Origin of the sequence: Cellulomonas sp. NPDC058312 (genome assembly GCF_042880135.1) — a bacterium.
Classification (GTDB): Bacteria; Actinomycetota; Actinomycetes; order Actinomycetales; family Cellulomonadaceae; genus Cellulomonas.
The window spans coordinates 404,172-518,970 of record NZ_JBHVZE010000001.1; the positions used below are offsets into that span (position 1 = coordinate 404,172).

General features: G+C 75.5%; 100 protein-coding genes, 1 tRNA gene and 2 pseudogenes (1 of these 103 running past the window's edge). 44 read left to right on the top strand and 59 right to left on the bottom strand.

Features of this window, described 5'->3' with window-relative positions; genetic code table 11:
• Positions 1–135 precede the first annotated feature (135 nt).
• Positions 136–209: transfer RNA gene (locus ACFVXN_RS01875), tRNA-Met, on the top strand.
• Positions 210–337: 128 nt separating this feature from the next.
• Positions 338–802 (top strand): GNAT family N-acetyltransferase, encoded by a 465-nt coding sequence (locus ACFVXN_RS01880; RefSeq protein WP_389226379.1) that lies wholly within the window; start codon positions 338–340, stop codon positions 800–802.
• A 12-nt stretch (positions 803–814) separates the two neighbouring features.
• On the opposite strand, the gene ACFVXN_RS01885 is transcribed toward ACFVXN_RS01880, so the two are convergent.
• From ACFVXN_RS01885 to ACFVXN_RS01905, 5 genes and pseudogenes are all read right to left on the bottom strand, one after another.
• Positions 815–2,440, bottom strand: coding sequence for a methyl-accepting chemotaxis protein (locus ACFVXN_RS01885; protein ID WP_389226382.1), 1,626 nt, complete (start codon positions 2,438–2,440; stop codon positions 815–817).
• 86 nt (positions 2,441–2,526) lie between these two features.
• Positions 2,527–2,793 (bottom strand): annotated as a pseudogene (locus ACFVXN_RS01890) (ATP-dependent DNA ligase); the annotation flags it as partial.
• Between the two features lie 16 nt (positions 2,794–2,809).
• Positions 2,810–3,094 (bottom strand): hypothetical protein, encoded by a 285-nt coding sequence (locus ACFVXN_RS01895; RefSeq protein WP_389226385.1) that lies wholly within the window; start codon positions 3,092–3,094, stop codon positions 2,810–2,812.
• Between the two features lie 37 nt (positions 3,095–3,131).
• Positions 3,132–4,682: an ATP-dependent DNA ligase gene (locus tag ACFVXN_RS01900; RefSeq protein WP_389226388.1), complete on the bottom strand. Its 1,551-nt coding sequence runs from the start codon at positions 4,680–4,682 to the stop codon at positions 3,132–3,134.
• Between the two features lie 79 nt (positions 4,683–4,761).
• Positions 4,762–6,426: a Na+/H+ antiporter gene (locus ACFVXN_RS01905; RefSeq protein WP_389226391.1), complete on the bottom strand. Its 1,665-nt coding sequence runs from the start codon at positions 6,424–6,426 to the stop codon at positions 4,762–4,764.
• 231 nt (positions 6,427–6,657) lie between these two features.
• Between ACFVXN_RS01905 and ACFVXN_RS01910 the strand changes: the two genes are divergently transcribed.
• Positions 6,658–8,349: a DUF222 domain-containing protein gene (locus ACFVXN_RS01910; protein WP_389226394.1), complete on the top strand. Its 1,692-nt coding sequence runs from the start codon at positions 6,658–6,660 to the stop codon at positions 8,347–8,349.
• Positions 8,350–8,373: 24 nt separating this feature from the next.
• Here ACFVXN_RS01910 and ACFVXN_RS01915 read toward each other — a convergent pair whose 3' ends face one another.
• The 8 genes from ACFVXN_RS01915 to ACFVXN_RS01950 all read right to left on the bottom strand — a co-directional run bounded on the left by ACFVXN_RS01915 (position 8,374) and on the right by ACFVXN_RS01950 (position 20,190).
• Positions 8,374–9,849: a GH1 family beta-glucosidase gene (locus ACFVXN_RS01915; RefSeq protein ID WP_389226397.1), complete on the bottom strand. Its 1,476-nt coding sequence runs from the start codon at positions 9,847–9,849 to the stop codon at positions 8,374–8,376.
• The gene (locus ACFVXN_RS01920; RefSeq protein ID WP_389226399.1) at positions 9,846–12,419 is read right to left on the bottom strand and encodes a glycoside hydrolase family 2 protein; all 2,574 of its coding nucleotides are present in this window, start codon (positions 12,417–12,419) and stop codon (positions 9,846–9,848) included. Before ACFVXN_RS01920 ends, ACFVXN_RS01915 begins: the two co-directional genes overlap by 4 nt.
• Positions 12,420–12,484: 65 nt before the next feature.
• Positions 12,485–14,554 (bottom strand): beta-galactosidase, encoded by a 2,070-nt coding sequence (locus tag ACFVXN_RS01925; protein ID WP_389226402.1) that lies wholly within the window; start codon positions 14,552–14,554, stop codon positions 12,485–12,487.
• Positions 14,547–15,479 (bottom strand): ABC transporter ATP-binding protein, encoded by a 933-nt coding sequence (locus ACFVXN_RS01930; RefSeq protein ID WP_389226405.1) that lies wholly within the window; start codon positions 15,477–15,479, stop codon positions 14,547–14,549. The genes ACFVXN_RS01925 and ACFVXN_RS01930 overlap by 8 nt, the downstream gene beginning before the upstream one ends.
• The gene (locus ACFVXN_RS01935) at positions 15,476–16,375 is read right to left on the bottom strand and encodes an ABC transporter ATP-binding protein (protein ID WP_389226408.1); all 900 of its coding nucleotides are present in this window, start codon (positions 16,373–16,375) and stop codon (positions 15,476–15,478) included. Before ACFVXN_RS01935 ends, ACFVXN_RS01930 begins: the two co-directional genes overlap by 4 nt.
• Entirely contained in the window at positions 16,375–17,385 is a 1,011-nt protein-coding gene (locus tag ACFVXN_RS01940; RefSeq protein WP_389226411.1) for an ABC transporter permease, read from the bottom strand. The genes ACFVXN_RS01935 and ACFVXN_RS01940 overlap by 1 nt, the downstream gene beginning before the upstream one ends.
• A gap of 12 nt (positions 17,386–17,397) precedes the next feature.
• Complete coding sequence (locus ACFVXN_RS01945) at positions 17,398–18,387, bottom strand: ABC transporter permease (RefSeq protein WP_389226413.1); 990 nt, start codon at positions 18,385–18,387, stop codon at positions 17,398–17,400.
• A gap of 84 nt (positions 18,388–18,471) precedes the next feature.
• Positions 18,472–20,190, bottom strand: coding sequence for an ABC transporter substrate-binding protein (locus tag ACFVXN_RS01950; RefSeq protein ID WP_389226416.1), 1,719 nt, complete (start codon positions 20,188–20,190; stop codon positions 18,472–18,474).
• Between the two features lie 120 nt (positions 20,191–20,310).
• Between ACFVXN_RS01950 and ACFVXN_RS01955 the strand changes: the two genes are divergently transcribed.
• Both ACFVXN_RS01955 and ACFVXN_RS01960 read left to right on the top strand, forming a co-directional pair.
• Positions 20,311–21,546, top strand: coding sequence for an ROK family protein (locus tag ACFVXN_RS01955; RefSeq protein WP_389226419.1), 1,236 nt, complete (start codon positions 20,311–20,313; stop codon positions 21,544–21,546).
• A gap of 89 nt (positions 21,547–21,635) precedes the next feature.
• Positions 21,636–23,822 carry an alpha-galactosidase gene (locus ACFVXN_RS01960; protein WP_389226422.1) on the top strand — a complete coding sequence of 729 codons (2,187 nt, stop codon included), beginning with the start codon at positions 21,636–21,638 and terminating at the stop codon, positions 23,820–23,822.
• A 43-nt stretch (positions 23,823–23,865) separates the two neighbouring features.
• Here ACFVXN_RS01960 and ACFVXN_RS01965 read toward each other — a convergent pair whose 3' ends face one another.
• Complete coding sequence (locus ACFVXN_RS01965; protein ID WP_389226425.1) at positions 23,866–24,735, bottom strand: LacI family DNA-binding transcriptional regulator; 870 nt, start codon at positions 24,733–24,735, stop codon at positions 23,866–23,868.
• A 137-nt stretch (positions 24,736–24,872) separates the two neighbouring features.
• Between ACFVXN_RS01965 and ACFVXN_RS01970 the strand changes: the two genes are divergently transcribed.
• Positions 24,873–26,165: an ROK family protein gene (locus ACFVXN_RS01970; RefSeq protein WP_389226428.1), complete on the top strand. Its 1,293-nt coding sequence runs from the start codon at positions 24,873–24,875 to the stop codon at positions 26,163–26,165.
• Between the two features lie 258 nt (positions 26,166–26,423).
• Here the strand turns inward: ACFVXN_RS01970 and ACFVXN_RS01975 are convergent, their stop codons facing one another.
• From ACFVXN_RS01975 to ACFVXN_RS01990, 4 genes are all read right to left on the bottom strand, one after another.
• Entirely contained in the window at positions 26,424–27,155 is a 732-nt protein-coding gene (locus ACFVXN_RS01975) for a YoaK family protein (RefSeq protein ID WP_389226431.1), read from the bottom strand.
• Between the two features lie 94 nt (positions 27,156–27,249).
• Positions 27,250–28,116 carry an ABC transporter permease gene (locus ACFVXN_RS01980; protein WP_389226434.1) on the bottom strand — a complete coding sequence of 289 codons (867 nt, stop codon included), beginning with the start codon at positions 28,114–28,116 and terminating at the stop codon, positions 27,250–27,252.
• Entirely contained in the window at positions 28,103–29,080 is a 978-nt protein-coding gene (locus ACFVXN_RS01985) for an ABC transporter ATP-binding protein (protein WP_389226437.1), read from the bottom strand. Before ACFVXN_RS01985 ends, ACFVXN_RS01980 begins: the two co-directional genes overlap by 14 nt.
• Positions 29,077–30,330 carry an outer membrane lipoprotein carrier protein LolA gene (locus ACFVXN_RS01990; protein WP_389226440.1) on the bottom strand — a complete coding sequence of 418 codons (1,254 nt, stop codon included), beginning with the start codon at positions 30,328–30,330 and terminating at the stop codon, positions 29,077–29,079. The genes ACFVXN_RS01985 and ACFVXN_RS01990 overlap by 4 nt, the downstream gene beginning before the upstream one ends.
• 94 nt (positions 30,331–30,424) lie before the next feature.
• Between ACFVXN_RS01990 and ACFVXN_RS01995 the strand changes: the two genes are divergently transcribed.
• The 5 genes from ACFVXN_RS01995 (at position 30,425) to ACFVXN_RS02015 (ending at position 34,757) form a co-directional block, all read left to right on the top strand.
• A complete protein-coding gene (locus tag ACFVXN_RS01995; RefSeq protein ID WP_389226443.1) occupies positions 30,425–31,078 on the top strand; it encodes a response regulator transcription factor in 654 nt (217 codons plus the stop codon).
• The gene (locus ACFVXN_RS02000; RefSeq protein WP_389226446.1) at positions 31,075–32,475 is read left to right on the top strand and encodes an ATP-binding protein; all 1,401 of its coding nucleotides are present in this window, start codon (positions 31,075–31,077) and stop codon (positions 32,473–32,475) included. The genes ACFVXN_RS01995 and ACFVXN_RS02000 overlap by 4 nt, the downstream gene beginning before the upstream one ends.
• Positions 32,476–32,558: 83 nt before the next feature.
• Positions 32,559–32,957, top strand: a complete 399-nt coding sequence (locus ACFVXN_RS02005) for a peptidase inhibitor family I36 protein (protein ID WP_389226449.1) — start codon at positions 32,559–32,561, stop codon at positions 32,955–32,957.
• A gap of 19 nt (positions 32,958–32,976) precedes the next feature.
• Positions 32,977–33,573 (top strand): RNA polymerase sigma factor, encoded by a 597-nt coding sequence (locus ACFVXN_RS02010; RefSeq protein ID WP_389226452.1) that lies wholly within the window; start codon positions 32,977–32,979, stop codon positions 33,571–33,573.
• Entirely contained in the window at positions 33,570–34,757 is a 1,188-nt protein-coding gene (locus ACFVXN_RS02015) for a CU044_5270 family protein (protein WP_389226455.1), read from the top strand. The genes ACFVXN_RS02010 and ACFVXN_RS02015 overlap by 4 nt, the downstream gene beginning before the upstream one ends.
• Positions 34,758–34,772: 15 nt before the next feature.
• On the opposite strand, the gene ACFVXN_RS02020 is transcribed toward ACFVXN_RS02015, so the two are convergent.
• The 3 genes from ACFVXN_RS02020 to mqo all read right to left on the bottom strand — a co-directional run bounded on the left by ACFVXN_RS02020 (position 34,773) and on the right by mqo (position 38,210).
• Positions 34,773–35,633 carry an NAD(P)H-hydrate dehydratase gene (locus ACFVXN_RS02020; RefSeq protein ID WP_389226458.1) on the bottom strand — a complete coding sequence of 287 codons (861 nt, stop codon included), beginning with the start codon at positions 35,631–35,633 and terminating at the stop codon, positions 34,773–34,775.
• The gene (locus ACFVXN_RS02025) at positions 35,626–36,348 is read right to left on the bottom strand and encodes a histidine phosphatase family protein (RefSeq protein ID WP_389226461.1); all 723 of its coding nucleotides are present in this window, start codon (positions 36,346–36,348) and stop codon (positions 35,626–35,628) included. Before ACFVXN_RS02025 ends, ACFVXN_RS02020 begins: the two co-directional genes overlap by 8 nt.
• Before the next feature lie 272 nt (positions 36,349–36,620).
• On the bottom strand, positions 36,621–38,210 hold the full coding sequence (mqo, locus tag ACFVXN_RS02030) for a malate dehydrogenase (quinone) (RefSeq protein WP_389226464.1): 1,590 nt from the start codon (positions 38,208–38,210) through the stop codon (positions 36,621–36,623).
• A gap of 124 nt (positions 38,211–38,334) precedes the next feature.
• Between mqo and ACFVXN_RS02035 the strand changes: the two genes are divergently transcribed.
• The 4 genes from ACFVXN_RS02035 to ACFVXN_RS02050 are packed head-to-tail and all read left to right on the top strand — an operon-like array spanning position 38,335 to position 40,670.
• On the top strand, positions 38,335–38,517 hold the full coding sequence (locus ACFVXN_RS02035; RefSeq protein ID WP_389226467.1) for a hypothetical protein: 183 nt from the start codon (positions 38,335–38,337) through the stop codon (positions 38,515–38,517).
• Positions 38,514–39,083 carry a hypothetical protein gene (locus ACFVXN_RS02040; protein WP_389226470.1) on the top strand — a complete coding sequence of 190 codons (570 nt, stop codon included), beginning with the start codon at positions 38,514–38,516 and terminating at the stop codon, positions 39,081–39,083. The genes ACFVXN_RS02035 and ACFVXN_RS02040 overlap by 4 nt, the downstream gene beginning before the upstream one ends.
• Entirely contained in the window at positions 39,080–40,129 is a 1,050-nt protein-coding gene (locus tag ACFVXN_RS02045) for an NAD-dependent epimerase/dehydratase family protein (protein ID WP_389226473.1), read from the top strand. Before ACFVXN_RS02040 ends, ACFVXN_RS02045 begins: the two co-directional genes overlap by 4 nt.
• Before the next feature lie 46 nt (positions 40,130–40,175).
• Positions 40,176–40,670 carry a DsbA family protein gene (locus ACFVXN_RS02050; RefSeq protein ID WP_389226475.1) on the top strand — a complete coding sequence of 165 codons (495 nt, stop codon included), beginning with the start codon at positions 40,176–40,178 and terminating at the stop codon, positions 40,668–40,670.
• Here ACFVXN_RS02050 and ACFVXN_RS02055 read toward each other — a convergent pair.
• From ACFVXN_RS02055 to nhaA, 3 genes and pseudogenes are all read right to left on the bottom strand, one after another.
• Positions 40,667–41,067, bottom strand: a pseudogene (locus ACFVXN_RS02055) (helix-turn-helix domain-containing protein). The gene ACFVXN_RS02050 and the pseudogene ACFVXN_RS02055 sit on opposite strands and share 4 nt — an antisense overlap.
• 105 nt (positions 41,068–41,172) lie before the next feature.
• Positions 41,173–41,862 carry a hypothetical protein gene (locus ACFVXN_RS02060; RefSeq protein ID WP_389226478.1) on the bottom strand — a complete coding sequence of 230 codons (690 nt, stop codon included), beginning with the start codon at positions 41,860–41,862 and terminating at the stop codon, positions 41,173–41,175.
• A gap of 40 nt (positions 41,863–41,902) precedes the next feature.
• A complete protein-coding gene (nhaA, locus tag ACFVXN_RS02065) occupies positions 41,903–43,303 on the bottom strand; it encodes a Na+/H+ antiporter NhaA (protein WP_389226481.1) in 1,401 nt (466 codons plus the stop codon).
• A 127-nt stretch (positions 43,304–43,430) separates the two neighbouring features.
• On the opposite strand from nhaA, the gene ACFVXN_RS02070 reads away from it, so the two are divergent.
• Positions 43,431–44,285: an SDR family NAD(P)-dependent oxidoreductase gene (locus tag ACFVXN_RS02070; RefSeq protein ID WP_389226484.1), complete on the top strand. Its 855-nt coding sequence runs from the start codon at positions 43,431–43,433 to the stop codon at positions 44,283–44,285.
• An 82-nt stretch (positions 44,286–44,367) separates the two neighbouring features.
• On the opposite strand, the gene ACFVXN_RS02075 is transcribed toward ACFVXN_RS02070, so the two are convergent.
• From ACFVXN_RS02075 to ACFVXN_RS02085, 3 genes are all read right to left on the bottom strand, one after another.
• The gene (locus tag ACFVXN_RS02075) at positions 44,368–44,814 is read right to left on the bottom strand and encodes an HIT family protein (RefSeq protein WP_389226487.1); all 447 of its coding nucleotides are present in this window, start codon (positions 44,812–44,814) and stop codon (positions 44,368–44,370) included.
• Between the two features lie 154 nt (positions 44,815–44,968).
• Positions 44,969–45,538, bottom strand: coding sequence for a DUF1697 domain-containing protein (locus ACFVXN_RS02080; protein ID WP_389226489.1), 570 nt, complete (start codon positions 45,536–45,538; stop codon positions 44,969–44,971).
• Between the two features lie 3 nt (positions 45,539–45,541).
• The gene (locus ACFVXN_RS02085; RefSeq protein WP_389226492.1) at positions 45,542–46,105 is read right to left on the bottom strand and encodes an NYN domain-containing protein; all 564 of its coding nucleotides are present in this window, start codon (positions 46,103–46,105) and stop codon (positions 45,542–45,544) included.
• A gap of 119 nt (positions 46,106–46,224) precedes the next feature.
• On the opposite strand from ACFVXN_RS02085, the gene ACFVXN_RS02090 reads away from it, so the two are divergent.
• The 4 genes from ACFVXN_RS02090 to hemQ all read left to right on the top strand — a co-directional run bounded on the left by ACFVXN_RS02090 (position 46,225) and on the right by hemQ (position 49,457).
• A complete protein-coding gene (locus tag ACFVXN_RS02090; protein WP_389226495.1) occupies positions 46,225–46,749 on the top strand; it encodes a MarR family winged helix-turn-helix transcriptional regulator in 525 nt (174 codons plus the stop codon).
• Between the two features lie 175 nt (positions 46,750–46,924).
• A complete protein-coding gene (locus tag ACFVXN_RS02095; protein ID WP_389226498.1) occupies positions 46,925–47,449 on the top strand; it encodes a flavodoxin domain-containing protein in 525 nt (174 codons plus the stop codon).
• 80 nt (positions 47,450–47,529) lie between these two features.
• On the top strand, positions 47,530–48,723 hold the full coding sequence (locus tag ACFVXN_RS02100) for a ferrochelatase (protein WP_389226501.1): 1,194 nt from the start codon (positions 47,530–47,532) through the stop codon (positions 48,721–48,723).
• Positions 48,720–49,457: a hydrogen peroxide-dependent heme synthase gene (hemQ, locus tag ACFVXN_RS02105; RefSeq protein ID WP_389226504.1), complete on the top strand. Its 738-nt coding sequence runs from the start codon at positions 48,720–48,722 to the stop codon at positions 49,455–49,457. Before ACFVXN_RS02100 ends, hemQ begins: the two co-directional genes overlap by 4 nt.
• 28 nt (positions 49,458–49,485) lie before the next feature.
• Here the strand turns inward: hemQ and ACFVXN_RS02110 are convergent, their stop codons facing one another.
• The 6 genes from ACFVXN_RS02110 to ACFVXN_RS02135 all read right to left on the bottom strand — a co-directional run bounded on the left by ACFVXN_RS02110 (position 49,486) and on the right by ACFVXN_RS02135 (position 55,058).
• Entirely contained in the window at positions 49,486–49,848 is a 363-nt protein-coding gene (locus tag ACFVXN_RS02110; RefSeq protein ID WP_389226507.1) for an META domain-containing protein, read from the bottom strand.
• A 43-nt stretch (positions 49,849–49,891) separates the two neighbouring features.
• A complete protein-coding gene (locus ACFVXN_RS02115; protein ID WP_389226510.1) occupies positions 49,892–50,932 on the bottom strand; it encodes an LLM class flavin-dependent oxidoreductase in 1,041 nt (346 codons plus the stop codon).
• Positions 50,933–51,019: 87 nt separating this feature from the next.
• On the bottom strand, positions 51,020–52,294 hold the full coding sequence (locus ACFVXN_RS02120; RefSeq protein ID WP_389226513.1) for a Glu/Leu/Phe/Val dehydrogenase: 1,275 nt from the start codon (positions 52,292–52,294) through the stop codon (positions 51,020–51,022).
• Positions 52,295–52,402: 108 nt separating this feature from the next.
• Positions 52,403–53,443 (bottom strand): M15 family metallopeptidase, encoded by a 1,041-nt coding sequence (locus tag ACFVXN_RS02125; protein ID WP_389226516.1) that lies wholly within the window; start codon positions 53,441–53,443, stop codon positions 52,403–52,405.
• Positions 53,440–54,225 carry an aldo/keto reductase gene (locus tag ACFVXN_RS02130; protein WP_389226519.1) on the bottom strand — a complete coding sequence of 262 codons (786 nt, stop codon included), beginning with the start codon at positions 54,223–54,225 and terminating at the stop codon, positions 53,440–53,442. The genes ACFVXN_RS02125 and ACFVXN_RS02130 overlap by 4 nt, the downstream gene beginning before the upstream one ends.
• Positions 54,222–55,058, bottom strand: coding sequence for a helix-turn-helix domain-containing protein (locus ACFVXN_RS02135; RefSeq protein WP_389226522.1), 837 nt, complete (start codon positions 55,056–55,058; stop codon positions 54,222–54,224). The genes ACFVXN_RS02130 and ACFVXN_RS02135 overlap by 4 nt, the downstream gene beginning before the upstream one ends.
• Before the next feature lie 111 nt (positions 55,059–55,169).
• Here ACFVXN_RS02135 and ACFVXN_RS02140 point away from each other — a divergent pair, with 111 nt between their 5' ends.
• On the top strand, positions 55,170–58,544 hold the full coding sequence (locus ACFVXN_RS02140; RefSeq protein ID WP_389226525.1) for a proline dehydrogenase family protein: 3,375 nt from the start codon (positions 55,170–55,172) through the stop codon (positions 58,542–58,544).
• A 114-nt stretch (positions 58,545–58,658) separates the two neighbouring features.
• On the opposite strand, the gene ACFVXN_RS02145 is transcribed toward ACFVXN_RS02140, so the two are convergent.
• The 5 genes from ACFVXN_RS02145 to ACFVXN_RS02165 form a co-directional block, all read right to left on the bottom strand.
• Entirely contained in the window at positions 58,659–59,681 is a 1,023-nt protein-coding gene (locus ACFVXN_RS02145; RefSeq protein WP_389227830.1) for a LacI family DNA-binding transcriptional regulator, read from the bottom strand.
• 115 nt (positions 59,682–59,796) lie between these two features.
• The gene (locus ACFVXN_RS02150) at positions 59,797–60,720 is read right to left on the bottom strand and encodes a carbohydrate ABC transporter permease (RefSeq protein WP_389226528.1); all 924 of its coding nucleotides are present in this window, start codon (positions 60,718–60,720) and stop codon (positions 59,797–59,799) included.
• Positions 60,717–61,817 carry a carbohydrate ABC transporter permease gene (locus ACFVXN_RS02155; protein WP_389226531.1) on the bottom strand — a complete coding sequence of 367 codons (1,101 nt, stop codon included), beginning with the start codon at positions 61,815–61,817 and terminating at the stop codon, positions 60,717–60,719. The genes ACFVXN_RS02150 and ACFVXN_RS02155 overlap by 4 nt, the downstream gene beginning before the upstream one ends.
• Before the next feature lie 105 nt (positions 61,818–61,922).
• A complete protein-coding gene (locus ACFVXN_RS02160) occupies positions 61,923–63,218 on the bottom strand; it encodes an ABC transporter substrate-binding protein (protein ID WP_389226534.1) in 1,296 nt (431 codons plus the stop codon).
• Positions 63,219–63,492: 274 nt separating this feature from the next.
• Positions 63,493–63,999: a DUF2505 domain-containing protein gene (locus ACFVXN_RS02165; protein WP_389226537.1), complete on the bottom strand. Its 507-nt coding sequence runs from the start codon at positions 63,997–63,999 to the stop codon at positions 63,493–63,495.
• Positions 64,000–64,169: 170 nt separating this feature from the next.
• Here ACFVXN_RS02165 and ACFVXN_RS02170 point away from each other — a divergent pair, with 170 nt between their 5' ends.
• Complete coding sequence (locus ACFVXN_RS02170; protein ID WP_389226540.1) at positions 64,170–65,651, top strand: sensor histidine kinase; 1,482 nt, start codon at positions 64,170–64,172, stop codon at positions 65,649–65,651.
• A gap of 327 nt (positions 65,652–65,978) precedes the next feature.
• Here the strand turns inward: ACFVXN_RS02170 and ACFVXN_RS02175 are convergent, their stop codons facing one another.
• The gene (locus tag ACFVXN_RS02175) at positions 65,979–66,227 is read right to left on the bottom strand and encodes a WhiB family transcriptional regulator (RefSeq protein ID WP_122151410.1); all 249 of its coding nucleotides are present in this window, start codon (positions 66,225–66,227) and stop codon (positions 65,979–65,981) included.
• 402 nt (positions 66,228–66,629) lie between these two features.
• Here ACFVXN_RS02175 and ACFVXN_RS02180 point away from each other — a divergent pair, with 402 nt between their 5' ends.
• A complete protein-coding gene (locus ACFVXN_RS02180; protein ID WP_389226544.1) occupies positions 66,630–67,079 on the top strand; it encodes a hypothetical protein in 450 nt (149 codons plus the stop codon).
• An 88-nt stretch (positions 67,080–67,167) separates the two neighbouring features.
• Here ACFVXN_RS02180 and ACFVXN_RS02185 read toward each other — a convergent pair whose 3' ends face one another.
• The 4 genes from ACFVXN_RS02185 to ACFVXN_RS02200 all read right to left on the bottom strand — a co-directional run bounded on the left by ACFVXN_RS02185 (position 67,168) and on the right by ACFVXN_RS02200 (position 72,791).
• Positions 67,168–69,792 carry an ABC transporter permease gene (locus ACFVXN_RS02185; protein WP_389226547.1) on the bottom strand — a complete coding sequence of 875 codons (2,625 nt, stop codon included), beginning with the start codon at positions 69,790–69,792 and terminating at the stop codon, positions 67,168–67,170.
• Positions 69,792–70,628, bottom strand: a complete 837-nt coding sequence (locus ACFVXN_RS02190) for an ABC transporter ATP-binding protein (RefSeq protein WP_389226550.1) — start codon at positions 70,626–70,628, stop codon at positions 69,792–69,794. Before ACFVXN_RS02190 ends, ACFVXN_RS02185 begins: the two co-directional genes overlap by 1 nt.
• A gap of 167 nt (positions 70,629–70,795) precedes the next feature.
• On the bottom strand, positions 70,796–71,509 hold the full coding sequence (locus tag ACFVXN_RS02195) for a response regulator (RefSeq protein ID WP_389226553.1): 714 nt from the start codon (positions 71,507–71,509) through the stop codon (positions 70,796–70,798).
• A gap of 10 nt (positions 71,510–71,519) precedes the next feature.
• On the bottom strand, positions 71,520–72,791 hold the full coding sequence (locus ACFVXN_RS02200) for a sensor histidine kinase (protein ID WP_389226556.1): 1,272 nt from the start codon (positions 72,789–72,791) through the stop codon (positions 71,520–71,522).
• Positions 72,792–72,991: 200 nt separating this feature from the next.
• On the opposite strand from ACFVXN_RS02200, the gene ACFVXN_RS02205 reads away from it, so the two are divergent.
• From ACFVXN_RS02205 to ACFVXN_RS02215, 3 genes are all read left to right on the top strand, one after another.
• Positions 72,992–73,684, top strand: a complete 693-nt coding sequence (locus tag ACFVXN_RS02205) for a response regulator transcription factor (RefSeq protein ID WP_389226559.1) — start codon at positions 72,992–72,994, stop codon at positions 73,682–73,684.
• Between the two features lie 3 nt (positions 73,685–73,687).
• The gene (locus ACFVXN_RS02210) at positions 73,688–75,013 is read left to right on the top strand and encodes an ATP-binding protein (RefSeq protein ID WP_389226562.1); all 1,326 of its coding nucleotides are present in this window, start codon (positions 73,688–73,690) and stop codon (positions 75,011–75,013) included.
• A 100-nt stretch (positions 75,014–75,113) separates the two neighbouring features.
• A complete protein-coding gene (locus ACFVXN_RS02215) occupies positions 75,114–76,472 on the top strand; it encodes a hypothetical protein (RefSeq protein ID WP_389226565.1) in 1,359 nt (452 codons plus the stop codon).
• Between the two features lie 12 nt (positions 76,473–76,484).
• Here the strand turns inward: ACFVXN_RS02215 and ACFVXN_RS02220 are convergent, their stop codons facing one another.
• The gene (locus tag ACFVXN_RS02220; RefSeq protein ID WP_389226568.1) at positions 76,485–77,099 is read right to left on the bottom strand and encodes a GtrA family protein; all 615 of its coding nucleotides are present in this window, start codon (positions 77,097–77,099) and stop codon (positions 76,485–76,487) included.
• Positions 77,100–77,202: 103 nt separating this feature from the next.
• On the opposite strand from ACFVXN_RS02220, the gene ACFVXN_RS02225 reads away from it, so the two are divergent.
• The 3 genes from ACFVXN_RS02225 (at position 77,203) to ACFVXN_RS02235 (ending at position 80,323) form a co-directional block, all read left to right on the top strand.
• Positions 77,203–78,375: a 5-(carboxyamino)imidazole ribonucleotide synthase gene (locus tag ACFVXN_RS02225; RefSeq protein WP_389226571.1), complete on the top strand. Its 1,173-nt coding sequence runs from the start codon at positions 77,203–77,205 to the stop codon at positions 78,373–78,375.
• A gap of 52 nt (positions 78,376–78,427) precedes the next feature.
• On the top strand, positions 78,428–78,967 hold the full coding sequence (gene purE / locus ACFVXN_RS02230) for a 5-(carboxyamino)imidazole ribonucleotide mutase (protein WP_389226574.1): 540 nt from the start codon (positions 78,428–78,430) through the stop codon (positions 78,965–78,967).
• 108 nt (positions 78,968–79,075) lie between these two features.
• Entirely contained in the window at positions 79,076–80,323 is a 1,248-nt protein-coding gene (locus tag ACFVXN_RS02235) for an acyltransferase family protein (RefSeq protein WP_389226577.1), read from the top strand.
• Between the two features lie 52 nt (positions 80,324–80,375).
• On the opposite strand, the gene ACFVXN_RS02240 is transcribed toward ACFVXN_RS02235, so the two are convergent.
• A complete protein-coding gene (locus tag ACFVXN_RS02240) occupies positions 80,376–81,326 on the bottom strand; it encodes an LCP family protein (RefSeq protein WP_389226580.1) in 951 nt (316 codons plus the stop codon).
• Positions 81,327–81,471: 145 nt separating this feature from the next.
• Here ACFVXN_RS02240 and ACFVXN_RS02245 point away from each other — a divergent pair, with 145 nt between their 5' ends.
• Positions 81,472–81,954: a hypothetical protein gene (locus ACFVXN_RS02245; protein ID WP_389226583.1), complete on the top strand. Its 483-nt coding sequence runs from the start codon at positions 81,472–81,474 to the stop codon at positions 81,952–81,954.
• Here the strand turns inward: ACFVXN_RS02245 and ACFVXN_RS02250 are convergent.
• Positions 81,938–83,230: an LCP family protein gene (locus ACFVXN_RS02250; protein ID WP_389226586.1), complete on the bottom strand. Its 1,293-nt coding sequence runs from the start codon at positions 83,228–83,230 to the stop codon at positions 81,938–81,940. The two genes, ACFVXN_RS02245 and ACFVXN_RS02250, sit on opposite strands and share 17 nt — an antisense overlap.
• 97 nt (positions 83,231–83,327) lie before the next feature.
• On the opposite strand from ACFVXN_RS02250, the gene galE reads away from it, so the two are divergent.
• The gene (gene galE, locus ACFVXN_RS02255) at positions 83,328–84,341 is read left to right on the top strand and encodes a UDP-glucose 4-epimerase GalE (RefSeq protein WP_389226589.1); all 1,014 of its coding nucleotides are present in this window, start codon (positions 83,328–83,330) and stop codon (positions 84,339–84,341) included.
• Between the two features lie 70 nt (positions 84,342–84,411).
• Here galE and rfbB read toward each other — a convergent pair whose 3' ends face one another.
• Positions 84,412–85,407, bottom strand: a complete 996-nt coding sequence (rfbB, locus tag ACFVXN_RS02260) for a dTDP-glucose 4,6-dehydratase (protein WP_389226592.1) — start codon at positions 85,405–85,407, stop codon at positions 84,412–84,414.
• A 190-nt stretch (positions 85,408–85,597) separates the two neighbouring features.
• Between rfbB and ACFVXN_RS02265 the strand changes: the two genes are divergently transcribed.
• The 7 genes from ACFVXN_RS02265 (at position 85,598) to ACFVXN_RS02295 (ending at position 95,769) form a co-directional block, all read left to right on the top strand.
• Positions 85,598–86,440, top strand: a complete 843-nt coding sequence (locus tag ACFVXN_RS02265; protein WP_389226595.1) for an ABC transporter permease — start codon at positions 85,598–85,600, stop codon at positions 86,438–86,440.
• Between the two features lie 2 nt (positions 86,441–86,442).
• Positions 86,443–87,738 (top strand): ABC transporter ATP-binding protein, encoded by a 1,296-nt coding sequence (locus ACFVXN_RS02270; protein WP_389226598.1) that lies wholly within the window; start codon positions 86,443–86,445, stop codon positions 87,736–87,738.
• Between the two features lie 50 nt (positions 87,739–87,788).
• The gene (locus ACFVXN_RS02275) at positions 87,789–87,929 is read left to right on the top strand and encodes a hypothetical protein (protein ID WP_389226601.1); all 141 of its coding nucleotides are present in this window, start codon (positions 87,789–87,791) and stop codon (positions 87,927–87,929) included.
• Between the two features lie 2 nt (positions 87,930–87,931).
• Positions 87,932–88,768: a rhamnan synthesis F family protein gene (locus tag ACFVXN_RS02280; protein ID WP_389226604.1), complete on the top strand. Its 837-nt coding sequence runs from the start codon at positions 87,932–87,934 to the stop codon at positions 88,766–88,768.
• A 43-nt stretch (positions 88,769–88,811) separates the two neighbouring features.
• Entirely contained in the window at positions 88,812–90,860 is a 2,049-nt protein-coding gene (locus tag ACFVXN_RS02285) for a glycoside hydrolase family 99-like domain-containing protein (protein WP_389226607.1), read from the top strand.
• 46 nt (positions 90,861–90,906) lie between these two features.
• The gene (locus tag ACFVXN_RS02290; protein WP_389226610.1) at positions 90,907–92,787 is read left to right on the top strand and encodes a methyltransferase; all 1,881 of its coding nucleotides are present in this window, start codon (positions 90,907–90,909) and stop codon (positions 92,785–92,787) included.
• 120 nt (positions 92,788–92,907) lie between these two features.
• On the top strand, positions 92,908–95,769 hold the full coding sequence (locus ACFVXN_RS02295; RefSeq protein ID WP_389226613.1) for a SpoIID/LytB domain-containing protein: 2,862 nt from the start codon (positions 92,908–92,910) through the stop codon (positions 95,767–95,769).
• A gap of 232 nt (positions 95,770–96,001) precedes the next feature.
• On the opposite strand, the gene ACFVXN_RS02300 is transcribed toward ACFVXN_RS02295, so the two are convergent.
• The 7 genes from ACFVXN_RS02300 to rfbC are packed head-to-tail and all read right to left on the bottom strand — an operon-like array spanning position 96,002 to position 102,656.
• Positions 96,002–97,558: a DUF2142 domain-containing protein gene (locus ACFVXN_RS02300; protein ID WP_389226616.1), complete on the bottom strand. Its 1,557-nt coding sequence runs from the start codon at positions 97,556–97,558 to the stop codon at positions 96,002–96,004.
• Positions 97,559–97,602: 44 nt separating this feature from the next.
• On the bottom strand, positions 97,603–98,625 hold the full coding sequence (locus ACFVXN_RS02305) for a glycosyltransferase family 2 protein (protein ID WP_389226619.1): 1,023 nt from the start codon (positions 98,623–98,625) through the stop codon (positions 97,603–97,605).
• Positions 98,625–99,974, bottom strand: coding sequence for a hypothetical protein (locus tag ACFVXN_RS02310; RefSeq protein ID WP_389226622.1), 1,350 nt, complete (start codon positions 99,972–99,974; stop codon positions 98,625–98,627). Before ACFVXN_RS02310 ends, ACFVXN_RS02305 begins: the two co-directional genes overlap by 1 nt.
• Complete coding sequence (locus ACFVXN_RS02315; protein ID WP_389226625.1) at positions 99,971–100,351, bottom strand: DUF2304 domain-containing protein; 381 nt, start codon at positions 100,349–100,351, stop codon at positions 99,971–99,973. Before ACFVXN_RS02315 ends, ACFVXN_RS02310 begins: the two co-directional genes overlap by 4 nt.
• Positions 100,348–101,088, bottom strand: a complete 741-nt coding sequence (locus ACFVXN_RS02320) for a glycosyltransferase family 2 protein (RefSeq protein ID WP_389226628.1) — start codon at positions 101,086–101,088, stop codon at positions 100,348–100,350. The genes ACFVXN_RS02315 and ACFVXN_RS02320 overlap by 4 nt, the downstream gene beginning before the upstream one ends.
• 10 nt (positions 101,089–101,098) lie before the next feature.
• A complete protein-coding gene (locus ACFVXN_RS02325; protein ID WP_389226631.1) occupies positions 101,099–102,046 on the bottom strand; it encodes a glycosyltransferase family 2 protein in 948 nt (315 codons plus the stop codon).
• Positions 102,039–102,656 carry a dTDP-4-dehydrorhamnose 3,5-epimerase gene (gene rfbC / locus ACFVXN_RS02330; RefSeq protein ID WP_389226634.1) on the bottom strand — a complete coding sequence of 206 codons (618 nt, stop codon included), beginning with the start codon at positions 102,654–102,656 and terminating at the stop codon, positions 102,039–102,041. The genes ACFVXN_RS02325 and rfbC overlap by 8 nt, the downstream gene beginning before the upstream one ends.
• Before the next feature lie 106 nt (positions 102,657–102,762).
• Here rfbC and rfbD point away from each other — a divergent pair, with 106 nt between their 5' ends.
• Positions 102,763–103,608 (top strand): dTDP-4-dehydrorhamnose reductase, encoded by an 846-nt coding sequence (gene rfbD / locus ACFVXN_RS02335; protein WP_389226637.1) that lies wholly within the window; start codon positions 102,763–102,765, stop codon positions 103,606–103,608.
• Positions 103,608–104,663, top strand: coding sequence for a pseudaminic acid synthase (pseI, locus tag ACFVXN_RS02340; RefSeq protein WP_389226640.1), 1,056 nt, complete (start codon positions 103,608–103,610; stop codon positions 104,661–104,663). The genes rfbD and pseI overlap by 1 nt, the downstream gene beginning before the upstream one ends.
• Positions 104,664–104,747: 84 nt before the next feature.
• Here pseI and ACFVXN_RS02345 read toward each other — a convergent pair whose 3' ends face one another.
• Both ACFVXN_RS02345 and ACFVXN_RS02350 read right to left on the bottom strand, forming a co-directional pair.
• Positions 104,748–106,193: a GNAT family N-acetyltransferase gene (locus ACFVXN_RS02345; RefSeq protein WP_389226643.1), complete on the bottom strand. Its 1,446-nt coding sequence runs from the start codon at positions 106,191–106,193 to the stop codon at positions 104,748–104,750.
• Entirely contained in the window at positions 106,193–106,948 is a 756-nt protein-coding gene (locus ACFVXN_RS02350) for a cytidylyltransferase domain-containing protein (protein ID WP_389226646.1), read from the bottom strand. The genes ACFVXN_RS02345 and ACFVXN_RS02350 overlap by 1 nt, the downstream gene beginning before the upstream one ends.
• An 82-nt stretch (positions 106,949–107,030) precedes the next feature.
• Between ACFVXN_RS02350 and pseB the strand changes: the two genes are divergently transcribed.
• From pseB to ACFVXN_RS02365, 3 genes are read left to right on the top strand one after another with little or no spacing between them, the layout of a single operon-like run.
• Positions 107,031–108,014 carry a UDP-N-acetylglucosamine 4,6-dehydratase (inverting) gene (gene pseB, locus ACFVXN_RS02355; RefSeq protein WP_389226649.1) on the top strand — a complete coding sequence of 328 codons (984 nt, stop codon included), beginning with the start codon at positions 107,031–107,033 and terminating at the stop codon, positions 108,012–108,014.
• An 11-nt stretch (positions 108,015–108,025) separates the two neighbouring features.
• On the top strand, positions 108,026–109,156 hold the full coding sequence (pseC, locus tag ACFVXN_RS02360) for a UDP-4-amino-4,6-dideoxy-N-acetyl-beta-L-altrosamine transaminase (RefSeq protein WP_389226652.1): 1,131 nt from the start codon (positions 108,026–108,028) through the stop codon (positions 109,154–109,156).
• 7 nt (positions 109,157–109,163) lie between these two features.
• Positions 109,164–110,600, top strand: a complete 1,437-nt coding sequence (locus tag ACFVXN_RS02365; protein ID WP_389226655.1) for a lipopolysaccharide biosynthesis protein — start codon at positions 109,164–109,166, stop codon at positions 110,598–110,600.
• On the opposite strand, the gene ACFVXN_RS02370 is transcribed toward ACFVXN_RS02365, so the two are convergent.
• Genes ACFVXN_RS02370 through ACFVXN_RS02380 form a run of 3 tightly spaced genes read right to left on the bottom strand, consistent with a single transcriptional unit; the run spans position 110,585 to position 114,359 of the window.
• A complete protein-coding gene (locus ACFVXN_RS02370) occupies positions 110,585–112,933 on the bottom strand; it encodes a hypothetical protein (protein ID WP_389226658.1) in 2,349 nt (782 codons plus the stop codon). The two genes, ACFVXN_RS02365 and ACFVXN_RS02370, sit on opposite strands and share 16 nt — an antisense overlap.
• Complete coding sequence (locus ACFVXN_RS02375; protein ID WP_389226661.1) at positions 112,930–113,895, bottom strand: glycosyltransferase family 2 protein; 966 nt, start codon at positions 113,893–113,895, stop codon at positions 112,930–112,932. Before ACFVXN_RS02375 ends, ACFVXN_RS02370 begins: the two co-directional genes overlap by 4 nt.
• Before the next feature lie 53 nt (positions 113,896–113,948).
• The gene (locus ACFVXN_RS02380; protein WP_389226664.1) at positions 113,949–114,359 is read right to left on the bottom strand and encodes a GtrA family protein; all 411 of its coding nucleotides are present in this window, start codon (positions 114,357–114,359) and stop codon (positions 113,949–113,951) included.
• A gap of 94 nt (positions 114,360–114,453) precedes the next feature.
• Between ACFVXN_RS02380 and rffA the strand changes: the two genes are divergently transcribed.
• Positions 114,454–114,799: the 5' end (the start) of a dTDP-4-amino-4,6-dideoxygalactose transaminase gene (gene rffA / locus ACFVXN_RS02385; protein WP_389226667.1), read on the top strand. 803 nt of this gene lie beyond the right edge of the window; 346 of the gene's 1,149 nt are visible here — the first part of the coding sequence; the start codon lies at positions 114,454–114,456; its stop codon lies off the right edge, out of view.

Sequence of the window (114,799 nt, forward strand, 5' to 3'; positions counted from 1 at the left end):
CGGGGTCGACGGGGTCGACGGGGTCGACGGGACCGCCCCGGGCCTCCGATCGCGGCGAGGTCGACCGACGTGTCGACCGTCACCCCCGCCCGAGTTGGTCCTGGCCCGGGCGTCGCGTAGCGTGGTGCTCACCGACGCGGGGTGGAGCAGCTCGGTAGCTCGCTGGGCTCATAACCCAGAGGTCGCAGGTTCAAATCCTGTCCCCGCTACACAGGCCGATGCAGATCGGTGACGAAGGCCCGGACCACACGGTCCGGGCCTTCGTCGTGCACGGGCGGGTGCGTGCGGGCGCGGGCGGTCTACCCGCCGCCGCAGCCCGGGTGGTTGACTACCGCGCGTGTCCACACCTGCCGCCCCCGACGGCTACGCGTTCTCGGCCGACCCGGCCCGGATCGACCCGGAGCGGGTGCACGCCCTGCTGGTCGAGCACACGTACTGGGCCGCGACCCGCACCCGGGAGACCCACGACGCGGCGATGGCGGGCTCCCGCAACTACGGCGTGCACCTGACGGCGACGGGGGAGCAGGTCGCCTACGCGCGCGTCATCACGGACGGGGTCACCTTCGCGTGGCTCGCGGACGTCGTCGTGGCGCCGGAGCACCGGGGGCGGGGCCTCGGTCGCCTGCTCGTCGCCGGGGTGCTGGCCGACCTGGAGCCGCTCGGCCTGAAGCGCGTCGTGCTGAAGGCGTCCGCCGACGGGCGCGCCCTGTACGAGCGGCTGGGCTGGCACGGCGTCGCGGACCCGGGCGACTGGATGGAGCGGGGCCAGGGCGGTCGGCCGCTGGCGCCCGACCGTCCCTGACCCGCGCCCGTCTCAGACCCGGAACCGCCCCACCAGCCCCTTGAGCTCGGTGGACATCTCGGCCAGGGACGTCACGGCGTGCCGGGAGTCCGCCGCGCCCTGCGTGGTGAGGTCGGCCGCGCCCGCGACCCCGGCGATGTTGGCGGCGATCTCGCCGGAGCCGCTCGCCGCCTCCACGACGCTGCGGTTCATCTCCGAGGTCGTCGCGGTCTGCTGCTCGACGGCGCTGGAGATCGACAGCTGGAAGTCGTTGATCTGCGTGATGATGCCCGCGACCTCGTCGATCGCCGCGACCGCGCCGCGGGTGTCGACCTGGATCGACTCGACGCGGCGGGCGATGTCCTCGGTGGCCTTCGCCGTCTCCTGGGCGAGCTCCTTGACCTCCCCGGCCACGACCGCGAACCCCTTGCCCGCCTCACCCGCACGCGCGGCCTCGATGGTCGCGTTCAGCGCCAGCAGGTTGGTCTGCTCGGCGATCGACGTGATCATCTTGACGACGTTGCCGATCTCCTTGCTCGACTCGTCGAGGCGGTCCATCGTCGCGGTGGTGGTGCCCACCGCGGCGACCCCGCGACCGGCGACCTCCGCCGCCCGGGACGCGCTGCGGGCGATCTCCTCGATGCTCGCGCCCATCTCCTCGGAGCCGGCGGCGACCGTCTGGATGTTCCGCGACACCTGCTCGGCGGCGGCGGACACCACGCCGGCCTGCGCGGCGGTCTCCTCGGCGGACGCCGCGATCTGCCCGCTGGTCGCGGACATCTGCTCCGCGGCGGAGGCGAGGGTGCCCGACGACGCGTCGATGGTGCCGAGCACCTCCCGGAGCGTGCCGACGGCCGTGTCGAGCGCCGAGCCCATGAGGCCGACCTCGTCGCGGGACGTCAGCCCGGCGGTGACGGTGAGGTCGCCGCGCTCGAGGGCGTCCGCGACCCGGCGGACCCGCTGCAGACCCCGGACGATCGACCGGGCGACCAGCAGCCCCAGCCCGACGGCCAGCGCGATGCCGACGACCAGCACCGCGACGACGGTCGTCCGGCTGTCCTGGTAGGCGGCGGTGGCGTGCTCGGCCGCCGCGGAGGCGGCCGCCTCCTCGCCCTCGACCAGCGTGGTCACGGACGAGGTCATCGCGTCGATGACCGGCTGGGCGACGGTGTCGCGGACCTCGGCGAACGTCTCGAGCTCGCCCGCGCGGCTCGCGGGCAGCATCTGGTCGTCGCGGATCTCGAGGTACTGCGCGAGCGCGGTCTCGAAGTCGGCGAGGGCGGCGCGTTCCGCGTCGTCGAGGTCCAGCGCGCCGTACGCCGTGACGGCGTCGTGCAGCTCGGACTCGCTCGCGGCGATCCGGTCCTCCATCTGGCCCATCACCGTGTCGTCGGTGCTCAGGGCGTGGTTGGTGAGGTCCAGCCGCATCTGGATCATCGCGCGGCGCATGGTCGCGGCGTGCTGCAGGCCGGTGAAGCTCTGCTCGTACATCGCGGTCGTGGCCGCGTTGGTGGTGGACAGCGCCGAGATGCCGATCAGGCCGACCGCGACGCCGACGGCGGCGGCGACGAGGACGGCCGCGACGACCCGGGTGCTGACCCCGCGGTCGCGCACCCAGGAGGCGAGCGACGGGCGGGCGGTGCTGGTGGTGGTGTGCACAGGAGTCTCCGGGGAACAGGGGGCGCCCCCTGCGCCCCGCGTCCGTCCCATCGGCGGGAGGTCCCGGGTGAGGTAGGACCTTGGTCCTAGTTGTTCGCGGGCGCAGCCAGTGCGCGCACCGCGTCGATCGTGTCCGCCTCGCCCGCGGCCCGGTCGTCCCGGTACCGGAGCACCCGCGCGAACCGCAGCGCGACCCCGCCCGGGTACCGGGGTGAGCGCTGCACCCCGTCGAACGCGACCTCGACGACCTGCTCCGGGCGCACCGTGACCGTCCAGCCGTCGTCGGCGACCTCGAGCTCGCGGAACCGCGCGGTCTGCCACACCAGCACCTCGTCGGTCATGCCCGTGAACGTCGTGCAGGCAACCCGATCACCGACGCGATGAGCGGGCGGTCCACCATGCGACGAGCGCGTCTGCAAGGGCGCGATCGGCGCCCAGATCGGGGCTGAGGCCGAAGTGGTCGACGCGTTCGCGCGCGATCCAGTCGCACAGGAAGCGGGCATCGGCGCCTCTCTGCAGGTGCCCGTAGAGCGGCCCGATCATGCAGTCGTACTCGTCCGCCGCCTCAGGAAAGTCGGCAACACCGATCGCGTCCCACTCCATGACGAGCGCGCGCACCTCACGCATCCGCTCCTTGCCGTCTCGCTTGCTCACGAGGCACATGGTGGCAGGGACCGCTGGAGCGAGACAGTCACATACTCGGGCCATCCTGTGGATGGAGCATCGACTGCACCGTCGCGATCGAGTCCACCTCCTCGGGCGTCCTGTCCTCCCTGTAGCGCACGACGCGGGCGAACCGCAGGGCCACGCCCCCGGGATAGCGGGTGGACCGCTGAACGCCGTCGAACGCGATCTCCACGACCTGCTCCGGCCTCAGGGTGACGACCCAGCCGTCGTCGGCGACCTCGAGCTCGCGGAACCGCGTGGTCTGCCACGCCAGCACCTCGTCGGTCATGCCCTTGAACGTCTTGCCGAGCATGACGAACCCGCCCGCGGGGTCCCGGGCGCCGAGGTGGATGTTCGACAGCGACCCCGCGCGTCGGCCCGACCCGCGCTCGACCGCGAGCACCACCAGGTCGAGGGTGTGCCGCGGCTTGACCTTCACCCACGCGCCGCCGCGCCGGCCCGCCTCGTAGGGCGCGTCGGCGTCCTTGACGATCACGCCCTCCTGGCCCGCGGCCACCCATCCGGCGAACGCGTCCTGCGCGCGCGCCGGGTCGTCGGTGGTCAGCCGTTCGACGCCGTGCCCCGCGGCGACGGCGTCGAGCGCGGCGAGCCGCTCGGTCAGCGGCGCGTCGAGCAGGTCGCGGCCGTCGACGTGCAGGACGTCGAAGAAGAACGGGTGCAGGGTGGTCGCCGCCGCGACGTCGGCGTCACGGGTGGCGCTGCGGGCGGCGGTCTCCTGGAACGGCCGGGGCCGGCCGTCGGGCCCGACCGCCAGCGCCTCGCCGTCGAGCACCACCGACCGCACCGGCAGGGCGCGGACCGCGGCGACGACCTCCGGGACGCGGTCCGTGAGGTTGTCGAGGCTCCGCGTGAACACGCGCACGTCGTCGCCGTCGCGGTGCACCTGGATCCGGATGCCGTCGAGCTTCGCGTCCACCACCACCGCGCGGCCGCCGAACCCCGCGACCGCGGTGGCGACGTCGGGCGCGGACGCCGCGAGCATCGGGCGCACCGGCCGGCCGACCGTCAGGCCGAACGCGGCGAGGGCGGCGCTCGCGGCGGCGGCGTCGGGAGCGGCGAGGGCGGCCGCCGCGACGGGCTCGGTGGCGCCGGCCAGCATCGCGGCGCGCCGGACCTCGGCGACGGGGACGCCCGCGGCCTCGGCGACCGCGTCGAGCAGCAGCGCGTCGAGGGCACCCTGGCGCAGCTCGCCCGAGACCAGGCCCGCGAGCAGGTGCTGCTCGGGAGCGGTCGCGGCCCCGAACAGCTCCGCCGCCGCGGCGGCGCGGGCGGTCGTCGAGCCGGTGCCGGACAGCCCGGCCATCCGCTCGAACGCGGCGTCCACCGCGAGCACGTCCAGCGTCGGGTCGGCCGCCGGCTCGGGCAGCGTCCGCAGCGACCGCCAGCCGAGTCCCGTGCGCCGCTGCCGGAGCTGGCCGCCCAGGTACCGGGCGACGACGGGCACCTCGTCGGGTCCGGTGCGGCGCAGCAGGTCGACGAGCAGCGCGCGCTTGGCCAGGCGGGAGCGCGTCGCCGTGAGGGCGGCGGAGGTGGCGGCGACGTCGGCGAGCAGCATGCCGCCATCGTGCCGCCACCCACCGACACCCGCTCGGGGGCCGTGCGCTGGGCCGTGCGCGCGGGCGCCTGCGGTGGGGCTACTCCGGGGCGAGCGCGCCGCGGGTGAGCCGGACCTCCTCGGCATCCAGCTGGGCCTGCACCTCGCGCAGCACGATGTCGTCGATCCGCTGCTCGTCGCGCAGCCGCACGACCGCGGCGCGCTTGTGGGCGAGCACGGCCAGGCGCAGGGCCTCGAAGTCCCGCTCCCGGGCCCGCCCGCCGGCGGTGTCGTCGTCGGTCTGCTCCAGCGCCTCGGCGTGCATCCGGTACTCGGCCTCGAGCTTCGTGACGATCTTCCCGCCCAGGCCGAGCCGGTCCGCCTCGGCGGGCAGGGCCTCGAGCGCGGCGCGGGTGGCGGCCACCTCGGCCTCGTGCCGCTCGTCCTCGAGCGCGTCGTCGGCGGGCAGCCGCGCCCAGCGCACCACGGCCGGCAGCGTGAGGCCCTGCACGAGCAGCGTCGCGAGGATGACGCCGCCCGTGACGAAGACGATCACGTCGCGCCCCGGGAACGGCGCCCCGTCGGCCGTCGTCTCGGGGACACCCAGCGCCGCGGCCAGCGACACCGCACCGCGGAACCCGGCCCAGGCGCTCGGCATCCGGTGCCGCCAGCCCACCCGGCGGGTGCGCTGGACCGGGCGGCGGTCGATCGCGCGGATGACGTAGGGCGTGGTGTGGAACCACAGCAGCCGCGTGCCGATGACCGCGACGAACGCGGCGGCCGTCCAGCCCACGGCGTGCCAGGTGTCGGTCGAGGACAGCCCGTCGGCGGCCGTGATGAGCTGCATCCCGACCAGCACGAACAGCCCGCCGTTCAGGACGTGGCTCACCACCGCCCAGAACGACTGCGACTGCACGCGGGCGGCCGCCGGGATGACCCGCGGACCGCTCTGGCTGATCAGCAGGCCCGCGACGACGACGGCCAGGACGCCGGAGGCGTGCACGAGCTCCGCGAGCAGGAACGCCGCGAACGGCGTGAGCAGGCTGACGACGCTCTGCTGCAGCGGTTCGCGCGCCCGCTCCCGCAGCTGCACCGCCAGCCACCACACGGCGACGCCCGCCGCGGCCCCGCCGAGGTAGGACACCGCGAACCGCCCGGCCAGGTAGCCGCCGGTGACCGGCTCGGCGACGGCGTGCACCGCGATCGCGTAGATCACCAGCGCGGTGCCGTCGTTCACCAGGCTCTCGGCGCGCAGCGTGGTCAGCGTCCGGCGCGGCATCCCGCGGGCGACCCCCGCGACGGCGGTCGCGTCCGTGGGCGCGAGCACCCCGCCGAGGATCCACGCAGGCCCCCACGGGACGCCCAGGGCGTGCAGCACGACGGCGACGGCCCCGGCGGTGAGCAGCACGAGCAGGACGCTGACCAGGACGATCACCCGCAGGTTCGCCCGGATCTCCCGCAGCGACGTCGTCAGGCTCTCCCAGTAGAGCAGCGCGGGCAGGACGACCAGCAGCACGAGCTCGGGCGGCACGGTCAGCCCCCGGAACGCCGGGACGAACCCGAGCGCCAGGCCGAGCACCAGCAGGACCAGCGGCGGGGCGACGTGCAGGCGCCGGCCCAGGGCCGTGCCGACGAGCAGGGCGACGAGGACGACGACGATGAGCTCGAGCGTGGGCACGGCGCCTCCGGGAGCGGGCAGGGACGGGGCGGCGCGGCGGTGCGGGCGCCGGCGGGGGCCGACGGCCGCGGCCGTGTCAGCGAGCATCGTGGACCCCGGGGTGCGCGGCGGCAAGGGGTGGGGCCGCGGGGGCGTGTCAGTGGTCGGTCCTAGGGTGGTTTCATGCCCGTTGACCTGCGACGACACGCCGCCGTCCGGTCGTCGCGCGCCCTCGGGAGCCGCGGCGGCCGGTCCGGTCGGGCTGCGGGTGCGGGGGCGGGTGCGGGTGCGCGCGGGCGGTGGGCACGCACCGTGGAGGCGGGCACGGCACCCGACCCGATGACGCGCTTCCCGTTCCACGAGACCGATCCCGAGGCGGAGGCCGTCGCGCGTCCGCGGCAGACCGGACCCCACGCGCCCGCGCCGGACGTGGCCGCCGTCGCGCCCGGCCCGGAGCTCGCCGAGCTGCTCACCCTGATCGACCCGGCGGACGTGTCCGACGCCGACCTCGTGGAGCTCGTCGACGCCGCCGTGCGGCAGGCCGCGTGGGCGCACGCCTGCGCCGCCCGGTACACGGCGCTGCTGGACCGGCGCGCGTCCATGCACCCCGTGCTCGGGCGGGGTCGGATCCCCGAGGGGGAGAAGACGGTCACGCCCGAGGAGGTCGCGATGCGCCTGGCGTGGTCGCGGCGGCAGGGCCGGCGGCTGCTGCGGCAGGGGCTCGCGTTCGACCGCGACCTCGGCGACACGGGTGCGGCGCTCGCCCGCGGGCAGATCGACGCGACGCGCGCCGGTGTCCTCGTCGACCGGCTGGCCGGCCTGCCCGTCCCCGTGACGCTCGACGTGCAGGAGGCGGTGCTGCCCGCCGCGCCGGGGCGCACGGCCACGCAGCTCGCCGCGGACGTGGACCGCGCGCTGATCACCGTCGACCCGGCCGAGGCCGCGGCGCGCCGGCAGCACGCGCGCACCCGGCGGTGCGTGGAGCGACCGCGCCCGCTGCCCGACGGGATGGCGCGGCTGACCGCCGTGCTCGCGGCGCCCGATGCCACCCGGATCCACACGACCCTCGACGCGGCGGCCCGCACCGCGCGCGCCGCCGGCGACCCGCGCACCGTCGACCAGCTGCGCGCCGACGGGCTGACCGACCTCGTGCTGCACCGCGCGTGCGCGGTGGCGCTGCCGACCGTGACGGCGTCCGGGGACGTCGCCGCCGGGCCGGGCGGTGCCGGGTCTGCCTTCGCCGTGCCCGACGCCGGTCTGCCGGGCTACGCGACTCCCGCCTCTGCCGTGCCCGCCTCTGCCGTGCCTGCCTCTGCCCCGCCCGACGCCGACGACGCCGCCGCGCCGCACGCGGTGCTGGTGGACGGGGTGGTCCTCGCGGGCGTGACGGCGGCCGACGTCGAGCACCCCGGCGACCTCGCCGACGAGACCTGCCACTCGCGCCGACGCCGCCCCACGACGACCGTCCACGTCACCGTGCCCTTCAGTACGCTCATGGGCGTCGACGACCGGCCCGGCGAGCTCGCCGGGTACGGCCCCGTCGACGCCGCGACGGCCCGCGCGCTCGCGGTCGGCGGGGTGTGGCGGCGGCTGGTCACCGACCCGCTGTCCGGTTCGCTGCTCGACCTCGGGCGCACCCGCTACCGGCCGACCGCCGCGCTCGACGAGCACGTCCGGACCCGCGACCGCACCTGCGTCCGGCCGGGCTGCTCCGCGCCCGCACGCTGCTGCGACGTCGACCACACCCGCGAGTACCACCGGCAGCCCGGGCAGCCGGCGCAGCCCGGGCAGGCGGGCGCGGACGCGAGCCCGCTCGGGACCACCAGCGCCGACAACCTCGGGCTGCTCTGCCGGCGCGACCACCTGCTGAAGACCACCGGCGGTTTTCGGCTGACCCAGGTCGAACCGGGACGGTTCCGCTGGGTCACCCCGACCGGGCAGGTCTACACGGTCGAGCCGGGACGCGACCCCGCGCCGCCACCCGGGTGGTCGCCGCGGCAGGACGAGCGGTTCGGCCCGCCGCCGTTCTGACGAGGGTCCGGACCGCCGCGGGGATCAGCGGGCCGGCGCCGCCGCGTCCACCTCCACCGCGTCCACCTCCGCCGCGTCCACGTCCACCGCGTCCACCGCCGGAAGCTCGCCCGTCGTCGCGAGCCGCCGGTACCAGTGCCCGGAGTCCTTCACGGTGCGGGTCATCGTCGGGTAGTCGACGTGCACCAGCCCGAACCGCCGCTCGTACCCGAACGCCCACTCGAAGTTGTCCATCAGCGACCACGCCATGTACCCGCGCACGTCCGCGCCGGCGTCCATCGCCGCCCCGAGGGCCTCGACGTGCGCGTGCAGGTACGCGACCCGCTCGGCGTCGTGCACCCGGCCGTCGGGGGTGACGACGTCGGGGTACGCGGCGCCGTTCTCGAGGACGTACAGCGGCAGGTCGGGCCGCCGCCGGTGCAGGGACACCAGCAGCTCGGTGAACCCGGCGGGGTCGACCAGCCAGTCCATCGCGGTGTGCGGTCCGGCCTGGGGGAGCCACTCGACGCCGGTGGCGACGTCGGCGGGCGGCCGCTGCTCCGCGGACGCGCGGCCGTGCGCGGGGGCGGTCGCGGGCCCGGTCGCGGCGCGGACCAGGGACGTCGTGTAGTAGTTGACCCCCAGCGCGTCGAGGCGGGTGTGCACCAGGTCGAGGTCGCCGTCCCGCACGAACGACCAGTCGGTGAGGTGCGCGGTCTCCTCGACGACCCCGTCGGGGTAGGCGCCGTCGAGCAGCGGCCCGAGGAACACCTCGTTGGCGACGCGGTCCAGCCGGTCCTTGGCGGCGACGTCGGCGGGGTCGTCGGTGGCGGCGCGGTTCACCTCGAGGTTGAGGGTGATCGACACCGGGGCGTCGTCCCCGGCGGCGGCCCGGACGGCCCGGGCGCCGAGGCCGTGCGCGAGGTTGAGCGTGTGCACGGCGGCGAGGGCCCGCGCGGGGTCCTGGACGCCGGGGGCGTGCTCGCCCGACGAGTACCCGAGGTACGCGGAGCACCAGGGCTCGTTGAGGGTGGTCCACAGGTGCACCCGGTCGCCGAGGGCGTCGGCGACGAGGCCGGCGTAGTCGGCGAACCGCCAGGCGGTGTCGCGCTCGGGCCACCCGCCGGCGTCCTCCAGCGGCTGCGGCAGGTCCCAGTGGTACAGGGTGACGACGGGCGCGATGCCGCGGTCCAGCAGCCGGTCGGTGAGCCGGCGGTACAGGTCGAGCCCGCGCTGCTCGGCGGGGCCGCGGCCGGTGGGCTGGACGCGCGGCCAGGCGACGGAGAACCGGTAGGCGCGCAGCCCGAGGTCGGCCATCAGCGCCACGTCCTCGTCGAGGCGGTGGTAGTGGTCGGTCCCGGTGTCGCCGGTGTCGCCGTTCAGCACGGCGCCGGGGGTGCGGGAGAAGGTGTCCCAGATCGACGGGCCGCGGCCGTCGGCGGTGACCGAGCCCTCGATCTGGTACGCGGCCGTCGCGGCGCCCCAGAGGAAGTCCGGCGGGAACCGGCGGGGCGCGGTCACCGGACGGCCTCGGCCTCGAGCGGAGCCGGTGCGGCGCCGAGGTCCTGCGGGATCTCGCGCTGCGCGACGCCCCGCAGGTCGTTCGCGGACCGCAGCACGGGCGCGGCGACGAGCGCCGCGAGGTCGAGGACCTCCGCGGTGCGGACGTGGAACGTGGCGCGCTCACCGGCGGGCAGGGTGACGAGGGCCTGGTCCACGGTGGCGTCGGCGGCGAGCCGGTCGACGTGCAGCGTGACGTCGGCGGCGTAGGACCGGGCGACGACGTCGACGCGGTAACCGCCGGGTTCCCGGGCGGCGGTGGCGCGCACGGCGTCCGGGTCGAGGTGCAGGTCGACGTCCTCGACGGCGGTCCACGTGGCGAGCCGGGCGTCGGGCCCGGTGCCGCACCGCGCGAGGACGACCTCCGCCGCCGGGTCGCCGGGGGTGGCGACGTCGCGGGGGACGGGCAGCACGGCCACGGACCGCGGCGCGACCTCGACGGGCAGGTGCGCGGCCGCGGCGACGACGCCGACCAGGGACTCGCGCCGGACCTCGGCGGTGCCGGTCCACGGCTCGTCGGTGTCGTTGGTGACGACCACGTGCAGCACCTCGTCGCGCTCGGTGAGGAACACCGCGCGGGGCTCGCCGGCCGCGCGCAGGGCGAACCAGAGCGGCTTGGGCCGCCCGGCGCCGTCGACGGCCGCCCAGGAGGTGACGGGCCAGCAGTCGTTGAGCTGCCACACGATCCAGCCGGCGGTGCGCGGCCACCAGGACCGGTAGTGCTCGACGGCGTGCCGGACGGCGCGGGCCTGGTTGAGCTGGGCCGCCCAGTGCCAGTCCGCGAAGTCGGCGGGCACCCCGAGGTGCGGGGCCATGCCGCGGTCGAGCTTGCCGTTGCCGTCCTCGGCCTTCTGGTGCACGAGGAACACCGGGTCCTCCTGCGGGGCGGGCGCGCCGGCGAGCGGCCCGCCGTCGGCGGCGTGCACCGACTCGGCGAGGGTGCGCCAGGCGGGCGGCCCCTGGAAGCCGAACTCCGAGCAGAACCGGGGGATCTCCGAGCGGTACACGGTGTAGTCGACGCGGTTCCACACCTCCCACTGGTGGTGCGAGCCGTGGTCCGGGTCGTTGGGGTGCACGTCCTCGGGGTCGCGGCGGGGCGTGAAGGGGCTGTTCGTCGCGTACGGCCGGGTCGGGTCGAGCTCGGCGAGCACGGCGGGGAACAGCTCCTCGGCGTACCACCGGCCCCAGGTGGCGTCGCCGAGCTCCTGCTTCCAGCCCCAGTCCTCGTGGCCCCACAGGTTCTCGTTGCCGCCGTTCCACAGCACGAGCGAGGGGTGCGGCATCAGCCGGACGACGTTCTCCCGCGCCTCGGCCTCGATCTCGGAGCGCAGCGGCTCCTCCTCGGGGTAGGCGGCGCAGGCCAGCAGGAAGTCCTGCCACACGAGCAGCCCGCGCTCGTCGCACGCGGCGTAGAAGTCCTCGGACTCGTACATCCCGCCGCCCCAGACGCGCAGCAGGTTGAGGTGCGCGCCGAGCGCCTGGTCCAGCCGGGCGTCGAGGCGCTCGCGGGTGATCCGGGTGACGAGGTGGTCGTCGGGGATCCAGTTGGCGCCGCGCACGTCGACCGCCCGGCCGTTGACGACCAGCGTGAACCGGGTGCCGTGCTCGTCGTCGGCGGTGTCGAGCACGACCGAGCGGAACCCGATCCGGCGCCGCCAGGTGTCGAGCGGCGCGTCGGCGGACGGCGCGTCGGCGGCCAGCGTCACCTCCAGGTCGGCGAGCGGCTGCGTGCCGTGCCCGACGGGCCACCACACGGGGGCGTCGGGCACGGCGAGCTCGACGGCGGCGGTGTCCGCGCCCGCGGGGACCGAGACCGACGCCGACACCCCGAGCACCGTCGCCCGCACGGTCAGCGGGCCGGCGGGCGCCAGGCCCGAGCGCTCGACGTCGACGTGCACGGCGACGCGGCCGGTGCCGTCGGGGTCGAGCGCGACGAGCGGCCGGACCCGGGCGAGCCGTGCGACGGACCAGCGCTCGACGCGCACGGGCTTCCACAGCCCGAGGGTCCGCAGGTCGGGCCCCCAGTCCCAGCCGAACGAGCAGGCCATCTTCCGGACGAAGTTGAACGGCCGGGGGCTGTAGGCGGACGGCCGGGCGCCGAGGGCGTCGCGGAGCTCGTCGCCGTAGGCGGTCGCGGACCGCAGGTCGACGGTGAGCAGCCGGGACCGCCCGTCGGCGAGGTCGCGCACGTCGTAGCGGTAGGACCGGTGCATGTTGGCGGACGTGCCCAGCACGCGGGTGCCGACCGCGACGGTGGCGACGGTGTCGACGCCGTCGAGCACGAGGTCGACGCGCTCGCCGTCCGCCGCGGGCGCCAGGGTCAGGCCGCGCTCGTACTGCCAGTCGGTGTCGTGCAGCCAGCGCACGGCGTCCTCGTTCGCGTCGAGGTACGGGTCGGGGATCAGGCCCGCGGCGAGCAGGTCCGTGTGCACGGAGCCGGGGACGGCCGCGTCGAGGGTGCCGATGCCCGCCGGGACGGGGCCGGCGGTGGGCGTGACGGTCCAGCCGTCGGTCAGGTCGTGGTGCTGCACGGGGTCGCTCCCGGTGTGTCGCAGGGTCTCGGGGTGTCGCTGGGCTCGGCGTGGGTCAGGGTCGGTCAGGGGGTCGCGGGGTGCTCGCGCAGGACGCGCACCCCGCCGGCGGGCACGGTGGTCACCGGGCCGTGGTCGGTGCCGGTGAGCAGGTCGGTGCCTGCGGCGGTGGCCTTCCGGTCGGCGTCGGTGCGGTTGAGCAGGAACAGGTACGACGCGTCCGCGCCGACGCGTCGGACGGCCTCGACGCCGGCCTCGGCCTCGGCGGTGCGCGGCAGGCCGGCCTCCTCCACCAGCCGGTCGACCACCCGGTCCACGCCGTCGCGGGGGAGCGCGGCGGACACGTACCAGGCGGCGCCGTCGCCGACCTGCCGCCGGGTGACCGCCGCGCCGCCGGCCAGGGACGACGTCGCGTACCGGACGACGGCCTCCGCGCCGTCGAGCTCGACGCGCTCGGTCCAGTCCTCGACGGTGCTGCCGTCGTCGAGCCGCACCCGCTCGCCGGCCTGGAGGGGGTAGAACTCGTCGGTCCACGCGCCGAGCACGTCCGCGAGCGCGCCCAGTCCCGGGCGCACCCGGCCGGTCGGCTCGCACACGCCGGTGAGGTAGGTGACCAGCAGCGTGCCGCCGCGGGCGGGCACGGCGCGCAGCCGGTCGGCCTCGGCGTCCGAGAGCACCTGCAGCGTGGGCACGAGCACGAGGTCGTACCCGTCGAGGTCGGTGCCGGGCGGCACGACGTCGCACAGCACCTGCCGCTCCCACAGGGCCCGGTGCCAGGTCCGCAGCTCGCGCCCGTACCGCAGCGCGCGGTGCGGGGTGAGCCCGTGCTGCAGCGCCCAGCCGGCGACGTCGTCGACGACCATCGCGGCGCGGGCGGGCTCGACCACGGAGCCCTGCACCTCGGCGAGCGCCCGCAGGTGGCCGCCGAGCTCGACGACCTCCCGCCAGATCCGCGACCGGGTCCCGCTGTGCGGCACCATCGCGGAGTGGAACTGCTCGGCGCCCGCCGTGGACGCGCGCCACTGGAAGAACAGGGCGCCGTCCGACCCGCGGGCGACGTGGGCCAGGGCGTTGCGCGCGATCTCGCCGGGGTCCTTCGCGCGGTTGCGCTGCTGCCAGGACGGCGCGCCGGTGGAGTGCTCCATCAGCAGCCACGGGCGGCGCCCGGCGGACATGCCGCGCATCCGGTCGCCCGCGAACGCGAGGTCCTGCTCGCGGTCCGGGTCGTCGACCAGCGTGTAGTGGTCGTTCGCGACGAGGTCGGTGTGCGGCGCCCAGGACGCGTAGTCGACGACCTGCGCGCCGGGGCCGACCATCATGTTCGTGGTCACGGGCGCGTCGGAGTGCTGCTCGAGGACGGCCTTCTCGGCGAGGTAGTGCGCGAGCAGGGCGTCGGAGGAGTACCGCTCGTAGTCGAGGTACAGCCCGGGGTTGGGGGCCCCGTGCTTGCCGCGCGGCGGCAGGATCTGCTCCCACGCGCCGAACCGGTGGCCCCACTGCGCGGTGCCCCACGCCGCGTTGACGGCGTCGACGGACCCGTACCGGTGCGCCAGCCAGTCGCGGAACGCCGCGGCGGACACGTCGCAGTAGCAGCGGGCGTTCCCGCCGCCGAGCTCGTTGCTGACGTGCCACAGCCGGACCGCGGGGTGCCGGCCGTACCGCCGGGCGAGGGCCTCGACGAACCGCAGCGCGTACCGCCGGAACACCGGCGAGCTCGGGCACCAGGCCAGCCGCCCGCCCGGGGGCTGCTGGTAGAGGTCGGCGTCGAACGGCAGCACCTCGGGGTGCGCGGTGTGCAGCCAGGACGGCGGCGCGGCCGTCGGGGTCGCCAGGTCGATCCGGATGCCCTGGTCGAGCAGCAGCGCGACGACCTCGTCCAGCCAGGTCCAGTCCCACACGTCGTCGGCGGTCTCGACCAGGCCCCAGGAGAACACGCCGAGCGTCACGACGTTGACGCCCGCCTCGGCCATCAGCCGGACGTCCTGCTCCCACACCTCGCGCGGCCACTGCTCGGGGCTGTAGTCGCCGCCGTAGGACAGGCCGTCGGTCGGCCACTCGACGGCGCGCGGCGGTCCGGCCGCCGGGACGACGGCGCTCGCGAACACCGCGTCGGCCACGGGCGTCGCCTCAGCCACGGGTCCGCTCCAGCCGGGCGGCCTGACGCGCGGCGTCCTCGGCGTCGTCGATCGGCACCCACGCGCCGAGCCCGTGGTCGTAGCAGACCGAGTTGTCGATGGCGTCGCGCGCGATCGCGGTGTCCCCGTCGCGGCCCACGCTGCCGACCCGGTCGGGGTCGGGCGCGGCCATCGCGAGCATCTTCGTGTAGTCGTGGTGCGGGTCGAGGATCACGGCGTCCGCGGGGCCGCGCTCGACGACCCGGCCGCGGTAGAGCACCAGGATCTCGTCGGAGAAGTGCCGCGCGGTCGCCAGGTCGTGCGTGATGTAGAGGACCGCGAGGTTGTCCTCGCGCTGCAGCCGGCCCAGGAGGTTGAGCACCCCGAGCCGGATCGACACGTCGAGCATGGACACCGGCTCGTCCGCGATCAGCACCTGCGCGCCGGGCGCCAGGGCCCGGGCGATGGCGACGCGCTGGCGCTGCCCTCCGGACAGCTCGTGCGGCCGGCGCGCGGCGATCTCCTCGGCCGGGTGCAGGTTGACCCGCTCGAGCATCTCCACGACCCGGGCGTGCGTGCTCGCCGCGTCGTGGGTGCGGTGGTGGATCCGCAGCGGGCGCGCGACGTGGTGCTCGATGGTGTGGAACGGGTTCAGCGACGCGAACGGGTCCTGGAACACCATCTGCACGTGCCGCTGGTAGACCGAGCCCATCACGGGCGTGCGGTCGTCGAGCTGGACGTCGATCCGCCCCGACGACGGCTTCTCCATCCGGGTCAGCAGCTTGGCGATCGTGGACTTGCCGGAGCCCGACTCGCCGACGAGCGCCACCGTGCGCCGCGGCACCAGGTCGAACGACACCCGGTCGACGGCCCGCAGCCGGGTGCGCCGCAGGCCCGAGCGCAGCGCGTAGTCCTTGGTCAGGTTGGTCACGTGCACGCTGGTCATGCCAGATCTCCTTCGACCGGGCGGTCGTCGCCCTCGCGGATGAACGCGCCGCGCTCGCCGGACAGGCTCGGGAACGAGCCCAGCAGGCGGCGGGTGTACGGGTGCGCGGGGGCGCGGTGCAGCCGGGCGGCGGTGTCCAGCTCGACGATCTCCCCGGCGAGCATCACCGCGATCCGGTCGCTGATCTCGAGCAGCAGCGGCAGGTCGTGGGTGATGAACACGACCGCGAAGTCGAGCTCGTCGCGCAGCCGGACGATCTCCCGCAGGATCTCGCGCTGCACCACGACGTCCAGGGCGGTGGTCGGCTCGTCCATGATCATGATCTGCGGCTCGAGCAGCATGGCCATCGCGATCATCACCCGCTGCCGCATCCCGCCGGACAGCTCGTGCGGGTACGACCGCAGCCGTCCGGGGTCGACGCCGACCCGGGTGAGCACGTCCGCGGACCGTGCGCGCCGCTCGGCCCGCGACATCCGGGCGTGCGCCCGCAGGGTGTCGTCGAGCTGGGCGCCGATGGTCCGCACCGGGTTGAGCGAGTTCATCGCGCCCTGGAACACCATCGACAGCTGGGACCAGCGGAACCGGCGCAGCGGCTCGTCGTCGAGGGCGAGCAGGTCGACGTCGGTGCCGTCCCGGTCGTGGAACACCACCGAGCCGCCGGCGATCCGGGCGGGTGCCTGGTGCAGCCGGTTGATCGCGTAGGCCAGGGTCGTCTTGCCGCAGCCGGACTCGCCGGCCAGGCCGAGGATCTCCCCGCGGCCGAGCTCGAGCGAGGCGTGGCGGACGGCGGTGACGGGCGGGTCGACGTCGTAGACGACCGTGAGGTCGCGGACGGTGAGGACGGGCCGGCGCGCGGGGGCGGACGCGGCCGGGGCGGACTCGGACAGGGCGGTCATCAGGCGGCCTTCCTGGCGGACCGGGCCGACGCCTTCGCGCGGCGACGCGCGGTGCGGGCGGTCTTGAGCCGGGGGTTGATGATCTCGTCGATCGAGAAGTTGATGAGCGACAGCCCCATGCCGAACAGGGCGATCACGAGGCCCGGCGGCACGAACCACCACCAGGCGCCCAGCGGGAGGGCGAACCCGTTCTGGGCGTAGAACAGCATCGTCCCGAGGGTCGAGGAGTTCGAGGCGCCGAGGCCGAGGAACGACAGGCCGGCCTCGCCGAGGATCGCCGCGATCACCGCGTACACGAACTGCGACGCCAGCACCGGCAGCAGGTTCGGCAGGATCTCGACGCCGATCACCCGCCACGGCTTCTCCCCGGACAGCCGGGACGCGGCCACGTAGTCGCGGGACCGCACCGACAGGGTCTGCGCGCGCAGCACCCGGGCGGACGCCGCCCACGACGTCAGGGCCAGCACCACGGCGATGGTCCACAGCCCGCGGCTCTCCCGGGGCACGAACCCCGAGATGACGATGACCAGCGGCAGGCCGGGGATCACCAGGAACACGTTGGACAGCAGCGAGAAGCCCTCGTCCGCGACGCCCCCGAGGTACGCGCCGTAGATGCCGAAGAACGCGGACAGCACGGTGGCGATCACGCCGACCATGAGGCCGATCTGCAGCGAGCCGCGGGTGGCGTGCGCGAGCTGGGCGAGCACGTCCTGCCCGGTCTGGGTGGTGCCGAGCCAGTGCTCCGCGGACGGCCCCGACAGGCCGATGTCGCCGATCGCGTCCGGGTCGCCGACCAGGTACGGCCCGACCAGGCCGAACAGCGCGATCGCGCCGACCAGGACCAGGCCCGTGGCGAGCCAGGGGGTCATGGTGGGCAGCAGCAGCCGCCACGCGGCGCGCGGTCGCCGACCCGGCGCCCGGGGTTCGGGCGCGCGGTCCCGCCCGGTGGTCTCGATCGGGCCGCCGGGTCCCTCGACGGCCACCTGCACGTCCGGTCCGATGTTCGTCATCGCCGGCTCCCCTCAGGCCTTCGCGCGGGTGCGCGGGTCGATGAGGCCGTACAGGAGGTCGACGACGAGGTTCGCGCCGAGCACGGCCAGGGTGATGAACAGGAACACGCCCTGCATGAGCGCGTAGTCGTTGTTGGTGACCGCCGCCAGCAGCCGGGAGCCGATGCCGGGGTAGGAGAACACCTGCTCGGTGACGACCGACCCGGACACGACGAACCCGAGCGAGATCGCGAAGCCGGCGATCGACGGGAGCACGGCGTTGCGCGCGGCGTAGTTCCGCAGGATCTGGTTCTGGGGCAGGCCCTTGGCGCGGGCGGTCAGCACGTAGTCCTCGGACAGCGTGGAGACCATCATGTTGCGCATCCCGAGCAGCCAGCCGCCGATGGAGGCGATCACGATGGTCAGCGCGGGCACGAACCCGTACTCGATCGCGGAACCGATGAACTCGGGCGTCCAGCCGGGGTCGAGCACCACGTCGTACCCGCCCTGCGACGGGAACCAGCCGAGCACCCGCGACAGCAGGTAGACCAGCACGAGCGCGAGCCAGAAGTACGGCACGGCCGCGAGCAGCGTGGTCACCGGGACCATCGAGTCGAGCCAGGTGCCGGGCCGCCAGCCGACGAACGCGCCGAGCAGGACGCCGATCGTCGCGGCGAGCACGGTCGCGATGCCGACCAGCACCACCGTCCAGGGCATCGAGGTGCCGATGACCTCGTTCACCGGGGCGGGGAAGTAGGTGACCGAGACGCCGAGGTCGCCGCGCAGCAGGTTGCCGAGGTACGTGACGTACTGGCTGACCAGGGAGTCGGTGCTGTCGCCGCCGAGCAGGGCGGCGTAGGCGGCGCGGGTCTCGGGGGTCACGGTGCCGCCGCGCTGCTGCAGCTTGGTCAGCATGATGTCGACCGGGTTGCCGGGCAGCAGGCGGGGGATGAGGAAGTTCAGGGTGACGGCGGCCCAGAGGGCCACGGCGTAGAAACCGAGCTTGCGCAGGACGTAGTTCACTTCGGCGACCCCTTGGGTAGGCGAGGACGGGGTGGGGCTCCGGGCCGCCGGCACCCGCTGGGGGTGCCGGCGGCCCGCAGTCGCTCAGCCCGCCGCGGGCTCGAGCCGCTTGAAGATCTCGGCCGCGTCGAACGCGGACCAGACCGCCGGGAACGCGTACATGTCGTCCTGCGTGGGCCAGCCGGTGAACCGCTCGACGTTCCACTCGCTCGTGGTGCCGCCGGTCAGGATCGGGATGTACGGCATGTCCTCGACGACCGCGGACTGGATGGTGTCGAAGTGCGGCTGCCGGGCGGCGGCGTCGTCGAGCGGCAGCGTCTTCAGCGCCTCGAGCGCGGCGTCGACCTCCGGGTTCGCGAACCGGGAGTAGTTGTTGCCCGCGGCCTCGCCGACCGGGGCCGACGCGGCCGAGGAGAAGAAGTACGTGTAGAGGTAGTACGGGTCGGGCGCGGGGCCCTGCCAGAGCGAGTCGATCGCGAGCTGGAAGTTGCCCTGCGTGCGGCGCTCGGTCCACTCGTTCCACGACGACTGCGCGGTCTGCAGGTCGATGCCCGCGGCCTTGGCCTGCTGCGCGATGGTCTGCACGGCGGTGATGTAGTCGGTCCAGCCGGAGACGACCTCGACGGTGACGGTCAGCTTCTGGCCGTCCTTGGCGTAGATGCCGTCGGAGCCCTTCGCCCAGCCGGCGGCCTCGAGCACCGCGGCGGCGCCGTCGGGGTCGGCCTTCTCGGGGGCGACCGGCTGCTCGACCGCGTCGGAGATGAACGACTCCTGGGTGGAGGTCAGCGCGAACGTCGGGGAGATCTCGGACGCGGTCTCCTCGAACGCCAGCTGGTTCAGCTGGGTCCGGTCCATCGCGAGGTAGAGCGCCTGGCGCACGGCCGGGTCGGTCTGCGGACCGGAGCAGCCCTGCTCGACGCTGGAGCAGGTGGCCAGGACCATCTGGTTCTGGGCGGCGGTCAGCGTGTCGTAGCCGGGGAAGTTCTCGGCGACGTTCTGGATGTCCGGCACGGGGCCGGTCTGCCAGTCGATGGTGCCGTTCGCGATGCCGTCCGCGCCGGCGGTGTTGCCGGACAGCGACAGGAACCGGATGGTCTTCACCTCGGGCTCGCCGCCCCAGTAGTCCGGGTTGGCGGTGTAGGTGAACGCCTGCGGCTTGAAGTCGCCGAGCTCGAACGCGCCGGTGCCGACGGGCTGCTCGACGACGTCGGCGGTCGGGTCGACGTCGGCCCACAGGTGCTCGGGGACGATCGGCACGGCGGACAGGACGTCCGGGCCGCCGACGAACGCGGGGGCGTCGAACGTGAACACGACGTGGGTGTCGTCGGTGGCGGTCGCGGTGCCCTGGTAGCCGATGTTGTTGATCGCGGGGGTGTCCTTGAGCAGGTCGAACGTGAACACCACGTCGTCGGCGGTGAAGGGCTCGCCGTCGGTCCAGGTGACGTCCTCGCGCAGGGTGACGGTGAGCTCGGTGCCGTCGTCGTTCCAGGCGTACTCGGTGCCGAGCAGCGGGACGGGGTCGGACTCCTGGGCCTTGTTGATGAAGAACAGCTGCTCGTAGATCGGGCCGAGGCCGCCGATCCGGGACGGGGAGAACGGGTTGAAGTTGATCTGGTAGTCCCCGGACTGGCCGGTGTAGGCGACGAGGGTGCTGCCGTCGCCGGAGGCGCCGGTGCTGCCCGAGCCGCCCGAGCTGCCGCCGCTGCACGCGGTGGCGAGCAGGGCGACGGCGGCGGCGCCGGCGACGACGCCGGTGACCTGACGGGGACGGCGCCGGGGCGCCCGTGCTGACCTGAGGAACATCGCTGGTCCTTTCCACCCGTCGCGGCCGACGGTCTGGTCGTGGCCGCGGCAGTGCGGCCCTGGGTGACGCCCGCATATCGTTACGTGCGTAAATTAACCATGTCAAGATATGGTCGCGACATGCGAGCCCCGTCCCGCGCCGCGACCGGCGCGCTCGTCCTCGACCTGATCCGCACCCACGGGACGGTCAGCCGCGTCGAGCTCGCCGACCGGTCCGGCCTCACCGCGGCCACCATCACGCACGTCGTCCGGGACCTCATCGGCGAGGGCCTGGTGCACGAGGTCGGCCGCCTGACCGGCGGCGTCGGCTCGCCCCGCCGGCTGATCGGCCTCGACGCCACCGCCTGGTACGCCGTCGGCGTGCAGCTCGACCGGTGCGCCAGCAGCGTCGTGGTCACCGACTTCGCCGGACGGCGGATCGCGTCGGCCGGGGTGCGCGGCGTGGGCCGGGGCGCGCCCGCGGACACGCTGCCCGAGCTCGCCCGGCACATCGACCTGCTGCTGGCCGGCACCGGCATCGCGCGCGAGCGGGTGCTCGGCGTCGGCCTCGTCACCCACGGGCCGCAGGACCGCGAGGCCGGGATGGTGCTCACCGGGCAGCCGACGCCCGAGTGGCGCGAGTTCCCGCTGACGGCGACGCTGTCCGCGCTGCTCGACCTGCCCGTCCTGCTGGAGAACGACGCGACCGCCGCCGCCGTCGGCGAGCAGTGGGTCGGCGCGCTCGACGTCGACACGTTCGGGGTGCTCTACATGGCGACCGGCATCGGCGGCGGTGTGATCGCCGAGTCCGAGGTGTACCGCGGCCGCACCGCCAACCCCGTCGAGATCGGGCACGTGCCCGTCGACCCCGCCGGCCCGGCGTGCGCGTGCGGCAGCCGCGGCTGCGTCGAGGTGCTCGCCGGCCCCGGGGCGGTGGTGCACCGCGCGCTCGACGACCCCGCGCTCGCGGCCCGGCTCGGCCTCGACGGCGGGCTCGACGCGCAGCTCGCGGACTTCCAGCGCGTCGCCCGCGCCGCCGTCACCGGGGACCGGGCCGCGCTCGCGCTCGTCGACGACTCCGCGCGCCGGCTCGGCACCGCCGCGGTCACCCTGATGAACCTGTTCGACCTGGATACCGTGGTGCTCGCCGGTCCCGGGTTCGGCGTCGCCGGCCCGCTCTACGTCGAGCGGGCGCAGGAGGCCGTCGAGGCGGGGGCGCTCGCGCGGCTGCTCCGGCCCGTGCACGTGCGGCTGTCCCGCGACGTCCGGGTGTCCGCGGCCGTGGGCGGCGCGCTGGTCGTGCTGCGGTCGCCGCTCGGACGACCTGCCGCGGCACCGGCGGCTCCCGCGGCGCCCGTCGCGCTCAGCTCCGCGTGATCCCCGTCTCGCCGCCCGCCGCCCGCCGCCCGCCCTGAATCGCATCGCACCGCACCGCACCCGCACCGCACCGACTCGAAGGAGAGCCCGTGACCGTCGCCGTCCCCACCCCCGCTCCCACCCCCGCGATCACCGGCTGGGCCGTGCTCCGGCGCGACGGCGTCGCGGTCGTGCTCGCGCAGCCCGCCGCCGGGCTGCCGCAGGTCCAGCACTGGGGCGCCGACCTCGGCCCGCTGACCCCGGCGGACCTCACCGCGCTGCGAGCCGCCACCGACCGGCAGACCCCGCCCGGCACGCTCGACGCCGCCGCCCAGCCGAGCCTGCTGCCCCAGGAGACCGACGGCTGGCCCGGCCGGCCCGGGGTCCAGCTGGTGCGCGACGGGGTGCCGCTCACCCCGGCGTGGGTGACCGCGGAGGTGCGGGCCGACGCCGACGGGCACGCCGCCGAGGTCGTCGCGCACGACCCGGCGGCCGGGCTGACGCTGCGCTCGCGCGTGCACCTCGAGCCCGGGGGACTCGTCGGGGTGGTGCACCGGCTGGCGCTCGACGCCGACGCCCCCGGACCCGTCGAGGTGCACGCGCTCGAGGCCACGCTGCCCGTGCCCACCCGCGCGGACACCGCCACGACGTTCGCCGGCCGGTGGACCCGGGAGAAGGCCCCGGCGACCGGACCGCTCGCCCGCGGCAGCCTCGCGCGCCAGACCCGCCGCGGACGCCCCGGACACGACCACCCGTGGCTGCTCGCGCTGTCCGACGGCGAGGGCCGCCCGCGCGACCGGTCCGGCGCCGTGTGGGCGGTGCACCTCGCCTGGGCCGCCGACGCGACCTACCGGACCGACCGGCTGCCCGACCAGCCCACCGTGCTCGGCGCCGGCGAGCTGGTCCGGCCCGGAGAGGTGGTGCTCGCGCCCGGCGAGGAGCACGCCGCACCGGTCGCCTGGTTCGCGTGGTCGGACGCCGGGCTCGACGGCGTCACAGCGCGGTTCCACACGTCCCTGCGCGCGCGGCCGCAGCACCCCCGGCGCCCCCGGCCGCTCGTGCTGAACACCTGGGAGGCCGTGTACTTCGACCACGACTCCGCCACCGTGCTCCGGCTCGCCGAGCGCGCCGCGGCGATCGGCGTCGAGCGGTTCGTCCTCGACGACGGCTGGTTCCTCGCCCGCCGGGACGACACCCGCGGGCTCGGCGACTGGGAGGTGGACCGCGCGGTCTGGCCCGACGGGCTGGCGCCGCTGGCCGAGCGGGTGCACGGCCTCGGCATGGAGCTCGGCCTGTGGTTCGAGCCCGAGATGGTCAGCCTCGACTCCGACGTGGCCCGCGCGCACCCCGACTGGCTGCTCCAGGACCTCGCGCAGGTGCCCGCGCCCGACGGGCTGTCGTTCCGCACCCAGTACGTGCTCGACCTCGCCCGGCCCGAGGCGTACGCCCACGTCCTGCGGCAGATGGACGCCCTGGTCGGGGAGCTCGGCATCGACTTCATCAAGTGGGACCACAACCGCGACCTCGTCGACGCCCGGCACGAGGGGCGACCCGGGGTCGGGGTGCAGACCCGCGCGGCGCTCGCGCTGATCGCCGAGCTCAAGTCCCGGCACCCGGGCCTGGAGATCGAGTCCTGCTCCTCCGGAGGGGCGCGCAGCGACCTCGGCGTGCTCGAGGTGACGGACCGGGTGTGGGCGTCCGACTCCAACGACGCCGTCGAGCGGCAGGACATCCAGCGGTGGACCCAGCTGCTGCTCCCGCCGGAGCTCGTCGGCGGCCACGTCGGACCGCCCACCGCGCACAGCTCCGGCCGGACCGTCGACCTGTCGTACCGGCTCGCGACCAGCCTGATGGGGTCGGCCGGGTTCGAGTGGGACGTGCTGGGCTGCCCCGACGAGGAGGTCGCCGTGCTCACCCGGTTCGCCGCGCTGTACCGGGAGCTGCGCGGGCTGATCCACACCGGCGTCGCCGTGCACGCCGACGTCCGCGACCCCGCGCTGCGCGTCACCGGCGCCGTCGCACCTGACCGGTCCGCCGGCGTGTGGACGGTCGCGACCGTCGCGACGCTCGAGGACGCCCGCCCCGAGCCCGTCCGGCTGCACGGGCTCGACCCCGACGCGCGCTACCGGGTGCGGCTGCGCGACGAGGTCGGCCCCGCGCGGTGGGGCTGGATCACGCCGCCGTGGCTCTCCGTCGGGGAGGTGGTGCTGCCCGGTGCCGTGCTCGGGACGGTGGGGCTGCAGATCCCCGCGCTGTGGCCCGCGCAGGCGCTGGTGCTGCACGCCGTGCGGGTCTGAGGCGGGCGGGTCCGAGGCGGGCGGGGGTGAGGCGCAGCCCCGCTCAGGCGCGGGGCGGCGCCGTCGAGTCCCGCGGGACGACCCGGACCCCCGGGGTGCGGGTCGTCCCCGGGGCGCCGCCCTCGACAGCGCGCAGCAGCACCTCCGCGGTCAGGGCGCCGAGCTCGTGCACGTCCCGGCTCACGACCGACAGCGGCGGGTGCGAGATGCGCACGTTCGCGGAGTCGTCCCAGGCCAGCACCGACAGGTCCTGCGGCACCCGCACGCCCCGGCGCTCCGCCTCGCGCAACCCCGCCAGGGGCATGAGGTCGTTGTCGTAGACGATCGCCGTCGGCGGCTCCGGCAGCGCGAGCAGCTCCGCGGTGCCGGCCGCGCCGCTCGCCTCGCCGTAGTCGCCCTCGCGGTGCACGCCCTGCGCGCCGGCCGCCGCGACCGCCTCGGCGAACGCCGCCGCGCGCACCTGCGTGTGCCGGTAGCGCTGCGGGCCCGACACCCAGCCGATCCGCCGGTGACCCAGGTCGGCGAGGAACGCCACCGCGGTCCGCATCGCGCCGTCGTTGTCGTAGTCGACCACCCAGCGGCCGTCGCCCGGCTCGCCGCCGAGCAGCACCGACGGCAGGCCCAGGTCCCGGCACGCCTGCTCGCGCGGGTCGGAGTCGACCAGGTCCGAGATCACCACGGCGTCGACCAGGCCCTCGCGCGCCCACCGCCGGTACGCCACCAGCTCCGCGTCGAGGTCCGGCACCACGTGCACGAACACGCTCGCGCCCCGCGCGTCGAGCGCCTCCTCCATGCCCGCGAGCAGGTCCGCGTAGAACGGCTCCAGCGTGCCGTCGTCGTCCGCGGGCAGCAGGGCCAGGCCCACCCGGACGCCCGGTCCGTGCCGGTCGGGGGTGCCGGGGTTCCTCGTCATGGTCGCCCAGCATGGCACGGCGGCCGGGCCGGGGGAGCGGTCCCGGCGGCACGCGTCGCGGGGGCGCCACGACGTCACCCGCCCGGGGGTGCCGTGGGGGTCGGGCAGGGGGTCGCGCGCGTGCCATGCTGAGCGGCATGGACGGTGTCGAGGGTGGGCAGACCGTCCCCCGACGCGGCGGCCGCGCCCCGTCGAGCAGCCGCACCCGGGTGCTGGACCTCGTCCGGACCCGCGCGCCGATCAGCCGCGTCGAGCTCGCCGAGCTCACCGGGCTGACGCAGGCCGCGATCTCGCACGCCGTGCGCGCGCTGCTCGACGAGGGCCTGCTGCGCGAGACCGGCGACCGCGAGTGGACCGGCGGCAAGCCGCGGGTGATGCTCACCCTCGACCCCCTCGCGCGGTGCGCCGTCGGGGTGCAGCTCGGCGCGGACTGGCTGGTCGTGGTCCTTACCGACGCCCGGGGCGCCGTCGTCGCCCGCACCCGGGTCCGCGGCGCCCGCCTGCACCAGCCCGACGCGGTCGTCGCCACCATCGCCCGGCACGTCGACGTCCTCCTCCGCGCCTCCGGCGTCGGCCGGCGGGGCGTCGTCGGCCTCGGCCTCGCGGTGCCCGGGACGCTCGACCTCGACGCCGGGGCGATCGCGGTGTCCCGGTCGCTCGACCGCTGGCAGGGCTTCCCGGTGCGCTCCAGGCTCGGCGCCGCGGTGGGGCTGCCGGTCGTGATGGACAACGACGCCACCGCCGCGGCCGTCGGCGAGTACTGGGCCGGCCGCACCGCCGGCTCCGTCGCGCACTGCACGCTCTACATGGGGGCGGGCCTCGGTGCCGGCATCGTGGTCGGCGGCACCGTCTACCGCGGCGCGAGCGGCAACCCCGGGCCGATCGGGCGGATGCACCTGCACCGGTCCGCGGCGCCGGGCGCGGGCGGCGTCGCGCCGGGTGGGGGCGCTGCCGTGCCGGGCGCCGACGGTGCCGCGACGCGCGACCCGGGGCCGACGCTCGAGGAGCTCGCCGCCCCGCACGCGGTCGCCCGCCGGGCCCGGCGCGCCGTCGCCGCCGGCCGCCGCACCAGCGCCCGGCTCAGCCCCGACGGCGACCCGATCGTCGACTTCGGCGCCGTCGCCACCGCGGCCGTCCAGGGCGACGCGCTCGCGGTGGAGCTCGTCGAGGAGTCCGCCGGCTACCTCGCCGACGCGGCCGTGACCGTCGCGAACCTGCTCGACGTCGACTCCGTGGTCCTCGCCGGTCCGGCGTTCAGCACCGCGGGCTCGCTCTACGTGGACGTGGTCGCGCGCCGGCTCCGCGCCGAGCTGCACGCCGGCGGCCAGCACGGGGTGCGGGTCGCCCTCGCCGCGCACGTCGCCGACGCCGCCGCCGTCGGCGCCGCGGCCCTGGTCCTCCAGCAGGACCTGGCCCCCCGCCGCCGCTGACCTTCCCGCGCCCCCCACGCCCCCCGCGCCCCCGCGCCCTCCGCGCCCTCCGCCCCCGCCGCGCGCCCCGACCCCCGCGCGCGCCCCGACCTCGCCGCGCCCCGACCCCGCCGCGCCCCGACCCCGCCGCGCCCCGATGGCGAGAGGTCACGACTCGCGGGTGCGGCGGGACGCGTCCCAGCGTGTCGTGACCTCTCGACGCAGGGCCGACGCGCGCGTGGGCTGGGCGGCGGCGTGCGGGGCGGGCGGGGGCGCGGGTCAGTCGTCGGCGGCGGGTGGGAGCGGGGTCGGCGGCGGGGGCGGGGTGGTGCCGCGGCGGCGCAGGTGGCGGGTGTGGGTCTCGACGGCGGCGAGCACGACGGCGAGCACCGCAGCGGCGACCAGCGTGGCGCGGGTGCCGAGCACGTCGGGGCCGCTGACCAGCGCGCCGATCCCGGCACCGCCGGCGAACGCCAGGACGATCACCGCGAGCCGCCCGGCGACGACGCGCTGGGCCCGGTCGTAGCCGCTGAGCCACTCGTAGGCGGCCGTCACCAGCGTGCGGAGGTTCCCGGTGGTCATCGTCGTGCTGTAGCTCGTCTCGCCGACCAGCCGGAACGTCGTCACCTGGAGCGCGGCGACGAACGCGACGGCGGTGGTGGTCCACAGCGACGGGGTGCCGACCGGCAGGCACGCGACGGCGACGAGCACGGCGATCTCGGCGGCCAGCACCGCGCGCGTCGGGTCGGAGAGCCAGCGGCGGTGCCGGCGGGCCGCGAGCGACTCGGCGGCGAGCAGGCCCAGGACGAACGCGCCGATGATGGGCAGGTACCGCGCGGCGTCGGCCCAGCGGCCCTGGGCGGCGTCGATCGCGACGAACACGACGTTGCCGGTCTGGGCGTTGGCGAACACGCCGCCGTGGGCGACGTAGGTGTACGCGTCGAGGAACCCGCCGACGACGGCGAGCGTCGCGCCGGTGGCCAGGTGCTCGGGGCGGTTCCGGACTCTCACACCCGCCATTGTCCCGCAGTCGTCCCATGACTGCGCACGGCCCGTGCGTCAGCGCGCCTCGGCCCCGTGCGTCAGCGCGCCCCGGCCCCGTGCGTCAGGACGTCACGTCCGCCGTCGTGAACCGCGCCCAGGCCAGCGACCCGAACACCGCGACCCACGCGACCTGCACGAGGAGCCCGCCGCCGAGCACGCCCCAGTCGACCTGGATCCGCAGGAACTCCGCGAAGTCGAACCAGTGGTGCGTCAGCAGGCCGGGGTGGATCGCCGACACCTGCGGCAGGGAGTCGAGCACGGTGGACACGATCGCGACCACGACGGTCGCGGCCATCGCGCCGACGGGCACCTCGGTGAGCGTGGAGAAGAACAGCCCGACGGCGACCAGCCCGGTCAGGGACAGCGCCACGTAGGCCACGACGCCGGCGACGCGCAGCACGCCCTCGCCGACGGGGACCGAGCCGCCGGACAGCAGCGTCACGTCGTGCAGCCCGAAGTACGCCGCACCGACGACGAGCCCGGTGACGGCGACCGCGAGGACGGCGGCGCCCGCGAACGCCAGGGCGGCGACGGCCTTGACGGTCAGCAGCCGGGTGCGCGGCACGGGGACGACGAGCAGGTAGCGCAGCGTCCCGGCCTGCGCCTCACCGGCGACGGCGTCGCCCGACGCGATCCCGATGCACAGCGGCAGCAGGAACGGCAGGCACAGGAACAGCGCGGCGATCACGAGGAACAGCCCGTTGCCGGTGACCTGTCCGACGAACGACGGTCCCTGCCCGGACAGCGCGCTGTCCCGGGTGACGAACAGGACGGTGCCGAGCAGCAGCGGGACGAGGGCGAGGCCGACGAGCAGCACCTGGTTGCGGCGCCGGCCGAAGACGAGCCGCAGCTCGGAGCGCAGCAGCCGGGACCACGCGACCGGTGCGGGTGCGGTGACGAGAGCGGCCGGGGCCTCAGCGAGCGACATCGAAGCCCTCCCCGGTCAGACCCACGAACACCTGCTCCAGGCTCGGGCGCGCGACCTCGAGGCCGAGCAGGTCGACCCCGGCGTGCACGAGCGCCGCGGCGACCTTCTCCGGCGGCGTCGGGCCGAGCGCGGCGGTCACCCGGGCGGGCACGTCGCGGGACGCGTCGCCGGGTGGCTCGTCCGGGGGCTCGACCTCCGTCAGCCCGAGCCCGGTCAGCACCTCCGCCGCGGCGCCGGTCTGCGCGCCGCGGGTGGTGACGACGAGGCGCGCGGCGCCGCGGTCGAGCAGCTCGGTGCGGTCGCCCTGGAGCAGCAGGTGGCCGCGGCTCATGATCCCGACGTGGCTGCACACCTGCTCGATCTCGGCGAGCAGGTGCGACGAGACGAGCACGGTCGCGCCGCCGTCGGCGAGCTCCCGCACCAGGTGCCGCACCTCGCGGGTGCCCTGGGGGTCGAGGCCGTTGGTCGGCTCGTCGAGCACGAGCAGGTCCCGCGGCTGGAGCAGCGCGGCGGCGAGGCCGAGCCGCTGCTTCATCCCGAGCGAGTACTGCCGGTACGGCTTGGCGGCCGCCGCGGTCAGGCCCACGCGCTCCAGCGCCGACTCGGCGCGACGGCGGGAGGTGCGGGGGTCGGCCGTGGCGTCGCCGGCGTCGAGCCGGGCGAGGTTCGCCCGACCGGTCAGGTACGGGTGGAACGCGGGGCCCTCGACGAGCGCCCCGACGCGCGGGAGCACCCGCGTGGCCTCGTGCGGCACCTCGGCGCCGAGCAGCCACGCCCGCCCGCTCGTGGGGCGGGCGAGGCCCAGCAGCATCCGGATGGTCGTCGTCTTGCCCGAGCCGTTCGGCCCGAGGAACCCGTAGACCGCCCCGCGCGGCACGGCCAGGTCGATGCCGTCGACCGCGACCTGCCCGGACCGGAAGCGCTTGGTCAGCGCCTGGGTCCGGATCGCGAGCCCGTCGCTCATGCCGCGGCGCGCAGCGTGTCCGCGGGCACCGCGCCGACCAGCACGCGGCCGTCGTCGGTGACCAGCACGCTCAGCAGGGTCGAGCTGAGCAGCCGGCCCTCGGGCACCTCGGTGGTGAGCTGCTCGTAGAGGGCGGTGCCGTCGAGCTCCGGGCGGGCGGGTCGGCCGTCCTCGTCGCTCGGCACGAACTCGCCGATCAGGTCCTGCGCGGCCTCGGAGCCGAGGACGCGCTCGCTGCCGGGCACGGTGCCCAGCGAGGCGGGGTCGCCGCCGACCAGGCCCGCGACGTCGACGTCCGCCAGCGAGACGACGGTCGACCAGCCGGAGCCGGCGACGGTCACGCCCTCGGGCAGCGCGGGGACGCCGGACCGCTCGGCCAGGGCCGCCTCGTCGACGTCGGGCAGCGGCACGACGACCTCCTCGGTGGTCGCGCCGGCCGGTGCGGAGAACGCGAGCACGGAGTCGTCCGGCGCGGTGAACGCGACGTCGGTGAACCCGACCTCGAGGGACGGGGCGTCGCCGTCCTGGACCGCCCAGACCTGCACCCGCAGGGGCGCGGAGGTCGCGGCGTCCACGGCGACGACGACGCGGGAGACGAGCGTCGCGTCGTCGGTCGGGCTCACGACGAGCTGGTAGGCGTCGCGCCCGGCGACGGTGGTCGGACGGTCCACGGTGACGTCGCTGTCCTGCTCGGCGCGGGCGAGCACCTGCGCGGCGGCCTGCTCGGGGGTCGGCAGGTCGGCGCCCTCGGGGACCAGGGCGCCGGAGCGGGCCTGCTCGGCGAGCGCGTCGTACCGCGCCTGGTCGGCGGGGTCGAGCGCGAGGTGCGTCACGGCGTCGTCGGTCGACGAGTAGGTCCACGCCTGCGCGCCGTCGCGGACCACCGAGTACTCGGAGGTCGCACCGAGCAGCGACACCCGCGACCGGTCGGCGCCGTCGGACCAGACCCGCAGCGTCGAGGACCCGCCCAGCAGGTTGAGCGGGTCCGCGCCCGTCATCTCGGAGATCGGCAGCTCGGGCAGCCCGAGCCGCGCGGTGTACACCACGGTGCCCTGCACGGGGGTCGGCTCGGCGGACGCGACCCGGCTGAGCAGCTGCTCGGCGGTGACGTCCGGCAGGCCGGCGCCGTCGGCGGACGCGAGCGCGGGGACCCCCACGGCGGCGGCCACCGCGGCGACGACCACGCCGGGCACGGCCCAGCGTGCGCGGGGGGAGAGGGTGCGGCGGGGACGGGGCGTGGACTCGGACATGCGTCCACTGTGCGCCCCCGACCCTGAGGCGGTGCTGAGAGGTCCCGGGCCCGGCGGGACGCGCGCGGCGACGCGGGGGTGCGATGCTGCCGGGGTGCGGGTGCTGGTGGTGGACGACGAGCGGGGCCTGGTGAGCGCCCTGCGCCGCGGGCTGACCGCGGAGGGCTTCGCCGTCGACGTCGCGCACGACGGCCGGACCGGCCTGGACCTCGCGACGGACCGCGACTACGACGTGGTCGTGCTCGACGTGATGCTCCCGCGTCTGAGCGGGTACGACGTGCTGACCGCGCTGCGCACCGCGGGGGTGACGACCCCGGTGCTGCTGCTCAGCGCGAAGGACGGCGAGCACGACGTCGCCGACGGCCTCGACATCGGGGCCGACGACTACCTCACCAAGCCGTTCTCGTTCGTGGTGCTGGTCGCCCGGCTCCGCGCCCTGCTGCGCCGTCCGACGCAGGTGCGGCCCGCGGTGCTCGCCGCGGGCGACCTGGTGCTCGACCCCGCCGCCCGGACGGTCACGCGCGCGGGGCAGCCGGTGGACCTGACCACCCGGGAGCTCGCGCTGCTCGAGTACCTGATGCGGCACGCGGACCGCGTGGTGGGCAAGGTCGAGCTCCGCGACCACGTGTGGGACGGGCCGGGCGAGGACGGCAACGTCGTCGAGGTGTACGTCGGCTACCTGCGGCGCAAGCTCGGCCGGGACGCCGTGCTGACCGTGCGCGGTGCGGGCTACCGGGTCGCGGGGTGAGCGCGGCCGCGCGGCCGGCGGGCTGGTCGCTGCGGGTCCGGCTCACGGTCGTCACCGCGGGGCTGCTGTGCGTGGCGCTGGTCGTCGGCGCGGTGGTGCTCAGCACCGTCCTGTCGCGCGGGCGGGTCGCCGCGCTGGACGCGGTGGTCCGGGCGCGGGTGCTGACGGTCGCCGACCTGGTCCGGAGCGACCAGGTGCCGGACGCGCTGCCCGTCGCCGAGCCGGGGGAGATCGTGCAGGTGCTCGACCCCGACGGCCGCGTGGTGGCGTCGTCGACCACGGCGAGCCGGACGCTGCCGGTGCTGCCGCCGGACCTGCTGCGGGACCTCGTGGCGCGCGCCGACGGACCCGACCCGCTGCTGGTCAGCACCTCGGCGTCCGGGTACGACGACGCGGTCCGCGCCGCGGTGCTGGTGCCGGACGGCGGGGACGGCGCGGTGGTCGTCGCCACCGTGCCGCTCACCGAGGTCGAGGGTCTGGTGCGGGCGCTGCGGCTGTCGCTGGTGGGCGTCGTGCCGGTGCTGACGGCGCTGCTCGCGGCGGCGATCTGGCTGGCGCTGGGCCGTGCGCTGCGCCCGGTCGAGGAGCTGCGCGCCGCCGCGGCGCAGGTGGCCCGGTCCGGCGGCCCGGGCTCGCTCCCGGACCCCGGCACGGACGACGAGATCGGCGCGCTGGCCCGGACGCTGAACGAGATGCTCGACCGGCTCGAGGTCGCCGCGGCGCGGCAGCGGGCGTTCGTGGCGGACGCGGCACACGAGCTGCGGACGCCGCTGGCGGCCGTCGTCGCCGCGCTGGACGTCGCCCGCACGCACCCGGACGCGTACGAGCGGGACGAGCTCGTCGCGGACCTCACGGCCGAGGCGCAGCGGATGCGGGCGCTCGTGGACGACCTGCTGCTGCTCGCGCGGGTCGGCTCGCGCCCGGTGCCCGCGCAGGACGTGGACCTGGGCGCGGTGGCCCGGGACGCGGTCGCGCTGGCGCGGGCCGCGGCGGGCCGGGCGGACGTCGGGGTGGAGGTCCGCGGCGCGGGTCGGGCCACCGGGGACCCCGCCGCGCTCGGACGCGTGGTGCGCAACCTCGCCGACAACGCGCTGCGGCACGCGGTGTCGCGGGTGCTCGTGGAGGTGACCGACGGCCGGGTGGTCGTCGACGACGACGGGCCCGGGCTGGACCCCGCGGACCGGGAGCGGGTGTTCGAGCGCTTCGTGCGGCTGGACGACGCCCGGGCGCGCGAGGGCGCGGGCACCGGTGCGGGCGGGGTCGGGTCCGGCAGCGGGCTGGGGCTCGCGATCGCCCGGGAGATCGCCCGCGAGCACGGCGGCGACGTGCTGCTGTCCGGCGGACGCGGGGGTGTCGGGGGCGGCCTGCGCGCCGAGCTGCGCCTCGGGCCGCGGTGACGACACGCCGTCACTGCGGTGCTGTGGGGCATCTCACACCGAGCCCGCGTGACGTGACGTGGCCACCTGCGGAGATCCGGGGTGTGCCCCCGACCTTCCCCGCGCGTACCCGTCCCCTCGCCGTCACGGCGGTCGCCCTGCTGCTGTCGGCGGCTGCAGGACCGGTGGCGCGCGCGGACGACGCCGTGGGCCCCGACGTCCCGCCGCCGACGGCGGTGAGCAGCGGGCAGTGCCCCGTGGGCCACTTCTGCCTCTGGTCCGGCACGGGGTTCTCCGGCCTGTTCTGGTCGACCTCCGGTGCGGGCCTGCGCGACGTCGGGATGGTGGCGGGCTCGCTGTGGAACCGCCAGACGGTCGACGTCCGGACGTTCACCGGGTCCGGCGGGACCGGGACACCGACCTGCTGGAACGCGGGCGCCCAGGCCACGTCGATCGCGCTCGGCGTCGGATCGGTCCGTACGATGACGGCGACGACGTGTTAGCGGACGATCAGAAGGTGGCGTGGGGACGCACGGCGACGACGGGCCCGCTGACGGCACGTCGTCCCGCGACGCCGCAGCCGCGTTCGCCGACGTCTACCGGCTGCTCGCCCCGCAGGTCCGGGGGTACGCCCGCCGCCAGGTGCCCGACGACCTCGCCGAGGACGTGGTCGCCGAGACGTTCCTGGTGCTGTGGCGCCGCTGGTCCGACGCGCCCGCCGGCACCGACCTGCGGCCCTGGGTGTTCGGCGTCGCCCGGAACAAGATCCTGCGCGTCCGCGAGCAGCAGCACCGGGCGCTGCGGTCCGTGGCGCACGCCGCCGCCGCCGAGCCGGCCCGCCCGCACGGCGCCGACCCCGCGGACGACGTCGCCGCGGCCGACCGCGCCCGCCGGCTGCTCGCGCATCTGCCGCCCGCCGAGGCCGAGGCGATGGCCCTGACCGTCTGGGCCGGGCTCGCCCCGGCGGAGGCCGCTCAGGTGCTGGGGTGCTCGGTCACCGCGCTCACCTCCCGGCTGAGCCGCGCCCGCACGCGGCTCGCGGCGGTGCTCGGCGCCCAGGGCACGGCCGACGACACCGACGACCGCCGGGACGACCGCGCACGGGAGGGGGGACGATGACCGACCACCAGCACGACCGGGACGACACCGCCGCCCGCGCCGAGGTCGCCGCGCTCCGCGCGCTGCTGGCCGGGGAGGGGCTGGCCGACGCCGCCGACGGCTCCGACGCCGCCGACCGGCGCACGGAGCCCGAGGACGCGGCGGCGGTCGCGCGGATCCTCGAGCGTGCGGCAGCCGAGGCCGACCCCGGCGTCCGCCCCGCGCCGGTCGTCCCGCTGCGCCGGCACGGGGTCGCTCGGCGGTGGTTCGTCGGCGTCGGTGCCGCGGCCGCCGCGGTGGTCGCGGTCGTGGTCGGGCTGGGCGTGCTGCCGGGCGACGAGCCGCCGGCGGCCGTCGCGACGGGCTCGCCGCCGATGCTCGCCTACCCGCTCGCCCCCGACCACCTCGCCGCGGGGGAGGGCGAGCCCGCCCGGGCGACCCTCCTGGAGCTGGCGCGCACGGCCGCCGCGCAGACCGACCCCGAGCCGGCCGGCGACGTCCAGCACGTGCTGTCGCAGAACTGGTGGACGAGCACCACGGTGACCGCCGACGGCTCGACGACGACGATCGACCCGACGGTCCTGGAGACGTGGCTGTCGCCGGACGGCTCCTACGCCGCCGCGGAGTGGCGGGGCGCACCGCTGGGCGAGGACGGCCGGCTCGAGCCCGTCGACACCGCGCCCGGCAGCGCCGCGGTCGACCGGCTGCCGGCCGGTACGTTCGACGCGGGGCTGGTCGACGCCCTGCCGACCGACCCCGCGGCGCTCCGCGACCGGCTGCTGGAGCCGTACGCGGGACTCGGCTGCGTGCCGGGCACGGACCCGTCGGTCGAGGCGTGGTGCGTGTACACCGCGATCACCGACCTGGCGCTGCGGTACGTGCTGCCCTCGGACGTCGAGGCGGCGGTCTGGACGCTGCTCGCCGAGGAGCCCGGCGTGACGGTGGCGGGCACGGTCGTCGACCGCGCGGGGCAGGAGGCGGTGGCGCTGTCGGTCCCCGCGGGGCCCGCGGACCTCGACCCGGTGGTGCGGGTGCTGCTCGTCGACCGGGACACCGGGCGACTGTCCGGGCGCGAGGAGGTCACGCTGTCGTCGGAGGTGCTCGGGTTCACCGAGCCCACGGTGTCGCTGTTCGAGTACGTGATCGCCTCGGACCGGGTCGCGCAGGTCGGCGGCGTCGCGGGCGGGAGCGCGGCCGACGGCTGACCGGCGAGGACCGCGTCAGGGCTGCAGCTCGACCAGCACCGCCGGCACCTCGTCCGCGAGCTCGCGCGCCAGGTACCCCAGCGGGCCGACGCGCGCCGCCAGCCGGTCGCCCGCCGCGCCGTGGACGGCGGTGCCCCAGCACGCGGCCTGCTCGGGTGCGCAGCCGCCGGCGAGCAGGCCCGCGACGGCTCCCGCGAGCACGTCCCCGCTGCCGGAGGTGCCGAGCCCGGCGTACCCGGTCGCGGACGACCACCGGCGGCCGTCGGGGTGCGCCACGAGGCCGGCGCACGTGACGACCACGCCCCAGCGGTCGGCGACCCGGGCGGCGGCGTCGGCCGGGTCTGCGTCGTCGGTGCCGAGGAGCCGGGCCGCCTCGGCGAGGTTCGGGGTGAGGACGGTGCGGCCGGCGGGCGGCGTCACGCCGAGCCCCGGCAGCACGCCGAGCGCGAACGCGTCCAGCAGCACGGCGGTGTCCCGGTCGGCCACGGCGTCGAGCACGGTGCGGACCAGCGCGGCGGTGCCGTCCGGCTCGTCCAGGCCGGGTCCGACGACGACCACGTCCGCCCGGTCGATCTCGTCCGCGAGGTGCGGGCCCGGGGCGCCCGTCGGCGACCCGCCGGGGTCCTCGGGCAGCGCGAGCACGCCGGCCTCGGGGGTGGCGACGGCCTGGGCCACCTGGACGGACGCGGCGACCGCGAGGGTCAGCCGGCCCGCGCCGATCCGCAGCGCGGTGATCCCGGTGAGGGCGGCGGCGCCGGGCGTGCGGCGCGCCCCGCCCACCACGAGCACGCCGCCGCGGTCGTCCTTGCTGCCGTCGCGCGCGGGCAGCGGCCAGTCGCGCAGCAGCGCCGGGGTGAGGGCCGGTGCGTCAGTCATCGCCCTGGCCCGGGTGCTCGGTGACGGCCGCGTCGTGGCCGGCGAGGTGGGCGACGTCGTCGACGGACTCCGCCCGCCACAGCCGTGGGCCGCCGACCAGCACGGTCACGGACGCGTTCCGCACGCTGCGGGCGTCGACCTCGGCCATGAGCCGGTCCTCCGTCATCTGCTCGCACACGTACCGCAGCAGCCAGATCACCGCGTCGTGGCAGACGACGAGCACCCGCCGGTCGGGCTCGGCACGCACCAGGTCGCCGACGACCGAGCGGAGCCGCAGCGCGACGTCGGCCCAGGACTCGCCGCCGGGCGGCCGGTAGTACATCTTGCCGAGGTGGTCCCGCCGGGCGGCCTCGTCGGGGAACCGCTCGGCCACGCCGTGGCTGGTCAGCCCGTCGAGGACGCCGAGCTCCCGGTCGCGCAGGCGCTCGTCGACGACGGTCGGCAGGTCCAGGCCCGCGGACCCCAGGGCGAGCGCGGCGGTGCGCCGGGCGCGGACGTACGGGGAGCACCACACGACCTCGGGGGCGTCCTCGGGCGGCAGCCCGGCGAGGTGGTCGCCGAGCGCCCGCGCCTGGTCCTCGCCGCGGGCGGACAGCGGGGTGTCGGCGTCCCGGGTGGCGATGCCGACGAGCGACGCACCGCTGCGCTCGGCGCGGGTCGCGGCGACGTTGCCCTCGCTCTCCCCGTGGCGGACGAGTACGAGCCTGCTGGTCATGGATCCCACCCTCACAGCGGGCCGCGCGGGTCGCATCCGGGCGCGGTCACGACGACCTGTGACGCGCTGTGAGCCACATCACACGACAGCGGTGTGACGGATCCGGTAGGGCGCGGGATGTCGGGGAGGTAGACGGTCGGCGGGCGCGGAGGGTGCGCCACCGGCGCACGGTGGCCCGTCCGAGCCCGCAGGGGGCGGCTCGGCCGGGCCACCGGTCTACGAGCAGCCCGGTGGCTGCGACGATGCGGCCGGACCCCGCCCGCTCGCAGGCGTCAGGCGACCGGCGTGTCCCGGCGGCGCGGCGGGGTCGGGCGCGACGGCCGGCCGGGCCGGGACACGGGCGTCCGGGCGGCGTCGGCGTCCCGCGTCGCGGTCGCGCCCTCACCGGCGTCCAGGTCCGGGTCGGCGTCGGGTGCCTCGCCGGTCGTGGCGCTGTCCGGCGCGGCGGCGTCCCGGGCCAGCCCGGGCATCATCCGCTCGAGCCGCGGCCGCCAGGCGGGGTACCGGTCCGGGTAGCAGCGCTCGAGCAGGTCGAGCATCGCGGACGCCGCCGTCGACGCGCCGGGCGAGGCGCCCAGCAGGCCGGCGATCGACCCGTCCGCGGCGGTGACGAGCTCGGTGCCGAACTCCAGCACGCCGCCGCCCTTGCCGCGCTTGATGACCTGCACGCGCTGGCCCGCGGTGATGAGCTCCCAGTCGCGGTCGCGGGCCGTCGGCATGAACCCGCGCAGCGTGCGCAGGCGGGCCGCCCGCGACGCGACGACCTCGGTGACGAGGTACTTCAGCAGGTCGAGGTTGTGCAGGCCCACGGCGACCAGCGGCACGAGGTTGCCGGGCCGGATGGTGCGGAGCAGGTCGGTCCACGAGCCCTGCTTGAGGAACTTCATGCTCCAGCCGGCGTACGGCCCGAACAGCAGCGCGGGGGTGTCGTCGACGACCCGGGTGTCGAGGTGCGGGACGGACATCGGCGGCGAGCCCACGGCGGCCTTGCCGTAGACCTTCGCGGTGTGCCGGGCGACCAGCGCCGGGTCGGTGGTGCGCAGGAACTGCCCGCTGATCGGGAACCCGCCGTACCCCCGGGCCTCGGCGATCCCGGAGGACTGCAGCAGCCGCAGCGCGCCGCCGCCGGCGCCGATGAACACGAACCGCGCGTCGAGCGTCGACCGCCGCGGGCTGGCGTTCCAGGTGCGGTCGGTGAGGTGCAGCCGCCACCCGCCACCGCGGCGCCGGGTCACCCGGCGGACCTCGTGCTGGAGCCGGACGCGGGTGCCGCGCGCGACGAGGTCGTCCACGAGGTGCCGGGTGAGGGCGCCGAAGTCCACGTCGAGGCCGTCGGCCGCGCGGGTCGCGGCGACCGGCTCGTCGGGGTCGCGGCCCTCGAGCACGAGCGGCGCCCAGGTCGCGATCGTCGCGGGGTCGTCGGAGAACTCGAGGTGCGCGAACCGCGGGTGGGCGGTCAGCGCGGCGTGCCGGCGGCGGAGGTAGTCGACGTCCGCCGCGCCGCGCACGAAGGTCAGGTGCGGCACGGGGGAGCGGAACCGGTCGTCCGGGATCCGGCCCGTGGCGCGCAGGTGGTCCCACAGCTCGCAGGACAGCTCGAACTGCTCGTTGATCGTGACGGCCTTGGCGATCTCGATCGTGCCGTCGGGCCGCTCGGGGGTGTAGTTCAGCTCGCAGAGCGCGGCGTGCCCGGTGCCGGCGTTGTTCCAGCCGCCGGTGCTCTCCAGGGCGATCCCGTCCAGCCGCTCGACGATCTCGATCCGCCAGGACGGCTCGAGCTCCGAGAGCAGCGTGGCGAGGGTCGCGGACATGATGCCGCCACCCACCAGGACGACGTCGACCGGTTCCACCGTTGAGGACACCGCTCGATGGTAACCAGCGCGAGGGCCCCCTCGTGCACCATCGCCGCGAGGCGGACGCCAGGGACCTCGGTCCTGGGCTCGCGCTCGGCGTGCGCGCCCGGTCGGCTGGTGCCAGCGTGGGTGGATGAGCACCGACGACAGCACGCAGGGCTACGACCCCACCCAGGACCCGGACACCGACCCGGAGATGCTGAACCCGCGCACGGGCTCGCAGGCCGCCGACGACGGCGACGCAGGTGACCCGGACGCCGACCCCGACAACCTCAACCCGCGCGGCACCGTGCCCGACGGCGGCGGCACGCCGTGACCGGGCCGGTCGACCGGGTCCTGCTGCAGTCCTACCTCGGCGACCACCTCGGTGGCGCCGTGGGGGGCAGCGCGCGGTTCGCCCGGATGGCGGACGCCTACGCGCAGACCCCGCTCGGTCCGGCCCTGGCGCGCATCGCCCGGCAGGTCGCCGACGAGCGGGAGTGGCTGCGCGAGACCGCGCACGCCCTGGGTGTACGACCCAGCGCCGTCAAGCGCCTCGGCATCGCCGTCACCGAGAAGGTCGGCCGGCTCAAGCCCAACGGCAGGCTGACCGACACCTCCCCGCTGTCCGCGGTGCTCGAGCTGGATCTGATGCGCGCCGCGGTGACCGCCAAGCGCGGCCTGTGGGAGACGCTCGAGATCTGGTGCGCCGACCTGGACCTCGACCCCGCCGAGGTCCAGCGCATGCTCGACCAGGCCGACGACCAGATCGCGACGCTGCGACGGCTCGGCACCGTGGCGCGCGAGCAGGCGTTCGTGCGGCACGCGGAGCCCGGCGAGAGCGCCCCCACGGTCGAGCCGGTCGGCACGCTGCGCGACACTCCACCGCTGGAGCACGAGTGAGAGTCGTCGTCGTCGGCGCGAGCGGGAACGTGGGCACGGCGCTGCTGCGTCGGCTGCGCGCGGACCCGACGGTGACGTCGCTGGTCGGCCTGGTCCGGCGGCCCCCGCACGGACCCGTCCCGCCGCCGTACGACACGGCGCAGTGGCACGGCGTCGACATCGGCGCGCCCGGCCCCGACGACCCGGTCGTCGACCGCCTGCGCGGGCTGGTCGCCGGCGCGGACGCCGTGGTGCACCTCGCGTGGGCGATCCAGCCGAGCCACGACCGCGACCTCCAGCGCCGCACGCACGTGGACGGCACCCGGCGGGTCCTCGAGGCGGCCGTGCGTGCGGGTGTCCCGCACCTCGTGGTCGCGTCGTCGGTCGGCGCGTACGCACCGTCGTACTCCGACCAGCCCCGCGACGAGGACTGGGAGGTCGGGGGGATCCGGTCCTCCTGGTACAGCAACGACAAGGTCGCGGTGGAGCGGCTGCTCGACGAGGCCGAGGTGCGCCACCCGGGCCTCGCGGTCGCCCGGCTGCGCCCCGCGCTGGTGTTCCAGCGTGGCGCCGGGTCGCAGATCAAGCGCTACTTCCTCGGCCCGCTGGTGCCCGCGCGGCTGCTGGACGGCCACCTGCCCACCCTGGCGTGGCCGGCCGGGATGCGGCTGCAGACCGTGCACGCCGACGACCTCGCCGACGCCTACCGGGAGGCCGTCGTCCGGCAGGCGCAGGGGCCGTTCAACATCGCCGGGCCGGGTCTGGTCCGCGCGCCGGACGTCGCGGACGTGCTGTCCGCGGGACGCTGGCGCGAGGTCCCGCACGCCCTCGTGCGCGCCGCCCTGGGTGCCGCGTGGCACGCGCGGGTCGCCCCCGTGGGCCCGGGCTGGTTCGACATGGGCGCGTCGGTCCCGGTGCTGGGCACCGGCCGCGCGGAGCGCGAGCTCGGGTTCCGGCCCCGGTACACCGGCGTCCAGGCGCTGCGCGACCTGCTGGACGGTCTGGTGCGCGGGGCCGGCACCGCGAGCCCGCCGATGCGGCCCCGCCGGGAGCGGCCGAGCCGCTGACCCGTGCGCTGGTCGGCCCGGCGCGCGGCGCGGCATGCTGAGCCCCATGCCGACCGACCGCCTCGTCCTGGGCGACCCCGCCGCGCCCGTCACCGTCACCGAGTTCGGCGATCTCGAGTGCCCCTACTGCCGGTCCGCCGCACCGGTGCTGCGGGCGCTGGTCGAGGAGTCCGCCGGCCGGGTGCGGCTCGTGTGGCACCACTTCCCGCTGTTCCAGGTGCACCCGCACGCGCTGATCGCGGCGCTCGCCGCGGAGGCCGCCGCGGAGCAGGGCCGGTTCTGGGAGATGCAGGAGGCCCTGTTCGCCCAGCAGGACCGCCTCGCCGAGCCCGACCTGCGCGCGGTCGGAGCGCGGCTCGGGCTCGACCCGGACCTCGTCGCCGGTCCGGGTGCGCAGCGGTTCGCGGACCTCGTCGAGGCCGACTACCTCGGCGGCCTCGACCTCGGGATCCGAGGCACGCCGACCCTGCTGATCCAGGGGGAGCGGTACCGCGGCCCGGTCGAGCTGTCGGCCCTGCGCGCGGCCGTCGCAGCGGTCTAGGTGTAGTTCCCCGTGAGGTTGTGAACGCGGTCTGAGGGGACGGCGCCGCCGATGCCGGTGTGGGGTCGGTGGTGGTTGTCGTGGTGGAGCCCGGTTGAACCTGCGGTCTCCTTGCGTTCGTCGGTCAGGATCTCGCAGTAGGCCAGCCGGGAGTGGTCGTCGACGGCGTGGTGCAGGTAGGCGTAGCCCGCCCCGCGCTGGCGGTCGCGTCTGCCGAGCTCGCGGCCCAGGACCCGGTGCCCGCAGGCGAGCGACGCGGGCGGGAGGACCGGTCGATCAACGGCTCGCCGGCCCGATACCGCCGGGCCCACTTCGCTGCCGTGGCCGGCGAGCACCGGAACCGCTCGGCGGCCCGTCGCACCGGCCACCCGTCCGACGGGGCTTCAGCGTGGGTCACGAGGACCTCCTGGTATCCGAGGTTGGTGTGGCATCCCCTTCGATACCGGAGGTCCTCGTCATCTGCCTCGCGCCACGCTGATCACAACCTGCCGAGGAACGACACCTAGCCCGGGACGACGCGGAACGTCACCACGTCCAGCGCGGCGTCGGGCGGCAGGGCCGGGTAGTGCCGACGTAGCGACCGGTGCAGCGCCGCGTCGGTGGGGACGGCGGGGTCGAGCAGCCGCGGCTCGACGGACTCGACCACGCCCGGGAGCCGGCGCACGGGGACGTCCCCGTCCTCCTCGAACACGAGCCACGCCGGCCCGGTGACCACCGGGTCGTCGTGGCGCACGGTCGTCGTCTTGCGGCCGGCCGCGACGTCGTCGTAGTACGCGGCGCTGAACCGGACGAGACGCTCGGGCGCGGCGTCCGGCTGGCGGTAGGAGTCGGGGAGCAGCGCCCGGACCGGAACCGTCCGCGGTCCCGCGTCGCCGGGCACGACGACGTGGGCGTCGGGGTGCAGGTCGAGCAGCACCTGCCGGCACCGGCCGCACGGTGGCAGGACGTCGCGGCCCCCGTCGCCCACGGCCGCGACGAGCATCAGGGGGCCGGCGCCCGCGGCGGCCGCCGCGCCCAGCACGACGAGCTCGGCGCACGGCCCGCCGGTGAAGTGGTGCACGTTCACGCCGGTGTGCACCCGCCCGGTGGTGTCGAGCGCCGCGGCGGCGACGGTGTGCTCGGGGCGACCGGTCAGGACGGCGGCCTGGGCGCGCGCGGCGTCCAGGACGCGCTGCTCGTCGGGATACAGCATCCGACCAGCCTCGCAGGTCGCGGGCCGGGACGGGGCCGGTTCACGACCCCGCGACCCACGGACGCGGCGGCAGCCCCGGCGGCGGGTCCTCGGCGGGCGAGCAGAGCGGCAGCCGGTCGCCGAGGATCCGCAGCAGCACGGTGCCGAGCACCGCGGCGACCAGCGACCCCGCGAGGATGCCGATCTTCGCCTGCTCGCGCAGTGCGCCCTCGAACGCCAGCTCCGCGATGAACAGCGAGATCGTGAAGCCGATGCCCGCGAGCACCGCGCCACCGACCAGGTGGCCCCACCGCACCCGGCCCGGCAGCACGCCCAGCCCGGTGCGGATCGCCAGCGTCGCCGCCCCGGTGATGCCGATCGTGTTGCCGGCCACCAGCGCCACCGCGACGCCGATCGTCACCGGGGACGTCGCCGCGGCGCGCAGGGCCTCGGCGTCGAGGCGCACGCCCGCGTTCGCCAGGCCGAACACCGGCACGATCACGTACGCGGACCACGGGTGCAGCACCCGCTGCAGCCGCTCGCTCGCTGGCACCGCCGCACGTGCGGCCAGCTCGGTCAGCCGCTCGCGCGCCGCGGTGGTGTCCGCGACCAGCCCGTCCGCCCAGCGCGGCACGGCGTCGACCTGGGACTGCGGCATCGCCCGCGACGGCAGCAGCAGGCCGACGAGCACGCCCGCCAGGGTCGCGTGCACGCCCGAGGCGTTCACCGCCAGCCACAGCGCGATGCCGACGAGCGCGTACGGCGTCAGCCGCCAGACACGCAGCCAACGCAGCGCCACCAGCCCGGCGACCAGGACGCCCGCCACCGCCAGGGCCACCAGGTCGACACCGTCGTTGTAGAACACCGCCATCACGGTGATCGCGCCGATGTCGTCGACGATCGCCAGGGTCAGCAGGAACAGCCGGAGCCGGTCCGGGCACGCCGGGCCGAACAGCGCGAGGATGCCGACCAGGAACGCCGTGTCCGTCGACATCACGACGCCCCAGCCGTGCGCGGCCTCGGTGCCGGCGTTGAACGCCAGGTAGATCAGCGCGGGCACGGCGAGCCCGCCGAGCGCCCCGAGCGCCGGCACCGCGATGGTCCGCCGGTCGCGCAGCTCCCCGCTGGTGACCTCCCGGTTGATCTCCAGCCCGACGACGCAGAAGAACACCGCCATCGCCGCGTCGTTCACCCAGTGGTGCAGGTCGAGGTCCAGGCCGAACGGCCCCAGGTGGAACCCCGCGGACGTCGACCAGAGCGTGTCGTAGGAGCCGGCCAGCGGCGAGTTCGCCCACGCCAGCGCCAGCACGGTCGCCGCGAGCAGGAAGATCGCGCTGCCGGCCTCCGTCGCGAGGAAGTCCCGCACGGACGGGCTGACCGAGGGCAGCCGCACCCGCAGCGGCGGGCCGGGGAGCGTCCGCCCGGCGTCGGTGCTGGGCGGTCCGGCGGCGTCCGTGGCCACGGCGGCTCCTTGGGGTGACGGCTGAGGGGGGCGGCGGGACACCGTGGCCCCGTCGCCGGTCAACGTCCCTGCGTGCGCCAGTATGCCGACCGGGCGCCGCCCGCGTCAGGTGCGCGACGATGGGGACATGACGACGCGCACGACGCCCACGCCGCACCCCGCCCCCCGCACCGCCCTCGTCACCGGCGCCGGTCGCGGCATCGGCCGGGGGATCGCCCTCGGCCTGGTCCGCGCGGGCTGGGACGTCGCGCTGGTCGGCCGCACGCGGGCGCACCTCGACGCGGTCGCCGCCGAGGCGCGGGCGGTCCTGGACGCCGCGGGGCGGGGCAGCGCACGGGTGCTCGTCGCGCAGGCCGACGTCGTGGACGCCGAGGCGGTCGCGGCCGCCGTGGCCCGGGTCGAGACGGAGCTCGGCGGGATCGGGCTGGTCGTGAACAACGCCGGCGTCATCGAGCAGCGCGAGACGGACCTCGCGGCCGACGACGTCGAGGACGTGTGGCGGGTCATCGAGGTCAACGTGCGCGGGCCGCTGCTGGTCACGCACGCGGTGCTCCCCGGGATGCTCGCGCGCGGGTCCGGGCACGTGGTGAACATCAACTCCGGCTCCGGGCACCGGCCCTCGCCCGTCTACACCGGCTACGGGATCAGCAAGGGCGCGCTCGCGCGGCTCACCACGATGCTCGACCGGCAGTACGCCGACCGCGGGGTGCGGGTGCTCGACGTCGCTCCGGGCGTCGTCGTCACGGACATGACCCAGGCGATGCCGCTGCACGACGAGCGCAGCGAGTGGACGCCCGTCGAGGCGACCGTCGAGCTGGTCGACGCGTTCGGGTCCGGACGGCTGGACGCGCTGTCGGGACGGTTCGTGCGCGCCGGCACCGACACGCCGGAGACGCTCGCGGCGGTCGCCGACCGGATCCTGGCGGCCGACGCGCGCACACTGCGCCTCGCGGCGTACGGCGACGACGACCCGGTGGCCTGACACCGGACCCCCAGTGGCGTGACGCCGGACCCCCGGCCCCCGGCGTCAGCACGCCGGGGGCCGGCGCCCGCACGCCGGCAGGTCAGAGGGCCGGGGACCCCAGCGCCGCGGGGACGTGCGCCCCGTGACCGGCGGCGCGCAGGGCGGTGCGGAGGCGCTCGGCGGCCGCGTCGAGCTGCTCGGCGGGCACGTCGTGCCGGGCGTTCGCGAAGCTCAGCTCGCCCTCGCCCCACACCGGCAGCACGTGCAGGTGCAGGTGCGGCACCTCGAACCCGGCGACGACCAGCGCGGCCCGGGGGGCGTCCCACGCGGTCTCCTGCGCACGGCCGATCGCCTTGGCGACCCCCGTGAGGTGGGCGAGCAGGTCGTCGTCGGCGTCGGTGAACCGGGGCACCTCGGCCCGCGGGACCACCAGCACGTGGCCGTCGGTGATCGGCGCGATGGTCCCGAAGGCCACCGCGTGCTCGTCGGCCCACACGAACCGGCCGGGGATCTCGCCGTCGATGATGCGGCTGAACAGCGTCGTCATGCCGCCCACGCTACCCACCCCGCTCCGCGCGCTGCCCACCCCGCTCCGCGCGCCGACGAGAGGTCACGACACGCGGGCGCACCCGTGGCACGACCCGCGTGTCGTGACCTCTCGCGCGGGCGCAGGGGTCGGGCGCAGGGGTCGGGCGCAGGGGTCAGGGCGCGAGGCGGGTGTGCAGGGCCTGGACCGTGCGCCAGCTGCGGCCCGTGCCGGTGCGGCCGGCGAGGCGGTCGAGGACGGCGGCGGTGACCTTCGACCGGCCGATGCCGTCGGGGTAGTGCACGTAGCCCTCCCGGCCGCGGACGGTGCCGCGCTCGCGCCCGTACCGGCCGAGCTCGAGCGGCCCGGGCGGCACGTCGCCGTCCCAGAACACCACGACGAGGTGCGCGGGGTCGGCGGCCGCCTCGTCGGGGTAGGGGTTGCCGGCCACGACGTCGTCGAGCTGCGCGCGGGTCCGCACGGTCAGTGCCAGTGGCCGACCCAGTCGGTCGCCCAGGTCCGCGGTCAGCGCGCCGGCGAGCGCGTCGACGGTCCCCGGCGAGCCCGCGGCGGGGGTCAGCAGCAGGTTGCCGGTGGCGAGGTGCGTCGCGACGTCGGTGTGCCCGAGGGCCGTCGCGGCCGCGCGCAGGTCCGCCATCGGCAGCGTGCCCGTCCCGCCGACGTTGACCGCGCGGAGCAGCACGAGCACGCGCTCGCCCGCGGGGACGGGGACGTCGGCGGCCACGGGCTACAGGTAGCGCAGCGGGTCGAACTCCTCCAGCGGGATGATCCGCAGGCGGGGGAGCGTGACGTTGAACGCCTTCACGTCGGACTCGAGGTCGAACGCCTGGAGCCCGCGCTCGGCCATGCTGGACAGCTGGGTGCTGGTGAACTCGCGGAACGCGAGCAGCCCGACGCGGCGGTCGGTGCCGAGCAGCGCCTCGATCTCCGGGGCGAAGTCGCCGTCGTGCGAGGCCAGCAGCACGTCGCCGTCGCGGGAGGCCAGCGCCTCGAGCGTGCGCTTGATGCCGATGTCGACGACCTTGCCCTCGCCGGCCAGCGGGATCGGCTGGTACCCGATCGCCAGCAGCGCCTGCACGAACGACATCGGCAGCGAGCCGGAGGTGGCGTTGAGGAAGAACAGGCCCTTGGTCGGCCGGCCCCACTGGCGCTCCGCGAAGTCGAGCACGCGCTCCCAGCGGGGGCGCTGCTCGGGCGTCGGACGCCCGTTGAGGATGGACGACCCGAGGGTCGCGTCGATGTTCTCGCCGTCGACCAGCACGTACGTCGAGCGGACGCCGTCGTTCTGCATGTCGGCCAGCGTAGGCGGTCGGCGGCCCCGCCGGGTGCCGACGGGCGGAACAGCGACGGGGGTGCCCGGGTTGGGGCAGGGTGGATGCGAACGCATGGACCGACCAGACCGGGGACCTGATGGACGAGCAGACCGACGAGCGCCCGGCCGACGAGCGCCCGGCCGACGAGCGCCCCGTCGACGTGCGCGCGGCCGCCGCCGCGTGGGAGGAGCTCTTCCGCGCCCAGGTCGCGATCATGCGCCGCCTGCAGCGCGACCCGATCTGGGAGCGGGTCACCCTGCGTGAGTACGACGTGCTGTTCACGCTGTCGACCGCGCCGGGCGGGCTGCGGCTGCGCGACCTCGCGGAGCACAGCCTGCTGAGCCAGCCGAGCCTGAGCCGGATGGTCGATCGGCTCGCGGACGCGGGCTGGGTGCACCGGGGTCCGGCCGCGGGCGACGGGCGCGGTGTCGTCGTGACGCTGACCGACGCCGGGGCGGCCCTGCAGCGCGAGGTCGGACGCCGGCACGTGCAGGCGATCGCCCACTACGTCGGTGGGGCGCTGGACGACGCGCGGCTGGCCGAGCTGACCGCGCTCACCGGCGCGCTGCGCACCGCCCAGCGCGGCATCCCCGACCTGGTCCGGCCGCCCGCGGGAGCCTGAGGGCCGGGCACGGGAGCGGGGCATGACCCCGGTCACACCCGCCGCGCGGACGGCCCCGCAGGGACCTCCGGCCCACGCGCCCGGGCGCGGCGCGACGGACGATGGTGCAGGCGGGACGGGCACGTGCTCCGGTCCGTGACCACCACCGACCGAGCAGCCGCAGGAGGGCAGAGGGATGCAGATCCTGGTGACGGTGGCCTCGCGCCACGGGGCCACCGCGGAGATCGGCACCGCCGTGGCGGACGTGCTCCGCGCCGACGGCCACGTCGTGGACGAGGTCGCGCCGCAGGACGTGACCGACGTCGAGCGGTACGACGCCGTGGTCCTCGGGTCCGCCGTGTACACCGCGCACTGGCTGTCGCCGGCGCGCGACCTCGCGGCCCGGCTCGCCCCGCAGCTGCGCGACCGCGCGGTCTGGGTGTTCTCCTCCGGTCTCGCCACGCAGCCCGCGGCGTCCGCGAACAGCCCGCACGAGCTCCGCGCCCTGATCCAGGACGTCGGCGCGCTCGGGCACCGGGCGTTCGCCGGCCGGCTGCGGCGCGCGGACCTGGCGTTCGCCGAGCGCGCGATCATCGCCGGCGCACGCGCCAAGGAGGGCGACCACCGCGACTTCGAGGCCGTCGAGGCGTGGGCCCGGCAGATCGCCGCCGAGCTGCGCACCCGCGAGGGCGCCGTCGCGGGGGCCGTGGCCGGGTTCTGACACCGCGTCGCGACAAGATCACGCCCCGGGTCGACCGGGCTCGACAGGGCCGTCCCGGCGGTCGGTGGGATGATGGCGCGGTGACTTCCCCCACCCTGACGTCGTCGTCGCTCGCACCGTACGACGCCGTGCTCCTGCTCTCGTTCGGCGGACCGGAGAAGCCCGAGGACGTGCTGCCCTTCATGCGCAACGTCACGCGCGGCAAGGGCATCCCCGAGGAGCGCCTGGTCGAGGTCAGCCAGCACTACGCGCTGTTCGGCGGGCGCAGCCCGATCAACGACCAGAACCGCGCGCTGCTGGCCGCCCTGCGGGCCGAGCTGGACGCGCGCGGCGTCGAGACCCCGCTCGTCTGGGGCAACCGGAACTGGGAGCCGTTCACCGACGGCGCCCTGGCCGGCCTCCGGGACGCGGGCGCCCACCGGGTGCTCGCGCTCGTGACCAGCGCGTACGGCTCCTACTCGGGGTGCCGCCAGTACCGCGAGCACGTCGCCGCGGCGCTGGAGGAGGTCCCCGGCACGCAGGACGTGCGCGTCGACAAGCTGCGGCACTACTTCAACCACCCCGGGTTCGTCCGCGCGAACGCCGACGCGGTGGTCGAGGCGTTCGGCACGCTGAGCGAGCGCACCGGCCGCCCGGTCGCCGAGCTGCTGGCCGACGCCCCGCTGCTGTTCGTCACGCACTCCATCCCGCTCGCGATGCAGGACGGCTCCGCCGCGGCCCGCCCCGGGTACGTCGCGCAGCACGAGGACGCCTGCCGGCAGGTCGCCGACCTGGTCGCCGCCGAGCTGGGCGCGGCGCCGTCGTGGAGCCTGGCGTTCTGCTCCCGGTCCGGCCCGCCGTCGCAGCCGTGGCTCGAGCCCGACGTCAACGACGTGCTCACCGAGCGGGCCGCGGCGGGCACCACCGCTTTCGTGATGTCGCCGATCGGGTTCGTCTCCGACCACATGGAGGTCGCCTACGACCTCGACACCGAGGCGATGGCCACCGCCGAGGGGCTGGGCGTCACCGCGGTGCGCGCCGGGTCGGCCTCGACCCGGGCGCCGTTCGTCGCCGGCCTGGTCGACCTGCTGCTCGAGCGGGCCGCCGCCGAGCGCGGCGAGGACCCCGAGCGCGTCACCGTCGGCGACCTCGGCCCGTGGCCCGACGTCTGCGCCGTGGGGTGCTGCTTCCAGCGCGCCGGCGTCGAGACCGGGCTCCCCGCGATCTCCGGGGCGGGCGACGTCCCGCCCCACGCCGGAAGCACCGACAGCCCCGAAGGAGCACCCGCACGATGACCAGCACCACCGAGCACGCCGGAGGCCACGGCCCCGAGGTCGCCGACGAGATCAACGCCTCGATCCGCTACGCGATGTACGCGGTCTTCGAGACGTCCTCCGGTCTGCCCGCCGACGCCGCCGAGCGCCGCCGGGTCGTCGACGCCGCGCTGGCCGCGCTCACCGGGCCCGACGCTCCCGAGGGCCTGGTCGTGCGCGGCTGGTACGACGTCGCGGGCCTGCGGGCCGACGCGGACCTCATGGTCTGGTGGTGGGCGCCGACCGTCGAGGCCGTCCAGGAGGCGTTCCACCGGCTGCGCGCCAGCGAGCTCGGCGAGCACCTGCTGCCCGTCTGGTCGGTCGTGGCGATGCACCGCCCGGCGGAGTTCAACCGCGGCCACGTCCCGGCGTTCCTCGCGGGGGAGTCGGCGGGGGCGTACCTGTGCGTGTACCCGTTCGTGCGGTCCTACGAGTGGTACCTGCTCAGCGACGAGGAGCGGCGCGAGCTCCTGCGCGAGCACGGCCACGCCGCCCGCGACTACGCCGACGTCCGGGCCAACACCCTGTCGTCGTTCGCGCTCGGCGACTACGAGTGGATCCTCGGGTTCGAGGCCGACGAGCTGCACCGGATCGTGGACCTCATGCGTGACCTGCGGGCCACCGGCGCGCGCCGGCACGTCCGCGAGGAGGTGCCGTTCTACACCGGCCCGCGCGTCGAGCTGGCCGAGTGGGCGGAGCGGCAGCCGCGGGGTTGAGCGGCGCACCGGGGTCGACCTGCGCAGGTCAGACCTCGGACTCCTCCGGCGGGGCGGGCAGCAGGCGGCTGACCCGCCCCTGCCCGTCGGTGAGCAGCAGCGCGCCGTCGGCGACCTCGGCCCGCAGCGGCCCGGCCAGCAGGTCCAGCACCACGCGCTCGCGCGCGGTGTGCTCGGGCGTGCCGGCCATCAGCGTCGTCACCACCGGCCCGAACCTCAGCAGCCCGTCCTCGACCGCCCAGGTCCCGCGCAGGCGGTTCACCCCGCCGGTGCCGTAGACCTGGCCGTCGCCGGAGAACGTCAGCGACGGGTGCGCGCGCTCGGGCCCGTCGGCGAGCGCCACCCCCGCGAGCTCGGTGAACCGCCACGTGTGCCCGACGACCTCGTCCATGCCGCCGATCCTGGCACCCCGCCCCCTGTGGCGCACCTGCCCGTCACCAGGCGGTGGCGAGGGCCTCCAGGGTGGCGACGCGGTCCGCGACGTCGTGGGTCGTGGACGTGACCAGCAGCTCGTCGGCGCCGGTGCGGCGGACCAGCTCGCGCAGGGCCTCGACGGCGGGGTCGACGGTGGTCGCGACCTGGGTGCCGGGGGACCGGGCGAAGAAGTCCCGCGCCTGGTCGGGGTCCAGCGACGCGAGCAGGTGCTCGGCGTCCTCGGGGGTCTCGATCGGCGCGAGGGCACCGCCGGTACGCAGCCGGACGGCCATCACCTTGCTCGGGCCGGCGAGCCACGCGGCGCGCTCGTCGGACTCGGCGACGATCACGGACGCGGACACCATCAGGTGCGGGGCGTCGAGCACCGCGGACGGCCGGAACGACGCCCGGTACACCTCCGCTGCCTGCGTGGTGATGCCGGTGCCGAAGTGGTGCGCGTAGGAGAACGGCAGCCCGAGCTCGCCGGCCAGCTGGGCGCTGAACGTGCTGGACCCGAGCAGCCACACCTGCGGCGTGCCGGTGGGTGCCGGGGTCGCGGCGAGGCGGCTCGCGGTGGCGCTCGGCGCCTTCCCGGCGGGCAGCTGGCCCAGCAGGTGCAGGACGTCGAGCAGCTCGGCGGGGAAGTCCTCAGCGCCCAGGCCCTCGACGGTGCGGCGCAGCGCGGCGGCGGTGGCGGGGTCCGCGCCGGGCGCGCGGCCGATGCCGAGGTCGACCCGGCCGGGGTGCAGGGCCTCGAGCATCGCGAACTGCTCGGCGATCACCAGCGGCGGGTGGTTGGGCAGCATGACGCCACCGGAGCCGACCCGGATCCGCTCGGTCGACGCGGCGAGGTGCGCGAGCAGCACGCCCGGGGACGTCGACGCGACCGCCGGCATCGAGTGGTGCTCCGCGACCCAGAACCGGCGGTAGCCCAGCGCGTCGGCGCGCTGCGCGAGGACGGTCGAGTCGGCGAGGGCCTGCGCGCTGGTGCGCCCCGTCCCGACCGGGGACAGGTCGAGGACGGACAGGGGGACGGCGGTGGTCTGGGGGTCGGTGCTCACACCAGGGCCAACGCGGCGGGCCGGGAGGTGCTTCCCGGCTCCGCCGCGTCGCGGGTCACACGCCGGGCCGTCGCCCCGGGCCGGTGGTCACGGGTACAGGCCGCGCAGCTGGTGCGCCTCGGCGACCCGGCGGACCCCGATGACGAGCGCCGCGTCCCGCAGGGTGATCCCGTCGGCGCGGGCCCGCTGGGCGACCGCGGCGTACGCGGACCGCATCCGGTGCTCGAGGCGGTCCTCGATCTCCCGCTCGGTCCACCAGTAGGCCTGGTTGGCCTGCACCCACTCGAAGTACGACACGACCACGCCGCCGGCGTTCGCGAGGATGTCCGGCACCACGGTGATGCCGCGCTCGGCGAGCACCCGGTCGCCGGCGCTGGTGGTGGGGCCGTTCGCGCCCTCGACGACCCAGCGGGCCTTGACGGTGCGGGCGGTGTCCTCGTCGAGCACGTCCTCGACGGCGGCGGGGATCAGGACGTCGACGTCGAGCGCCAGCAGGGCGTCGTTGTCGATCGGGTCGGCGCCGGCGAAGTCCACGACGGACCCGGTCTCGGCGACGTGCGCGAGCAGCGCGGCGACGTCGAGCCCGCCGGGTGCGTGCACGCCGCCGTACTGGTCGCTGACCGCGACGACCCGGGCCCCGCCCTCGGCGAGGAACCGTGCGGCGTGCGAGCCCACCTTGCCGAACCCCTGGACGGCGGCGGTCACCTCGGCGAGCTCGGTGCCGGCGTCGGCGAGCGCGGCGGCCGTGGCGTGCACGACGCCGCGGGAGGTCGCGGTGGCCCGGCCGAGCGAGCCGCCGACGGCGAGCGGCTTGCCGGTGACGACGGCGGGGATGGTGTACCCGGAGTTCACCGAGTACGTGTCCATCACCCAGCTCATCGTCTGCTCGGTGGTGCCGACGTCGGGCGCCATGATGTCCCGCTCCGGGCCGATGATCGGCATCACCTCGGAGGTGTACCGCCGGGTGACCCGCTCGAGCTCCGCGGGGGAGTAGCCCCGTGGGTCGATCGCCACGCCGCCCTTCGCGCCGCCGTAGGGCAGCTCGACCACGGCGCACTTCCACGTCATCCACATCGCCAGGGCGCGCACCTCGTCGATGTCCACGCCCGGCGCGTACCGCAGGCCGCCCTTGCCGGGCCCGCGGGAGATGTTGTGCTGCACCCGGTAGCCGGCGTGCAGCTCGACCCGGCCGTCGTCACGGCGCAGCGGGACCGCGACGTGCAGCTCCCGGCGCGGGGTGGCGAGCATCTGGTGCAGGCCCTCGTCGTAGCCGAGCAGCTCGACGGCGGACGACAGCTGGGCGAGGGCGGTGGTCAGGGGGCCGGTGGGGGTCCCGGTGGGGTCCGGCTCGTGCGCGGTCATGCAGGCGCCTCCTGGGCATCTGGTCCGCCGGCCCGGGCGCGGCCTCGTCGCCGCCCCCACGGGTGAGCCGCCGGGTCGGGGCCACTGTGCCACACCGGCACCGGCCGCTCAGGACGTGCGGCCGGGCCCGTACTCGAAGTGCCAGTACTCCGCGTACGGCTGGCCCTGCCGGACCCGCGCGGGGGCGTACCAGCCGTAGGTCGGGCCGTTCGCGACCAGCCAGTCGTACCGGGCGGTGCCGAACCCGTAGGTGCCGGGCCACTCCTGGACGTCGAGCGCGGTACCGAGGCCGTGCGACGACGTGCCCGGCGCGGCGGCGAGCCCTCCGAACGCGGCCTTCATCGCGACCTGGTCGTCGTAGGACCGGTAGGTCAGGTCGAGGTCGAGCGGCGCGCCGAACGCGGCGGTGAACGCGTCGTTCAGCGCGGTGAGCGCGTCGGCGGCGTCGCACCGCAGGTACTGGGCGAACCCGAGCTGGTCGGTGCCCCACGGGATCTGGCACATCGCCGACATCGGCAGGTGGCCGTTCGAGCCGTCGCCGCCGGCGGTGGGCACGGACGTCACCCACAGGACGTTCCCCGCGGCGTCGACGGGGCGGCCGTCGCGGTAGCCGGCGATGCCGGGGGCGCCGGCGGTCCCGGAGGAGCCGGGCTTCGCCGCGGCGTCGCGGGCGGCCTGGGCCTGCGCGGCGGCCTCCGCGGCGGCCTGCTCCTCGGCGACGCGTGCGGCCTCGGCCTCGGCGGCGGCCTGCGCGGCGGCGGCCTCGGCGGCAGCCTGCTCGCGTGCCGCCCGGGCGGTGTCGGACGAGCGCAGCGACGCGTCCAGGAGCGCGGCGCGCCCGCGGTCGGTCAGGAACGCGTCCTCCTGCGCGGCCAGCTCGGCCTGCAGCCCGAGGGCCACGGCGGTGCGCTCGGCCTCGGCGGCCCGCTCCCGACCCGCGTGCAGCTGGACGCCGGCGACCGCCACGGCGGCGACGAGCAGGGTGCTCGTCGCCGACGCGACCACGACGCGGGCGCGCCCGGCCCCGCGGCCCTCGCCGCCCTGCCGCCGCCCGCCCTGCCGCCGCCCGCCTTGCTGCCGCCCGCGCTCCGCCACCCGCCGGGCGCGACGGCCCGGCGGGGCGGCGGGTGCGGGTGCCGGGTCGGTCACGCGCCGCCCAGGCCGTCGATCCGCGCGACCTCGTCGGCGGTCAGCGTCAGGTCCAGCGCGGCGAGATTGTGCTCGATCCGCTCGCGGCTGGTCGACTTCGGGATGACGACGACCTCGTGCGCGAGGTGCCACGCCAGGACGACCTGGCGGGTGCTGGCGTCGTGCGCGGCGGCGACCTCGGTGAGCACCGGGTGGTCGAGGTCGGTGCGCTTGAACGCGCTGTACCCCTCGATCCGGACGCCGCGGGCCTCGTGCTCGGCGACCAGCGCGGCGTCCCAGTCGGTCGGGCTCCACGGGATCTGGTTCACGGCGGGGGCCTCGCCGGTCGCGGCGATCAGCTCGTCGATCTGCGCCACCGAGTAGTTCGAGACGCCGATCGACCGGACCAGGCCCTCGTCACGGGCGGCGATCAACTGCTCCCACGTCGCGGGCGTCGCCTGCTTGTGCGGCGGCCAGTGGATCAGCCACAGGTCCAGGTGGTCGGTGCCGAGGTGCGCGAGCGACTCCATCAGCGTCTGGCGCTCGCGGCCCGCGTGGTCCGGCGGGAGCTTGGTGGTGACGAACACGGCGTCCCGGTCGATGCCGACGGCGGCGAGCGCGCGGCCGACCTCGGCCTCGTTGCCGTACCCGGTGGCGGTGTCGACGTGCGTGTAGCCGAGCTCGAGGGCGGCGATGACGGCGCGTTCGGCGTCGGTGCCCTCGGACTGCCAGGTGCCGAGGCCGAGCAGCGGCATCGCGCCGCCGGGGAGCTGGACGGTGGGGGTCGGACGGTCAGCTGTCATGGCTCCATCGTGTCCCAGGCCGCCGGACGCGGCCACGGCAGCGGGTCGGCCGCGGGCGCCACGGGGGTCGGGGCGGTGCGCGCGGCGCGGCGGAACTGGGCCGGGGTCTCGCCGGTCAGCCGCCCGAACGTCCGCGTGAACGACGCCTGGTCGTAGAACCCGGCGGCGGCCGCGACCTCGGCCAGCGGCAGGTCCCCGCCCCCGAGCAGCGCCGCGGCGTGGTCGACCCGCGCCCGCAGCACGTACTGCTGGGGCGACAGCGCGTACACCCGGCGCACCCGGCGGTCGAGCGTGGACGTCGAGCAGCCCGCGGCCGCGGCGAGCTCCGCGACCGTCGGCGGCGTCGCGAGCCTGGCCTGCACGAACGCCGCGACGCGGGACAGCGCGGCCACGGTCGCGGGGTCGGCGTCGCCCGCGCGCAGGGCCTGGGAGATGCTCACCAGCCCGACCACGGCGCCCGCGTCGTCCCGGACCGGGACCTTGGACGACAGGTACCACCCGGGCGGACCGCCGGGCCGGCGGATCAGCTCGAGCTCCCGGTGCATCGAGCGCCCGTCCGCGAGCACGTCCCGGTCCTGGGCGTCGTACCGCTCCGCGAGGTGCGGCTCGAACAGCTCGCTCGCGGTGCGCCCGACCACCGCCCGCCGCGACCGCTCGGGGGTGCGGCGCACGAACGCCTCGTTGACGACGACGTACCGGCCGGTGACGTCCTTGGCGCAGAACATCGTGCCGGTCAGGTCGTCGCACAGGCGCAGCAGCGCCGGGGTGAGGGCGCGCAGCAGCGCGCCGGCCTCCGGGGAGGCGGCGGTCGTGAGCGGTGGACGGCGTGCCATGTCGCAGGCAGCGTAGGCGGTGCGGATGACGCGCACGTGTCACGGATCCGGGGCCGTGGCCCGCGTGATCGGTGCAAGACGCGCCCCGGCCCGCCAGGGAAGGATCCCGCCATGACGACGACCGACCCCGCGGCCCCCGCCGCGCGCCCCGGCAGCCCCGCGCCGGACTCCGTGCCCGCCGCTGCCGACGCCGAGCTCACCGCCGCCGCCGTGCACCTGGCCCGCCGCTGGATGTCGGCCACCGCCGCCGACGAGACCCCGGCCGAGCGCCGCGCCACGGGCCGGCTCGCCGCGCTGGTCGCCGACCCGGCGGGCCTCGAACTCGCGGTGCGGTTCGTCGACCGGGTGGCCCGCCCGCAGGACGTGCGGGTCGCCGCCGCGGAGCTCGCGGACCTGGGCGACCGGGCCGCGGACGCCGCCGGGTTCCTCGGCGCCGTCGACCGCGTGCTGCTGGGGGTGGGCGCCCGCGTCGCCCCGGTGCTGCCCGCGGCGGTCGTCCCCGCGGCCCGGATCCGGCTGCGTCAGCTCGTCGGCCACCTCGTCGCGGACGCCGGCCCCGGGCTGGCGGGCCACATCGCCCGCGCGCGCCGCGACGGGTTCCGGCTCAACCTCAACCTGCTGGGCGAGGCCGTGCTCGGGGAGGACGAGGCGAACCGGCGGTTGCAGCGCGTCGCCGAGCTGGTCGCGCGCCCCGACGTGGACTACGTGTCGGTCAAGGTGTCCGCGGTCGCCAGCCAGCTGTCCACCTGGGACACCGAGGGCAGCGTCCGGCGCGTCGTGCAGCGGCTGCGCCCCCTGTACCGGGCAGCGGCGGAGTCCGGCACGTTCGTCAACCTCGACATGGAGGAGTACCGCGACCTCGCGCTGACCGTCCGGGTGTTCGACGAGCTCGTCTCCGACCCTGCCGTCCGGCACCACGAGCTCGGCATCGTGCTCCAGGCGTACCTGCCCGACACCTCCGCCGCGCTCGAGGAGATCACCGCGATCGCCCGCCGCCGGGTCGCGGCCGGCGGTGCCCGGCTCAAGGTCCGCCTGGTCAAGGGCGCGAACCTCGCGATGGAGCAGGTCGAGGCCGAGCTGCACGACTGGGAGCAGGCGCCGTACGCCGACAAGCCCGAGGTCGACGCGCACTACGTCCGGCTCGTGCGCCGGGCCCTCGACCCCGACCGCACCGGCGCCCTGCGGGTCGGCGTCGCCAGCCACAACCTGTTCCACGTCGCGTACGCGCACCTGCTCGCGGAGGCGCGCGGCGTGACCGAGGCGCTCGACGTCGAGATGCTGCAGGGCATGGCGCCGGCGCAGGCCCGCGCCGTGCAGCGCGAGGTCGGCCAGGTGCTCCTGTACACGCCGGTCGTCGCGAAGCAGGACTTCGACGTCGCGATCTCCTACCTGGTGCGCCGGCTGGAGGAGAACTCCGCCCACCAGAACTTCCTGCACGCGCTGTTCGCCGAGGGCGAGGTGCCCGACCCCGACCGCGGGATCGGCGGGCAGGAGCGCGCGTTCCTCGCCTCGGTGCACGACGCCGAGGCCGTGCCCACCGAGCGTCGCCGGCTGCCGCGGGCCGAGTCCGTGCACGAGGTGCTGCCCGGCGCGTTCCGCAACGCCGCCGACACCGACCCGGCCGTCGCCGAGTCCCGGGCCTGGGCCGCGGGGCTCGTGGCGCACGACGTCGAGCCGCCCGCCGGGGCCGTCGAGGTCGCCACCACCGCCGAGGTCGACGCCGTCGTGGCCCGCGCCGCCGCCGCCGCGCCCGTGTGGTCCGCCCGGACCCCCGCCGAGCGCGCCGAGGTGCTGCGCCGCGCCGCCGACGCGCTCGAGGCCGCCCGCGGCGACCTGGTCGCGACGATGGTGCACGAGGGCGGCAAGACCGTCGCCGAGGCCGACCCCGAGGTCAGCGAGGCCGTGGACTTCGCCCGGTACTACGCCGACCGCGCCGAGGACCTCGCGGACGGCCGCGTCGCCGGCGCACGGTTCACGCCGCACGGCGTCACCGTCGTCACCCCGCCGTGGAACTTCCCGGTCGCGATCCCGGTCGGCTCGACGCTCGCGGCGCTCGCGGCCGGGTCCCCGGTGCTGGTCAAGCCCGCGCCCCAGACCCCGCGGTGCGTCCGGGTGGCGATGGCCGCCGTGCAGGGCGCGCTCGACGCGGCCGGCGTCACCGAGCCGGCGCTCCAGGTCGTGCTGTCGCCCGAGGGCGAGGTCGGCCGGCGCCTCGTGACGCACCCCGACGTCGCGCGGGTGCTGCTGACCGGCTCGTTGGAGACCGCGCAGCTGTTCGCCGGCTGGCGGCCCGACCTCGACGTGCTCGCGGAGACGTCGGGCAAGAACGCGCTGGTCATCACCCCGTCCGCCGACGTCGACCTCGCCGTCGCGGACCTCGTGCGGTCGGCGTTCGGGCACGCGGGGCAGAAGTGCTCGGCGGCGTCGCTGGCGATCCTCGTCGGCTCGGCCGGGACGTCCGACCGGCTGCGCCGGCAGCTCGCGGACGCGGTCACCTCGCTGCGGGTCGGCTGGTCGGACGACCTCGGCACCGCGATGGGCCCGCTGGTCGAGCCCGCGTCGGGCAGGCTGCTGCGGGCGCTGACCACGCTGGACGAGGGCGAGGGCTGGCTGGTGCGGCCGCGCCGGCTCGACGACGAGGGCCGGCTGTGGACGCCGGGCGTGAAGCACGGCGTGCGCCCCGGGTCGTGGTTCCACCTGACGGAGTGCTTCGGGCCCGTGCTCGGCGTGATCCGGGTCGACACCCTGGACGAGGCGATCGCGGTGCAGAACCAGGTCGCGCTCGGGCTGACCGGCGGCCTGCACTCGCTGGACGAGGCCGAGATCGCGCACTGGCTCGAGCGGGTCGAGGTGGGCAACGCCTACGTCAACCGGCACATCACGGGGGCGGTCGTGCAGCGCCAGCCGTTCGGTGGCTGGAAGGCGTCCGTCGTCGGACCCGGCGCCAAGGCCGGCGGCCCGTCCTACGTCGCGCAGCTCGGCACCTGGGTGGACGCCGACGACGTGGCCGCGCTGGACGACGACGCGTGGCTCGCGTGGGCGCAGCGCGACGACGCCCGGGTGTGGCAGGACGAGCTCGGCGTCGACCGCGACCCCACCGGCCTGGCCGCGGAGGAGAACACGCTGCGGCACCGCCCCGTGCCGCACCTGACCGTGCGGGTCGGCGCCGACGCCCGGGACCGCGACCTGGCGCGCGTGCTCGGCGCCGCCCGGACCGTCGGGGTGCCGGTCACCGTCAGCCGGGCCTCTGACGAGCCGGACGACGCGTTCGCCGCCCGGGTCGTCGCGGGCGAGGTCACCGGGCGGGTCCGCGTGGTCGGCACCGCCCCCGGCCTGCGCGCCGCGGCGGTCCTGCGCACCGGCGAGGTCACCGTCCTGGACGCCCCGGTCGTCGCGAGCGCCCGACGCGAGCTGATGACGGTCGTCCGCGAGCAGGCGGTCAGCCGCACCCGGCACCGCTTCGGCCACATCGACCGCACCCGCTGACCGCACCCGCTGACCGCACCCGCGAGGGCGGATCCGACACCACGAGGGCGTACTCCACGGAGTACGCCCTCGTGGTGTCTCGTGCGCCCTCGCGGGGCGGGGCTGACCGGCGGGTCAGGCGGAGCCGCGGATGACGAGCTCCGGCTCGAAGATGTGCGGGTCGCGGCGCGGCTCGCGGCCCTGGAGCTGGGCGACCAGCTCCTCGCCGGCGGCGCGGGCCATCGCGATGACCGGCTGGGTCACCGTCGTGAGGTTCGGCTTCGTGGTGGTGGCCAGGCCGGAGTTGTCGTAGCCGACGACCGCGACGTCCCCGGGCACGTCCCGACCCAGCTCGGCGAGCACGGGCAGCGCACCCGCGGCCATCAGGTCGGAGGCGATGAACACCGCGTCCAGGTCGGGGTGCCGCTCGAGCAGCTCGCGGACGCCCGCCGCACCGCCGTCGACGGTGAAGTCGCCGTGCACGACGGCGTCGTCGGGCAGACCCGCCTCGGTGAGCGCGGCGCGCCACCCGGCGAGCCGGTCGATGCCCGCGGACATGTCCGCGGGCCCGGTGATCGTGCCGATCCGCCGGCGGCCGAGGCCGATCAGGTGCTCCGTGGCGAGGCGCCCGCCGCGCACGTTGTCGGTGTCGACCACGGCGGCTGTCTCGCCGCCGGCCAGCGGACGGCCGATGAACACGGTCGGCAGCCCCGAGCCCTGCAGGGCGCGGTCGATGGAGTCGTCTCGGTGGTGGGACACGACGATCGCGCCGTCGACGTGCCCGGCGCGCAGGTAGCGGGCGGTCCGCTCGGACTCGCCGGGCCGCGCGATGATGAGCAGCAGCTGCAGGTCGGACTGCGCGAGCGGGGTGGAGACGCCGTTGAGCACGCCCGCGAAGAACGGGTCGGACAGCACGCGCTCGTCGGGCTCGGGCACGACGAGGGCGACGGACTCGGTGCGCCGGGTCACCAGGGACCGCGCGGCACGGTTCGGCGTGTAGCCGAGCTCGGCGACCGCGGCGGCGACGGACTCCATCGCCTCGGGGGACACGCGCAGGCCGCCGTTGATCGCGCGGGACGCGGTGGACCGCGAGACGCCGGCGCGCTCGGCGACCTGCTCGAGGGTGGGCGCGGTCGTCGACGGGACAGTCTGGTCGATCACGGTGGATCGCCCCCTTGCTGGGATGACGGGTGGCCGGGCGGGGGCACGGGCCCACGGCTCGCCGCTGGTGCGCGGGGACCCGGGTCCGGGCCCCCGCGCGGAAGCGTAACGGTCAGCCCTTGACGGCCCCGGCCATGATGCCGGCGACGAGCTGGCGACCGGCGACCAGGAACAGCAGGAGCAGCGGGATGATCGACAGGACGACGCCCGCCATGATCAGCGGCAGGTCCTGGAAGAACCCGGCCTGCAGCAGCTTCAGCGCCACCGGCAGCGTGGGGTTCTGGGTGCCGAGGACGATCGACGGCCAGAAGAAGTTCGTCCACGACGTGATGAAGGTGAACAGCGCGAGCATCGCGGCGGCGGGCCGGGCGGCCGGCAGCGCGACCGACCAGAACGTCCGGAACATCGACGCGCCGTCCACGCGGGCGGCCTCGATGAGCTCGTAGGGGAGCGCGGAGTCGAGGTACTGGGTCATCCAGAACACGCCGAACGCGGTGACCAGCGCCGGCAGGATCACCGCCAGCAGGTTGCCGGTGAGGCCGAGCTGGCGCATCACGATGTAGAGCGGCACGACGCCGAGCTGGGTCGGCACGGCCATCGTCGCGATGACGAACACCAGCAGCGGGCCGCGGCCCTTGAACCGCAGCTTGGAGAACGAGTACCCGGCGAGCGTGGAGAAGAACACCACGGACGCGCTGGTCACCAGCGCCACGACCAGCGAGTTGCCGGTGGCACGCACCAGGTCGATGTCGGCGTCGAACACGCGCTGCAGGTTGTCGAGGAAGTGCCCGCCCGGCAGGAACGCCGGGATCGGGTTCTGCGCGACCTCCGCGGACGTCGAGGACGCCAGCTGGAACGTGAAGTACAGCGGGTACGCGGAGATCAGCACGAACGCGCCGAGGACCAGGTAGGTCACCCAGCCCGGACGCCGGTCGGCGCCGCCGCCGTTGCCGCCGCGGCCGCGCTTGCGGGCCGCCGCGCGCGCCGCGCCCTTGCCGGCGGTCTGCTCGATGACGGGGATGGACGGGGCGCTCATCGGGGATCCACCTCGATCGGGGCCGCGGCGGTGACCGCGGCGTCGGACGTCTGCTTGACGCGGCGGGTGAGCTCGCGGCCGTTGCGGCGCGTCTGCTTCCGGGCGGCCTTGGCGGAGCGGCTCATGTCGTCCGCCGACGCGATCCGTCGCGTCAGCCAGTTGTTGAGCAGCGCGAACAGGATGATGATCAGGAACAGCAGCCAGGCGACCGCCGCCGCGCGTCCGAGCTGCTGCTTGTTCCAGCCGAGCTCGTACAGGTAGAGCGTGACGGTCTTCCACTGGCCGTTGGAGCCGCCGAGGCCGGTCGCGTCGTACATGCGCGGCTCGTCGAAGATCTGCAGGCCGCCGATGGTCGACGTCAGGATCACGAAGATCATCGTGGGTCGGACCATCGGGACGGTGATGGAGAAGAACTGCCGCAGCCGGTTGGCGCCGTCGAGCGTGGCGGCCTCGTACAGGTCGCGGGGGATCGCCTGCATCGCGGCCAGCAGGATCAGCGCGTTGTAGCCGGTCCAGCGGAAGTTCACCATCGAGGAGATGGCGAGGTGCGACGCGAGCGCGTCCTTGTGCCAGCCGATCGGGTCGATGCCGATGTGGCCGAGGATCGTGTTGATCATGCCGGAGCCGTCGGCGAACATCTGCGAGAACACCAGGCCGACGGCCACGGGGGCGACGACGTAGGGGAGCAGGACGCCCATCCGCCAGAACGTCTTGGCCCGCAGGTTCGCGTCCAGCATCGCGGCGATCACGAGGGCGGCGATGACCTGGGGGACGGTCGACAGCAGGAAGATGCTCAGCGTGTTGCGCAGCGCCTTCCAGAAGAAGGTCTGGCCGAGCACGAAGGTGAAGTTGTCGAACCCGACGAACTCGCCCTTGCCGCCGATGAGGCTCCACTCGTGCAGCGAGACCCAGCCGGTGTAGAGCAGCGGGAACAGGCCGACGACGGCGAACAGCAGGAAGAACGGCGAGATGTACAGGTAGGGCGAGACCTTCACGTCCCAGCGGCCCAGCGTCTGCCGGAAGCCGATCTTGCGGGGTGGGCGGTCGTCACCGCTGCGCGGTGCCGCGCCCACCGGGGGCGCCGTCTGGGTGGCCATCGTGTTCCTTCGTGCGGGGTGGGACTGCGGGGTCGAGCGGGCGCGCGACGGGCCGCGCGCGACGGGCCGGGCCGCCGGGGTGTCCCGACGGCCCGGCCCGGAGGGTCAGCCGATCGCGGCGACCGCGTCCTCGAAGCCCTTCCAGGACTCCTCGGGCGTCATCGACTTGTCGACGTCGACGCGGTTGAAGGCGTCGGACAGGCCGTTGCGGACGGTGAAGTAGTTCTCGCCCTTGAACGGCTGGGTCGAGATGCCCGCGGAGCGGTCCGTGTAGATCGCGCCGGTGGGGGCGTTGTTGAAGAACTCGCGGGTCATGCCCTGGAGCTCGTCCGACTTCTGCGCGTCGATCTGGCTCGGGAAGTTGCCGTTCACCGCGAACGCCTTGAGCTGCTGCTCGGGGGCGGTCAGCCAGTCGGCGAGCGCCTTGGCCTCCTCCGGGTGCTCCGACATCGTCGGGACGGTCAGGAACGAGCCGCCCCAGTTGCCGCCGCCGCCGGGGAAGACGTTGGCGATGTCCCAGCCCTCGACGCCGGCCGCGTTGCCCTCGATGTTGCCGAGGAACCAGGCCGGGGCGAGCGCGACCGCGAAGCCGTTGCTCTGGAAGGCGTTGGTCCAGTCGGTCTCCCACTGCTTGAGACCGGCGGACTGGTTGCCGTGCGACAGGATCGTGTCGTAGATGTCGCGGATCTCGGGGTTGTCGAGCGCGATGATCTCGCCGGAGTCGGGGTCCTCGAAGGGCACCTCGACCTGGTTGATCATGCCCTGGGCGATCGCGTCGGCCGAGTCGAAGAACGCCGGGCCGGTGCCCGCGGCCATGAACTGGTCGCCGACGGCGAAGAAGTCGTCCCAGGTGGCGTCGTCGCCGCCGAAGAGGTCGGCGACCGCCTCGCGGTCCGTCGGCAGGCCGGCGGCGGCGAACAGGTCGGCGCGGTAGGCGATGGCCTCGGGGCCGATGTCGGTGGGGTAGCCGAGCAGGGCGCCGTCCTGCGACGTCGCCTGGTCCAGGGTCCACTGGTTCCAGCGACCGTCGACGGAGTCGCTGGTCAGGTCCACGAACTGGTCCGAGTACTGGATGATCTGCGGCATCCAGTCGACCTCGGCGCCCACGACGTCCGCGAGGCCCGAGCCGGCGCCGAGCGCCGTCTGGAACTGCTCCTTGGCGTCGTCGGACTTCCCGAACTTGTTGTGCTCGATCGTGATGTTCGGGTGCTCCTCCTCGTACTGCTTGAGGAGGTCCTCGTAGCCGAACTGGTTGAACGTCGAGATGGTCAGCGTGACCTTCCCGCCGTCCTCGTCGCCGGCGGCGTCGTCCGACGACCCACCGCCGCACGCCGTGGCGAGCAGGGCCACGCCCGTCGCTCCGGCCACGGCCACCCACGTCTTGCGCGTGCTCCTGCGCACCTTGACTCCCTCGTCATCCGGCGGCGTCATCGCCGCGTCCGTTGTGGCGCCGTCGCTGGCGCCTGGAGCGCCATCGCTGGCGCCGATCGTGAGAGCGTTCCCAACACCAGGTGCGGGAGCGCTTCCACGCCCATGACCTGACCCTCGCGGGCGGAGGGGAGGGGTGTCAAGCCACGGGTCGCCCGAACGGGTGTGGAAACGCTTCCACGGGCGTATCCGCGCAGGTCAGCGATCTGGCAGGGTGAGACGCGTTACGGAATCGTTACGCGTCCGCTCAGGCGCGGGGGGTGCCGGCGACCCAGTCGCGGGCGACGGCCTCCTCGGCCTGCAGCGCACCACGCACCGCGCCGGCCGCGGCCTCCTCGACGGCCGCGCCGAACAGCGGCACGTTCGCCCGCAGGTCGCCGTCGTACGTGATCCGCGACCCGTCGCCGTCACCGCTCAGCACCACCGTGCCGGTCAGGCGCACCGGCGCGCCGGCGATCTCCACCGCGACCGTGCCCGTGCGCGAGCCGTCCGGCGCGGGGGGCTCCCACGCCTCCACCTGGCGCACCTCCAGGCGCGACCCGACGAACGCCCGCGCCTGCGGCGGGATCTGGTCGGTCGGCAGCGACCGGCGGGTGGTCACCGTGAACGAGCCGTCCTCGCCCGGCGCGACGTCGACCGCCAGCTCCTCGGCGCCGCTCGCGCGCACCTTCGCGGCGACGTACGCGGGGTCGGCCAGCATCGCCCCGGTCGTCCGGGGGTCGGCGGGGACGGAGAGGGTGACCTGCAGGTGCACGACGGGTCCTTCCAGGAGCGCGGGACGCGGGGGTGCGGGGGTGCTGAGGCGACATTATCCGCCGGGTGACCGCGGCGCGTGCGCAGGCGGGCGGCGGGCGTGGCGTGGCGGCGCGGGTGACGCGTGGACGCCCCGCGCCCGGGCCCGGCGGTGGTGTCTAGGCTGGGACGGTGTCCACCCTGAGCGAGCTCGTGCAGCGCCACTCCGACCTCGACGCCGCGGACCTCGAGTGGCTGCACCTGCTGGTCGGCGACTGGCAGGTCATCTCGGACCTCGCGTTCGCCGACCTGGTGCTGTGGCTGCCGGTCGCGGAGGGCGACTTCGTCGCGGTCGCCCAGTGCCGACCCAGCACCGGCGCCACGGTGCACTACGACGACGTCGTCGGCTCCCGCGCACCCGACGGCCAGCGCCCGCAGCTCGCACGCTCGCTCAGCGAGGTGAAGTCGCTGCGATCGCGCGAGCCCCGCTGGTTCGGCTCGTACGCCGTGCGGGAGGAGGCAGTCCCCGTGGTGCGCGACGGCCGCGCGATCGCCGTCATCGCCCGGCAGACCAACCTCGGCGGCGCGCGGACCCCCAGCCGCCTCGAGCTCAACTACGTCGAGGCCGCGGACGACCTGATGGCGATGATCGCGCGCGGCGAGTTCCCGCTGCCCAACGCCGCCACCGGCCCCCGGCGGGGCGCACCCCGGGTCGGCGACGGCCTGGTGCGGCTCAACTCCGAGGGCGAGGTGCTCTACGCCAGCCCCAACGCCCTGTCCTGCTTCCACCGGCTCGGCGCGATGGACGACCTCGTGGGCCGGTCGCTGGTCGAGGTGGTCGCCGACCTCGTCGAGCAGAAGTCCACCGTCGACGAGTCGATGCCCCTGGTGCTCATGGGCCGCGCGCCGTGGCGGACCGACATCGAGGCGCACGGTGTCGCGCTGTCCCTGCGTGCCGTCCCGCTCACCGAGGACCACGAGCGGATCGGCGCCGTGCTGCTGTGCCGCGACGTGTCCGAGCTCCGGCGTCGCGAGCGGGAGCTCATCACCAAGGACGCGACGATCCGCGAGATCCACCACCGCGTGAAGAACAACCTGCAGACCGTCGCGGCGCTGCTGCGGCTGCAGGCCCGGCGCATCAAGGTCCCCGAGGCCCGGGCCGCCCTCGAGGAGGCCATGCGCCGCGTCGCCACCATCGCGCTGGTGCACGAGACCCTGTCGCAGACCCTCGACGAGACCGTGGTGTTCGACGACCTGGTCGGCCGGTCCCTGCGGCTCGCCGCCGACGTCGCCTCCGCCGGCAACAGCGTCCGCACCGTCGTGCGCGGCACCTTCGGGCCGGTCTCCGCCGAGGACGCCACGGCGCTCGCGCTGGTGCTCACCGAGCTGGTGACCAACGCCGTCGAGCACGGCCTGGCGGGCCGGGAGTCCGGGACCGTCGAGGTCACCGCCGACCGCGTCGACGACGAGGTCACGGTCATCGTCGCCGACGACGGCGCGGGCATCCCCGCCGACGCGGGCGCCGGCACCGGGCTCGGCACCCAGATCGTCTCGACCCTCGTCACCAACGAGCTGCGTGGGTCCATCGCGTGGTCGGCCCGCGAGGGCGGCGGCACCCAGGTCGAGCTCCGCGCCACCCTGCGCACCCCGAACCACGCGAACACGGTCGCGTAGCGCCCGCGGCGCCGCGCACCCGCACCCGCGCTCTCCCGGCCCCGCGCCGCCCCGCGCCCGCGTCGCCGAGATGACACCGCACGCCTGCGTCGCCACCCGCGCGCACAGGCGGGCACTGCCATCTCGGCGTCGGCGTCGGTCGCGGGGCGTCGGGCGCGGGGCGGTGACGAGGGGTCACGACACGCGGGTGGTCCGGGGCGGACGCCGGCGTGTCGTGACCTCTCGTCGTCCCGAGCCAGCGGGCGCGGCAGGCCCGGGGTGGACGCGACGACGCCCGCCTGCCCCGGAAGGGGCGGCGGGCGTCGGCGGCGGGTGCGCGGCGGGTGGTCAGCCGGCGCGGCGCTGGCGGGCGGTGCGGCGCTTGAGGGCGCGGCGCTCGTCCTCGGACAGGCCGCCCCAGACGCCGGCGTCCTGACCGGACTCGAGGGCCCACTTGAGGCACGTGTCGACGACGTCGCAGCGACGGCACACGGCCTTCGCCTCCTCGATCTGCAGCAGGGCCGGGCCCGTGTTGCCGATCGGGAAGAACAGCTCCGGGTCCTCGGTCAGGCACGCTGCGCGGTGGCGCCAATCCATCGAAAACACTCCTCAGCACGGGGGCATGCCACTCACCAGGGGGCTGGGTGGCGTGGGGGCGCAGAAGCACACGTCGACGCAAGGGATTCGCGGGGGCGTGAGCGTCGGCGCTCGGGATTCGAACTGCTGAGTACAAGATTCACATGGGCGCAGACGGCGCACAAGGGGTTACGCGGAGGTTTCTCGCGCGTAACGACTGAGGCGTCGGTCACACCTGTGGGGATCCTGGACGCCTCGGCCGCAGGCTACTCCGGTCGGCGCTCCCGGCGCCAATTCCACCCGCACGCTGGGACGAAGGTCCCGACGGCGGAGGGCCCCGGCGCGCTGACCTGCGGCGACGTCGGGACCGTCGAACCCCGGCAGACGGGGGCGTGGCGGGACCGGCGCCGCTAGGGTCGCGACGTGACCGCCACGCCCCCGCCCGCCCCGCTCCCGCCCCGGCCCGCGCGCCCCCCGGTCCCGGTCCGCGTGCTCACCGCGCTGGTGCTCGCCCAGGCCGCGGCGCTGCTCGTCGCGGCCGTGGCCTGCGTGGTCGCGCTGGTCCGGGGGACCGACCTGCCGGGGCCGGTCGTGTTCCTCGCGGTCCTCGCGGCCGGGATGGGCGCGCTGCTCGGCGGCGCGGGCCGGGCCCTGCTCCAGGGCCACCGCTGGGGCCGCGCACCGGTGATGACGGTGCAGATCCTGCTGGTGGTGCTCGCGATCGGCTGGCTGGGCGTCGAGGTGGCGGCCTGGTCGGTCGGGGTCCTCGTGCTCGCCGTCGTCACCGGCGGGCTGCTGCTCGTGCCCGCGGTGGTGGGCTGGACGTTCGGCACGCCGGGGGAGCGCCGCGACGGCGAGGTCGGCCGCGGCTAGGTGAACGGCGGGTGGACGACGGCGGGGCCGCCCGGTGCACGACCGGACGACCCCGCGCGGGTCGGACGCCGTCGGGCGCCCGGGCTGCTCAGTCCACGGCGAGCGCCGCGACCGGCGGGGTGCGCGCCGCGCTGCGGCCCGGGAGCACCGACGCCAGCACCCCGGCGACCAGCGCGACCAGCAGCACCGCGGCGAGGTCCCGCCACGGGACCCGGAGCTGCACGTCCGACAGGGACGCGAGCACCGAGGCGGAGCCCAGCCAGCCGTAGGCCAGCCCGAGCAGGACGCCGACCACCGCGCCGACCCCGGCGATCAGGGCGCCCTCGACCGCCATCGACGCCCGCAGCTGCCGCCGGGTCAGACCGAGCGCGCGCAGCGTCGCGGACTCACGGCGGCGCTCGATGACCGACAGGCTGAGGGTGTTGGTCACGCCGATGAGGGCGATGACGACCGCGACCGCGAGCAGCCCGACGACCACGGCCAGCATCACGTCGATCGTCCGCTGGTAGAGCGCGCGCTCGACCGCCGCGCCGGAGATGTCGAGCACCGAGTCCAGCGTGAGGTCCTGGACGCCCTGGACCACGCGCCCGGAGGCGTCGATGTCGGCGACCCGGACCCACGCCGTCGACGGCGTGCCGGCGGAGCCGATCGCGTCGAGCGTGCCGGGCGTCACCAGCACCGACCAGTCGTCCAGGTCGCTGACGACCACCCGCAGGTCGGTGCTCGCGGCGCCGGGCTCCGCCTGGCCGGTGAGCGCGTCCCCGAGGGCGAGCGAGAGGGTGTCGCCGTCGCTCAGGTGGAAGTACGAGGCCATGCTCGACGGCACGACCACGGTGGCGTCCGTGACCGCCTCGACGAGGTCGGGGTCGCGGAGCACGTCGGCGGCCTGGTCGGGGCTGACGGCGACGGCGGTCGCGGTCTCCCCGGCGTCCCCGACCGCCACGGTGGCGGTCGGCAGGACGGCGACGTCGGACACGCCCGCGACCTCGCGCAGCCGGTCGGCGGTGCCGGCGGGCAGCGGCTCGATCACGGTGCGGCCCTCGGCGTCGACGGAGGTCGGTGCCGAGACCTGCAGGTCCACCGGGAACCGGGCGTCGAGCTCGCCGTCGAGGGTGGCACGGGAGGTGACGGCGCCGGTGCTCATCATCGTCACCAGGGTGACGCCGATCAGCAGCGCGGTGCTGGTCGCGGCCGTGCGGGCCGGGTTGCGTCCGGTGTTGGCGGCGGCCAGCCGGGCCGGCACCCCGGCGCGGCCGACGAGCGCGCCGGTGGCGGCCACGACCTTCGGCATCCAGAACACGGCGCTGACGAGCACGCCGACGAAGGACGCCGCACCGCCGAGGAACGCGACGCCGAGGGCGAGCGCCGGGTCGACGGTCCGGGACAGGACGACCCCGGCGGCCAGCAGCACCGCGCCGCCGACGACGGCGAGCAGGCTCAGCACCAGCCGGACCCGACCGGCCCCGCTGCCGAGCGCCGGCGCGTCGGCAGGGCGCAGGGCCGCGACCGGGGCGACGCGGGTGGCGACGCGGGCGGGCGTCAGCGCCGCCAGGACGGTGACCACGGTGCCGACCAGCAGCGGCGCGACCACGCTCGCGACGGTGGGCCGCACGACCGCGGGGACCGGGAACGGCAGGTCCGCGCCCCGCATCGCGAGGAGCGCGAGCTGGACCAGGAGCGTGCCGAGCAGCGCACCGGCGGCGGACGCGACCGCGCCGAGGATCGTCGCCTCGAGCAGGACCGACCGCCGGACCTGGGACCGCACCGCGCCCACGCAGCGCAGCAGCGCGAGCATGCGGGTGCGCTGGGCGACCAGCACCTGGAACGTGTTGGCGATCACGAGGCCGGCGACGACCATCGCGACGGCGGCGAACGCCAGGACCACCAGGAGGATGGCGCTGGTGCCGTCGCCGGAGATCGCGCGCTCGGCCGCGGCGTCGCGGGTGAGCACCAGCGGCTCGCCCGCGCCCGTCGCGAGGACGCCGCGCACGGCGTCCTGCACGACCGCGGTGTCGGCGCCCGGCTCCAGGGCGATCAGCACCTGGTTGGTGCCGGCGACCTCGAGCGGCTGGGCCTCGGGGCCGCGGCCCCAGCCGGACCAGCGCAGCACCGCCTCGGTCGTGGACATGCCCACGCCGTCGTACTGGGCCCACGCGGCCGTGGGGTCCGTGGTCAGCGCGACGACCGTGACGGCCTGGTCGCGCTCCAGGACGGTCGCCCCGTCGTCCTTCTCGTCGGGGGTGCGCTGCCACTCGTTGTAGGACACCGTGACGCGGTCGCCGAGCGCGACGCCGAGCCGTTCGGCGGAGCGCTCCGGCAGCGCGATCTCGTCGTCGCCGGCGGGCAGCTCGCCCGCGGTGACCTGCTGGGTGTCGAAGGCGTCGTCGCTCGGCACGGGGACGAAGGTCTGCGTGATCTCCTTGTCGCCCGCGGTGAGGTGCACGTACGGGACGATCACGCGGGGATCCGCGCCGGCGACGCCGGGCTGGGACCGCACCGCGTCCATCGTCGCGTCGGTGAGCGCCTGCGGGGAGCTGCCGATCAGGTCGGCGGTCCCGTACGACGCCGTGATGGAGTCGTAGGAGATCCGCCGCATCACGTCACCGGCGAGCAGCGTCGCCGCGACGAAGGCCGTGCCGATCGCGATCGCGATGCCCGCGGCGGTCAGCCGCCCGAGGCTGCGGCGCATCTGCGCCAGGGTGAGGCGCCACATCAGGCACCTGCCGGGACGTCGGCGACCTCGAGCTGGCGCAGCGCGTCCAGCCCGGCGAGCACGGCCTCGGGCGTCGGGTCGACGATGTCGCCCGCGATCCGGCCGTCGGCGAGCAGCACCACGCGGTCGGCGTAGGCGGCGGCCGTCGGGTCGTGGGTGACCATGATGATCGTGCGGCCCAGCTCCCGCACCGAGCGACGCAGGAAGCTCAGCACCTCGGCGCCGGAGCGCGAGTCCAGGTTGCCGGTGGGCTCGTCGGCGAACACGACCTCCGGCTTGGCGATCAGGGCGCGGGCGATCGCGACGCGCTGCTGCTGCCCGCCGGACAGCTCGGAGGGCCGGTGCGTGAGGCGCCGGGTGAGCCCGAGCGTGGTCACGAGGGTGTCGAACCAGGCGCGGTCGACGGGGGCGCCGGCGAGCTCCAGCGGCAGCAGGATGTTCTGCTCCGCGGTGAACATCGGCAGCAGGTTGAACGACTGGAACACGAAGCCGACGCGGTCGCGGCGCAGCCGGGTCAGGGCGTCGTCGTCGAGGGTGGTGACGTCGGTGGGGCCGAGGAACGCGGAGCCCGCGGTCGCGGCGTCCAGCCCGGCGAGGACGTGCATCAGCGTCGACTTGCCGGAGCCCGACGGGCCCATGATCGCGGTGAACTCACCGGCCGCGAAGTCGACGTCGACCCCGGCCAGGGCGCGGACCTCGGCCTCGCCGCGCCCGTAGACCTTGGCCAGGCCCCGGGCGCGGACGGCGGCCTGGGCGGCCGGCGCGGCGTGGGCCGGCGGTCCGGCGGGGGGTGCGGCGTGCGGGGCGGGTGCTCCGGCGGGGGTGAACGGGTCCACGGCAGTGCTCCTGGTGATCGGCGTATCCGGTGCCCTCGACGCTACGGAGCGGCACGGCACGGTGTCGTCCACCCGGGGCCCGGTCCGGGGGTCATCCCGGGGTACGACCTGGGTCGCACCGGGTCGGGCCCGGGGTCGCAGGAGGTCGGTCCCCGGGTCGCGGGAGGTCAGGCCCCCGGGACGACCAGGCCGGTCTCGTAGGCGACGACGACGGCCTGCACCCGGTCGCGGGCGCCGAGCTTGGCGAGGATCCGCCCGACGTGCGTCTTGACGGTGGCCTCCGCGACGAACAGGTCCGACCCGATCTCGGTGTTCGACCGGCCGCGGGCCATCAGCACCAGGACCTCCCGCTCGCGCTCGGTGAGCGAGGCGAGCTGCTCCTGCGCCGCGGCGGTCTGCGGCTGCTCGGCGGGCAGCGCGGTGACGAGGTGCTCGAGCAGGCGGCGGGTGCTGGACGGCGCGATCACGGCGTCGCCGCGGTGCACGGTGCGGATGGCCTCCAGCATGTCCTCCGGCGGCGCGTCCTTGAGGAGGAACCCGCTGGCGCCGGCGCGGATCGCGGACAGCACGTACTCGTCGAGGTCGAACGTCGTCAGCACGATGATCCGGGGCGCGGGGTGCTCGGGGGTGCCGGCGGCGACGATCCGCTCGGTGGCGGCCAGCCCGTCGAGCCCGGGCATCCGGACGTCCATCAGCACGACGTCGACCGGGCCGAGCACCTGGGCCTGCGCGGTCGTCGGGGTGAGGGCCTGCACGGCCTGCACGCCGTCGCCGGCCTCCAGGACGACGGACAGGTCGGGCTGGGAGTCGATGACGAGCCGGAACCCCGCCCGCACGAGCTGCTGGTCGTCCACCACGCCGACGCGGATCGTCTCGGTCATGCGGGCCAGCCTAGGGCTGCGCCGCAGGTGCCGGCGCCGCCGCATCCAGCTCGGGGGCTCCCGGGGGCAGCGGCAGCTCGACCCGGACCCGGAACCCGCCGCCCGGACGCGGCGCCGCGGTGAGGGACCCGCCGACCATCGCGGCCCGCTCGCGCATGCCGAGCAGGCCGTGCCCGGCGCCATCGGAGTCGGCGGCGGCGCCGCGCCCGTCGTCGTCGACCTGGAGCACCAGGGCGGACGGCTGCCACTGCACCAGCACGGTGACGGCCGGGGAGGGTCCGGCGTGCTTGAGCACGTTGGTCAGCGCCTCCTGGCAGATCCGGTAGACGGTCAGGCCGATGCCCGGCGGCAGCCGGCGCGCGGTGCCCATCCGGACCAGCGACACCCGGGCGCCGGACCCGCGCACCTGCTCCACGAGCGACTCGAGGTCCTGCTCGGCGGGCTGCGGGGTGTACGGGGTGGCCCCGGTGCCGGGCGCCGCACCACCGGCGGCCGGGTCGCGCAGCACGCCGAGCAGCCGGCGCATGTCGGCCAGGGCGGCGCGGCCGGTCTCGGCGATGGTCGTGAGGGCGCGGGTGGCGGCGTCGGGGTCGGCCGCGGCCGCGTAGCGCCCGCCGTCGGCCTGCGCGACCACCACGGACAGGGAGTGGGCGACGATGTCGTGCATCTCCCGGGCGATGCGGGTGCGCTCGGCCGCGGTGGCGATCTGGGCCTGCTGGTCGCGCTCGACCTCGAGCCGCTCCGCCCGGTCGCGCAGGGTGGTGATCATCTCGCGGCGGGACCGGCGCATCAGCCCGAACGCCCAGGCCGCGACCGCGCAGGCGCAGCAGAACACCCACAGCGCCATCATCGTCGCGGCGAGCTCCGGCGCGTTGCGGTACCCGACCGTGGCCATCAGGGCCACCGACATCACCAGGGCGCCGACGACGGCCGACGCGATCGCGGTCCAGTGCGCCCAGCGCGGGCCGTGGACCGTGACGGAGTACAGGGCGACCAGCACCGCCAGGTCAGCGGGCATCAGCGTCGGCATCCCGAGCAGGATGTGCAGCAGCCCGGCCGCGTAGACGGCGATGACGGAGGCGACCGGGTTCCGGCGGCGCCAGGCCAGCGGCAGCCAGACCAGGGCCGACAGCACCACCCCCGCGACCGGGGTCCGCTCCCAGCCGGTCGCCACGCCGGCGCCGAGCGGGATCATGACCAGCCCGGTGAGCACCGTGACGGTCGCGTCGATCCCGAGCTGGTGCCGCTCCTCCCAGGTCTGCAGCCGTTCCCACCACGTCATCGGGCCAGCGTAGGTCGGGCCTCGGGGCCGTCGCGTGCCCCCGCAGGCGGACCGGGCCGGCGCCGACGTCGTCCCACGGGCGGAGCGCGACGGCGGGCGGACCCGCCACGCGGCCCGAGGAGGCCGCCTGAGGACGACCCGACCGGACTGTGACCCGGTTGTGCCGTGTGCCAGACCGTTCCGTGACCTAACATGGCGCCATGACCCAGGTGCTGCTGGCCGAGGACGACCCCGCGATCGCCGAGCCGCTGGCCCGCGCGCTGGGCCGCGAGGGCTACGACGTGCGCGTCCAGGGCACCGGTCAGGGTGCCATCGACCGGGCCAGCGAGGCCGACCTCGTGGTCCTGGACCTCGGGCTGCCGGACATGGACGGCCTCGACGTCGCCCGCGCGATCCGCAACCAGGGCCTCACCACGCCGGTGCTGGTGCTGACGGCCCGGGCGGACGAGGTCGACCTGGTCGTCGGGCTCGACGCCGGCGCCGACGACTACGTGACCAAGCCGTTCCGCCTGGCCGAGCTGCTCGCCCGCGTCCGGGCGCTGCTGCGGCGCACCGGCGGCGACGCCCCCGACGAGGACGAGCTGCGCAGCCAGGACGTGCGCGTCGACGTCGCCGCGCACCGTGCGTTCCAGGCCGACCGCGAGCTGCACCTGACCGCCAAGGAGTTCGACCTGCTCCGCGTGCTGGTCGGCGCCGCGGGCACGGTCGTCGCCCGCGAGACCCTCATGCGCGAGGTCTGGGGCTCCGACCCCACCGGCTCGACGAAGACGCTCGACATGCACGTGTCCTGGCTGCGCCGCAAGCTCGGCGACGACGCGAGCGCCCCGCGGTACATCAGCACGGTGCGCGGCATGGGCTTCCGGTTCGAGTCCGGCGAGGGCACCCGGGGCTGACCCGTGCGCCGCCGCGTCCTCCAGGCCACCATCGCGGCCGTCACGGTCGCGGTCCTCCTGCTCGGCTTCCCCCTCGCGTTCCTCGGCGCCCAGTACGTCCGGGACAACGAGATCGGGGCGCTCGAGACGCGCGCGTCCGACCTGGCGCGCCAGATCGACAGCCGCGACCAGGAGAACCAGCCGCTGTCCGACCGCGTCCTCGAGCCCTACGTGGAGCGCGGGGGCGGCATCGCCGTCAGCGTGTTCGTCGTCACCGCCGACGGCGCCCGGTACCAGGCGGGACCCGAGGTCCCGGACCGCACGGTGACGATCACCGACGTGTCCTCGAACGGCACGCGCATCACGATGTACGCGTCGTGGTGGGAGGTGTTCCTCGCCAGCGCGCAGATCATGGGGCTCGTCGTGGTCGCTGCGGTCGTGGCGTTCGCCGCGGGCATCTCGATGGCGATCTGGCAGGCGAACCGGCTCGCGGCGCCGCTGGTCTACCTCGCGGCGTCCGCGGAGCAGCTGGGCTCCGGCCAGGTGCGCCCGCAGCTCGAGGCGTCCGGTGTCGAGGAGATCGACCTCGTCGCCGCCGAGCTGGCCCGCAGCGCCGACCGGATGGCCGGGCGGCTCGCCGCCGAGCGGCAGTTCGCGTCCGACGCGTCCCACCAGCTCCGCACGCCGCTCACGGCGCTGACGATGCGGCTGGAGGAGATCATGCTCGCCTCCGACGACGAGGCGATCCGCGAGGAGGCCCGGATCTCGTTGGAGCAGGTCGAGCGGCTGGTGACGGTCGTCGACGACCTGCTGACCCGGTCCCGGCGTGCGCAGGGCGGCACCACCGAGGCGATCCGGCTGGTCGACGTGGTGCACCAGCAGGAGGAGGAGTGGCGGCCGACCTTCGAGGCCGCGGGACGCCACCTCGTCATCGAGGTCGACCCCGCCGCGCAGGTGCTGGCCACGCCCGGCGCGCTCGCGCAGGTGCTCGCGACGCTGATCGAGAACTCGCTGCGGCACGGTGGCGGCACCACCACGGTGCGGTCCCGGCCGGGGGCGTCCCGCGCTGTCGTGGTCGAGGTCGCCGACGAGGGCGACGGCGTGCCCGACGACCTGGCGCCGCGGATCTTCGAGCGCGAGGTGACCTCCGGCCAGGGCACCGGCCTGGGGCTGGCGCTCGCCCGCGACCTCGCGTCCGCGGACGGCGCGCGGCTCGAGCTCGCGCAGCGCCGGCCCGCGGTGTTCGCGCTGTTCCTCACCGGCGTGCCCGCGGCGATGGCGCCCGACGTGGTGCTGCCGCGCGGGTCGGTCATCTCGCCGCGCAGCGAGCGGCAGCGCCGGCGGCGGTGACGGCACGTTGCGGGCTCGTCCGCCGCGGGTGGTGCGGTGCCCGTCCCGACGTGCGTAGGTTCGCCCTCGGGGATCCCACGACGAGCGGGCGGGTGGCGCGGTGGACGATCGGCGGCAGGACGCGGGTGCGGACGACGTCGACGCGCTGACCGCGCGGGTCGCGGCGCTGGAGGCCGAGAACGCCCGGCTGCGCGCGTCCGACGCCGCGCAGCAGGCTCCCAGCGACCCGCGGCGTCGACGCCCCGGCCGGTCGGCGGCGGTGGTCGCCCTGCTGGTCGCCGCAGGCCTGCTCGCCCCGGTCGCGGTGGTCGCGACCTGGGCGCGGGACCTGGTGACCGACACCGACCGGTACCTCGCCACCGTCGGGCCGCTCGCGCGGGACCCGCAGATCCGGTCCGCCGTCACCGAGCGGGTCACCACGGCGGTGGTCGAGGCGGTCGACGTGCCCGGGCTGGCCGCCGACGCCACCGGGGCGGTCACCGGGCTCGGGCTGCCGCCGCGGGTCGCGGGCGCGGTCGACGCCTTGCAGGGGCCGCTCGTGTCCGCCGTGACGGGGTTCGTCCGGCAGACCGTCGCCCGGGTCGTCGACTCCGACGGGTTCGCCACGGTGTGGGACGGGGCGAACCGCGCGGTGCACGCCCAGCTCGCCGCGGCCCTGCGCGGGGACCCGGACGCGCTGGCGACGATCGGCGCGGACGGGACGCTCACCGTGGACCTCACCGACGTGGTCGTGGCGGTCCGTGCCGCGCTGTCCGACGCGGGGTTCACCGTCGTCGACCGGCTGCCGACCATCGGCGCGAGCTTCCCGCTGCTGACCAGCGCCGACCTCGTCCGGGCGCAGGGCGCGTACCGGCTGCTGGACGTGCTCGGGGCGTGGCTGGTCTGGGTCGTGCTCGGGCTGCTGGTCGCGGCGGTGCTGGCGGCGCGGCACCGGTCGCGCGCCGTCGTCGCCGCCGGGCTGGCGCTCGCCGGGGGCATGCTGCTGCTCGGGGTCGCGCTGACGGTCGGGCGGCAGCTCTACGCCCGGGCGCTGCCCCCGGCGGTGCAGCGGCCCGACGCCGCCGTGGCCGTCTACGACCAGGTCGTCACACTGCTGCGCGTCACGCTGCGCTCGGGGCTGGCGCTCGGGCTGCTGGTGGCGGCGGTCGCGTTCGTCGCGGGCGGCAGCGCCCCGGCGCGGGCGCTGCGGGCGTCCTGGTCCCGCGCCGCCGGGCTCGCCGCGGCGGGCGACCGGCGGGGCGTGGGCACCGGCCGGGCCGGGGTGTGGCTCGCCGAGCAGCGCACGACCGTGCGGGTCGTGGTCGCGGGCGCCGCCGCGGTGGCGCTGGTGCTGCCCGACCACCTGACGCCGGGGTACGTCGCCGGGGTCGCGGTCGTGGCGGTGGTCGTGCTGGCGGTCGCGGGGCTGGCGGCGCGGCCGGCGGCGCCGCCACGACCGGGCGGGCGTCCGCCCGGGTGAGCGGGGACGCGGTCAGGCGTCGTCGGCCGGGTGCGGCCGGGGGTGCGGCAGCTCCTGGGACCGGGCCTCGTGGGACCGTGCCTCGTGCGTGCGGGCCTCGTGCCCGACCTCCGCGAGGGCGACGGGCAGCGCCGACGTGCCGGTGAACACGAACATCTTGTAACCCGCGTACCGCGCGATCGTGCCGAGCCCGATGCCCACTACGTTGGCGACGTTGTCCGCGAACGGGCCCTGCTGGCCCAGCACGTAGTGCGAGAACGCCAGCGTGCCGATCGTGATGCCGGAGCCGAGGACGTTGATCAGGGCGAACAGCACGAGCTCCCGCCCGTGCCGGTGGGTCCGCTGGTCCGCGAAGGTCCAGTGCCGGCTGCCGAGCCAGGACACGAGCGTCGCCAGGACGACCGCGATCACCCGCGCGGTGAGCGGCTTGTCGTGCAGCACGGCGACCGGTCCGAACCGCAGCAGGTTGTACGTGCCGAGGTCCACGACGAACGCCACGCTGCCCACCGAGCCGAACCGGGCGAGCTCGAGCAGCCGGGCGCGCAGGGCGTCGCTCAGCAGTCCGGGACGGGCCTCGGGGGCGGGTCCCGGTGCGGCCGTGAGGCCGGGCGCACCGGAGGAAGTCACCGCCCCACGGTATCTCCCCGCGCTGGGTGGGTGCTGTGCGGGAGGTCCCGGACCGGACCGGCGCAGCGGGGTCGGTGGCGCGGGCCGGGTAGGCTCACCGGTCGTGGCAGCACCCGTGGTGGCAGTGGTCGGTGGTGGGCAGCTCGCCCGCATGATGGCGCCCGCGGCGACCGCGCTCGGCGTGCACCTGCGGGTCCTGGTGGAGGACGCGGTGTCGTCGGCCGCCCAGGTCGTCGTGGACGCCCCGGTGGGCGTGGCGTCGGACCCGGTCGCCGTGGAGCGGCTGGTGGTGGGCGCGGACGCGCTGACCTTCGAGCACGAGCACGTGCCGAACGGCCTGCTCACCGAGCTCGAGGACCGCGGCGTCGCGGTGCGGCCCGGCCCGGACGCGCTCGTGCACGCGCAGGACAAGATCGTGATGCGCACGCGGCTGACCGCGCTCGGCGTGCCGTGCCCGCGCTGGGCGCCGCTGGCGACCGCCGACGACCTGACGGCGTTCCTCGCGGCCGGTGACGGCACGGCCGTGGTGAAGACGGCGCGCGGCGGCTACGACGGCAAGGGCGTGCGGGTCGTGCGCTCGGCCGACGAGGTCGCGGACTGGTTCGACGCCGCCACCGCCGGCACCGGGGCGCCGCTGCTCGCCGAGGAGCGCGTCCCGTTCACCCGCGAGCTCGCGGTGCTGGTCGCGCGGACACCGTCGGGCGAGGTCCGGACCTGGCCGGTCGTGGAGTCCGTGCAGCGCGACGGCGTCTGCTCCGAGGTGGTCGCGCCCGCACCCGACCTCGACCCGCGCACCGCCGCGACGGCCGAGGGGATCGCCCGCGAGGTCGCCGGGGGGCTGGGCGTGACCGGCGTCCTGGCGGTCGAGCTGTTCGAGGTCGCGGACCCCGACGGCGGGGCGCCGCGCGTGCTGGTGAACGAGCTCGCGATGCGCCCGCACAACTCGGGCCACTGGACGATCGACGGCTCCGTGACGAGCCAGTTCGAGCAGCACCTGCGCGCCGTGCTCGACCTGCCGCTCGGCGGGACGGCGGCGCGCGCGCCCTGGACGGTGATGGCCAACGTGCTCGGCAGCACCCGCGCGGCGCTGACCGACGGGCTCGCCGAGGTCGCCGCGCTCGACCCGGACGCCAAGGTCCACCTGTACGGCAAGGGCGTGCGGCCCGGGCGCAAGCTCGGGCACGTCACCGTGTCCGGCACCGACCTCGACGACGTGCGCCGCCGGGCGGTCGCCGCCGCGGCCGTGCTGCGCGGCGAGGCGCCCGACCCCGTGTGACCCCGCCCGACCCGCTCGACCACGCTCGACCACCAGGCACCCGGAGGTACGCATGTCCCCGCTCGTCGGCATCGTCATGGGCTCGGACTCGGACTGGCCCGTCATGGAGGCCGCCGCGCAGGCGCTGGCCGAGTTCGACGTGCCGGTCGAGGTGGACGTCGTCTCCGCGCACCGGCAGCCCGACAAGATGGTCGAGTACGGCCGCACCGCCGCCGACCGCGGGCTGCGCGTGATCGTCGCCGGTGCCGGGGGAGCGGCCCACCTGCCGGGGATGCTCGCCGCCGTCACCCCGCTGCCGGTGATCGGCGTCCCGGTGCCGCTCGCGCGCCTGGACGGGCTCGACTCGCTGCTCTCGATCGTGCAGATGCCCGCGGGTGTCCCGGTCGCCACCGTGTCGATCGGCGGCGCGCGGAACGCCGGCCTGCTGGCCGCACGGATCCTCGGCTCGGGCACGGACGAGACCGCCCGGCGGGTCGCCGCGCAGATGCTGACGTTCCAGGACGGGCTCCGCGAGCAGGCCGACGCCAAGGGCGAGCGGCTGCGCGCCCAGCACGGCGGCGGGCGCCGGCAGGGCGTCGGCTTCGGGTCCTGAGGAACTCGCGCCGGGTACGCGCCGGGCTCGTGAAGGTCTCGTCGAGGACCGTGCGGTGGCCCGGATCTCGACGGGCGGCCCCGGCGGGTCCGACCTACCGTCGAGCGGGTGACGACCACCGCGCCGCCCCGGCAGCTCCCCGACGCGACCACCACGCAGCCCTCCGCCCGGACCCCCGCACCGGCGCGCGCGCCGCGCCTGGCCGCCCTCGACGGCCTGCGGTTCCTCGCCGCCGTCGGGGTCGTGGCGTACCACTTCACCACGCGGGAGACGACCGCCTGGGGCCGTGACCTCGCGGAGGTCGCACCCGCGGTGTCCTCCTGGGCCGTCTACGCGTCGCTCGGGCCGGAGCTGTTCTTCGTGATCAGCGGGTTCGTCATCCTGATGACCGCGTGGGGGCGGTCCGTCCCGGACATCGTCGGCTCGCGGGTGGGCCGGCTCTACCCGGCGTACTGGGTGGGTGTGCTGGCGACGGGCGCGCTGCTGCTGCTGGTCTGGCCGGGCAAGGAGATCACCGGCGGCCAGGTGCTGGTCAACCTCACGCTGCTGCAGAGCCTCGTGGACGTCGGGCACGTGGACGGCGTGTACTGGACGCTCTGGGTCGAGCTGCGGTTCTACCTGCTGATCACCCTGTTCGCGGCGTTCGGCATCACCCGTGCGCGGGTGCTGTGGTTCGCGGCGCTGTGGCCCGCTGCGGCGATGCTGGCGCGCACCCTCGGCTGGTCCGACGCGGTGACGTGGCTGGTCGCCCCGTACGCGCCGCTGTTCGCCGCCGGGATGGCGCTCTACGTGATCCACCGGACCGGGCACGCCCTGGTCCCGTGGCTGCTCGTCGGCGCGAACGCCGCCGTCGCGACCGCCGCCCTGGTGCCCGCGCGGATGGGCTCGCTCGGCGCCAACTCGGTCGTGCCGCCGCAGCCGGTCCTGCTCGGGGTGTGCCTGGTGGCGTGCGTGGGCCTCGTCGCCCTGGTGTCGCTGACGCCGCTCGCGCGGTGGCGGTGGTCCGGGCTGACCGCGGTCGGCGCGCTGACCTACCCGCTCTACCTCACGCACGAGTACTGGGGGCTGTGGGTCGTCCACCTGCTGCACGACCGGGTGCCGGTGTGGGCGGCGCTGGGTGCGGCCGTGGCGTTCTCGGTGGCGCTGGCCTGGTTGGTCCACCGCTGTGTGGAGCGGCCGTTCGGCCCGCTGCTGCGCCGTGCCACCACCCGCGGGTGCGAGCGCGTGCGGGACGGGGTCGTCGCCGTGTGGCACGAGGCGGTCGCGGTGCAGGAGCGTCGCCTGCGGGCCGACCGGGCGCCGGTGTACGACCGCGGCTCGTCGGGCGCGCGCGCCCGCTCCGCCGCCGTCCGCTGACCGCGACCGGCCGGGTGCTCGGCGGCGCACCCGCCGCCCGCCGGGACGCCCGTCAGGGGGTCGGGACGCCGCCGTACACGCCGGGGGCGAGGGTGCCGTCCGCGATCGAGGAGAAGAACGTCGGCGTCTGGTCCGGGTCGAGCCGGACGGTGGAGCCCGCGCCGCCGGGGCGGTAGTCGAGGTCGGAGATCGGCGGGGTGCCGGTGATGCCGTCGGGGCCGGTCGCGGACCGGAACGCCAGCGCGAGGCGCCCGAGGTCCACGATGCCGGTCTCGTCGCTGGCGGTGAGCGCCCCGGTGCCGGAGTCGATCAGCGCGACCTGCTTGCCCGGCTGCAGGAGCACGGCGGGGTCGGCGGCCTTCGCGGCGACCGCGCTGATGAGCTGCCGCTGCCGCAGACCGCGGCCGATGTCGCCCGACGGGTCCGCGTACCGCATGCGCGAGAACGCGAGGGCCTGCACCCCGTCGACGGTCTTGCAGCCGGGGGTGTCCCAGATCAGACCGGACTTCGGCTCGTTCACCGGGAACGCGATGCCGGTGCTGCCGTCGAGGCACAGCTCGACCCCGCCGAGCGCGTCCACGATCTCCTCGACGCCGCCGAAGCCGACCTCGACGTAGTGGTCGACCGTCAGCCCGGTGAGCTCCTCGACCGTCTGCACGAGCAGCGGCGCACCGCCCCACGCGAACGCGGCGTTGATCTTGTTCGGGTCGTAGCCCGGGATGTCGACGTAGGCGTCGCGGGGGATCGAGATGAGCGCCGCGGGGCCCGACTCCGGGACGTGCAGCACGAGGATCGTGTCCGTGCGGGCGCCGACCGTCTCGGTGTCCTCGATGACGCCGTCGGCGCGCGAGTCCGACCCGGCGAGCAGGTAGGTCGTGCCGGGCGTGTTCGCGGCACCGGACAGCGCGGCGGTGTGCTGGATCTTGCCGTCCGCCCAGACCAGCAGCCCGACCGGCCAGGCGATGACGAGCAGCAGCACCAGCACGAGCACCGCGGCGACCACGCGGCCCCGGCGTCGGCGGCGCGGCGCGGTGGCCGTCGGACCGGGTGTGCCGGGTGTGCCGGGCGTGCCGGGGGAGGACGGACGGGCGGGCGACCCCGCGCCCGTGGCCCGGCGCCCCGGTCCCGTCGGCGCGGACTGCCGGGGCGTGCGCGGACCGGCCGGGTCGGCGGCGGTGCGCGCGGCGGGGGACCCGGTCCGGCCCGCCGCGGGCGAGCCCGCGGTCCGACCGGCGACCCGGACCGGGCGCGGGGCGTCCTCGGGCCGGGCGCCCTGCGGCGCGAAGCTGCCCGGCGTCCCGGAACCGGCCTCGGGTGCGGTGGGCCGCCCCTGCTCGCGGGGGGTCGACGGCCGGGCGGCGGGCGGCGTCGCCGCGGGGCGTGCCGCGGGCGGCGTCGTCGCGGGGCGCGCCGCCGACGACCGGGCGGGTGCGCTGGGTCGGGTCGGCCGTGCGGGCGGGGTCGAGCGCCGGTCCGGTGCCGGACCGGTCGGCGGTGTGCCCACCGGCGTGGCGCCGTCGGGGGACGGCCGGCGGCTCCCGGTCGCGGGGGAGAAGCTGGGCGGCGTCCCCCGGGACGGGTCCCGCGGGTTCTGGTCCTCGGCGCGCGCCACGGTCAGCAGACCGCGGTGACGTCGCCGGCGGAGAACGCCTCCTTGCCGGCCTCACGGGTCTGGGTGGGGGCGGGGGCGGCGGGCGCCTCGGTGGCGGTCTGGCCGGGGGCGGGCGCCGACGCGCCGGGGTCCGGGGTGCCGGGGTCGGTGGTGCCCCCGCCGGCGGCGGCGTCCGGGTCCTGGCTGGTGCCGGTGAGCATCGGCTGGTCGGACGCCACGTTCGCCCAGATGGTGTCGGCCTCGGAGGTCCACACCACCCGGTTCGGGTCGCTCGGCGCGGTCGCGAACGGGATCGTCATGAAGGAGATGTTCCCAGCCGGGGTGCTGCGCAGGCTGTAGGCGAGGCCGGCCATGTCGGTGATCGAGCTGAACCCGCTGTCGATGGACAGCGACTCCGTCGCGGAGTCCAGGAACCGGATCAGCTGGGTGATGTCGGTGAGCATGTTCTTGCCGAGCACCTCGCGCACCACGCCCGCGAGCAGCTCCTGCTGACGACCGAGCCGGTTGGTGTCGGAGCCGTCGCCGACACCGACGCCCGTGCGCGCGCGGGCGAACGCCAGGGCCTGGGTGCCGTCGAGCGTCTGCTGGCCGGCGGACAGGGACAGGCCGGCCTTGGGGGCGACCATGTCGTTGGGCACGCACATCGGGACGCCGCCGACCGCGTCGACCATCTTGGTGAACCCGGCGAAGTCCACGACCACGAAGTGGTGGATCGGCACGCCGGTGTTCTCCATGACCGTGTTGACCGTGCAGGCGGCGGCCGAGGCGATGTCGCCGCCGCGGTCGGCACCGAGCGCGAACGCGGAGTTGAACATCGCGCTGCGCTGCGGGCTGGTCGTCGAGCCGTCGGACATGGTGCAGGTCGGGATCCGCACGAGGGAGTCGCGGGGGATCGAGATGAGCTCGACCCGGGTCCGGTCCGCGGAGATGTGGGCCACGATCGTCGTGTCCGACCGCATGCCGTCGACGTGGCCGCCGATGGCCTCGTTCTCGCCGTCGCGCTCGTCCGATCCCATGAGCAGGATGTTGACGGGCTGGCCCGCGTTCGGGTCGTCCGGGTCGGCCGGGCCGGTGGCCGTGACCTCGGGCTCGGGCAGCGCCTGGATGAGGTCGCTCGCGTCGATGGTGTTGATGTTCCCGTTCAGGCGCACGTACAGCGCGGAGGCGCCCGACGCGCCGAAGCAGAGCACCGCGACGGCGGTGAGCGCGACGCCCCGCAGCACGGCGTGCGAGCGACGCGGCCGACCGTGCCGGACGGTGCGGGGGCGTGCGGGAGCAGCGTGGCGGGAGGTCACGAGGACCGAGCATAGGAGCAGCGACCGGGCAGGTGAGGGACCCCGGGGGGTGAGCGCGTGGAGGAATCGTGCAGGCGCCGCTGGTTAGGGTGGCGGGATGACCGTCCTCGTCACCGGTGGTGCCGGCTACATCGGCACGCACGTCGTCCGCCTCCTGCGGGCGGCCGGCCGGGACGTCGTGGTGGTCGACGACCTGTCGTCGGGACGCGCGGAGCGGGTCGCCGGGACCGAGCTGGTGCGCCTCGACGTGGCCGGGCCGGGAGCGGTCCGGGCGCTCGGCGACGTGGTGCGCCGCCGCGGCGTGTCCGCGGTGGTGCACCTCGCGGCGCGCAAGCGCGTGGACGAGTCCGTCGCGCAGCCGCTGCGGTACTACCGCGAGAACATCGAGGGGTTCGCGGCCGTGCTGGCGGCCTGCACGGAGCACGGGGTGCGGTCGGTGGTGTTCTCGTCGTCCGCGGCGGTGTACGGGGACGTCGCGGGTGGCCTGGTCGGCGAGGACGCGCCCACGAGGCCGGTCAACCCGTACGGCCGGTCGAAGCTGGTCGGCGAGTGGCTGCTGCGGGACGTCGCGGCCACCGGTTCGCTGCGGGGCACCGCGCTGCGGTACTTCAACGTGGCCGGGGCGGGCTGGCCCGACCTCGGGGACCCGGCGGTGACGAACCTCGTGACGCTCGTGCTCGACGCGGTGCGGCACGGCCGGGCGCCGCGGGTGCTGGGCACGGACTTCCCGACGCCCGACGGGTCCGGGGTGCGGGACTACGTGCACGTGCTGGACCTGGCGCGCGCGCACGTGGCGGCGCTGGACGGCCTGGCGGGCGCCGGCACGGACGCGGGCGCCGCGCTCGTGCCGCCGTTCCGGGCGCTGAACGTCGGCACGGGCGTGGGGACGTCGGTGCTGGCGGTCATCCGGGGGCTGTCCGCGGCGATGGGCGTGCCCGTGGTGCCGGAGCTCGTGGACCGGCGGCCGGGCGACCCCGCGGAGGTGGTGGCGGACCCGCGCGCGATCGAGGCCGCCCTGGGCTGGCGCGCGGTCGAGCCGCTGGACGCCACGCTGGCCAGCGCGTGGGCGGCGTGGCAGCACGCGCACGGCGGCGAGGGCACCGGGGCCTGACCGGTCGCACGCGACGGGGCCCGCCGCACGTGCCGGTGCGACGGGCCCCGTCGGTCGTGCGGGCCGCGGGTCAGCGGCCGAGCTGGGCGTACTTCGCCTCGGTCGCGTCCTTCTGCGGCCGCCACCACGCCTCGTTGGCCTGGTACCACTCGATCGTCGCGGCGAGGCCGTCGCGGAACGTCGTGTAGCGCGGCTCCCAGCCGAGCTCGGTGCGGAGCTTGGTCGCGTCGATCGCGTAGCGCAGGTCGTGACCCGGGCGGTCGCTCACGAGGTCGTACGCGTCGGACGGCTGGCCGGTGAGCTCGAGGATCAGCTCGACGACGGTCTTGTTGTTCTCCTCGCCGTCGGCGCCGATCAGGTAGGTCTCGCCGAGGCGGCCCTTCGTGATGATGTCCCAGACCGCGCTGTTGTGGTCCTCGACGTGGATCCAGTCGCGGACGTTCTCGCCCGTGCCGTAGAGCTTGGGGCGGATGCCGTCGACGACGTTGGTGATCTGGCGCGGGATGAACTTCTCGACGTGCTGGTACGGCCCGTAGTTGTTCGAGCAGTTCGACAGCGTGGCGCGCACCCCGAACGACCGCGCCCACGCCCGGACCAGGAGGTCCGAGGAGGCCTTGGTCGAGGAGTACGGGCTGGACGGGTTGTACGGGGTGTCCGGCGTGAACTTCGCCGGGTCGTCCAGCTCGAGGTCGCCGTAGACCTCGTCGGTGGAGATGTGGTGGTAGCGCACGTCGTGCCGGCGCACGGCCTCGAGCAGCGTGTAGGTGCCGATGACGTTGGTGTGCACGAACGGCCACGGGTCGTGCAGCGAGTTGTCGTTGTGCGACTCGGCGGCGAAGTGCACGACGACGTCGGCGTTCTTCACGAGGTCGTCGACCAGGTCGTGGTCGGTGATGCTGCCCTTGGCGAAGGTGATCTGCTCCCAGACGGGGGCGAGGCTCTTCTCGTCGCCCGCGTAGGTGAGGGCGTCGAGCACGGTCACCTGGACCTCGGGGTGCTCGCGCACCACCTGGTGGACGAAGTTGGAGCCGATGAACCCGGCTCCGCCGGTGACGAGCATGCGCACGAGAGGACCTCCGTCGGATGGTGAGAGTGACCGAGTCTAGGGGACGGGCTCTCGCTGCTAAGGTCTTGTGTCCGGCCGTCCTGGCCCGGGGGCCGTCCGAGGTCGCCCCGCCGGGGGTCCAGGTCCGCAGGCCCCGCCCGGCACCCGCCGGCGCGTGGGGGCCTCCCTTCGTCAGAGCAGGAGCGTCGGTGTGACGCAGGTCGACTCGGTCCCGGTGCGGGAGGTGCGCCACTCGGCGCCCCTGTGGCGCCAGTGGAACCTGATCTGGAACTTCGCCCAGCGGGACCTCAAGTCCAAGTTCAAGGGCTCCGCCCTGGGCTGGGCGTGGTCGCTGGTCGTGCCCCTGGCGACGCTCGGGGTCTACACGATCGTGTTCTCCGTCGTCTTCTCGGGCAAGGCGCCCGCGTTCGGCAACGGCGAGGACGGCATCTTCGTCATCTGGCTGTTCGCCGGGCTGACCGCGTGGTCGTTCTTCTCCTCCACCGTCAACGGCGGCATCAGCGGGCTGATCGGCACCGGCGCGCTGCTGAAGAAGATCTACTTCCCGGCGTACGCGCCGGTGCTCGGCTCGACCGTCGCCCAGGGCGTGCAGAGCCTCATCGAGCTCGGGCTGTACCTGCTGGTGCTGCTGGTGATCGGCAACGTCGGCGTCAGCTGGCTGCTCGCCCCGGTGGTCGTCGGCCTGCTCGTCGTGTTCAGCGCGTCGGTGGCGACGGCGCTCGCGATCCTCAACGTGCACGTGCGGGACCTCGCGCACCTGGTGTCCGTCGCGCTCCAGCTGCTGTTCTACGCCACGCCGATCATCTACACGCTGGACATCGTCCCGGTGTCCGCGGGCGGCATCCCGATGCGGGCGATCGTCGAGTGGCTGCCCACCGGCCTGTTCGTCGAGATCCTGCGCGACGTCACCTACGGGCTGACGGTCGGTCCGTGGCAGGCGTGGGCCGGCCTGGTCGGCTGGACCGCCCTGGCCCTCGGGCTGGCCGTGCTCGTGAACCGCCGACGGGGCGGCGACCTGGGGGAGGAGCTGTGAGCGTGCGTCCGAACGGTCCCGCGATCCGGGTCGAGGGGCTGTCGAAGTCCTTCAAGCTGCACAAGGAGCGCCGCAACTCGCTCAAGGAGCGCGTGGTGCGCGGGCGCGAGCGCACCGACGGCATGTTCCACGCCCTCAAGGACGTCACGTTCGAGGTGCCCCGCGGCACGACGATCGGGCTCATCGGGCACAACGGCTCGGGCAAGTCGACGCTGCTCAAGGTGCTCGCGGGGGTCTACCGCCCGACCAGCGGCTCCGTGCTGGTCGACGGCCGCGTCTCGGCGCTGCTGGAGCTCGGCGCCGGGTTCCACGGCGAGCTCACCGGCCGCGAGAACATCCACCTGAACGGCTCGATCCTCGGTCTGAGCAAGAAGCAGATCGAGGCGTCGATCGACGACATCATCGAGTTCGCCGGCCTCGGGGAGTTCATCGACTCGCCCGTGAAGATCTACTCCTCCGGCATGTACGTGCGCCTCGGTTTCGCCATCGCGGTGACGCTCGAGCCCGAGATCCTCATCGTCGACGAGATCATCGCGGTCGGCGACGAGGAGTTCCAGCGCAAGTGCTTCGACCACCTGTTCAAGCTGCGCAACCAGGGCACGACGATCGTGCTGGTCACGCACTCGATGGGCCTGGCGGCGGAGCTGTGCGACTCGGCGGTCTGGCTCGACCACGGTGACGTACGGGCGATCGGCAAGGCGCCCGAGGTCATCGACGCGTACCTCGCGGAGGTCAACGAGCGCGAGGCCGAGGCCCGGCAGGACGACGAGACGTCCGCGGAGACCGCCCCCGGCGTGACGCGCACCGGCTCCGGCGAGATCCAGGTGACCGGCGTCGAGCTGCTGGGCTCCGACGGGGAGCCCGCGCCGATCCTGCTGACCGGTGAGCCGCTGACGGTGCGCGTCGAGTTCACCGCCCGGCAGCGGGTCGAGGACGTCGCGTTCTTCCTCGGGTTCGTGCACGAGAACGGCGTCGGGATCACCGGCACCAACACGCGCATGCACCACCGTGGGGCCGTGTCGCTCGACCCCGGCTCCGGCTACGTGGACTACACGTTCGACGCGCTGCCGCTGCTGCCCGCCAACTGGCGGCTGTCGGTCGCGATCCGCAGCAAGGGCCACACGTACGACCACCTCGACAAGGCCTACCCGCTCGCGGTGCGGGCGTCCGGCGACACCGAGAACGGCGCCGTGCGCATCTCGGGCCGGTGGAGCGACCCGGTCGTCGGCGGGGCGGTCGCCCCGACCACGCCGACCCCCACCACCGTCGGCCCGACCGGCGGGTCGGCGACGCCGTGACGGCGCCGACGACGGGCGCGGGCGCCGACGGCCCGGCCGAGGACCCGCGGGTGACGGAGCTCGAGCGGGAGGTCGCCGCGCTGCGCGACCAGCGCGACCGCGCCTGGATGGAGCTGCAGGCCATGCGCCGCAGCACCTCCTGGCGCGTGACGTGGCCGCTGCGGCGCCTGCGCACGCTGGGGCGGCGCTGAGCGTGCGCGCCGGGACCAGCCGGCCGCGCCGCGCGCTCGACCTGGTCGCCGGCCGGACGCACGTCGAGCGTGCCGGGAGCGACCTGGGCGGCTCCGACCGGGTCGCGGTGCTCGTGCACCACGGCGCCCGCCCGGAGGTGACGCGGTCGTTCCGCGAGCTGGTCGGGGCGTTCGTCGCGCAGGACTACCGCGTGCTCGTCGTGTCGAGCTCGGAGTTCCGCGAGCCCCTGGTCTGGGGCGACGGCGGTCCCGACGACGCGGTGACGGTGCTGCGCAAGCCCAACATCGGGTACGACTTCGGCTCGTGGGCGGTGGGCCTCGCGACCTACCCGCAGCTGCGGGCCGCCGGCACGGTGGTGCTCGCGAACGACTCGCTGGTGGGGCCGTTCGCCGGTCTCGACGGCGTGCTCGGCCGGCTGCACGCGTCGCCCGCGGACGTGTGGGGGCTCACCGAGACGCTCCAGTTCGCCCGGCACCTGCAGAGCTACTTCGTCGGGTACCGGGGCGGGGTGCTCGCCGACGCGCCCCTGGACTGGTTCTGGCGGAGCGTGCGGCACCACGCCGACAAGCAGGCGATCATCCACCGCAACGAGATCGGGCTGGGGCGGCTGCTCGAGACCGAGGGCTACGCCGTGGACGCGATGTTCGGCGCCGGGCAGGTCGTGCCCGCCGCGGACAACCCGACGATCGCGGGCTGGCGGACGCTGCTCGAGCGCGGGCTGCCGTTCGTGAAGCGGGAGATCGTCCGGTCTCCCGAGCTCGCGCCACGCGGGCAGGAGATCCCGGCGGAGCTGCGTGCCCGGTACGCGGTGGACGTCGAGCAGTGGCTGGACCGATGAGGGTCGAGGTGGCACGAGGCCGCCTCGCAGGAAGGTGTCGTGCATGAGAAGGATCACGCGAGCGGGCCTCGTGGGCCGGGTCAAGCGGCTGCGGATCGCCGTCGGCATCAGGATCGCCGGGACCCGACCTCGGCGGCCCGACACCGGTGCGCCCACGAGCATGGCGTCCTGGCAGCGGCGGCAGCGCGGCCGCCGCACCGGCACCTTCCCGGACGCGTGGCGCGTGCACCCGGCCCTGCCGTTCGAGGGCCCGAGCCGCGTGGCCGTCCTCATGCACGTGCACTTCCCGGAGCTGGTGCCGGAGCTGCTGGGGCAGCTGCGGCACGTGCCGGTGGACGTCGACCTCGTCGTCACGAACTCGTCGGGCACCGTGCTCGACCTCGACACCGCGGCGCTGCCGCAGGTCAAGCACGTCGCCGTGCTCGACGTCGAGAACCACGGGCGCGACGTCCTGCCCACGGTGGGCGTGATCAACGCGGGTCTGCTCGACCCGTACGACCTCGTGCTCAAGATCCACACGAAGCGCAGCGCCTGGCGCGACACCCGTGACGACCTCGCCGGGACCGGCGAGGAGTGGAAGGACGCGTTCCTCACCGCGCTGCTCGACTCCCGGGAGAACGTCGAGGCGATCCTCGACGCGTTCGCCGCGGACCCGGACCTCGGCCTCGTCACGGCCGACGGCAGCCTGCACGGGCCGGAGCACTGGGGTGGGGACGAGGAGATCGTGCGCGACCTCCTGGACCGGATCGGCCTGCCCGTGGACCACGACGGCCTGTGGTTCCCCGGTGGCTCGATGTACTGGATCCGGGGCTTCGTGCTCCAGGGCCTGCGCTCCCTCGCGCTGACGTCGGACGACTTCGCCGCCGAGGCCGGGCAGATCGACGGCACGACGGCGCACGCCGTCGAGCGCCTGGTCGGCATCCTGTCGAAGGAGGCCGGCCTGCGCATCTCCGACCGCAGCTCGCTGCCCGCCGCGCCCACGTCCGTCGCCGGCACGGGCGTCGAGCGGTACGCGACCGGCTCCGAGCCGCCGCGACGCATCCGCCTGGTGCCGTTCTACCTGCCGCAGTTCCACCCGTTCCCCGAGAACGACCGGTGGTGGGGGACCGGGTTCACGGAGTGGGCGAACGTCACCGCCGCGCACCCGGTCTACCCGGGCCACGAGCAGCCGCTGCTGCCGGCCGACTTCGGGTTCTACGACCTGCGGCTCGACGTCGTGCGCGACGCCCAGCAGGACCTCGCGACGACGTACGGCGTCGAGGGCTTCATGTACTACTACTACTGGTTCGCGGGCAAGCGGCTGATGTCGATGCCGGTCGAGAAGCTCGTCGCGGGCTCGACGCCGAAGACGTTCTGCCTGATGTGGGCGAACGAGAACTGGACCCGGCGCTGGGACGGCCGGCAGTCCGACATGCTCATCGGCCAGAACTACGACGAGGTGCCGGCGACGCAGTTCATCGAGGACATCCTCGAGTTCCTGCGCGACCCCCGGTACCTGACGGTCGACGGCCGCAAGGTCGTCTCGGTCTACCGCATCTCCCAGATCCCGGACTACCCGTCGGTGCTCGAGCACTGGCGTGCGCGGGCCCGCGAGGAGGGCCTCGGCGAGCTGCTGCTGGTGAACGTGGACGTCGCGCGCGAGTTCGACGGGCTCGACCGCGCCGCCGCGACCGCCGGCCTGGACGGCACGCACTGGTTCCCGCCGCACAACGCCAAGTGGGACTGGATCGACTACGGCGACCTCGGGGCGGACGCGGAGTTCCGCGGCAACCTGCTGAGCTACGGCTCGCTGGTGCGCGACGCCGAGAAGCGCCTGGAGCGGCTCGAGCCCGACATCTACCCGGCGGTGATGGTCAACTTCGACAACACCGCCCGGCGGCAGTGGGGCGCCGACATCTGGCACGGCTCGAACCCGTACACGTTCCGCCGCTGGCTGTCCGCGACGGCGCGGGCGGTGCAGAACCGTCCGGTCGAGCAGCGTCTCGTGATGTGCAACGCCTGGAACGAGTGGGCCGAGGGCGCCGTCCTCGAGCCGACGACCCGGCACGGGCACGGGTATCTTGCCGCTGTGCGGGACGTCGTGCGGGGGTGACGGCGTCCCGTCAGCCGCCTGTCCGCACCACCGAGAGCGAGATGCCATGACCAGCACCACCCCCCTGCGGGCCCTGCCGGCCGAGGTCGTCGACGGCGTCCGGGTCCTGCGGGCCGCGACGACGCCGTGGCTCGACGGCTCCGAGGCGGAGCTCTACGACCGGATGGGGTCCGGCCTGCCGCTGGACTCGCTGTCCGACGAGCTGTACGCCACGGCGACGAGCTGGCCCGAGCGCTACCACCTGTCCCCGTCCCGGGCCAACGTGGTCCGGGCGCTCGACCTCCCGGCCGACGCCACCGTGCTCGAGATCGGGGCCGGTTGCGGCGCGATCACGCGGTACCTGGGCGAGACCTGCGCGACCGTCGACGCGCTCGAGCCCACGTTCGAGCGCGCGCGTGTCGCGGCGCGGCGCACGGCGGAGCTGCCGGGCGTCACCGTGCACAACGCCGAGGTCGCGGACCTGCCGGCGGAGCCCGCGTACGACCTGGTGGTCGTCGTCGGCGTGCTCGAGTACGTCGGTGGCGGCGGACGGGACGAGCGCCCGTACGTCGAGTTCCTCGAGGCGCTCCGCCGCACGCTGCGGCCCGGCGGCCGGCTGGTCCTGGCGATCGAGAACGAGCTCGGCGTGAAGTACCTCGCCGGCGCGCCCGAGGACCACTCCAACCAGGTCTTCCACTCGGTGCAGGGCTACCCGGTCGACGGCCCGGCCCGCACGTTCTCCCGCCGTCGGCTGGCGGAGCTGGCGCGGACCGCCGGGTTCACCGGGACCGAGGTGCTGGGCGCGTTCCCGGACTACAAGCTGACCCGCGCGGTGCTGGCGGAGCGGCTGTACGACCGGGCGCCGGAGCTCGCGGAGGACCTGCCCGACTTCCCGAGCCCGGACTGGACCACGCCGCGCCCCGAGCTGCTCGACGAGGCCGCGCTGTGGGGCGAGCTCGTCGCCGCCGGCACCGGACCGGACTTCGCGAACTCGTTCCTGCTGGTCGCGGGGACCGGGGGCGACCCCGCGCCGCTGTGGCCCGAGGACCGGCTGGCCCGGTACTTCTCCCTGCACCGCCGGCGTGCGCTCCAGGTGCGCAAGACCGTGCACGAGGACGGCGACGACGTCGTGATCACCAGCGAGCGGCTGGGTTCCGGGGCGCAGGACGGCGTGGAGGTGCTCGCCTACTCCGAGCGCTGGCGCACCGGTGAGCCGCTGGCCCGGCTCGCGCTGCGCGACCCGGCGTCCCTCGACGCGCTGGTCGGCTCGTGGGCGGGGCTGCTGCGCGAGCGCGCGGCGGCCAGCGCGCCGGCGCAGCCGTTCGACGTCGTCCCCGGGAACGTGCTCCGGAGGGACGACGCCGCGTGGGTCATCGACGACGAGTGGCGGTCGTCCGGCAGCAGCCTGGACGAGGTCGTGCTGCGCGGGGCGCTGCTCCTGGCGCGCGACCTGCTCGCCGAGGCGCCCGCGTCGACGTGGGGCTGCGAGGACGGCCGGGCGCTGGTGCGCCGGGTGGCCGCGGCGGCCGGACGCGCGGACGTGACGGACGCGGACGTCGAGTCCGCCGTCGAGCGCGAGGCGGTGCTCCAGGCCACCATCGGTGGTGGCTCCCCGGGCACCCCGGTGCACGAGCGGACCCGCGTGCTGCTGGCCGACGAGCTGCGCACGCGGCTCGACGCGCCGGTGGCCGGAGCCGTCCCGGAGCGCGTCTGGGAGGCGGAGGCGCGGCTGCAGCACGAGGCCATCGAGGCCCGCGACCTGCTGCTGTGGACCGGCACCCAGCTCGACGAGGCGCGCGCGGAGCAGGACGCCCTGCGGGCGGAGCTCGAGCGGACGACCGCGGCGCTGACGCGCGCGCACGACGACATCCGGCAGATGCGGGCCAACCCCGGGGTGCGGGTGGCGACGGCGGTCGGCAACCGGCTGCGCCGCGGCCGCACCGACTGACCCTACCGGGACGAACCACCACGACTCGGACGTCCGTGCGTGCCCCGACCGGGGGACGCACGGACGTCCGCTACCGTGCACCGGGGGTCGGCCGCCGGAGCCGTCCGGCACGGAGGAACCATGGTCCCGCGCGTCGTCACCGCGCTGCGTCTGCTGCTGCGCACCGTCGGCGGGCTCGCCGCCGCAGGTCTGCTCGTCCTGCTCGGCGGCGCCGCCGCGCAGGCCCAGGACGAGGTGCTGGTCCCGCCCTCGTCCGGCTCGTGGTCGGTCGCCGGCCACGGGTGGGGCCACGGCATCGGCATGTCCCAGTGGGGTGCGCAGGGCGCCGCGCTGAAGGGGCTGAGCGCCGAGCAGATCCTCGACTTCTACTACCCGGGCACCGTCCGCACCGACATCGGGCAGGACTACCCGCTGCGGGTCCGGCTGCTGTCCGCCTCGGGCGGCGCCACGGTCACCGCGGGACCGGTGCCCGGTGCGGCCGTCACCGTCGTCGACGGGGCCTCGGGCGTCCGCGTCACGCTGCCCGTGGGTGCGCGGGCGGTCATCACCCGGTCCGCGGGCTCGTTCACCGTCGACTCGCTCCAGGGCTCGACCCGCACCCCGGTCACCTTCAACGGCGCGCGCACCGTCGCGGGCGCCGTGTGGCTGGACGGCGGCGCGCCCGGTCAGGTCTGGGTGTACCAGCCGTCGGGCGCGGGCTCGCGGTACGTGGGCTCGATCCAGGTCAACGCCACCGGGGCCGGCACCGCCGAGACGATCAACCACGTGCCGATGGAGCAGTACCTGCGGGGCGTCGTCCCGCGCGAGTCCCCGTCCTCCTGGGCGCCGGCCGCGCTCCAGGCGCAGTCCGTCGCGGCGCGCTCGTACGCCCTGAGCGTCCGCGCACCGAGCGGGAGCGCCGACCTGTGCGACACCACCCAGTGCCAGGTGTACTCGGGCTCCGCGTCGGTCACCGCCGCGGGGGTGGTCACCGAGCTGCACGCCGCCGGGACCGACGCCGCCATCGCCGCGACCGCACGCATCGCGCGGTACTACGGCGGCGGGCCGGCCTTCACGCAGTTCTCCTCGACCAACGGCGGGTTCAGCAAGGCGGGCTCGCGCCCCTACCTGGTCGCGCGGCCCGACCCGTACACCGGGACCGCGCCGGGCGACAGCCGCTCCTCCTGGACCGGCACCCTCACCGTGGCGGCCGTCCAGCAGTCCTGCCCGGCGGGCGGCACACTCCAGCGCCTCACCCTGTCGCGCGACGGCAACGGCGACCTCGGCGGCCGGATCACCCAGGCGCGCCTGGAGTGCTCGACCGGGGTGGCCACCGTCGCGACCCCCGCGTTCGGGCTCTACTCGAGCTGGTGGAAGGCGACGTCCGTCGGCCAGCCGTTCGGCAACCTCGAGGCCGTCGAGGGCACCACCGGCGGGGTCCGGGTCAAGGGCTGGGTCATCGACCCGGACACCACCGGCGCGCTGACCGTGAGCGTGCAGTACGGCTCGGCCTCGTTCACCACCGTCGCCCGGCTGTCCCGCCCGGACGTCGGCGCCGCGTACCCCGCGGCCGGGTCGCTGCACGGGTTCGACGTGACCCTGCCGGCCGGCGCCGGCGCCACCACGGTCTGCGTCACCGCCCGGAACGTCGGGCAGGGCAGCGACCTGCCGTTCCCGTGCACGGTGATCACGGTGCCGCCGGGCGGACCCTACGGCTCGCTCGACGCCGCGACCGGCGTCCCCGCGGTCGGCGGCGCCACCGGCCGGGCGACGGTCCGCGGCTGGGCGGTCGACCCCGACGTCCCCACGCAGCCGATCGACGTGGAGGTCGTCGTCGACGGCCGCACGGTCACCCGGGCCACCGCGTCCGAGCAGCGCCCCGACGTCGGGGCCGCGCTGCCGGGCTTCGGCGCCGCGCACGGCTACACCGTGACCGTCCCCGTCGGGGCCGGGCGGCACGAGGTCTGCGTCCGGGCGGTCAACGTCCCCTCGGGCGGGTCGCCCACGCTCGGCTGCTCGTGGGTCACGCCGCCGGGCGGGTCGCCGGTGGGCAACCTCGAGGCGGTGACCGGTGAGCGCGGCGCGGTCCGCGTGACCGGATGGGCCGTCGATCCCGACTCGGCGGACCCGGTCTACGTGTACGTCACCGTGGGCGGCTCGGGCGGCTACCTGCTCGCGAACGGGGCGCGGGCCGACATCGGACGTGCCTATCCCGGGTACGGCGACGCCCACGGGTTCTCGGGTGCGGTCCCGGCGTCGCAGTCCGGCCCGCAGACCGTCTGCGTGACGCTGTCGAACGTCGGCACGGGGGCGCACACCTCGCTCGGGTGCCGCGTCGTGCAGATCGCGAGCAGCGACCCGTTCGGCAACCTCGAGTCCGCGACGGGCAGCCCTGGCCGCGTGGGCGTGGCCGGCTGGGCCATCGACCCCGACACCACGGCCCCGATCTACGTGTGGGCGACGGTGCGCCGGGTCGACGACGGTGCCACGGTCATCAGCCAGCCGCTGCGCGCCGACAGCGCGCGCAGCGACGTGGGCCGCGCCTACCCGGGCTACGGCGACGGGCACGGCGTGTCGGCGTCGCTGCAGGTCCCGGCCGGGACCTATGACGTCTGCCTCGACGGCGTCAACGTCGGTGCAGGGAGCAGCAGGTCCGTCGGCTGCCGCCGGGTCACGGTTCCCGGCGGGTCCCCGGTCGGGAACCTGGAGGCCTCGAGCGGCACCGCCGGCGGCGTCCGCATCACCGGGTGGGCACTCGACCCCGACACCGTCACCCCGCCCTACGTGTACGTCACGGTCGACGGGTCCGGCAGCTACGTCCGGCCGACGGTCACGCGGGCCGACATCTCGCGTGCGTACCCGGGCTACACCGGGACGTACGGGTTCTCGGCAGTCGTACCCGCGCCCGCCGGAGCGCGGTCGGTCTGCGTGACCGTCGACAACGTGGGCGCCGGGGACCACAGGTCGCTGGGCTGCGTCGCCGTGGCGGTCCCGCGGTCCTGACCGCGGGGGCCCCCCCCGGGGGGGGGGGGGGTCCCCACCGCAGCCCCCCCCGCCCCCCGCCGCGGGGGGGCGCGCCCCCCCGCGCGGGGGGGGGGGGGGGGCCCCGGTGGGGGGGGGGGGGGCGGGGGGGGGCGGCCCGGGCGGCCCCCCCCCCCCCCCCGCCACGGGCGGCGGCGGTGCATCCCGTCCGACGCCCGTCCCGCGCGAGCAGGAGGTGCGGCCGCCCTGAGGCTCAGGCGGTGGTGCCCGCGAGCTCGGCCCGGTCCTCGGCACGCGACGCCGCGCGCACGTGGCGCACGGCGAGGGTCGCGGCCGCGGTGACCAGCAGCGCGTACAGCGCGACCGCCGGGAGGAAGCCGAGCGGTGGCGCCCACTCGGGAGACAGCGTCGCCCACGTCCCGTCCATGCCCTCGGCGTAGCGACGCGCGGCCCAGTAGAAGGCGGCGACGTGCCCGACCGCCACCAGGACGAGCGTGATCACCACGAGCCGGTCGACCAGGCGAGCGGCCTCGCCACGCAGCGAGGTCATGAGCAGCGAGGCCAGCAGGGGCAGACCCACCGCGATCGGGAGCGTGTACCTGCCCTGCCAGATGATCCCCGCGGCCTCGGCCGTCGGGACGGACAGCGCGACGGGGACGAGCAGGACGGCCAGCAGCAGGAGCACCATCGCCACGCGCGGTCGGCGGGCGCCGCGCTCGGCGAACGCCAGCAGCACCAGAGCGGACGCCACCGCGTACCAGACCAGCACGGTCGGGTACGGCGAGCCCGTGTCCAGCCACCCGAAGTTCCCGATCATCTGCTCGACGAACTGGCCCGTGGCGAGCAGCATGACGGCGATCACGAGCTTCGGGTCCGCGTACTCCGGGAAGAGCCCCTCGGTGGTCACGATCTCGCTGTGCGTGAGGATCCAGCCGACGGAGGCCAGCCCCGCGAGCACGGCCGCGACGGCGGACCACCGGGCGGCGCGCAGCCGTGCGAGGGCGGCCACGGCTCCGGGGCGGGCCGCGACGACGGCCACGACGAGGGCGATCAGCGCCCACAGGGGGCCGGACGTGCGCAGGTTGATCAGCACGGCCCCGGAGACGACCGCCTGGACGAACCAGGACGTGGGCGGCGGCACGGACACGTCCGCGTCGGACCGACGCCGCGCCAGGGCCAGGCAAGCGGCCCAGAAGCTGAACGCGGTCGCGATCTCCAGCGCGTTCGGGTTCACCGCGCCGCTGATGAACAGCGCCATCGGCGTGAGGGCGACGGCGACGCCCCAGATCGCGCGACGGGGCTCGAGCTGCACGACGCGCCGGATGCCCCAGGTGAGGAAGAACGCGCAGAGCGCGGCGCTGACGAGCCGCATCGCGTAGACCGCGACCTCGCCGGACAGCGGGATCGTCGTCCACCCCACCAGCACGTAGTACAGCGGTGGGTACTGGCCCGCGTACGTGCCCGCCTCGGTCAGGCCCGGGACGCGGCCCTCGAGCGGGTCGACGCAGTCGGCCGACCCCTTCTTCTGGAAGCGGAAGCAGTCCGGGTAGTCCTCGAGGTCGGCGACGTCGGAGGGGACCTGGACCCATGTCGGCGCACCGGGCTCGGAGGTGTCCTGGGGCGCCTCGCCGAGCTCGCCACCCAGCTGACCCCGGACCACGGCGGCCGCCTTGATGACGTGGCTGGGCTCGTCCGGTGCCGCCATGAGCGGCATCGTGAGCGCCCACGTGCCCATGAGGGCGAACAGGAGGAGCCCGACGGGCCCCCACGTCCTCAGCGTGCCCGTTCGCAGGGCCTGGCGCAGATCCATGATGTCCTTCGGGGAGGTCGGGCGTCGGTGCGGGCGCAAGGGGTTCACAGCAGGCGGCGCGCGAGCCGCCAGTACGCCGCGAGGGCTGCCTGCAGCAGGCCGCCGCCCGGAGGCAGCGGGAACTGCGCCGGGTCGAACCGGGTGCCGAGCAGGTGCGCGAGCTCACGGTCCGGGACGGTCCGGGCGGCCTGGACCGTGCGCCGCCGCTCGCGGACCCAGCCCAGGTGGCGCATGATCCACCGCCAGCCCGCGATCTTCTGGCGTCCCCAGCCCTGCGACGCGGCGATCAGCGTGATCGCCGCCTCGAACGCGAGCAGGGGGAGCGCGAGCAGCGCCAGCGTCCGGCCCGAGTGGCACGTGGCGAGGAAGAGCAGGCGGTTGCGCTCGACGAGGTACATCTTGAGCGGCGTCCGGCTGAACTCGTAGTAGTGCCTGGCCCGGGCGGTCGGGACGTAGCGGACCCGGAGCCCGCGCTGCCAGGTGCGCCAGCTGAGCTCGAGGTCCTCCAGGTACGCGAAGTACTCCTCGGGGAACCCGCCGAGCTCGGCCCAGGTGGACGCGCGGGCAGCCATGAGGGCGCCCGTGGTGGACGCGATGTCCGTCGGTGTCCGGTGCGCCGCCGCGGGCTCGCCCATGTGCCCCGCCCACGACAGCCCGAGGACGTGCACCGGGTTCCCCACCGAGTTCACCGTCTCCGGATCGGCTCCGAGCGTCACCAGGCCGCAGACCAGCCCGGTGCTGGGGTCGTCGAGGGCCTCGGCCAGGGCGCGCAGAGCGCCCGGTTCGACGACCGCGTCGGAGTTCACCAGGGCGAGGACCGGCGCGGTCGCCTCACGAGCACCGAGGTCGACCCCTCCGGTGAAACCGAGGTTCCGGTCCGGGGTGATCACGCGCAGCCGCGGGTCGGCGGGCAGCTCCGCGACCGCGTCGGTGGTGCACCCGTTGTCGACCAGCAGCAGCTCGACGTCGACGCCGTCCGACGCGAGCACGGCCGCGACCGCCTCCCGGAGGTACGGTTCCGGCCCGAAGGCGAGCATGATCGCGCAGACGTGCCGACGCGGCGTCATCAGGAGGACTCCTCGGAGATGTGGCCGGACCCGACGGTCCCGGCGAGGGGCGTGTCGTGGACGGTGGGCTGCGCGGCGCGCGCCCCGGTCCAGTCCGTCAGCGCGTGCCGCAGCGCCACCGCGGCGACCAGCAGCGCCGCTCCGGACCCGGCGGTGAGCGCGAGCGACACCCGCATCGCGAGGTCGAGGGACGGGATCAGCGCGAGGAGCAGCCCCGCGAGCCCGGCGCACCAGACGGCGATCGCCAGCGCGTCGCGACCGCGCGCGAGCAGCGCCTGGACCAGCACCTGCACCACCATGAACAGGACCGCGGAGACGGCCAGCACCACCATGACCCCCCGCTCGACGTCGAACCCGGGACCGAAGAGCAGGCGCACGGCCCGGGGACCGACCAGGGCGGTCGCGCCGATACCGAGCGCTCCGATGCCGCTGGTCAGCAGCACGGCCGTCCGGAGCGAGGCGACGAACGAGACGCGCTCGTCCCGCGCGACGTGCGCGGCCAGCTTGGGCAGGAACACCGCCTGGACCGCGGCGAACAGGAACAGGGGGATCCGCGCCACGGTGAGGGCGTTGACGAGCTGTCCGGTGGTCTCGGACTCACCGGGCGACGCCAGCAGCTGAGCGGCGACGGGACCGGCGTTGGCGAGGAGCTGCGAGGCCAACGACGCGGCGACCAGCGCCCGCATGCCCACGGCCGCGCGCGGCGCCCGGGGGGCGCGCTCCAGGAGCGGACCGGACCGCAGGAGCGCGGCCGCGGTCGAGACCAGGGGCGCGGCGGCCAGCACGGCACCGAACGCGACCGGCGACCGCACGTCGAGCGCCGTCAGGACGAGGACGCCGGCGATGCGCAGGCCGCCGTCGAGGGCGAGCTGGACGCCGTAGCGCGGGAACCGGCCGGTCCCGCCGAGCACGCCGCGGGCCAGGTAGGCGACCGCCATGCCGAGCAGCGCCGCGGCGAACAGCGCGGTCATCCCGCGCACGCCCTCGAACAGGGCATCCCGGAACCACCGGTTGCCGACGAGCAGCACGACCGCGACCACCGCCAAGGAGCCCGCGGCGTAGAGCGTGGGCCCGCGGACGGCACCCGCCGTCGCGAGACCGCGGGAGCGCAGCCCCGACACCGCGCGCGAGGTCTCCTGCTCGACCGGCAGGTAGAGGCCGATGCCGATCGCGTTCAGCAGGGTCCAGAGCAGTGCCAGAGCGGTGTAGCCGGGCCCGTCGCCGAGCGCCTGGGCGCAGAGCGCCAGGAACGCGAACGACGCGAGGCCGTAGACGCCGATCCCGGCGCCGACCCACAGGACCCCCGCGCCGAACCCGCCCGCTCGGGAGGTGGCCGGCGACCCGGTCACCTCGGTTCGTCCCCGTGCACGTCCGCGGGGAGCTGGTGGCCCTCGACGACGTCGAGCCGACGCGCGAGCAGAGCGATCTCCTCGGCGAGCGTCCTGGTCTCCTCCTCGAGCTGTGACACCTCGGTGCTCAGCTGGATGCAGACCAGCAGGAGCACGACGATGCTCGTCGCGAACAGCAGGTTGGACGGGGTCTCGACCCCGACGGCCTCGGCGAGCCGCGTCAGGACGGTCGGGAAGGCGCCGAGCACGAGGATCGCCGCGAGGACGACGAGCCAGATGGCGGCGTACTTCTCGCGCAGGCGGCGGGCGCGCAGGAGGTACGCGATCGCGAGGAACGCGATGGCGCACAGGCCGAGGGCGAAGGGGTACCCGGTCACGACGGTGTCCTCGATGCGGGGTGGGCGGGGCGACTGAGCGCGACGACGAGCGCCAGGAACGCGCGGAGCAGGAAGATGCCGGCCTTCACCGGGCTGTGCGAGGGCTCGCCACCGGCGCGGGGGCGCATCGACACGCCCTCCTGGCGCACGCGCAGGCCGGCGCGGTGGGCGATGACCAGCGACTCGACCGTGTCGCCGAGGTACTCCGCGGGGTAGTCGCGCGCGAACAGGGCCACGGCGCGCGGTCCGGCGGCCTTGAAGCCGGACGTCGTGTCCGTCAGCTTCGTGCGCAGGAGCCGGGACAGGACCGTCGACAGGCCGCGCATCGCCCAGCGGCGGGGGCCTCTCGACTGGTAGGTGCCGGTCCCGGCGAACCTCGCGCCGATGGCGATGTCCGCGTCCTCGGCGTCCAGCAGGGCCAGCAGCCGGCTGACGTCGCGCGGGTCGTGCTGGCCGTCGGCGTCCAGCTGCACGACGACGTCGTACCCGGTGCGCAGGGCGTACTTGTAGCCGGCGCGCATGGCTCCGCCGACCCCCAGGTTCACCGGCAGGTCCAGCACCGCGACGCCGCACTCCCGCGCGACCTGCGAGGTCGCGTCCGTGGATCCGTCGTTGACGACGAGGACATCGGTGCCCGGGCTGAACTCCCGCACCTCTGCGAGGACGCCGGGGAGGGCTACCTGCTCGTTCCACGCGGGGATCACGATCAGCGCCCGGTGCGCGCTACGGCTCGACACCTGCGGCACTCTAGCCCACCGCCTTCGGCCCGGAGGGCGGCGGCGCGAGGGGACCCGTGCGACCTCGTGCGCCGTCGAGCAGGCCGCGCAGCAGCAGCCGGGCGCGCGCGAGGCGCGGGTTCACCGTGAGGACGTAGAACACCGTGTACTTGGTGATCCAGGCGAGGTACCCGACCTGCCAGGTCCGGCTCAGCAGGCCGGAGCGGACGAGGAGCACCGTGTTGCGCGCCATGTAGTAGTTCCGGACGGGGGAGTGGATGTGCACGTCCCGTTCACGTCCGGGGATGCGCTGGACCCGGTCACCCAGCGAGTGGGCGAGACGCGCGCCCACGACGCCGTACGAGCCGTAGCCCGCACGGCGAGCACGCAGCCCCCACTCGAGGTCGATGTGGTCGATGAACCACGCCTCGTTCATCCCGCCGACCTCGTCGAGCACCGCCAGGTCGACCAGGCACCCCGACGCGATGAGGAAGGTCGCGGGCACCAGCGCCCGGTCCTGTGCGGGCACCTCGGCGCGCCGGGGCCCCCAGCGGTGGTCGGAGAACAGCAGGGTGGCCCCCGCGTTGCGCTCGTCGACCGTCACCGGTCCGACCGCCGCGACCCGGCCGTGCTCGGCGCGCGCCCGGTCCAGGCCGTCGCGCAGCCGCGCGACCATGTCGTGCTCGGGGACCGAGTCCTGGTCGGAGAGCAGCACGGCCGTGGCCCCCAGACCGCGGGCCCGCTCGACGCCCAGGTTCTGGGCCCGGGCGATCCCGACGTTGGCGCCCAGGGGCACGACCTCGCCGCCCAGGTGCTCGACCTCGGCCCGCAGCGCGGCGACGGCGCCGGCCCCGCTGCCGTTGTCGACGAGCACGACGGAGTCGACCTGGGGAGCCAGGGCCCGCAGCAGCACGGTCGTCGCCTCGACGTCCGGCTGGTAGGTGACGACGACGGCGACGACGCCCGTCGGTTCAGCCACGCAGCGACGCCAGGTAGGCCTCGACGTCCGCGTACCGGGGCAGCAGCCCCTCGGTGGCGGCCTGCTCGAGCGAGGGAGCGGCGGTGTCCTTCTCCGAGAGCTGCGGCGTGATCGGGGAGCCGTCGCGTGCCGTGGTGGGCCAGTCGATGCCGACCGTGGGGTCGAGCGGGTGGATCCCGTGCTCGCGGCCCGGTGCGTAGCCCGACGAGCACAGGTACAGCACGGTGGAGTCGTCCTCGAGCGACATGAACGCGTGGCCCAGGCCCTCGGGAAGGTAGATCGCCCGGCGGTCGACGTCGTCGAGCAGCACCGAGTCCCACTGCCCGTAGGTGGGCGAGCCGACCCGGATGTCCACGACGACGTCCAGCACGGCGCCGCGGGCGCAGGTCACGTACTTCGCCTGGCCCGGGGGGACGTCCGCGAAGTGGATCCCGCGGAGCACCCCGGCCGCGGAGACGGAGAGGTTGGCCTGCTGCAGGTCGAACGCGTGCCCCGCCGCGTCACCGAACGGTGCGGACTTGAACCACTCGAGGAACACCCCGCGCGGGTCGCCGAACTGCTTCGGGGTGATCTCCCACGCCCCGGGGACGGCGAGCTCGCGGTACTCCACGGTGGTTCTCCTTCGGTCGGTGCGCGCGGCTCGCGCAGCGGCGACCAGCCTACCGGGGCCGACTAGGCTGGCGGCCGGACGGCTGTCGAGACGAGATGGGGATGTTGTGCGCTGGTTGGTGACGGGGGCCCGCGGCATGCTGGGTCAGGACCTGGTCGCGCGGGTGCGGGAGGGCGGGCACGACGTGGTCGCCCTCGACCGCGACGAGCTCGACATCACGGACGGTGCCGCCGTCCTGGACGCCGTCGCCGGGTACGACGTGGTGGCGAACTGCGCCGCGTGGACCGCGGTGGACGACGCCGAGACCCGGGAGGGCGACGCGTTCGCCGTCAACGCCGTCGGCCCGCAGTCGCTGGCCCGTGCGGCGGACCGGCACGGCGCGCGGCTCGTGCAGGTGTCGACGGACTACGTGTTCGACGGCCACGCCACGGCCCCCTACGCGGAGGACGGGTTCGCCGCCCCCCGGTCGGCGTACGGCCGCACGAAGCTCGCCGGCGAGTGGGCGGTCCGCGCCGAGGCGCCCGACCACCTCATCCTGCGCACGGCGTGGCTCTACGGGGCCGGTGGCGGCTGCTTCCCGAAGACGATCGCGCGGGTCGCGGCGGACAAGGGCGGCCTGGACGTGGTCGAGGACCAGGTCGGGCAGCCGACCTGGACGGTCGACGTCGCGGACCTCGCGGTGCGCCTCGTCGAGGCGCGGGCGGCGTCGGGGACCTACCACGCGACCTCGTCCGGTCTGACGTCGTGGTTCGGGTTCGCGCGCGAGGTCGTCGCCGCCGCGGGGCTCGACCCCGAGATCGTGCGACCGACCACCAGTGCGGGCTTCGTGCGACCGGCGCCCCGCCCGGCGTACTCGGTCCTCGGTCACGACGCGCTCCGCGCGGCGGGTGTCGAGCCGATCGGTGACTGGCAGCAGCGGTGGACGACCGCCGCGACGGAGGTGCTCCGCTGATGTCGGACCGTTCGATCCACGTCGGGGCGCACACCGTCGACGCCCACCACCGCCCGTTCGTCGTGGCGGAGATGTCCGGCAACCACAACGGGGACCTCGGGCGGGCGCTCGCGATCGTCGACGCCGTGGCGGAGTCGGGTGCCCAGGCGCTGAAGCTGCAGACGTACCGGGCCGACACGATCACGATCGACGCGGACGGTCCGGCGTTCCGGGTGTCGCAGGGGCACGAGCTGTGGGGCGGCAAGAACCTCTACCAGCTCTACGAGGAGGCGCACACCCCCTGGGAGTGGCACGCCCCGATCTTCGAGCGGGCGCGCGAGCACGGCCTGGTGCCGTTCTCGAGCCCCTTCGACGGCACGGCGGTCGACCTGCTCGAGGGCCTCGACGTCGAGCTCTACAAGATCGCCTCGCTGGAGATCGGCGACCTCGCGCTGCTGCGCCGGGTGGCCCGGACAGGCAAGCCCGTGGTGATCTCGACGGGTGCCGCCTCGGTCTCCGACGTCGACACGGCGGTCCGGACCATCCGCGCCGAGGGCAACGACCAGGTCGTCGTCCTGGCGTGCACGTCCTCCTACCCGGCGTCGCCCACGGAGTCGAACCTCCGGTCGATCCCCGTCATCCGGGACACGTTCGACGTGGTCGTGGGCCTGTCCGACCACACCAAGGGGATCGGCGCCGCCGTGGCCGGTGTCGCGCTCGGCGCGTGCCTCATCGAGAAGCACGTGACGCTCGCCCGAGACGACGGCGGCGTGGACTCGGACTTCTCCCTGGAGCCGCACGAGCTCGCCGCGCTGGCGACCGAGACCGAGGTCGCCTGGCAGGCGCTCGGGGAGGTCCGGCTGGACCCGACGGCCGGCGAGGCGGAGAGCCGTCGGCTGCGGCGCTCGCTGTACGTGGTCGCCGACGTGCGCGCGGGCGACCGGGTGACGGAGGACAACGTGCGGTCGATCCGGCCCGCGGGCGGCCTCGAGCCGGTGCACCTGGACGTCGTGCTCGGCCGGACGTTCCGGGCGGACGCGGCCCGGGGGACCGCCCTCACCTGGGACCTCGTCTGACACGTCCCGTCCGGGTCCGTCCCGCGCCGCAGCCGCTCGCCGGGTGCTGCGGCGCGGGCGTCCTGGCGTCCGGCGGCGGGACGGTCAGCGGCCCTGTTTGACGAACGCGTCGAGCCCGTCGGGCGCGGACCGGTCCCGGCGCCGGTAGCCGGCAGCCTCGAACAGGCGGGCCGACGCCGTGTTCCCCGGCCGGACGCACGCGAGCACCGCCGGCGCAGTCCCCGCAGCGGCCCGCCACGTCGCCTCGGCGGCCGCGAGGACCTGCTCGGCGAGGCCGCGTCCGCGCGCCTCGGGAGCCAGCGTGATCGACACCTCCCACAGCGACGCGTCCTCGCGGTCGAACCGGACCGTGCCCACGGGCACACCGGTGCGCTCGACGACGAGCAGCACCCGGTCCGGGGCGGCGAGCACGCCGTCCAGCCACCGCAGGTGCGCCGCACGCGGCACCGGGTCCTGGTCGCGCGACGAGGCGCGGGTCGCCGGGTCGTTGCGCCAGCGGAGCAGCACGTCGGCGTCGGCGACGGACGCGGGACGGGCGACGACCACGGGCCGCCCCGACCCGGCCCACCAGGCGTCCAGCACCCGGTCGGCGCCGAGACCGTCGACCAGGGCCCGCCCGGCCGAGCGCAGGGCGTCCCGCCGGGCCGGGTCGGCGAGCAGGTCACGCAGGACGGCGACCGGTCCCTTGGCGAGCGACCGGACGGCGTCGACCGGGCCGAGCCCGACCGCGACACCGGCCCGGACCGCTCGCTCGTAGCCGGTGCGCTGGTTCTCCGTGACGGCGACGAGCGCGGTCGGTGCGCCGATGCAGGCGAGCTCCCACACCGACGTCCCGGCGGCGCTCAGCACCACGTCCGCGGTGGCGGCGAGCGCGGGGAGGTCGTCCTGGGGGCCGAGCACCTCGGCACCGGGCGCCTGCGCGCGCACCCGGTCGGCCGCGGCGCCGGTCGCGACGACCCGGACGCCCGCCGCGCCCGCGAGCTCCGCGACCCGTGCGGCCGCCGCCCCGACCCCGAACGCGTCGGTGCCCCCCATCACCACCAGGACGCCGGGCGCGACGGACCTGCCCGCCGCCGGACGCGTCGCACGCCGCGCGGCCCGCACGGAGTCCCGCAGGGGGGCGTACGCGACGCCGAGCAGGACCGTCCCGGACCCGTCGTCGGGCCGCGCGACGTGCTCGGCGCCGAGCGTCGAGTCCACGACGACGTCCGCGGGCCGCCGGCCGAACACGCCGTCCTCCATCGAGGACACGAGGGGCCCGTGGCCGCGCAGGTCGCCGTGCACCTCGTAGTGGTCCACGTGCAGCACGTCCGTACCGAGTGCCCGGACCGTGGCGGGGTCCAGGTCGCGGGCGGGTAGGACGGTCAGGCCCGCCGCGTCGACGAGCCGGCGCCCGAGCGGTGCGTCGACCGCGCCGAGCAGCGCGACCTCCCAGCCCCGCGCGCGAGCGGCCTCCGCCAGGGCGAGGTTGCGCACCAGGTGCCCGACGCCCGACCCGGTGCTCGCGTCGCTGCGCAGCAGGACCCGCATCAGGCCTCCTCGAGCGCCTTCTGCCGCACGTCGGCGTTCAGGGCCACGAGGTCGGGGCGGGACCGCAGCAGCGCGACCAGGGAGCGCCAGCTCGGCGGGGCGTCACCCAGCGCGGTGGCGACCGCGTCGAGCAGCGCCGCGTCCTGCGCGGTGTCGAGCGTGACACGCAGGTCGTGCGCGTCGGGCGCGACCACGAGGCCGAGGGTCCGGTACTCCCCGGGGGTCGCGTACAGCGCCGACGTGACGTGCACGCGGTGGTGGTCCCGCGCGACGGCGTCGGCCGTCGCGAGGGCGGCGGCGGAGACGAGCTCGACGTCGAGACCGCGGGGCAGCGTCCGCGCCAGCGTGGTGGCGACGTAGTCGAGGGCGGGGTCGGCCCGCCACGCCCCGACGACGGCGTCCACGAGGGCGGGGTCGAGCAGGGGGCAGTCGGCGGTCAGCCGGACCACCGCGTCCGCTCCCGTGACGTCCCGCGCGGCGACGAACCGGCTGAGGACGTCCAGCTCGGACCCGCGCACGACCCGGACGCCGAGCGAGCCCGCCAGGTCGGCCACGACGTCGTCGCCGGAGGCGGTGGACGTCGCGACGACGACCTCGTCGACGCCGGTCGCGGCCTGCGCCGCGCGGACCACCCAGCCGAGCACCGGCCGGCCCGCGAGCGGGAGCAGGACCTTGCCCGGCAGGCGCGAGGAGCCGGTGCGGGCCTGGACCACGGCGACGACGCGGGCGGGAGCGGCGGGAGAGGCAGAGCGCACCGTGCCATGATGCTCTATCGGGCGCACCGCGCCGCGCGGCCCGGCCGCGCTCACCCGCACCGACCGCTTGGAGCTCCACGGCATGTCTCTGCTCACCGGGTCCTCGATCCTCATCACCGGAGGCACGGGGTCCTTCGGCAAGGCGTTCATCCGGGAGGTGCTCGACCACCACGACCCGCGGCGCCTCGTGGTGTTCAGCCGGGACGAGCTCAAGCAGTACGAGGTCCGCCGCCAGTTCGGCGACGACCCCCGCCTGCGCTGGTTCATCGGGGACATCCGCGACCGCCAGCGGCTCGACCGCGCGATGCACGGCGTCGACCACGTGGTGCACGCCGCCGCGCTGAAGCAGGTGGACACGGCCGAGTACAACCCGTTCGAGTACGTGCAGACCAACGTCAACGGGTCGCAGAACATCATCGACGCCGCCATCGACGCGGGGGTGCGGAAGGTCGTGGCGCTGTCGACCGACAAGGCCTCCAGCCCGATCAACCTGTACGGCGCGACCAAGCTGTGCGCGGACCGGATGTTCGTGTCGGGCAACCACTACGCCGCCGCGTACGACACCCGGTTCTCCGTGGTGCGGTACGGCAACGTGATGGGCTCGCGCGGCTCGGTGATCCCGGTGTTCCGCCGGCTCGCCGAGGAGGGCGCGTCGCTGCCGATCACCGACCTGCGGATGACGCGGTTCTGGATCACACTGCCGCAGGCGGTGCAGTTCGTGCTCGACTCGTTCGAGATGATGACCGGCGGCGAGCTGTACGTGCCGCGCATCCCGAGCATGAAGGTCACCGACCTCGCCCAGGCCGTCGCGCCGGGGTCGGCGATGCACGAGATCGGGATCCGCCCGGGGGAGAAGCTCCACGAGGAGATGATCGCCCCCGACGACTCGCGCCGGACCGTGCGCCTGGGCGACCGCTACGTCGTGATGCCCTACGTCGGCGGCTGGGGCTACGAGACCCCGGCGGACGGCGTGCCCGTCGAGGACGGGTGGACGTACCGCTCGGACACCAACGACCTGTGGCTTGACCAGGACGAGCTGCGCGACATGGTCGCGCGGTTCGCCTGAGGGGGCCCGGGGTGCTGCCCTACGGCCGCCAGTCCATCGACGAGGCCGACGTCGAGGCCGTCGTCGCCGCGCTGCGCAGCGACTGGCTGACCACCGGTCCGGCGGTCGACGCGTTCGAGCAGGCGATCTCCGCGCACGTCGGCGGGGGCGCCGCCGTCAGCGTCACCTCGGGGACCGCGGCGCTGCACGTCGCGTACGCGGCGGCGGCGGTCGGCCCGGGTGACGAGGTCGTCACGACGCCGCTGACCTTCGTGGCGACCGCGGCGGCCGCCGCGCTGCACGGCGCCACCGTGGTGTTCGCGGACGTCGAGCCGGACACCGGGAACCTGGACGTCGAGGCGGCCCGCGCCGCGATCACGGACCGCACCCGCGTCGTGGCCGCCGTCGACTACGCGGGCCTGCCCGCGAGCCCCGACGCGTTCGCCGCGCTGGCCCACGAGCACGGCGCGCTGTTCCTCGAGGACGCGGCGCACTCCATCGGCTCCCTGTGGCAGGGGCGGCCGGTGGGGTCGTTCGCCGACCTCACGACGCTGTCGTTCTTCCCGACCAAGAACCTCACGACCGCGGAGGGCGGGGCGGTCGTCACGGCGGACGCCGAGCTCGAGCGGCGCGCTCGCGGGTTCAAGAACCACGGCCTCGTCCGCGACCGGGACCGGCAGCGGTTCCCCGACGAGGGTCCCTGGCACCAGGAGGTGCACGAGTTCGGCCTGAACTACCGCCTGCCGGACGTGCTCGCCGCCCTGGGGACGTCGCAGCTGCGCCGGCTCGAGGCGTTCCGGACCCGGCGCGCGGAGATCCACGCCCGCTACGACGAGGGCCTGCGCGACCTCGACGGCGTGCTCACCCCGGCGCACCGCGACGGTGCCGAGCCCGCCTGGCACCTCTACCCGCTGCGGGTGACCGGCGGCCGGCGGCGCGCGGTGTTCGAGAGCCTGCGGGCCGCGGGCATCGGCGTGCAGGTCAACTACATCCCCGCGTACTGGCACCCCGTGTTCGCGGACCTCGGGTACCGGCGCGGGATGTGCCCGAACGCCGAGGCGTACTACGAGCAGGAGATCTCCCTGCCGCTGTTCCCCGACCTCACCGACGCGCAGGTCGACCACGTCGTCGACGAGGTGCGTCGCGCGGTCGCGGGCCGCTGAGCCCGCGGTGACGGGGCCGGTCCCGGACGGCGACCCAGCACAGGCCTCCGCCACGCGCGCTGTCCTCGGCAGGGGATCGCTGTACACGATCGCCACGGCAGGACCGGCCCTGGCGTCGCTCGCCGTGATCCCGGTCGTGACCCGCCTGGTGCCGGTCGCCGAGTACGACCTGGTCGCCGTCGCGACCGTCGTCGTCCAGGTGGCGTTCATCCTCGTGGCCCTGGGTCTCGGCGCGGCGATCACCCGGCAGTACATCCTCGACGCAGACGGGGCCGCCGGCGCCCGGGGCGTCGTGATCGCGGGCGCGGTCCTCGCCTCCGTGGTGACCGCCGTCCTCGCGGCGACCGGACCGTGGTGGGCGCCGGCGCTGCTCGGCCGCCCCTTCACGACGGAGCTGCTGCTCGCCCTCGTCGCGGGCGCGGGTGGCGCGTGGATGGTGCTCTCACAGTCCTACCTTCGCGGCGCCGACCGGCCAGGCCCGTTCGTGGCGCTCGCGATCGGCGCGAGCGTGGTGGGGCCGGCGGCGGGCCTGGCAGCGGTCGCGGCGACCGAACGCACCGCGGTCGTCTACCTGAGCGGTGTGGTGGGTGGCTACCTGCTCGCCGGGGCCGCAGGTCTGGTTCTCGTGCTGCGGTCGGGGCGACCGCATCTCACCCGCCGTGGTGTCGTCGACGCGCTGCGCGTCGGAGCGCCGACCGTGCCCCACCAGGTGTCGCTGTACCTCGCGCTGGCCGGGCTCGTCGTGATCGCTGACCGGCTCCTGGGAGACGGTGGGAGAGCAAACGTCGCGCTGACGATCGGCGCGGGGGCGACTGTCGTCACGGCCGGTCTGAACAACGCGTGGGCGCCGGTCGTCTACCGCGCCGCGCCGGCGGACCGGGGGCGTGTGCTGGACGAGACCTCCCGGGTCATCGCGCTGGTGGCCGTCGTGCTCGCCGGAGGGGTCGCGCTGCTGGCGCCGTGGCTCGTGGCGGTCGCCGCTCCGGCCGCGTACCGGCCTGCCGACCTGGTGCCCGCCGTCGCCCTCGCCTGCGCTGCGGCGCTGCCCTCGGTGCTCTACCTGGCCAGCGGCCACCTCGTGTTCGCGCGAGGGCGGACTGCCTGGTTGGCGCTGAGCACCCCGATCGCTGTCGGGCTGGGGCTGGCTGCGGCCGCCGGGATCACCGCCGCCGCGGGGCTCGTCGGCGTCGGTGCGGGTTACCTCGTCGCCTACCTGCTGCTCGCCGTCGCGACGACGATGGTGCAGCGTCACGTCGCGGATCGTCCGTGGTGCCCGCCGTCGATGCTGGCGACGGTGCTGCTCTGGGTCGCCGCCACGGTCGCGGGCGCGCTGCTTCCGACGGCGGGCACGGGCGCGCTGGTCCGGGTGGGCGCGGCGGCTCTGCTGGGTGTCGGCGGCCTGCTCGGCGTGCGTCGGCTCGGCCGGCGTCAGTCGATCCGGTAGACCGCCGCGCCGTCGCTCTCGTGGACGAGCGTCGCGAACCGCCGGAGCTCGGGGCTCTCCGTCCCGACCGACCGGTCGACGAGCAGCCATCGCACGCCCCACCGGTCCGCGAGCAGCTGTACGGACGCCTCGTCCGGGTCGTCGAACACGGCCTCGTTCGCCTCGTACCGCTCGGTGTCCCAGAACGGACTCGTGCGGGTCTGACCCGGCCGGAATCCCTCCGGGTACGCCCATCCCTCGACCAGGACCCGTCGCTCGGTCAGGGCGGACACCCAGAAGTGACGCGTGTCGCAGGCGTCGGGAGGTCCGTAGCAGTGGGCGTTGGTCGCGATGACGTCGGAGGTCCCGGAGCTGTCGCGCACGACGAGCGCGGCAAGCGCCCCGTCATGGGGAATCGGGTAGCTCTCCCCAGGGCCCTGACCGTCACGCACGACCGAGACCGCCGCACGGACGACCTCGCCGGAGCGCTGGAGCAGCGAGCCTCCCGTGAGGACGAGGCTGAGCACGACAAGTCCGGCCGCGCCGGGCCGGACGAGGTTCGCCACGCCGAGCCCGTGCCTGCGCTGCACGACGTGCGCGCCGACGGCGCCGACGATGGCCAGTAGTGCGGCTCCCGACGCCAGCATGAGCCATGGGGTCGCCATCGCGACGTACGGGAACCCGGGGTCGGACGCCGGCGCCGGTCGTTCGAGGCCGTCGATCCGGCGGACCGCCCAGAGCAGCATCGCGCCCGCCAGGAGGGCCCCAGGGACGAGAGCCCGGACGCGGCGCGGCCAGTCCCGCATCGCGACGACCAGGCCCCACACGCTGAGCACTCCCAGCGCGGGCCACGCGGCGTAGAGGAAGTACAGCTGGCTGAGCCCGTTGGCCGTCGTGAGCAAGCAGGCGCCGATCCCGGCACCCGCGGTTCCTAGCAGCAGCCAGAACGCGGCGTCGCGCAGAATCTCGCGCCGCAGGAGCAGCAGCAGCCCCGCGCTGGAGCACAGCCACGCAGCCAGCGTCAGGGCGACGACCAGCGCGACGTCGCGCGCACTCGTGGGGTCGGCGACCGCCTGGGCAGCGGCGAACGCGCGGGTCGTGCCGAAAGGCGTGACGGTCAGGCTCCCCGACTGCCCCCCGAGGACGACGACGAGCAGCAGCGCAAAGCCCGCCGCACAGATGCCCAGGAGCGCGGCGCTCAGGCGGACCACCCCGGTGCGCAGGACCGCCGCGACGACGACGACGAGGGCGAGGGCTGCCACGGCGACCGGCAGGAACGTCGACTTCGACCCGCCGGCTCCCCACGCGAGCAGGGTGAACACTCCCAGGAGCGGGATGCGTCCGCGGAACCGGCCGTCACGGAGCAGTGCGACTGCCACGGTGAGCATCGCCAGGAAGAGCGCGATCCCGAACGTCTGGGTCGGGCTCCGGTACGTCGCGAAGTGCAGGAAGCCCGGGTTCTGGAAGCCGAAGGCGGTCCACCCGTAGACGTTCGCGGCAGACGAGAGGGTGACGACCGCGGCGGCCGCGGGTGCCGACCAGGCGCTCCCGCTCAGACGACGGGTCAGCACCCCGGTGAGCACGACCCCGAGTGACACCAGAGCGACCGGCATCAGCCGGTAGAGCAGCCAGGTGAGGTCGACCCCCGAGACATGCGCCGCCCCGGCCAGGTGCTCGTAGACGAACAGGTGGTAACGCAGGGGTTCATCGAGCAGATACGGGTAGACCAGAGGGTAGTGGGTGTCCACCCCTGCGGCGATCGCCTGGTGGAAGGGCAGGTCGACGTACACCGACCCGGGAACTCCACGGCTCCAGGGTCCGGACCCGTCGGCGTAGGCGACCGGGTTGGACGCGAGAGCGGTCCCCGCGAGCCAGACGGTCGCGCCCACGACGACCAGGGCCTGCACCCAGGCGGAGGCCGGCGTGGTAGTCGGTGCACCGGGCCGGGTCCAGGCGGCGGCACGCCAGCGTCGAGACAGCAGCGAGCCCATGAGGACCGCCACGGACCAGAGCCAGGACCAGCGCGTCAGGTGCAGTGGCGCGAGCGCGAACGCCAGCAGCACCTGGATCGCGAGACCGATCGCGGTGCCGAGGGCGACGTCCTCGACGAAGGAGACGGTGCGGCCCCGCACGGCTCGCCAGATGACCGTCCCGGGTAGCGCGACGGCGAGCGCGAGGTACGCCAGGTACATCAGGGAGACCGGGACAGGAGTGCCGTAGCGGTGCAGCACCAGCACCACCGCCGTGACGGCCGCCGCCGGTGGTAGGTACCGCGCTACAGCGCTCGCAGCGCTGTGGTCGGGTGCCGACCGGGTGCGCAGCTGCCGCCGGCCGACGGCAGCGGTTCCGGTCACGCCTCGTGACCCGGGGCCGGCTCCCCGCCGAGCCCGCTGTCGCGGCGCACGGCGTACGTGGGCTTGCCCATGCTGCGTGTGTGCAGCCGACCCAGGTACTCGCCGATCACCCCGAGCGAGAGCATCTGCGCCCCGGAGAAGAGGGCGACCATCGCGGCGATCGTGGTGAAGCCGGCGACGGTGGTCTCACCGGTGGCGAACTTCCAGACCACCACCGCGCCGAGCAGGACACCGAGCCCGGCGCAGAACCAGCCGAGCCAAGCCACCAGACGGAGGGGGACATTGCTGTAGCCGGTCACCATGTTCAGGGCGTGCCGGACGAGAGAGCGGAGGGTGTACGACGACGAGCCGATCTCGCGCTGGTCCATGCGGACGACCACCCGGTCGATGGACGTCGTGGCCCACGAGAGCAGGACGTCGAGCGAGCTGTACGGGTCATGCAGGTCCGTGAAGGCGTCGCGCAGCGAGGTCCGGAACGCGCGGAACGCGCTGACATCGTCGGCGCGCGGGACCCCGGCGAGCGCCAGCGTCCGCTTGACCAGTCGCGACGCCGCAGACCGGAGCACGCCGTGCTCTTCCTCCGCGGCGACCCCGTACACCAGGTCCACGTCGTCGGTCAGCCTGCTGAGCAGTGCACCGATCTGGTCAGCGCGGTGCTGCTGGTCGTCGTCCATGGTCACGACGGTGTCGAAGCGTGCCCGACGGATGCCGGCGAGCAGTGCGTTGTGCTGGCCGTAGTTCCGGCGCAGCTCGATCGTGCGGACGCGGTCCGGGTGCGCCCGCGCGATCTCGCGCGCAACACGCGCGGTGCTGTCCGGACTCCCGTCCACCACCAGCAGGACCTCGAAGTCCTCGACGGCACCGGCAGTGGTGGGTGTACCCAGCTGGGACAGGAGGTCGGAGACGACTGGTCCGATGGTGTCCTGCGACCGGTAGCAGGGGATCACGACGCTGACGTGCATCGCACCAGGATGCCGTATGCCGGCGGCGGCACCGGACGTCCCGGGGAGCGCCGTCACCGTGCTGCTCCGAAGCTGACGAAGCGGTGGCCGAGGTAGGAGAGGACGGCGACCGCCACGACGGCGACCACCTGGGCGGGCAGCGGGGGGATCCCCGCCAGCTCGACGAGAGCGGGCGTCGCGACGACGCCCGCGACGAACCCGCTGCCCCAGACGCCGACAAAACGCGGCAGGTCGCGGCGCCACGGGTTCGTCGACCGGAAGATGAGCCGGCGATACGTCGGGAAGGCGACGCCGATCGTCACCGCCTGTGCGAGCAGGATCGCGTACATGTACGGCATCCCGGTCGAGAGGAGGAGGGCGAGGAGGCCGAGATACCCCAGCGTCGTTGTCCCGGCGACCAGCAGGTAACGGATCTGCTCGTTGCCGAGCGCGCGGCGTATGAAGGCGCCGATGCCGCTGTTCACCTGCGGGGGCGCCCGACGGGACGGCAGGAGCAAGAGGACGGCACGGCACGACTCTACGGGAGTCGACCCCGGGATGGGCCTATCCTCGTCAACCATGACCGACGCGCCGATCCCCTTCTCGAAGCCCTTCCGCGCGCTCCACGAGCTGGCCTACCTCGACGAGGTGCTGGGGTCCGGGCACACCCACGGCGACGGGCCGTTCACCGGTCGAGCCTCCCGGCAGCTCGAGGCGATCACCGGTGCGCCGCACGCGCTGCTGACCGGGTCGGGCACGCACGCGCTGGAGCTCGCGAGCTGGTTGCTCGATCTCGAGCCGGGTGACGAGGTGATCGTCCCGAGCTTCACGTTCTCCACGACGGCGGCCTCGGTCATCATGACCGGCGCGACGCCGGTGTTCGTGGACATCGATCTCGCGACGGGCAGCCTGGACGTCGACGCGT

Coding starts and splice junctions, on each gene's coding strand:
- ACFVXN_RS01900 (WP_389226388.1), bottom strand. CDS start 4,682: ATGCTGCTCGCCGACGTCGCCGCCACCTCCGCCGCCCTCACGGCGACG.
- ACFVXN_RS01905 (WP_389226391.1), bottom strand. CDS start 6,426: ATGCTCGCTGACACGGCCGCGGCCGTCGGCCCCCGCCGGCGCCCGCAC.
- ACFVXN_RS01910 (WP_389226394.1), top strand. CDS start 6,658: ATGACGCGCTTCCCGTTCCACGAGACCGATCCCGAGGCGGAGGCCGTC.
- ACFVXN_RS01930 (WP_389226405.1), bottom strand. CDS start 15,479: ATGACCAGCGTGCACGTGACCAACCTGACCAAGGACTACGCGCTGCGC.
- ACFVXN_RS01935 (WP_389226408.1), bottom strand. CDS start 16,375: ATGACCGCCCTGTCCGAGTCCGCCCCGGCCGCGTCCGCCCCCGCGCGC.
- ACFVXN_RS01940 (WP_389226411.1), bottom strand. CDS start 17,385: ATGACGAACATCGGACCGGACGTGCAGGTGGCCGTCGAGGGACCCGGC.
- ACFVXN_RS01950 (WP_389226416.1), bottom strand. CDS start 20,190: ATGTTCCTCAGGTCAGCACGGGCGCCCCGGCGCCGTCCCCGTCAGGTC.
- ACFVXN_RS01955 (WP_389226419.1), top strand. CDS start 20,311: ATGCGAGCCCCGTCCCGCGCCGCGACCGGCGCGCTCGTCCTCGACCTG.
- ACFVXN_RS01965 (WP_389226425.1), bottom strand. CDS start 24,735: ATGACGAGGAACCCCGGCACCCCCGACCGGCACGGACCGGGCGTCCGG.
- ACFVXN_RS01970 (WP_389226428.1), top strand. CDS start 24,873: ATGGACGGTGTCGAGGGTGGGCAGACCGTCCCCCGACGCGGCGGCCGC.
- ACFVXN_RS01980 (WP_389226434.1), bottom strand. CDS start 28,116: ATGTCGCTCGCTGAGGCCCCGGCCGCTCTCGTCACCGCACCCGCACCG.
- ACFVXN_RS01985 (WP_389226437.1), bottom strand. CDS start 29,080: ATGAGCGACGGGCTCGCGATCCGGACCCAGGCGCTGACCAAGCGCTTC.
- ACFVXN_RS01990 (WP_389226440.1), bottom strand. CDS start 30,330: ATGTCCGAGTCCACGCCCCGTCCCCGCCGCACCCTCTCCCCCCGCGCA.
- ACFVXN_RS02015 (WP_389226455.1), top strand. CDS start 33,570: ATGACCGACCACCAGCACGACCGGGACGACACCGCCGCCCGCGCCGAG.
- ACFVXN_RS02020 (WP_389226458.1), bottom strand. CDS start 35,633: ATGACTGACGCACCGGCCCTCACCCCGGCGCTGCTGCGCGACTGGCCG.
- ACFVXN_RS02025 (WP_389226461.1), bottom strand. CDS start 36,348: ATGACCAGCAGGCTCGTACTCGTCCGCCACGGGGAGAGCGAGGGCAAC.
- ACFVXN_RS02035 (WP_389226467.1), top strand. CDS start 38,335: ATGAGCACCGACGACAGCACGCAGGGCTACGACCCCACCCAGGACCCG.
- ACFVXN_RS02050 (WP_389226475.1), top strand. CDS start 40,176: ATGCCGACCGACCGCCTCGTCCTGGGCGACCCCGCCGCGCCCGTCACC.
- ACFVXN_RS02060 (WP_389226478.1), bottom strand. CDS start 41,862: ATGCTGTATCCCGACGAGCAGCGCGTCCTGGACGCCGCGCGCGCCCAG.
- ACFVXN_RS02070 (WP_389226484.1), top strand. CDS start 43,431: ATGACGACGCGCACGACGCCCACGCCGCACCCCGCCCCCCGCACCGCC.
- ACFVXN_RS02075 (WP_389226487.1), bottom strand. CDS start 44,814: ATGACGACGCTGTTCAGCCGCATCATCGACGGCGAGATCCCCGGCCGG.
- ACFVXN_RS02085 (WP_389226492.1), bottom strand. CDS start 46,105: ATGCAGAACGACGGCGTCCGCTCGACGTACGTGCTGGTCGACGGCGAG.
- ACFVXN_RS02090 (WP_389226495.1), top strand. CDS start 46,225: ATGGACGAGCAGACCGACGAGCGCCCGGCCGACGAGCGCCCGGCCGAC.
- ACFVXN_RS02095 (WP_389226498.1), top strand. CDS start 46,925: ATGCAGATCCTGGTGACGGTGGCCTCGCGCCACGGGGCCACCGCGGAG.
- hemQ (WP_389226504.1), top strand. CDS start 48,720: ATGACCAGCACCACCGAGCACGCCGGAGGCCACGGCCCCGAGGTCGCC.
- ACFVXN_RS02110 (WP_389226507.1), bottom strand. CDS start 49,848: ATGGACGAGGTCGTCGGGCACACGTGGCGGTTCACCGAGCTCGCGGGG.
- ACFVXN_RS02120 (WP_389226513.1), bottom strand. CDS start 52,294: ATGACCGCGCACGAGCCGGACCCCACCGGGACCCCCACCGGCCCCCTG.
- ACFVXN_RS02130 (WP_389226519.1), bottom strand. CDS start 54,225: ATGACAGCTGACCGTCCGACCCCCACCGTCCAGCTCCCCGGCGGCGCG.
- ACFVXN_RS02135 (WP_389226522.1), bottom strand. CDS start 55,058: ATGGCACGCCGTCCACCGCTCACGACCGCCGCCTCCCCGGAGGCCGGC.
- ACFVXN_RS02140 (WP_389226525.1), top strand. CDS start 55,170: ATGACGACGACCGACCCCGCGGCCCCCGCCGCGCGCCCCGGCAGCCCC.
- ACFVXN_RS02150 (WP_389226528.1), bottom strand. CDS start 60,720: ATGAGCGCCCCGTCCATCCCCGTCATCGAGCAGACCGCCGGCAAGGGC.
- ACFVXN_RS02155 (WP_389226531.1), bottom strand. CDS start 61,817: ATGGCCACCCAGACGGCGCCCCCGGTGGGCGCGGCACCGCGCAGCGGT.
- ACFVXN_RS02175 (WP_122151410.1), bottom strand. CDS start 66,227: ATGGATTGGCGCCACCGCGCAGCGTGCCTGACCGAGGACCCGGAGCTG.
- ACFVXN_RS02185 (WP_389226547.1), bottom strand. CDS start 69,792: ATGTGGCGCCTCACCCTGGCGCAGATGCGCCGCAGCCTCGGGCGGCTG.
- ACFVXN_RS02195 (WP_389226553.1), bottom strand. CDS start 71,509: ATGACCGAGACGATCCGCGTCGGCGTGGTGGACGACCAGCAGCTCGTG.
- ACFVXN_RS02200 (WP_389226556.1), bottom strand. CDS start 72,791: ATGACGTGGTGGGAACGGCTGCAGACCTGGGAGGAGCGGCACCAGCTC.
- ACFVXN_RS02205 (WP_389226559.1), top strand. CDS start 72,992: ATGACCCAGGTGCTGCTGGCCGAGGACGACCCCGCGATCGCCGAGCCG.
- purE (WP_389226574.1), top strand. CDS start 78,428: ATGTCCCCGCTCGTCGGCATCGTCATGGGCTCGGACTCGGACTGGCCC.
- galE (WP_389226589.1), top strand. CDS start 83,328: ATGACCGTCCTCGTCACCGGTGGTGCCGGCTACATCGGCACGCACGTC.
- ACFVXN_RS02285 (WP_389226607.1), top strand. CDS start 88,812: ATGAGAAGGATCACGCGAGCGGGCCTCGTGGGCCGGGTCAAGCGGCTG.
- ACFVXN_RS02290 (WP_389226610.1), top strand. CDS start 90,907: ATGACCAGCACCACCCCCCTGCGGGCCCTGCCGGCCGAGGTCGTCGAC.
- ACFVXN_RS02295 (WP_389226613.1), top strand. CDS start 92,908: ATGGTCCCGCGCGTCGTCACCGCGCTGCGTCTGCTGCTGCGCACCGTC.
- ACFVXN_RS02300 (WP_389226616.1), bottom strand. CDS start 97,558: ATGGATCTGCGCCAGGCCCTGCGAACGGGCACGCTGAGGACGTGGGGG.
- ACFVXN_RS02305 (WP_389226619.1), bottom strand. CDS start 98,625: ATGACGCCGCGTCGGCACGTCTGCGCGATCATGCTCGCCTTCGGGCCG.
- pseI (WP_389226640.1), top strand. CDS start 103,608: ATGTCGGACCGTTCGATCCACGTCGGGGCGCACACCGTCGACGCCCAC.
- ACFVXN_RS02345 (WP_389226643.1), bottom strand. CDS start 106,193: ATGCGGGTCCTGCTGCGCAGCGACGCGAGCACCGGGTCGGGCGTCGGG.
- pseB (WP_389226649.1), top strand. CDS start 107,031: ATGTCTCTGCTCACCGGGTCCTCGATCCTCATCACCGGAGGCACGGGG.
- ACFVXN_RS02375 (WP_389226661.1), bottom strand. CDS start 113,895: ATGCACGTCAGCGTCGTGATCCCCTGCTACCGGTCGCAGGACACCATC.